At 69.8% G+C, this 112650-nt stretch carries 107 protein-coding genes, 5 tRNA genes and 3 pseudogenes (2 of these 115 only partly in view); 33 read left to right on the top strand and 82 right to left on the bottom strand.

Features of this window, described 5'->3' with window-relative positions:
* Positions 1-41: the beginning of a VOC family protein gene (locus G5T42_RS14720; RefSeq protein WP_165129540.1), read on the bottom strand. Its footprint begins 433 nt before the window's first position; the window shows 41 of its 474 coding nt (coding positions 1-41); it begins with the start codon at positions 39-41; the stop codon falls past the left edge of the window.
* Positions 42-111: 70 nt separating this feature from the next.
* Here G5T42_RS14720 and G5T42_RS14715 point away from each other — a divergent pair, with 70 nt between their 5' ends.
* A complete protein-coding gene (locus G5T42_RS14715) occupies positions 112-957 on the top strand; it encodes an alpha/beta hydrolase (protein WP_165129539.1) in 846 nt (281 codons plus the stop codon).
* A gap of 81 nt (positions 958-1038) precedes the next feature.
* Here the strand turns inward: G5T42_RS14715 and G5T42_RS14710 are convergent.
* Positions 1039-1111 (bottom strand) — tRNA-Ala (locus G5T42_RS14710).
* Between the two features lie 121 nt (positions 1112-1232).
* On the opposite strand from G5T42_RS14710, the gene G5T42_RS14705 reads away from it, so the two are divergent.
* Positions 1233-1667 carry a VOC family protein gene (locus tag G5T42_RS14705; RefSeq protein ID WP_165129538.1) on the top strand — a complete coding sequence of 145 codons (435 nt, stop codon included), beginning with the start codon at positions 1233-1235 and terminating at the stop codon, positions 1665-1667.
* 12 nt (positions 1668-1679) lie between these two features.
* On the opposite strand, the gene rsfS is transcribed toward G5T42_RS14705, so the two are convergent.
* The 9 genes from rsfS to rplU form a co-directional block, all read right to left on the bottom strand.
* Positions 1680-2060, bottom strand: a complete 381-nt coding sequence (gene rsfS / locus G5T42_RS14700; protein WP_165129537.1) for a ribosome silencing factor — start codon at positions 2058-2060, stop codon at positions 1680-1682.
* On the bottom strand, positions 2060-3298 hold the full coding sequence (locus G5T42_RS14695) for a hypothetical protein (protein WP_165129536.1): 1239 nt from the start codon (positions 3296-3298) through the stop codon (positions 2060-2062). The genes rsfS and G5T42_RS14695 overlap by 1 nt, the downstream gene beginning before the upstream one ends.
* Positions 3295-3891, bottom strand: coding sequence for a nicotinate-nucleotide adenylyltransferase (nadD, locus tag G5T42_RS14690; RefSeq protein ID WP_165129535.1), 597 nt, complete (start codon positions 3889-3891; stop codon positions 3295-3297). Before nadD ends, G5T42_RS14695 begins: the two co-directional genes overlap by 4 nt.
* Before the next feature lie 7 nt (positions 3892-3898).
* A complete protein-coding gene (locus G5T42_RS14685) occupies positions 3899-4120 on the bottom strand; it encodes a hypothetical protein (RefSeq protein ID WP_165129534.1) in 222 nt (73 codons plus the stop codon).
* A 56-nt stretch (positions 4121-4176) separates the two neighbouring features.
* A complete protein-coding gene (locus tag G5T42_RS14680; protein ID WP_165129533.1) occupies positions 4177-5436 on the bottom strand; it encodes a glutamate-5-semialdehyde dehydrogenase in 1260 nt (419 codons plus the stop codon).
* A gap of 9 nt (positions 5437-5445) precedes the next feature.
* The gene (proB, locus tag G5T42_RS14675) at positions 5446-6291 is read right to left on the bottom strand and encodes a glutamate 5-kinase (protein WP_165129532.1); all 846 of its coding nucleotides are present in this window, start codon (positions 6289-6291) and stop codon (positions 5446-5448) included.
* Complete coding sequence (gene obgE / locus G5T42_RS14670) at positions 6288-7796, bottom strand: GTPase ObgE (RefSeq protein ID WP_165129531.1); 1509 nt, start codon at positions 7794-7796, stop codon at positions 6288-6290. Before obgE ends, proB begins: the two co-directional genes overlap by 4 nt.
* 116 nt (positions 7797-7912) lie before the next feature.
* Positions 7913-8170, bottom strand: coding sequence for a 50S ribosomal protein L27 (gene rpmA, locus G5T42_RS14665; RefSeq protein WP_165129530.1), 258 nt, complete (start codon positions 8168-8170; stop codon positions 7913-7915).
* 21 nt (positions 8171-8191) lie between these two features.
* Positions 8192-8500 (bottom strand): 50S ribosomal protein L21, encoded by a 309-nt coding sequence (gene rplU / locus G5T42_RS14660; protein ID WP_165129529.1) that lies wholly within the window; start codon positions 8498-8500, stop codon positions 8192-8194.
* Positions 8501-8659: 159 nt separating this feature from the next.
* Here rplU and G5T42_RS14655 point away from each other — a divergent pair, with 159 nt between their 5' ends.
* Positions 8660-8932 (top strand): DUF4031 domain-containing protein, encoded by a 273-nt coding sequence (locus G5T42_RS14655; protein ID WP_165129528.1) that lies wholly within the window; start codon positions 8660-8662, stop codon positions 8930-8932.
* 23 nt (positions 8933-8955) lie between these two features.
* On the opposite strand, the gene G5T42_RS14650 is transcribed toward G5T42_RS14655, so the two are convergent.
* Positions 8956-11433, bottom strand: a complete 2478-nt coding sequence (locus G5T42_RS14650; protein ID WP_165129527.1) for an Rne/Rng family ribonuclease — start codon at positions 11431-11433, stop codon at positions 8956-8958.
* A 304-nt stretch (positions 11434-11737) separates the two neighbouring features.
* Between G5T42_RS14650 and G5T42_RS14645 the strand changes: the two genes are divergently transcribed.
* Positions 11738-12340, top strand: coding sequence for a vitamin K epoxide reductase family protein (locus G5T42_RS14645; protein WP_165129526.1), 603 nt, complete (start codon positions 11738-11740; stop codon positions 12338-12340).
* Between the two features lie 22 nt (positions 12341-12362).
* Here the strand turns inward: G5T42_RS14645 and ndk are convergent, their stop codons facing one another.
* Genes ndk through ileS form a run of 4 tightly spaced genes read right to left on the bottom strand, consistent with a single transcriptional unit; the run spans position 12363 to position 17920 of the window.
* Positions 12363-12776 carry a nucleoside-diphosphate kinase gene (gene ndk / locus G5T42_RS14640; RefSeq protein ID WP_165129525.1) on the bottom strand — a complete coding sequence of 138 codons (414 nt, stop codon included), beginning with the start codon at positions 12774-12776 and terminating at the stop codon, positions 12363-12365.
* Position 12777: 1 nt separating this feature from the next.
* Positions 12778-13191 carry a DUF4233 domain-containing protein gene (locus G5T42_RS14635; RefSeq protein WP_165129524.1) on the bottom strand — a complete coding sequence of 138 codons (414 nt, stop codon included), beginning with the start codon at positions 13189-13191 and terminating at the stop codon, positions 12778-12780.
* Complete coding sequence (locus G5T42_RS14630) at positions 13188-14540, bottom strand: folylpolyglutamate synthase/dihydrofolate synthase family protein (protein ID WP_165129523.1); 1353 nt, start codon at positions 14538-14540, stop codon at positions 13188-13190. Before G5T42_RS14630 ends, G5T42_RS14635 begins: the two co-directional genes overlap by 4 nt.
* Positions 14537-17920, bottom strand: a complete 3384-nt coding sequence (gene ileS / locus G5T42_RS14625; protein WP_165129522.1) for an isoleucine--tRNA ligase — start codon at positions 17918-17920, stop codon at positions 14537-14539. Before ileS ends, G5T42_RS14630 begins: the two co-directional genes overlap by 4 nt.
* Positions 17921-18248: 328 nt before the next feature.
* On the opposite strand from ileS, the gene G5T42_RS14620 reads away from it, so the two are divergent.
* Together G5T42_RS14620 and G5T42_RS14615 are read left to right on the top strand one after the other, a co-directional pair.
* Entirely contained in the window at positions 18249-19565 is a 1317-nt protein-coding gene (locus G5T42_RS14620; protein ID WP_165129521.1) for an MFS transporter, read from the top strand.
* Entirely contained in the window at positions 19566-20222 is a 657-nt protein-coding gene (locus G5T42_RS14615; RefSeq protein ID WP_165129520.1) for a pentapeptide repeat-containing protein, read from the top strand.
* 144 nt (positions 20223-20366) lie between these two features.
* Here the strand turns inward: G5T42_RS14615 and G5T42_RS14610 are convergent, their stop codons facing one another.
* Positions 20367-21215, bottom strand: a complete 849-nt coding sequence (locus G5T42_RS14610; protein WP_165129519.1) for a DUF559 domain-containing protein — start codon at positions 21213-21215, stop codon at positions 20367-20369.
* Between the two features lie 389 nt (positions 21216-21604).
* On the opposite strand from G5T42_RS14610, the gene valS reads away from it, so the two are divergent.
* Both valS and G5T42_RS14600 read left to right on the top strand, forming a co-directional pair.
* The gene (gene valS, locus G5T42_RS14605) at positions 21605-24184 is read left to right on the top strand and encodes a valine--tRNA ligase (protein ID WP_165129518.1); all 2580 of its coding nucleotides are present in this window, start codon (positions 21605-21607) and stop codon (positions 24182-24184) included.
* A 2-nt stretch (positions 24185-24186) separates the two neighbouring features.
* A complete protein-coding gene (locus G5T42_RS14600) occupies positions 24187-24441 on the top strand; it encodes a hypothetical protein (RefSeq protein WP_165129517.1) in 255 nt (84 codons plus the stop codon).
* Positions 24442-24510: 69 nt separating this feature from the next.
* On the opposite strand, the gene G5T42_RS14595 is transcribed toward G5T42_RS14600, so the two are convergent.
* From G5T42_RS14595 to G5T42_RS14585, 3 genes are read right to left on the bottom strand one after another with little or no spacing between them, the layout of a single operon-like run.
* Positions 24511-25863, bottom strand: a complete 1353-nt coding sequence (locus G5T42_RS14595; RefSeq protein WP_165129516.1) for an MFS transporter — start codon at positions 25861-25863, stop codon at positions 24511-24513.
* Entirely contained in the window at positions 25860-26057 is a 198-nt protein-coding gene (locus G5T42_RS14590) for a hypothetical protein (protein ID WP_165129515.1), read from the bottom strand. Before G5T42_RS14590 ends, G5T42_RS14595 begins: the two co-directional genes overlap by 4 nt.
* Positions 26054-26689 carry a helix-turn-helix domain-containing protein gene (locus tag G5T42_RS14585; protein WP_165129514.1) on the bottom strand — a complete coding sequence of 212 codons (636 nt, stop codon included), beginning with the start codon at positions 26687-26689 and terminating at the stop codon, positions 26054-26056. Before G5T42_RS14585 ends, G5T42_RS14590 begins: the two co-directional genes overlap by 4 nt.
* Before the next feature lie 92 nt (positions 26690-26781).
* Between G5T42_RS14585 and G5T42_RS14580 the strand changes: the two genes are divergently transcribed.
* Positions 26782-28833 (top strand): M3 family metallopeptidase, encoded by a 2052-nt coding sequence (locus tag G5T42_RS14580; protein WP_165129513.1) that lies wholly within the window; start codon positions 26782-26784, stop codon positions 28831-28833.
* Between the two features lie 29 nt (positions 28834-28862).
* On the opposite strand, the gene G5T42_RS14575 is transcribed toward G5T42_RS14580, so the two are convergent.
* The 8 genes from G5T42_RS14575 to G5T42_RS14540 form a co-directional block, all read right to left on the bottom strand.
* Positions 28863-29981, bottom strand: a complete 1119-nt coding sequence (locus G5T42_RS14575; protein WP_165129512.1) for an epoxide hydrolase — start codon at positions 29979-29981, stop codon at positions 28863-28865.
* A 9-nt stretch (positions 29982-29990) separates the two neighbouring features.
* Positions 29991-30980, bottom strand: a complete 990-nt coding sequence (locus tag G5T42_RS14570; protein WP_165129511.1) for a serine hydrolase domain-containing protein — start codon at positions 30978-30980, stop codon at positions 29991-29993.
* 48 nt (positions 30981-31028) lie between these two features.
* Entirely contained in the window at positions 31029-32297 is a 1269-nt protein-coding gene (gene clpX / locus G5T42_RS14565; RefSeq protein WP_165129510.1) for an ATP-dependent Clp protease ATP-binding subunit ClpX, read from the bottom strand.
* A 191-nt stretch (positions 32298-32488) separates the two neighbouring features.
* A complete protein-coding gene (locus G5T42_RS14560; protein ID WP_165129509.1) occupies positions 32489-33160 on the bottom strand; it encodes an ATP-dependent Clp protease proteolytic subunit in 672 nt (223 codons plus the stop codon).
* Between the two features lie 28 nt (positions 33161-33188).
* Complete coding sequence (locus tag G5T42_RS14555) at positions 33189-33773, bottom strand: ATP-dependent Clp protease proteolytic subunit (protein WP_165129508.1); 585 nt, start codon at positions 33771-33773, stop codon at positions 33189-33191.
* 93 nt (positions 33774-33866) lie between these two features.
* Positions 33867-34334, bottom strand: coding sequence for a tetratricopeptide repeat protein (locus G5T42_RS14550; protein ID WP_165129507.1), 468 nt, complete (start codon positions 34332-34334; stop codon positions 33867-33869).
* A 79-nt stretch (positions 34335-34413) separates the two neighbouring features.
* Positions 34414-35826 carry a trigger factor gene (gene tig / locus G5T42_RS14545; RefSeq protein WP_165129506.1) on the bottom strand — a complete coding sequence of 471 codons (1413 nt, stop codon included), beginning with the start codon at positions 35824-35826 and terminating at the stop codon, positions 34414-34416.
* 81 nt (positions 35827-35907) lie between these two features.
* Positions 35908-35981, bottom strand: a tRNA-Pro gene (locus tag G5T42_RS14540).
* A gap of 156 nt (positions 35982-36137) precedes the next feature.
* Between G5T42_RS14540 and G5T42_RS14535 the strand changes: the two genes are divergently transcribed.
* Positions 36138-37046 carry an alpha/beta hydrolase gene (locus G5T42_RS14535; RefSeq protein ID WP_165129505.1) on the top strand — a complete coding sequence of 303 codons (909 nt, stop codon included), beginning with the start codon at positions 36138-36140 and terminating at the stop codon, positions 37044-37046.
* 20 nt (positions 37047-37066) lie between these two features.
* Here the strand turns inward: G5T42_RS14535 and G5T42_RS14530 are convergent.
* From G5T42_RS14530 to G5T42_RS14515, 4 genes are all read right to left on the bottom strand, one after another.
* Positions 37067-37140, bottom strand: a tRNA-Gly gene (locus G5T42_RS14530).
* 61 nt (positions 37141-37201) lie between these two features.
* Positions 37202-37501: a hypothetical protein gene (locus tag G5T42_RS14525; RefSeq protein ID WP_165129504.1), complete on the bottom strand. Its 300-nt coding sequence runs from the start codon at positions 37499-37501 to the stop codon at positions 37202-37204.
* 94 nt (positions 37502-37595) lie between these two features.
* Positions 37596-37967, bottom strand: coding sequence for a hypothetical protein (locus G5T42_RS14520; RefSeq protein ID WP_206535655.1), 372 nt, complete (start codon positions 37965-37967; stop codon positions 37596-37598).
* Between the two features lies 1 nt (position 37968).
* Positions 37969-38511, bottom strand: coding sequence for a gamma carbonic anhydrase family protein (locus G5T42_RS14515; protein ID WP_165129502.1), 543 nt, complete (start codon positions 38509-38511; stop codon positions 37969-37971).
* Between the two features lie 123 nt (positions 38512-38634).
* Here G5T42_RS14515 and G5T42_RS14510 point away from each other — a divergent pair, with 123 nt between their 5' ends.
* A complete protein-coding gene (locus tag G5T42_RS14510; protein ID WP_165129501.1) occupies positions 38635-39120 on the top strand; it encodes a DNA starvation/stationary phase protection protein in 486 nt (161 codons plus the stop codon).
* A 57-nt stretch (positions 39121-39177) separates the two neighbouring features.
* Here G5T42_RS14510 and G5T42_RS14505 read toward each other — a convergent pair whose 3' ends face one another.
* The 7 genes from G5T42_RS14505 to G5T42_RS14475 all read right to left on the bottom strand — a co-directional run bounded on the left by G5T42_RS14505 (position 39178) and on the right by G5T42_RS14475 (position 46310).
* Complete coding sequence (locus tag G5T42_RS14505) at positions 39178-39828, bottom strand: response regulator transcription factor (protein ID WP_165129500.1); 651 nt, start codon at positions 39826-39828, stop codon at positions 39178-39180.
* Between the two features lie 20 nt (positions 39829-39848).
* The gene (locus G5T42_RS14500; protein ID WP_165129499.1) at positions 39849-41231 is read right to left on the bottom strand and encodes a sensor histidine kinase; all 1383 of its coding nucleotides are present in this window, start codon (positions 41229-41231) and stop codon (positions 39849-39851) included.
* Positions 41232-41322: 91 nt separating this feature from the next.
* The gene (locus G5T42_RS14495) at positions 41323-42819 is read right to left on the bottom strand and encodes an amidohydrolase family protein (protein ID WP_165129498.1); all 1497 of its coding nucleotides are present in this window, start codon (positions 42817-42819) and stop codon (positions 41323-41325) included.
* Entirely contained in the window at positions 42816-43454 is a 639-nt protein-coding gene (locus G5T42_RS14490) for an FMN-binding negative transcriptional regulator (protein WP_165129497.1), read from the bottom strand. The genes G5T42_RS14495 and G5T42_RS14490 overlap by 4 nt, the downstream gene beginning before the upstream one ends.
* 44 nt (positions 43455-43498) lie before the next feature.
* On the bottom strand, positions 43499-44503 hold the full coding sequence (locus tag G5T42_RS14485; RefSeq protein ID WP_165129496.1) for a DNA glycosylase: 1005 nt from the start codon (positions 44501-44503) through the stop codon (positions 43499-43501).
* The gene (locus G5T42_RS14480) at positions 44503-45051 is read right to left on the bottom strand and encodes a ribose-5-phosphate isomerase (RefSeq protein ID WP_165129495.1); all 549 of its coding nucleotides are present in this window, start codon (positions 45049-45051) and stop codon (positions 44503-44505) included. The genes G5T42_RS14485 and G5T42_RS14480 overlap by 1 nt, the downstream gene beginning before the upstream one ends.
* Positions 45052-45095: 44 nt before the next feature.
* The gene (locus tag G5T42_RS14475) at positions 45096-46310 is read right to left on the bottom strand and encodes a ferrochelatase (protein ID WP_165129494.1); all 1215 of its coding nucleotides are present in this window, start codon (positions 46308-46310) and stop codon (positions 45096-45098) included.
* Between the two features lie 148 nt (positions 46311-46458).
* Here G5T42_RS14475 and pepN point away from each other — a divergent pair, with 148 nt between their 5' ends.
* The 4 genes from pepN (at position 46459) to G5T42_RS14455 (ending at position 52432) form a co-directional block, all read left to right on the top strand.
* Complete coding sequence (gene pepN / locus G5T42_RS14470) at positions 46459-49017, top strand: aminopeptidase N (protein ID WP_165129493.1); 2559 nt, start codon at positions 46459-46461, stop codon at positions 49015-49017.
* Between the two features lie 167 nt (positions 49018-49184).
* Positions 49185-50213, top strand: coding sequence for a mechanosensitive ion channel domain-containing protein (locus G5T42_RS14465; RefSeq protein ID WP_241246081.1), 1029 nt, complete (start codon positions 49185-49187; stop codon positions 50211-50213).
* The gene (locus G5T42_RS14460; protein ID WP_165129491.1) at positions 50210-50722 is read left to right on the top strand and encodes a globin; all 513 of its coding nucleotides are present in this window, start codon (positions 50210-50212) and stop codon (positions 50720-50722) included. The genes G5T42_RS14465 and G5T42_RS14460 overlap by 4 nt, the downstream gene beginning before the upstream one ends.
* A gap of 36 nt (positions 50723-50758) precedes the next feature.
* Positions 50759-52432 carry an FAD-binding dehydrogenase gene (locus tag G5T42_RS14455; protein ID WP_165129490.1) on the top strand — a complete coding sequence of 558 codons (1674 nt, stop codon included), beginning with the start codon at positions 50759-50761 and terminating at the stop codon, positions 52430-52432.
* 22 nt (positions 52433-52454) lie between these two features.
* Here G5T42_RS14455 and G5T42_RS14450 read toward each other — a convergent pair whose 3' ends face one another.
* Positions 52455-53483 (bottom strand): magnesium and cobalt transport protein CorA, encoded by a 1029-nt coding sequence (locus tag G5T42_RS14450; protein WP_165129489.1) that lies wholly within the window; start codon positions 53481-53483, stop codon positions 52455-52457.
* Positions 53484-53551: 68 nt separating this feature from the next.
* Positions 53552-54226, bottom strand: a complete 675-nt coding sequence (locus tag G5T42_RS14445; protein WP_165129488.1) for a hypothetical protein — start codon at positions 54224-54226, stop codon at positions 53552-53554.
* 59 nt (positions 54227-54285) lie between these two features.
* Here G5T42_RS14445 and G5T42_RS14440 point away from each other — a divergent pair, with 59 nt between their 5' ends.
* The gene (locus tag G5T42_RS14440) at positions 54286-55185 is read left to right on the top strand and encodes an acyl-CoA thioesterase II (protein ID WP_165129487.1); all 900 of its coding nucleotides are present in this window, start codon (positions 54286-54288) and stop codon (positions 55183-55185) included.
* Between the two features lie 7 nt (positions 55186-55192).
* Here G5T42_RS14440 and G5T42_RS14435 read toward each other — a convergent pair whose 3' ends face one another.
* The 5 genes and pseudogenes from G5T42_RS14435 to ssb all read right to left on the bottom strand — a co-directional run.
* On the bottom strand, positions 55193-55720 hold the full coding sequence (locus G5T42_RS14435) for a thioesterase family protein (RefSeq protein ID WP_241245844.1): 528 nt from the start codon (positions 55718-55720) through the stop codon (positions 55193-55195).
* 71 nt (positions 55721-55791) lie between these two features.
* Positions 55792-57471, bottom strand: a complete 1680-nt coding sequence (ettA, locus tag G5T42_RS14430) for an energy-dependent translational throttle protein EttA (RefSeq protein ID WP_165129486.1) — start codon at positions 57469-57471, stop codon at positions 55792-55794.
* A gap of 98 nt (positions 57472-57569) precedes the next feature.
* The gene (locus G5T42_RS14425) at positions 57570-58106 is read right to left on the bottom strand and encodes a hypothetical protein (protein WP_241245843.1); all 537 of its coding nucleotides are present in this window, start codon (positions 58104-58106) and stop codon (positions 57570-57572) included.
* Between the two features lie 43 nt (positions 58107-58149).
* Entirely contained in the window at positions 58150-58374 is a 225-nt protein-coding gene (locus G5T42_RS17805; RefSeq protein WP_241245842.1) for a hypothetical protein, read from the bottom strand.
* Positions 58375-58474: 100 nt separating this feature from the next.
* Positions 58475-58723, bottom strand: a pseudogene (gene ssb / locus G5T42_RS17800) (single-stranded DNA-binding protein); the annotation flags it as partial.
* Between the two features lie 243 nt (positions 58724-58966).
* Between ssb and G5T42_RS14415 the strand changes: the two are divergent.
* Positions 58967-59230, top strand: a complete 264-nt coding sequence (locus G5T42_RS14415) for a hypothetical protein (protein ID WP_165129485.1) — start codon at positions 58967-58969, stop codon at positions 59228-59230.
* Positions 59231-59327: 97 nt separating this feature from the next.
* Here G5T42_RS14415 and G5T42_RS14410 read toward each other — a convergent pair whose 3' ends face one another.
* On the bottom strand, positions 59328-60656 hold the full coding sequence (locus G5T42_RS14410) for a PLP-dependent aminotransferase family protein (protein WP_241245841.1): 1329 nt from the start codon (positions 60654-60656) through the stop codon (positions 59328-59330).
* Between the two features lie 61 nt (positions 60657-60717).
* Here G5T42_RS14410 and G5T42_RS14405 point away from each other — a divergent pair, with 61 nt between their 5' ends.
* Positions 60718-61344: a hypothetical protein gene (locus G5T42_RS14405; protein WP_165129484.1), complete on the top strand. Its 627-nt coding sequence runs from the start codon at positions 60718-60720 to the stop codon at positions 61342-61344.
* Between the two features lie 102 nt (positions 61345-61446).
* Here G5T42_RS14405 and G5T42_RS14400 read toward each other — a convergent pair whose 3' ends face one another.
* A complete protein-coding gene (locus G5T42_RS14400; RefSeq protein ID WP_165129483.1) occupies positions 61447-61659 on the bottom strand; it encodes a methyltransferase in 213 nt (70 codons plus the stop codon).
* Between the two features lie 162 nt (positions 61660-61821).
* On the opposite strand from G5T42_RS14400, the gene G5T42_RS14395 reads away from it, so the two are divergent.
* From G5T42_RS14395 to G5T42_RS14370, 6 genes are all read left to right on the top strand, one after another.
* Positions 61822-61894: transfer RNA gene (locus tag G5T42_RS14395), tRNA-Arg, on the top strand.
* Between the two features lie 39 nt (positions 61895-61933).
* On the top strand, positions 61934-62560 hold the full coding sequence (orn, locus tag G5T42_RS14390; RefSeq protein ID WP_165129482.1) for an oligoribonuclease: 627 nt from the start codon (positions 61934-61936) through the stop codon (positions 62558-62560).
* Between the two features lie 37 nt (positions 62561-62597).
* A tRNA-His gene (locus G5T42_RS14385) sits at positions 62598-62673 on the top strand.
* A 22-nt stretch (positions 62674-62695) separates the two neighbouring features.
* Positions 62696-63046, top strand: coding sequence for a metallopeptidase family protein (locus G5T42_RS14380; RefSeq protein WP_165129481.1), 351 nt, complete (start codon positions 62696-62698; stop codon positions 63044-63046).
* Entirely contained in the window at positions 63037-63345 is a 309-nt protein-coding gene (gene clpS / locus G5T42_RS14375) for an ATP-dependent Clp protease adapter ClpS (protein WP_165129480.1), read from the top strand. Before G5T42_RS14380 ends, clpS begins: the two co-directional genes overlap by 10 nt.
* Entirely contained in the window at positions 63342-63845 is a 504-nt protein-coding gene (locus G5T42_RS14370) for a DUF2017 family protein (RefSeq protein WP_165129479.1), read from the top strand. Before clpS ends, G5T42_RS14370 begins: the two co-directional genes overlap by 4 nt.
* 20 nt (positions 63846-63865) lie before the next feature.
* On the opposite strand, the gene G5T42_RS14365 is transcribed toward G5T42_RS14370, so the two are convergent.
* The 6 genes from G5T42_RS14365 to gatC are packed head-to-tail and all read right to left on the bottom strand — an operon-like array spanning position 63866 to position 69445.
* On the bottom strand, positions 63866-64459 hold the full coding sequence (locus G5T42_RS14365; RefSeq protein ID WP_165129478.1) for a hypothetical protein: 594 nt from the start codon (positions 64457-64459) through the stop codon (positions 63866-63868).
* Positions 64434-64754, bottom strand: a complete 321-nt coding sequence (locus tag G5T42_RS14360; protein WP_165129477.1) for a hypothetical protein — start codon at positions 64752-64754, stop codon at positions 64434-64436. The genes G5T42_RS14365 and G5T42_RS14360 overlap by 26 nt, the downstream gene beginning before the upstream one ends.
* A gap of 55 nt (positions 64755-64809) precedes the next feature.
* A complete protein-coding gene (dinB, locus tag G5T42_RS14355; protein ID WP_165129476.1) occupies positions 64810-66069 on the bottom strand; it encodes a DNA polymerase IV in 1260 nt (419 codons plus the stop codon).
* A 39-nt stretch (positions 66070-66108) separates the two neighbouring features.
* Positions 66109-67623, bottom strand: a complete 1515-nt coding sequence (gene gatB, locus G5T42_RS14350) for an Asp-tRNA(Asn)/Glu-tRNA(Gln) amidotransferase subunit GatB (protein ID WP_165129475.1) — start codon at positions 67621-67623, stop codon at positions 66109-66111.
* Positions 67623-69146 (bottom strand): Asp-tRNA(Asn)/Glu-tRNA(Gln) amidotransferase subunit GatA, encoded by a 1524-nt coding sequence (gene gatA, locus G5T42_RS14345; protein ID WP_165129474.1) that lies wholly within the window; start codon positions 69144-69146, stop codon positions 67623-67625. Before gatA ends, gatB begins: the two co-directional genes overlap by 1 nt.
* Positions 69146-69445 carry an Asp-tRNA(Asn)/Glu-tRNA(Gln) amidotransferase subunit GatC gene (gene gatC / locus G5T42_RS14340; protein WP_165129473.1) on the bottom strand — a complete coding sequence of 100 codons (300 nt, stop codon included), beginning with the start codon at positions 69443-69445 and terminating at the stop codon, positions 69146-69148. Before gatC ends, gatA begins: the two co-directional genes overlap by 1 nt.
* Positions 69446-69500: 55 nt before the next feature.
* Between gatC and G5T42_RS14335 the strand changes: the two genes are divergently transcribed.
* Positions 69501-71204: a long-chain-fatty-acid--CoA ligase gene (locus G5T42_RS14335; protein WP_165129472.1), complete on the top strand. Its 1704-nt coding sequence runs from the start codon at positions 69501-69503 to the stop codon at positions 71202-71204.
* Between the two features lie 14 nt (positions 71205-71218).
* On the opposite strand, the gene G5T42_RS14330 is transcribed toward G5T42_RS14335, so the two are convergent.
* From G5T42_RS14330 to G5T42_RS14310, 5 genes are all read right to left on the bottom strand, one after another.
* A complete protein-coding gene (locus G5T42_RS14330) occupies positions 71219-71713 on the bottom strand; it encodes a DUF4262 domain-containing protein (protein ID WP_206535653.1) in 495 nt (164 codons plus the stop codon).
* Between the two features lie 67 nt (positions 71714-71780).
* A complete protein-coding gene (locus G5T42_RS14325) occupies positions 71781-72107 on the bottom strand; it encodes a YciI family protein (protein WP_206535652.1) in 327 nt (108 codons plus the stop codon).
* Entirely contained in the window at positions 72104-74431 is a 2328-nt protein-coding gene (gene ligA, locus G5T42_RS14320; RefSeq protein ID WP_165129471.1) for an NAD-dependent DNA ligase LigA, read from the bottom strand. The genes G5T42_RS14325 and ligA overlap by 4 nt, the downstream gene beginning before the upstream one ends.
* Positions 74432-74460: 29 nt before the next feature.
* Positions 74461-75558 carry a tRNA 2-thiouridine(34) synthase MnmA gene (gene mnmA / locus G5T42_RS14315; RefSeq protein WP_165129470.1) on the bottom strand — a complete coding sequence of 366 codons (1098 nt, stop codon included), beginning with the start codon at positions 75556-75558 and terminating at the stop codon, positions 74461-74463.
* Between the two features lie 9 nt (positions 75559-75567).
* Positions 75568-76758, bottom strand: a complete 1191-nt coding sequence (locus G5T42_RS14310; protein WP_165129469.1) for a cysteine desulfurase family protein — start codon at positions 76756-76758, stop codon at positions 75568-75570.
* A gap of 59 nt (positions 76759-76817) precedes the next feature.
* On the opposite strand from G5T42_RS14310, the gene glgX (G5T42_RS14305) reads away from it, so the two are divergent.
* From glgX (G5T42_RS14305) to glgB, 3 genes are all read left to right on the top strand, one after another.
* Positions 76818-78902 (top strand): glycogen debranching protein GlgX, encoded by a 2085-nt coding sequence (gene glgX / locus G5T42_RS14305; protein WP_165129468.1) that lies wholly within the window; start codon positions 76818-76820, stop codon positions 78900-78902.
* A gap of 176 nt (positions 78903-79078) precedes the next feature.
* Positions 79079-81052, top strand: coding sequence for an alpha-1,4-glucan--maltose-1-phosphate maltosyltransferase (locus G5T42_RS14300; RefSeq protein WP_241246080.1), 1974 nt, complete (start codon positions 79079-79081; stop codon positions 81050-81052).
* Positions 81049-83229, top strand: a complete 2181-nt coding sequence (gene glgB, locus G5T42_RS14295; RefSeq protein WP_165129466.1) for a 1,4-alpha-glucan branching protein GlgB — start codon at positions 81049-81051, stop codon at positions 83227-83229. The genes G5T42_RS14300 and glgB overlap by 4 nt, the downstream gene beginning before the upstream one ends.
* Before the next feature lie 113 nt (positions 83230-83342).
* Here the strand turns inward: glgB and G5T42_RS14290 are convergent.
* Positions 83343-84297, bottom strand: a pseudogene (locus G5T42_RS14290) (tetratricopeptide repeat protein).
* Positions 84294-86204, bottom strand: a complete 1911-nt coding sequence (locus G5T42_RS14285) for a glycosyl transferase (RefSeq protein WP_165129465.1) — start codon at positions 86202-86204, stop codon at positions 84294-84296. Before G5T42_RS14285 ends, G5T42_RS14290 begins: the two are co-directional and overlap by 4 nt.
* A gap of 163 nt (positions 86205-86367) precedes the next feature.
* Here G5T42_RS14285 and G5T42_RS14280 point away from each other — a divergent pair, with 163 nt between their 5' ends.
* Entirely contained in the window at positions 86368-87423 is a 1056-nt protein-coding gene (locus G5T42_RS14280) for an AI-2E family transporter (RefSeq protein ID WP_165129464.1), read from the top strand.
* Positions 87424-87442: 19 nt separating this feature from the next.
* Here G5T42_RS14280 and G5T42_RS14275 read toward each other — a convergent pair.
* The 9 genes and pseudogenes from G5T42_RS14275 to rpsB form a co-directional block, all read right to left on the bottom strand.
* A pseudogene (locus G5T42_RS14275) lies at positions 87443-88166 on the bottom strand (alpha/beta fold hydrolase).
* Position 88167: 1 nt separating this feature from the next.
* On the bottom strand, positions 88168-88452 hold the full coding sequence (locus G5T42_RS17795) for a hypothetical protein (RefSeq protein WP_165129463.1): 285 nt from the start codon (positions 88450-88452) through the stop codon (positions 88168-88170).
* Positions 88453-88456: 4 nt separating this feature from the next.
* Positions 88457-89200: a lytic transglycosylase domain-containing protein gene (locus G5T42_RS14265; RefSeq protein WP_241245840.1), complete on the bottom strand. Its 744-nt coding sequence runs from the start codon at positions 89198-89200 to the stop codon at positions 88457-88459.
* Between the two features lie 119 nt (positions 89201-89319).
* The gene (locus G5T42_RS14260) at positions 89320-89904 is read right to left on the bottom strand and encodes a DivIVA domain-containing protein (RefSeq protein WP_165129462.1); all 585 of its coding nucleotides are present in this window, start codon (positions 89902-89904) and stop codon (positions 89320-89322) included.
* Positions 89904-90983, bottom strand: coding sequence for a phosphatidate cytidylyltransferase (locus G5T42_RS14255; protein ID WP_165129461.1), 1080 nt, complete (start codon positions 90981-90983; stop codon positions 89904-89906). Before G5T42_RS14255 ends, G5T42_RS14260 begins: the two co-directional genes overlap by 1 nt.
* Before the next feature lie 7 nt (positions 90984-90990).
* Positions 90991-91545, bottom strand: a complete 555-nt coding sequence (gene frr, locus G5T42_RS14250; RefSeq protein WP_165129460.1) for a ribosome recycling factor — start codon at positions 91543-91545, stop codon at positions 90991-90993.
* Between the two features lie 52 nt (positions 91546-91597).
* The gene (gene pyrH / locus G5T42_RS14245) at positions 91598-92317 is read right to left on the bottom strand and encodes a UMP kinase (protein WP_165129459.1); all 720 of its coding nucleotides are present in this window, start codon (positions 92315-92317) and stop codon (positions 91598-91600) included.
* 83 nt (positions 92318-92400) lie between these two features.
* The gene (gene tsf, locus G5T42_RS14240; protein ID WP_165129458.1) at positions 92401-93228 is read right to left on the bottom strand and encodes a translation elongation factor Ts; all 828 of its coding nucleotides are present in this window, start codon (positions 93226-93228) and stop codon (positions 92401-92403) included.
* A gap of 95 nt (positions 93229-93323) precedes the next feature.
* The gene (gene rpsB / locus G5T42_RS14235) at positions 93324-94274 is read right to left on the bottom strand and encodes a 30S ribosomal protein S2 (protein WP_165129457.1); all 951 of its coding nucleotides are present in this window, start codon (positions 94272-94274) and stop codon (positions 93324-93326) included.
* 350 nt (positions 94275-94624) lie between these two features.
* On the opposite strand from rpsB, the gene G5T42_RS14230 reads away from it, so the two are divergent.
* A complete protein-coding gene (locus tag G5T42_RS14230; protein ID WP_206535651.1) occupies positions 94625-95149 on the top strand; it encodes a M23 family metallopeptidase in 525 nt (174 codons plus the stop codon).
* A 40-nt stretch (positions 95150-95189) separates the two neighbouring features.
* On the opposite strand, the gene G5T42_RS14225 is transcribed toward G5T42_RS14230, so the two are convergent.
* From G5T42_RS14225 to G5T42_RS14210, 4 genes are read right to left on the bottom strand one after another with little or no spacing between them, the layout of a single operon-like run.
* Positions 95190-96095: a tyrosine recombinase XerC gene (locus G5T42_RS14225; protein WP_165129456.1), complete on the bottom strand. Its 906-nt coding sequence runs from the start codon at positions 96093-96095 to the stop codon at positions 95190-95192.
* 60 nt (positions 96096-96155) lie between these two features.
* On the bottom strand, positions 96156-97352 hold the full coding sequence (gene dprA / locus G5T42_RS14220) for a DNA-processing protein DprA (RefSeq protein WP_165129455.1): 1197 nt from the start codon (positions 97350-97352) through the stop codon (positions 96156-96158).
* Positions 97349-98878: a YifB family Mg chelatase-like AAA ATPase gene (locus tag G5T42_RS14215; protein WP_165129454.1), complete on the bottom strand. Its 1530-nt coding sequence runs from the start codon at positions 98876-98878 to the stop codon at positions 97349-97351. The genes dprA and G5T42_RS14215 overlap by 4 nt, the downstream gene beginning before the upstream one ends.
* Positions 98875-99237, bottom strand: coding sequence for a YraN family protein (locus G5T42_RS14210; RefSeq protein ID WP_165129453.1), 363 nt, complete (start codon positions 99235-99237; stop codon positions 98875-98877). Before G5T42_RS14210 ends, G5T42_RS14215 begins: the two co-directional genes overlap by 4 nt.
* A gap of 148 nt (positions 99238-99385) precedes the next feature.
* On the opposite strand from G5T42_RS14210, the gene G5T42_RS14205 reads away from it, so the two are divergent.
* Positions 99386-99709: a DUF2469 family protein gene (locus tag G5T42_RS14205; RefSeq protein WP_133543441.1), complete on the top strand. Its 324-nt coding sequence runs from the start codon at positions 99386-99388 to the stop codon at positions 99707-99709.
* 18 nt (positions 99710-99727) lie between these two features.
* Here G5T42_RS14205 and G5T42_RS14200 read toward each other — a convergent pair whose 3' ends face one another.
* From G5T42_RS14200 to G5T42_RS14185, 4 genes are all read right to left on the bottom strand, one after another.
* Positions 99728-100387, bottom strand: coding sequence for a ribonuclease HII (locus G5T42_RS14200; protein WP_165129452.1), 660 nt, complete (start codon positions 100385-100387; stop codon positions 99728-99730).
* Positions 100384-101214: a signal peptidase I gene (lepB, locus tag G5T42_RS14195; RefSeq protein ID WP_165129451.1), complete on the bottom strand. Its 831-nt coding sequence runs from the start codon at positions 101212-101214 to the stop codon at positions 100384-100386. The genes G5T42_RS14200 and lepB overlap by 4 nt, the downstream gene beginning before the upstream one ends.
* Positions 101215-101378: 164 nt before the next feature.
* Entirely contained in the window at positions 101379-101726 is a 348-nt protein-coding gene (rplS, locus tag G5T42_RS14190; RefSeq protein WP_165129450.1) for a 50S ribosomal protein L19, read from the bottom strand.
* Between the two features lie 172 nt (positions 101727-101898).
* Positions 101899-102414: an MFS transporter permease gene (locus tag G5T42_RS14185; protein ID WP_241245839.1), complete on the bottom strand. Its 516-nt coding sequence runs from the start codon at positions 102412-102414 to the stop codon at positions 101899-101901.
* Between the two features lie 116 nt (positions 102415-102530).
* Here G5T42_RS14185 and map point away from each other — a divergent pair, with 116 nt between their 5' ends.
* On the top strand, positions 102531-103313 hold the full coding sequence (gene map / locus G5T42_RS14180) for a type I methionyl aminopeptidase (RefSeq protein WP_165129449.1): 783 nt from the start codon (positions 102531-102533) through the stop codon (positions 103311-103313).
* 56 nt (positions 103314-103369) lie between these two features.
* Here the strand turns inward: map and treZ are convergent, their stop codons facing one another.
* The 4 genes from treZ to pyk form a co-directional block, all read right to left on the bottom strand.
* The gene (gene treZ / locus G5T42_RS14175) at positions 103370-105106 is read right to left on the bottom strand and encodes a malto-oligosyltrehalose trehalohydrolase (RefSeq protein WP_241246079.1); all 1737 of its coding nucleotides are present in this window, start codon (positions 105104-105106) and stop codon (positions 103370-103372) included.
* The gene (gene treY, locus G5T42_RS17790; RefSeq protein ID WP_165129447.1) at positions 105100-107478 is read right to left on the bottom strand and encodes a malto-oligosyltrehalose synthase; all 2379 of its coding nucleotides are present in this window, start codon (positions 107476-107478) and stop codon (positions 105100-105102) included. Before treY ends, treZ begins: the two co-directional genes overlap by 7 nt.
* Before the next feature lie 5 nt (positions 107479-107483).
* Positions 107484-109700: a glycogen debranching protein GlgX gene (glgX, locus tag G5T42_RS14165; RefSeq protein WP_165129446.1), complete on the bottom strand. Its 2217-nt coding sequence runs from the start codon at positions 109698-109700 to the stop codon at positions 107484-107486.
* 106 nt (positions 109701-109806) lie between these two features.
* Entirely contained in the window at positions 109807-111237 is a 1431-nt protein-coding gene (gene pyk, locus G5T42_RS14160) for a pyruvate kinase (RefSeq protein ID WP_165129445.1), read from the bottom strand.
* A 335-nt stretch (positions 111238-111572) separates the two neighbouring features.
* On the opposite strand from pyk, the gene nirB reads away from it, so the two are divergent.
* Positions 111573-112650 carry the start of a nitrite reductase large subunit NirB gene (nirB, locus tag G5T42_RS14155; RefSeq protein ID WP_165129444.1) on the top strand. It continues 1502 nt past the right edge of the window, so the window shows 1078 of its 2580 coding nt (coding positions 1-1078); it begins with the start codon at positions 111573-111575; the stop codon falls past the right edge of the window.

Raw genomic sequence — 112650 nt, 5'->3', positions numbered from 1 at the left:
GCGTCGTTGTCGAACCAGAGGAAGGGCGTCACGTCGGTCATGGCCTCAGACTCGCGGAGGGCCCGGACACCCGCAAGGGGATCGACGGATGTCGGCAACTATCATGACGCCATGAAGCATCTGCTCGCGGCCGTCTCGGCCATCGCCGTTGCGGTCACGCTGGTCATCGCCCCCGCAACCCTCGCCTCCGCCCAGCCGATCGGCCCGACGGCCGCTGCGCCGTTGCAGCTGGCCGTCATGAGCGCGACCGTTGACGTCAGCCAGGACGGACGCCGCTTCTCGGCGCTTCTCGTGCAACCCACCGGTTCAGCACCCGGTGCCTATCCCGTCGTCGCGTTCGGGCACGGGTTCACCCAGTCACCGAGCCGCTACGGGTCGACCTTGAAGTCGATCGCGTCCCGCGGGTATGTCGTCATCGCACCGGCCTCGGCGACCGGCCTGTTCCCCGATCACTCCTCGTTCGCCGAGGACCTGTGGAGCGCCGTGATGTGGGCTCACCGAACGCAGCCCAACGCCCACCCCACCCTGGACGCCGTCCTGGGTCATTCGATGGGCGGCGGAGCGGCAGTCCTCGCGGCATCCCGGCACCCGGAGATCGAGACGATCGCGACGCTCGCGGCGGCCGAGACCCGGCCGTCCGCGGTGGCGGCGGCGCGCGCCATCGCCGTTCCGGCGCTGTTCGTCGTCGGCTCTTCCGACACCGTCGTGAAGCCGGCTTCGACGCGCCTCATCTACGACGCGAAGCCATCGCCCGCGACCTGGGTGTCGATCCCCGGCGGGTACCACTGCGGTTTCCTCGACTCGTCGTCCTTCCTCGGCCTGGGATGCGACCGCGGCTCGATCTCACGCGCGACCCAGCTCGCGATCTCCAACGCCCTGCTGGGTGACTGGATCGACGCGACCCTTCGCGGCGGCACGTTCGCGTGGCCGCCGACGACGGTCGGCGAACGCAAGTAGCGCGAGCCCAAGGCTCCCTCGCGAGGTGGTCGAAGACGAAAAGCAGAAGGCGCCCCGGTCGGGACGCCTTCTGCATTTCGGTGGACCTGAGGGGACTCGAACCCCTGACCCCCTGCATGCCATGCAGGTGCGCTACCAGCTGCGCCACAGGCCCATCTGCGACCCCGGGAAGCCCGAGGCAACCCGTCAAGCTTACAACATCCGGACGGATGCCTCGAACCATCGCGGGTGTCGGCGGGTCCCCTTACCGTCGGGAGCACGACGAAAGGGAGACCATGCCCACGCTCGGCAACATCACCTTCTACGCGAACGATCCACGCCGCCTGGCGCACTTCTGGGCGGACGTCTTCGGCTACCCCCACGAGGAGTGGGAGGAGCCGCTCAAGTCGCAGCTGCTCGAGAGTGGCCTCACCGAGGAGGACCTCTCCAAGCGGGCGCTGGCAGAGGACCCCGAGGGCAGGGGCCCTCGCTTCTTCTTCCATCACGCGGACGGCGCCAAGGAGGGGCGCAACCGCCTGCACCTCGACGTCAACGTCGCGCGCGGCCCCGACGACCCGCCGAGCGATCACTCGAAGCTCGACGCCGAGAAGGATCGCCTGGTCGCACTGGGTGCGATGGTCGTCCGACTCGTCGAGCAGGAGTGGGGTCCCTGGCCTGAGCGCTATTGGCAGATGCAGGATCCTGAGGGCAACGAGTTCTGCCTCCAGTGATCACCGTCCGTCCTACTGCGCCGGCGTGACCCGCTCCGGAAGGTCGATCGGAACCACGGGGCAGTCCTTCCAGAGCCGCTCGAGGCCGTAGTAGACGCGCTCCTGCTCGTGGAAGACATGGACCACGAGGTCGCCGAAGTCGAGCAGCACCCAGCGGGACTCCTGACGACCCTCGCGACGGAGGCGCTTGTGCCCCGCCTCGAGCAGCTTCTCCTCGATCTCGTCGGCGATGGCGGCGACGTTCCGCTCGCTGCGCCCTGTCACGAGCAGGAAGATGTCGACCAGCGGGAGCGGCTCGGAAACGTCGAGACCGATGAGGTCCTCGCCGCCCTTCGAGTCCGCGGCCGCCGCGGCGATCTGCAGCATCCGTCGTCCGTTATCACTCGCCGTCATCAGAACACTCCTGTCGCGAAAGCGAGGATGAGGACGCCGACGAGAGCGAGCGCGAGCACGCCGGCGGTGATGGCGAGCGTCAGCATGAGGCGCCCGCCCTTCTCGGGTGCCGGCGGCTTGATGATCTCGCCGGGCGTCTTGGCCGTGCTGATCGCCGCGCTCGCGGCGATCGGCGTGGGTGAAGAGTGGGCGGGCAGCTCGCCGTCCACGAGCACCGCGTCGACCTCTTTGCCGTCGGCCGTTCCCGGCGCGTGACCGGTCGAGCCGAGGCCCTCTGGCAGGTTCAGGGTTCCCGTGATGAGCACCTCGCCCGTCGCCGTGACCGGAGCGACGATGGGGCCGCCGTCGGGCGACTGGGAGAGGATCAGCGCATTGGGCGTCGCGACCGATCCGCTCGACGAACGCGCGATGAGGTCGTCGAACGACGGCGGAACCGCCTCGGTGCTCCCGGTCTCGCCGGCGAGCAGCGCGGCACCGAACCCGGGGTCGACGACCCGCGGGGTGCCGTCCTCTTCGTGCTCTTCGTCCTCTCGGTCTTCTTCGACGCCCGGCTCCGCCGCGGCGGAACGGAAGATGTCGGAGGCATCCGACGTCTCGTCGTCCGCGAGGATGTCCGAGGTGTCGTCCGAGGTGTCGTCCGAGGTCTCTTCGAGAAGCGCGACCGGACCGTCGTCTGCCGGGGCCTCTTCGACGACGACGACCTCGTCAGAGGTGTCGTCCTCGACGATGACGGGTGTCGGTCCCGACTCCATGCCGAGGGCGGCGAACGGGTTCTCGCCCGTTTCGGGGTTCGAGGAGGGAACGCGGTCGACGAGCGGCGGGAAGACGGGCGGCACGGGATCAACGGCCGGCGTGGACGCTGACTGCGCTGCATAGGCGGCGGCGACATCGGGGGTGATGACGGGCACGGAGGCGGTGCGGATACGCTCCTGCTGCCGCGCCTGACGACGGGTCAGGGGCGAGACGCCGAGGTCCACTCCGCGGTCGGGCCCCGGCGGCTCGGGAAGCACGATGGGCTCCGCGGGCCGCGGAAGCGGAGCGACAGGGGGGAGGGATGCCTCGACCGGCGGAGGCGCGACGGGCGCGGCATCCGTCTCATCCTGCGGGGCAGCAGACTCCTGCGTCGCGACGGTCGGGGCGGCGCTGGTGTCGATGACGGGGGTTGCTCCGGTGTTCCGGATCTCTCGCAACTGCTTGCGGGTGAGCGGTGGAGTCTCGGGGTGCTCGGGTGTGCTCATTCCTTGCTCCGGTAGAGATGGTGCTTCGCAATGTATTGGACGACGCCGTCCGGAACGAGATACCACACGGGGTGACCGTGACGGACGCGGTCGCGGCAGTCCGTCGATGAGATGGCGAGGGCCGGGACCTCGAGCTGACTGACATCGTCACTGGGCAGCCCGTCAGTGCTCAGGACGTGCCCGGGGCGGGAGACCGCGACGAAGTGGGCGAGTTCCCACAGTTCATCATGATCTCTCCAGCTGAGAATCTGCGCTATGGCGTCGGCGCCGGTGATGAAGAAGAGCTCGGCGTCGGGTCGCTCGCTCTTGAGGTCGCGCAGAGTGTCGATCGTGTACGTGAGTCCCCCGCGGTCGATGTCGACGCGGCTCACGGTGAACTGGGGATTGGATGCCGTGGCGATCACCGTCATGAGATAGCGATGCTCGCTCAGGCTGACGTCGCTCTTCTGCCACGGCTGGCCCGTGGGCACGAAGACGACCTCGTCGAGATCGAATGACTGAGCGACTTCGCTGGCAGCCACGAGGTGACCGTGGTGGATGGGATCGAACGTCCCGCCCATGACCCCGATCCTCGGGGCTCGTGCCACCGTCATGCGCGCCTTAGTGGCCGTGGCCCGCCTGCTGAACGTCGTTCGCGTGGGCGCGGGCGTAGGCCTCCGCCTTGTGCGCATGACGGTTGGCGACGTTGCGGTAGGTCAGAGTGACGAGCGCGAGGGAGACGAAAACGACGATCGCGATGATGCCGAAGCCGACGGTCTCGAGAGCGACGTTGTGGTGTTCGGCCTCTTCTGCGGCGAGGGCGATCAGCGTAGCGACGGTCATTCGATCTCCGTTTCGGGCTCACGCCCCCTTCGGGCGCGCTCGACCAGTCTATGCCGTCAGGCCCGGACCTGCCCGGAGCCCCGCGCGAGCCACTTCGTGCTGGTGAGCTCGGCGAGGCCCATCGGACCCCGCGCGTGCAGCTTCTGCGTCGAGATGCCTACCTCGGCGCCGAAGCCGAACTCCCCGCCGTCGGTGAAGCGCGTCGACGTGTTGACCATGACGACCGCCGAGTCGACTTCGGCGAGGAAACGCTCGGCGTTCGCCTCGTCCTCCGTCACGATCGACTCGGTGTGGTGGGTCGAGTAGGTGCGGATGTGGTCGAGTGCGTCGTCGAGGTCGTCGACGACGCGCATCGCGAGGTCGAGCGACAGATACTCGGTCTGCCAGTCTTCGTCCGTCGCGGTGACTACTCCCCCGGCGAGCCCCTGGACGACGCCGTCTCCGTGGACCGTGACTCCTCGGGCCCGCAGCGCATCGACGAGGGGCGGCACGAGACGCTCGGCCGCGCCGCGGTGTACGAGCACCGTCTCGACCGAGTTGCAGACGCTCGGCCGCTGGACCTTCGCGTTGACGACGATGTCGCGCGCCCAGTCGAGCGGCGCCGTCTCATCGAGGACGATGTGCACCACACCGGCGCCCGTCTCGATGACGGGGACGGATGACTCGGTCACGACCGTCTCGATGAGCTGGGCGCTGCCTCGAGGGACGAGGACGTCGACGATCCCGCGCGCCTGCATGAGCGCCTTGGCGCCCTCGCGGCCGAACTCGTCGACCGTCTGGATCGCCTCGGGGTCGATCCCTCGGTCAGCCAGTGCGGCGCGCATCGCGCGGACGAGGGCGGCGTTCGTGAGCTCGGCGGCCGTCCCGCCGCGGAGCACGACCGCGTTGCCGGAACGGAGTGCGAGCGCGGCGATGTCGACCGTCACGTTCGGTCGGGCCTCGTAGATCGAGCCGACCACACCGAACGGCACGGACACCTTCGTGAGCTCGACGCCGTTCGGCAGCGTCCGCTCGTCCAGCACGCGGCCGACCGGGTCGGGAAGGGCCGCGATGTCGCGGACGGCGGCTGCGAGAGCGGCGACCCGCGGCTCGTCGAGCCGCAGACGGTCGAGCAGCGCCTCCGAGAGCCCCGTCTGCCGGCCGCGCTCGAGATCCTCCGCGTTGGCGGCCACGACATCCGCCGCCGAGGCCTCGATCGCATCGGCGATCGCCCGCAGCGCGCTGCTCTTCTCCTCGTCGGTCAGCAGGCCGATGCGGCGTGCCGCATCCTTGGCGAGCAGCATGCGCTCGCGCGGAGTCGTCGCGGTCGTGGTCATCGCCCCAGTTTATCGGCGGCCGTTTCCGGCGCCGGCCGTGCGGACCGGCCCTGTCGGCGCCGGAGCCGAAGGCTCGGGGTTGGGATCGAACCACGTGCCGATCTCTGCTCCGGCGAGGGCCTCGTCGACGAGATCCGCGCTCGTGACGAGGACGCCGACCCCGGATGCCGCGGCCAGCCGCGCAGCCGACACCTTGGTCGCGGCACCGCCGGTGCCGACGCTGTTGACGACGACCGAGCCGAATTCGAAGCCGTGCAGGTCGTCGCCGTACTCGACGCGCTCGATGGGCCGCGCGCCGGGCTGGTCCGGCGGACGGGTGTAGAGCGCTTCGATGTCGCTCAGCAGCACGAGGGCGTCGGCGCCGATGAGCTCGGCGACGAGCGCCGCGAGGCGGTCGTTGTCGCCGAAGCGGATCTCGTGCGTCGCGACCGTGTCGTTCTCGTTGACGACCGGGAGGATGCGCAGGCCCAGCAGCCGCTCCATCGCGCGTCGTGCGTTCGAGCGGTGGGTCGCGTTCTCGAGGTCGCCGGCCGTCAGGAGCACCTGGCCTGCCACGATGCGGAAGGGGCGCAGCGCGTCCTGGTAGCGGTAGATGAGGACGTTCTGACCGACGGCGGCTGCCGCCTGCTGGGTCGCCAGGTCGGTCGGCCGCTCGCCGAGCGCGAGGTACGGCATGCCCGTCGCGATCGCGCCGGACGACACGAGGACGACCTCGGTCCCCCGGCCGTGGGCGGCCGCGAGGGCCTCGACGATCGGCTGGATCTTCTCGGCGTTCTCGCCGCTGATCGACGACGAGCCGACCTTGACCACGACGCGCCGAGCCGCGGGGAGGTCGGCGCGCACGCGGGCGGTCACGAGCCGTCCTCCTCGTTCCACTCCGCTCCGGCGAGGCGCTCGGCTTCGAGCTGGGCACGGGCGTCGGCCTTGGCATCCATCCGCTCGTGATACCGCTCGCGACGCTCCGAAGTGGTGCGGCGACCCGAGGCATCCAGTCGCGCGTCCGTTCCGCGCGGTGCCGTGATGAGCTCGGCGGTGGAGCTGAGCGACGGGTCCCAGTCGAAGACGACGCCGTCGCCCTCGCCGATCACGACCGTCGCGCCGGGCGTGGCGCCCGCGCGGAAGAGCTCGTCCTCGACGCCGAGCTTGTTGAGCCGATCGGCGAGGTAGCCGACGGCTTCATCGTTCTGGAAGTCGGTCTGCTGCACCCAGCGCAGCGGCTTCTCGCCGACGATGCGGAAGATGTCGCCGTACGTGCCGCCTTCGACGCGGACGCTGAACTCCTGCTCGGAGCCCTTGGGGCGGATCACGATGCGCTCCGGCGCGGGCTTGACCGCCTCGTCTGCGCGGTGACGCGCGACGACGTCGCCGAGGGCGAAGGTCAGCTGACGCAGCCCCTCGTGGCTGACCGTGGAGATCTCGAAGACCCGGAAGCCGCGGGCCTCGAGGTCGGGCCGCACCAGATCGGCCAGATCCTTCGCCTCGGGCACATCGACCTTGTTGAGGGCGACGAGCTGCGGGCGGTCGAGGAGCGGCACCTGGCCCTCGGGCACCGGGTACGCGGCGAGCTCGGCGAGGATGACGTCGAGGTCGCTCAGAGGGTCGCGCCCGGGCTCGAGCGTCGCGCAGTCGAGCACGTGCACGAGGGCCGTGCAGCGCTCGACGTGGCGGAGGAACTCGAGGCCGAGGCCGCGGCCCTCGCTCGCGCCCTCGATCAGGCCGGGCACATCGGCGACGGTGAAGCGCACGTCCCCCGCCTGGACGACGCCGAGGTTGGGGTGCAGCGTCGTGAAGGGGTAGTCGGCGATCTTGGGTCGCGCCGCCGAGATCGCGGCGATGAGGCTCGACTTGCCGGCCGACGGGTAGCCCACGAGCGCGACGTCGGCCACGGTCTTGAGCTCGAGGAGGACGTCGCCCTCCCAGCCGGGCGTGCCGAGAAGGGCGAAGCCCGGCGCCTTGCGCTTCGGCGACGCGAGCGCCGCGTTGCCGAGCCCGCCCAGCCCGCCCGGAGCGACGATGAAGCGCATCCCGGGCTCGATGAGGTCGACGAGCGTCTCGCCGTCGGGGTCCTTCACGACCGTGCCGACGGGCACAGGGAGGTCGAGCGACTCCCCCGCGGCGCCGGAGCGGTTGTCGCCCATGCCGAAGCCGCCGTTGCCCGCGTTGCGGTGCGGCGAGTGGTGGTACGAGAGGAGGGTCGTGACCTGGGGGTCGGCGACGAGCACGATGTCGCCCCCGTGGCCCCCGTTGCCGCCGTCGGGGCCGGCGAGCGGCTTGAACTTCTCACGACGGACCGACACGCAGCCGTTCCCGCCCTTGCCCGCACGCAGGTGCAGCGTGACCCGGTCGACGAAGGTGACCATGGCGTTCTCCTGAACTGTGTGGCGTAACTGTGTGGCGGAAAGGCAGCGAGGGGCGAGCCGAAGCCCGCCCCTCGCGAAGACTGCTTTGCTGAGCCAGTGGCTGAGCCTGTCGAAGCCTACTCGGCGGCTGCGACGATGTTGACGACCTTGCGGCCGCCCTTGGTGCCGAACTGGACGGCACCGGCCGACAGCGCGAAGAGCGTGTCGTCGCCACCGCGGCCGACGTTGGCGCCCGGGTGGAAGTGCGTGCCGCGCTGGCGGACGATGATCTCGCCCGCGTTGACGACCTGGCCGCCGAAGCGCTTCACGCCGAGCCGCTGGGCGTTGGAGTCACGGCCGTTACGAGTGGAGCTTGCGCCCTTTTTGTGTGCCATCTCTCGAGTCTCTTCCTGGACTTACTTGATGCCGGTGATCTTGACGCGCGTGAGGTCCTGACGGTGGCCCTGGCGCTTCTTGTAGCCGGTCTTGTTCTTGAACTTCTGGATCACGATCTTCGGGCCGCGCTCCTCGCCGAGGACCTCGGCGGTGACGACGACCTTCGAGAGCTTGTCGGCATCCGTCGTGACGGCGTCGCCGTCCACGAGCAGAACCGCGGGGAGCTCGATCTTGTCGCCGACCTTGGCCGCCTGGCGGTCGAGGACGACGACCGTGCCGACCTGGACCTTCTCCTGCCGGCCACCGGCGCGCACAACTGCGTAAACCACTTCACACCTTGTTTCTTCTTGGAGCGCACGCGCTCGGGATGTCGTCGAAGACGTGGTGCGGATTTCTCGACGCACCAAAGGACTACTTTACCGGATGCCTCGGCAAACCCCAAAAGCGCGCCGAGCCGTGTCGCTGCTCGCCGTGCATAGGATCGGCACGTGGCGATCCTCATCGACGATCCGCGCTGGCCCGCCCACGGGAGGCTGTGGGCGCACCTGGTCTCGGACGACAACCTCGAGGAGCTGCACGCCTTCGCCGCGGCGAACGGGATACCCCGCCGCGGATTCGACCGCGACCACTACGACGTCCCCGACGAGGCGCACGCGCGCCTCGTGGCCGCGGGCGCCCGACACGTCGACGGCCGGACGCTCGTGCGCGCCCTCATCGCCTCGGGCTTGCGCGTGACGGCGCGCGAGCGGCGCCAGGCCTGAGCCTGCGCCGCCGGCGCGGACCGTCACTCGCCCTGGGCCGGCAGGTGCGGCACAGGCGTGCCAGTGAGGGCCGCCGTCGTGACCCGACGGCGCGAGCGGCCCTGACCGGGTGCCTTCGGCTCGGGCAGAGCGTTGAGCACCGAGTCGAGGAGCATGTCCTTCTCGGTCTTCGGGGCCTTGGACTCGCGCTTCTTGCGGGGCTTCTTGGGGCGCTCAGCAGGCGCCTCCGCCGGGATCTCGATCACCGGGACGGCCGAGCCGCCCGCCTCGACGGGCACGTCGTCATGGTGGTGGATCGTGGATGCCGCGATCTGCGCGAGCGCCGACTTCACGCCCTCGGTGATGACGTGCGTGCCGTTCGCCGGCGCGGGCGCCGTGCCACCCCGCGGACGACGACTGCTCTGCGGGCCTGCTGCGGCAGCGCCGCGGTGCTTCACGACCGGATCGTGGTGCACGATGACGCCGCGCCCGGCGCACACCTCGCAGGCCTCGCTGAAGGTCTCGAGGAGGCCGAGGCCAAGCTTCTTGCGGGTCATCTGCACGAGGCCGAGCGATGTCACCTCGGCGACCTGGTGCTTCGTCCGGTCGCGGCTCAGGCACTCGACGAGGCGGCGGAGAACGAGGTCGCGGTTCGACTCGAGCACCATGTCGATGAAGTCGACCACGATGATGCCGCCGATGTCACGCAGGCGCAGTTGCCGGACGATCTCCTCCGCGGCTTCGAGGTTGTTCTTCGTGACGGTCTCTTCGAGATTGCCGCCGGAGCCGACGAACTTGCCCGTGTTGACGTCGATGACGGTCATCGCCTCGGTGCGGTCGATGACGAGCGAGCCGCCGGAGGGCAGCCACACCTTGCGGTCCAGCGCCTTCTCGATCTGCTCCGTGATGCGGAAGTCGTCGAACGGGTCGCCGTCGCCTTCGTACGCCCCGACGCGGTCGAGAAGATCGGGCGCGACGCTCGAGAGGTAGTTCGTGATCGTGTGGTGCGCGTCCTCGCCCTGGATGAGCATCCGCGAGAAGTCCTCGTTGAAGACGTCGCGGACGATCTTGACGAGCAGGTCCGGCTCCGAGTGCAGGAGCGACGGTGCCTGGATGGTCTCGACCTGCTTCGAGATGTGCTCCCACTGGTTGGTGAGGCGCTGCACGTCGCGGGTCAGCTGCTCCTCGGTCGCGCCCTCGGCCGCGGTGCGCACGATGACGCCCGACGACTCCGGGAGGACCTCCTTGAGGATGCGCTTGAGGCGCGCCCGCTCGGTGTCGGGGAGCTTGCGCGAGATGCCGTTCATGGCCCCGCCCGGCACGTACACGAGGTAGCGTCCCGGCAGCGAGATCTGGCTCGTGAGGCGAGCGCCCTTGTGGCCGACCGGGTCCTTGGTGACCTGCACGAGGACCTTGTCGCCGGTCTTGAGGGCGAGCTCGATGCGGCGCGGCTGGTTGCCGGTCTCGACGGCATCCCAGTCCACCTCGCCCGAGTACAGCACGGCGTTGCGGCCTCGGCCGATGTCGACGAACGCGGCCTCCATGCTGGGGAGCACGTTCTGCACGCGGCCGAGGTAGACGTTGCCGATGAGCGAGGCGTCCTGGTTGCGAGCGACGTAGTGCTCGACGAGCACGTTGTCCTCGAGCACCGCGATCTGGATACGGCCGTTCTTCGAGCGGACGATCATGACGCGGTCGACCGCCTCACGGCGTGCGAGGAACTCGGCCTCCGTGACCACCGCGCGGCGGCGCCCCGCTTCGCGGCCGTCCCGACGACGCTGCTTCTTGGCCTCGAGGCGCGTCGAGCCCTTGATGCGCTGCGGCTCCGTGATGAGCTCCACGGCGCGCTGACGCGGGTGCGACGGCTTCTCGGGAACCGCGTCGGACGGGCCGTCGGATGCCTCGTCCCGGCCCTCTCCCCCGCGGCGCCGGTTGCGGCGGCGCGACGACGACCCGGCGGGCTCGTCGACGAGCGGCTTCTCCTGGCGGCCCGGACGGGGCGGGAGCACCGTGATCTCGGGCGCGTAGAAGTGGAGCTGCGTCGACACGGCAGACACGAAGACCTCGGGCAGCAGGCCCAGGCTCACCGCTGTGACGGTGTCCGTCTCCGATCCCGCCTGCTGCTCAGGGTCGCCCGAGGGCTCAGTGTCCGGCTCGGACTTCGACTCCTCGGGGGTCTCCGACTCCGGTGCCGGGGCAGGCTCGCCGGGCGTCTCCGACTGCGACGCAGAGGGGATCTCGGCCTCGTCTGCCGACTCGACCTCGGCGGCCGGCTCGACCGGCTCGGCGCCGGGCTCCGCCGTCTCGGCGGGGGTCGCGGCATCCTGAATCGGCTCGTCCGTCTGATCGGGTGCGGGAGCGCCCTCGTCGTCCGTGCTCTGGGGCTCTTCGCCGCCCTCGACCTCGACCAGTTCGACCGACTCGATGACGGACTCCAGCTCGTCGCGGGCAGCCTCGGACTGCTGCGGCGTCAGTGGAGCTTCTGTCTCGGGGTCGAAGGGTCGGTTGTTCTCATCTGCCATCACCGGCGTACTCCCTGCGGGGCGACACCGCGCGTCGCCCGGCGAAATCTCGTGCGGCGCCGCACCTGCGGTGCCGCGAACTCACTCGGTCTGCAGCGGGATCCGGCTCGTCGGCGGGACTTCGCGCTGCGAAAGGGCTGTCATCGCCCTGAAGTCTTCTGTGATGCGCAGGCGGCGCGGCCGCGACGCATCGAGGACCATTATCGCACTTTCCCCCGCCGATTGCGTGGCGGCGCGTGCGAGCGGTCCCGGCGCGGCGTGGGGACGCGGCATCCGCACAGTCCTCGATGCCATAATCCGAGGCATGCCTTCGCCCCAGTCGCACACCCGCCCCACCGCGATGGCCGTCTGGCTGATCATCGCGGGGGTCATCGGATGGTGGGCGGCCTTCTCGCTCACGATGGAGAAGTTCCACGCCCTCGCGAACCCGGGTGAAGCCGCGTCGTGCGACTTCAGTCCGCTCGTGCAGTGCACCAAGAACCTGGACTCGGCGCAGGGCAGCGTCTTCGGCTTCCCCAACCCGATCCTCGGGCTCACCGGGTGGGTCGCCCCGATCGTCGTCGGCATGGCCATCCTCGCCGGGGCGCGCTTCGCGCGCTGGTTCTGGCTCTGCTTCTGGGCGGGGATCGCGTTCGCGTTCGGATTCGTGATCTGGCTCATCAGCCAGAGCATCTTCGTGCTGGGAACGTTGTGCCCGTGGTGCATGGTGACCTGGGTCGTGACGATCCCGACGTTCTACGTCGTCACCATCCACCTGTTCCGGGCGGGGATCATCCCCGTGTCGAACCGCGTCCGCCAGGGCGCCGACAAGCTCATCGGCTGGGTGCCGCTCATGGCGATCGTGAGCTACGCCATCGTGGCGGTGCTGGCGCAGGTCCGCCTGGACGTCCTGGGCGCCCTCTTCTGAGAACGGATGCCGCGGCTCGGCGTCAGAACCAGATCGCGAGCTCGCGCTGCGCGGACTCGACCGAGTCGGAGCCGTGCACGAGGTTCTGCTGAACCTTCAGGCCCCAGTCGCGGCCGAAGTCCCCGCGGATCGTGCCGGGCGCGGCGGTCGTCGGGTCGGTGGTGCCGGCGAGGGACCGGAAGCCCTCGATGACGCGGTTGCCCGCGAGGCGGATCGCGACGGAGGGGCCGGACATCATGAACTCGAGGAGCGGCTCGTAGAACGGCTTGCCGTCGTGCTCCGCGTAGTGCTTCTCGAGGGTCTCGCGGTCGGGCTCGACGAGCCGGATGTCGACGAGCGAGTAGCCCTTCGCCTCGATGCGGGCGAGGATCTGCCCGGTGAGCCCGCGGGCGACGCCGTCGGGCTTGACGAGGACGAGGGTTTCTTCGGTGGCCAATTCAGTCTCCGTTCGCGTTCTCGGCCTCGGCGGCCAGTCGGGCGTTCCGCCTGTCGAGCGACGCCCCCTTGATCGTCGCATACGCCCACATGCCGCCGAAAATCAGCGCGACGATCGCGAGCGCGGGAAGCAGCAGGGCTCCGAGCAGGAGGATCGCCTGCAGCACCCAGCCGACGACGATCGCCCAGCGGTGCCGGAGAAGTCCTGCCGTCAGCAGCATCAGGATCGCCAGGACGGTTCCCGCGACGATCCCCCACCATGCGGGAATGCCGGCGGGGAGCGCCTGCAGCCCGAACACCGCGAGACCTCCGAGGAAGACGACGACCGACTCGAACACGAGCACGATCGAGCCGAGCGACTCCGCCGCTCCCCTGGCCCGGCGGGCAGGTCGCGGCGCGTCTGCGGCGGCCGTCACTCCGACCACCCCGACTTCCAGTCCTCTGCTGCAGCGAGCGCAAGCGCCTCACCGGCGAGCACCACCGATCCTGCGATGACGACGGCGCGCCGATCGGATGCGGAGGCCCACTCCCGCGCCGCGTCCGAGGCATCCGCGACATCGCCGTGCACGGTCACCGCGAGACCCGCGAGCTCCGCGAGGTCGGCGATGCGGTCAGCGTCGTTGGCGCGATCGGAGGCGGGCGCGGTCGCGAAGACGTGGGTTGCGACGGGTGCGAGAGCGGCGACGATTCCGGCGGCATCCTTGTCGGCGAGGATGCCGAGCACGACGCCCCACTCGTCGAAGTCGAACGACTCGCGCAGGGCCTCGACCAGCGCCCGCGCGCCGTGCGGGTTGTGCGCCGCGTCGACGAGGACGGTCGGGCTCACCCCGACGAGCTGCAGGCGGCCGGGCGACGTCGACTGACCGAGCCCCTCGGCGAGGATGTCCCCCGTGATGGGCTGCGTGCCGCCGCCGATGAGCGACTCGACGGCCGCGATGGCGAGCGCCGCGTTGAAGCCCTGGTGCGCACCGTACAGCGGGAGGTACTCGTCCTCGTACACCCCGGCGAGGCCGCGCACCGTGATGGCCTGACCGCCCACGGCGAGCCGGCCCTCCGCGAGCGCGAAGTCCTGCCCCTCGAACGCGATGGTCGCGCCCTTCTCCGCCGCCGCGGCGCGCAGCACCTGCTCCGCGGCGGCATCCTGACGTGACGACACGACGGCCGCTCCGTCCTTGATGATCCCGGCCTTGACCGACGCGATCTCGCCGATCGTCTCGCCGAGCCGGTCGGCGTGGTCCAGATCGATCGGCGCGATCACCGCGACGTCTCCGTCCGCCGTGTTCGTGGAGTCCCACGAGCCCCCCATGCCGACTTCGACCACCGCGACGTCGACGGGGGCGTCGGCGAACGCGACGAAGGCGAGCACCGTGAGCAGCTCGAAGAACGTCAGCGGCGCATCGCCCGCGGCCGCCAGCTCGGCGTCCACGAGGCCGATGAAGGGCTCGACTTCGTCCCAGGCCTCGGCGATCGCGGCGTCGTCGATCGGCTCGCCGTCGATCATGATGCGCTCCGTGAAGCGCTCGAGGTGCGGGCTGGTGAAGAGTCCCGTCCGCAGGCCGTGGGCCCGCACGAGGCTCTCGATCATGCGGCTCGTCGACGTCTTGCCGTTCGTCCCCGTCACGTGCACGACGCGATACGTGCGCTGTGGGTCGTCGAGCAGCTCGAGCACCCGTCGCGTGCGCTCTACGCGGGGCTGCACCCACCGCTCACCCTGCCGCTGCAGGAGTGCCGTGTAGACGGCGTCCGCGCGCTCCCGGTCGCTCATGCCTGACCCACCTTCGTGACGGCGACGCGGAAGGCGCCGCGATTGGCGAAGTCGCCGCCCGCGTGCTCACGCACATGGTCGCTCGGTGCGGAGGCGCTCGCGAGCACGGCGCCATCGGCGAGCAGTGTCTGTCCCTCTGGCCCGAGCACGGCGTAGTCGAGGGCGAGCGTCTCGCCCGCGACATCCGCGACCGCGAACGCCTGCGCGACAGCCTGAGCGTCCTCTGCGTCGTCGAACGACAGGCGAAGGTCGATGCGGTCGCTCACCTCGAAGCCCGCCGCCTTGCGCGTGTCCTGCACGGCCCGGATGACGTCGCGCGCCAGCCCCTCTGCCTCCAGCTCCGGGGTGGTCGCGGTGTCGAGCAGCACGAAGCCGCCGTCGCCGAGGAGGGCGATCGCCGTGTCCTCACCCACGCCGCCGGCTTCGAGCGCGAGCTCGTACTCGCCGGCCTCGAGCGCGATGCCGTCGACGACGACCGTGCCGTCCACCTCTTCCCACACGCCCGCCTTCGCGCCGGCGATGACGTGCTGCACCTGCTTGCCGAGTCGAGGCCCCGCGGCACGCGCGTTGACGCTCAGGCGCCGGGTGATGCCGTAGCGCTCCGCGACGTCGTCGCCGAGCTCCACCAGCTCGACCTGCTTGACGTTGAGCTCGTCGCGCAGGATGTCGTCGAACTGGGCGAGGGACGAGGCATCCCGGATCACGACCGTGAGGCGGGGAAGCGGGAGCCGGACGCGCTTGCCCACCCTCTTGCGAAGGGCGTTGGCGACGCTGGATGCCTCGCGCACGGCGTCCATCGCGGAGCGGATGTCGTCGGCGGCGGGGAAGGCGTCGGCGTCCGGCCAGTCCTCGAGGTGCACGCTGCGCCCGCCCGTGAGGTCCTGCCAGATGCGCTCCGACACGAGCGGGATGAGCGGGGCTGCGACCCGGGCGAGCGTCTCGAGCACCGTGTACAGCGTGTCGAACGCCTCGGTCGACCGCGGGTCCTCGGTCACGCCGAGCCAGAAGCGGTCGCGCGAGCGCCGGATGTACCAGTTCGTCAGCGCCTCGGCGAAGTCGCGGAGCTTGGCCGCCGCCATCGTCGAGTCGAGCGCTTCGAGGTCGGCCGCGACATCCCGCACGAGATCCCCCGTGAGGGCGAGGATGTGGCGATCGAGCACGTCGGTCGAGTCCGTGCGCCAGGATGCCTCGTACCCGCCGCCGCCCGCACCGCGCGCCGCATTGGCGTACGTCGCGAAGAAGTACCAGGCGTTCCACAGCGGCAGGAGGAACTCCCGCACGCCGGCGCGGATGCCCTCCTCCGTCACGACGAGGTTCCCGCCGCGCAGGACCGAGCTCGCCATGAGGAACCAGCGCATCGCGTCGGAGCCGTCACGGTCGAAGACCTCGCTGACGTCGGGGTAGTTCCGCAGCGACTTCGACATCTTGAGGCCGTCGCTGCCGAGCACGATGCCGTGGCACGAGACGCCCGTGAACGCCGGCCGGTCGAAGAGAGCGGTCGACAGCACGTGCATGACGTAGAACCAGCCGCGCGTCTGGCCGATGTACTCGACGATGAAGTCGGCCGGCGAGTGCTCGTCGAACCACTCCTGGTTCTCGAACGGGTAGTGCACCTGCGCGTAGGGCATCGAGGCCGAGTCGAACCAGACGTCCAGGACGTCCTCGATGCGGCGCATCGTCGAGAGGCCGGTGGGGTCGTCCGGGTTGGGCCGCGTCAGGTCGTCGATGAACGGCCGGTGCAGGTCGACCTCGCCCTCTGTGTTCCGCGGAAGCCGGCCGAAGTCGCGTTCGAGCTCCTCCAGCGAGCCGTACACGTCGACGCGCGGGTACTCGGGGTCGTCGCTCTTCCAGACGGGGATCGGCGAGCCCCAGTATCGGTTGCGGCTGATCGACCAGTCGCGCGCGCCCTCGAGCCACTTGCCGAACTGGCCGTGCTTGACGTTCTCGGGCACCCACGTGATCTGCTCGTTGCCCGCGAGCATGCGGTCCTTGAAGTCCGTCACGCGCACGAACCAGCTCGACACGGCCTTGTAGATGAGGGGGTTCCGGCAGCGCCAGCAATGCGGGTACGAGTGCTCGTAGCTCGCCTCGCGCAGCAGACGCGCCTCGTCGCGCAGCAGACGGATGAGCGGGCGGTTCGCGTCCATCCACAGCTCGCCCGCGACATCCGTCACCTGGGGAAGGAACCGGCCGCCGTCGTCGAGACTCATGATCAGCGGGATGCCGGCCGCCTCGGTGACGCGCTGGTCATCCTCGCCGTACGCCGGCGCCTGGTGGACGATGCCCGTGCCGTCGGCGGTCGTGACGTAGTCGTCGACGAGGATCCGCCAGGCGTCCCCCGTGCCCCAGGTCGAGGCATCCGCGTAGTAGTCGAAGAGCCGGTCGTACGTGACGTCCTGCAGCTCGCTTCCGAGCACCGTCTGCACGACGGCGTCCCGCGCGGCGTCGGCGGACTCGTACCCGAGGTCCTTCGCGTAGCCCGCGAGCAGCTCGTCCGCGAGGAGGTACCGGTGCGCGGTCGCCTCGACGGGATCGTCGCCCGGGTGCACGTCGGCGGCGCCGTTCGGCCCGCCGGGCACGACGACGTAGCGGATGTCCGGTCCCACCGCGAGTGCGAAGTTCGTCGGGAGCGTCCAGGGCGTCGTCGTCCATGCCAGGGCCCGGACGCCCGTCAGCCCGAGCGCCTCGGCCTTCGCGCCGGTGAGGGGGAACGTGACGGTGACAGAGGGGTCCTGCCGCATCCGGTAGACGTCGTCGTCCATGCGCAGCTCATGGCTGGACAGCGGCGTCTCGTCCCGCCAGCAGTACGGCAGCACGCGGTAGCCCTCGTACGCGAGGCCCTTGTCGTGGAGCGTCTTGAAGGCCCAGAGCACCGACTCCATATACGTCGGGTCGAGCGTCTTGTAGCCGCGCTCGAAGTCGACCCAGCGCGCCTGGCGGGTGACGTAGTCCTCCCACTCACGCGTGTACTCGAGCACCGACGCGCGCGCCTTCGCGTTGAAGGTCGCGACGCCCATGCGCTCGATCTCGTCCTTCTCTGTGATGCCGAGCTGCTTCATCGCCTCGAGCTCGGCGGGCAGGCCGTGGGTGTCCCAGCCGAAGACGCGGTCGACCTTCTTGCCGCGCATCGTCTGGAAGCGCGGGAACAGGTCCTTCGCGTAGCCCGTCAGAAGGTGCCCGTAGTGCGGGAGTCCGTTGGCGAAGGGCGGGCCGTCGTAGAAGACCCACTCCTCGGCTCCGTCGCGGTTGGCGATCGAGGCGCGGAACGTGTCGTCCTCGGCCCAGAACGCGAGCGTCTCGCGCTCGATGTCGGGGAAGCGCGGGCTGGGGGTCACCGCATCAGCGGCAGGTCCGAACGCGGAGGGGCGGGGATAGGCCATCTTCTCGTCTCGCAGGGTCTCGTCACTTCGGCTTCTGCCGGGACGACACGGCCTGGACAGCTGACCAGACGCACCGCGGTACCACCCTGCATTGACGGATGCCGAGGCATCCGTCCCCTCTCACTGCGGCTGTGACGGGCCTGCCCCGCTCGGTTCTACTGAGGACCGGAGTCCCGTTCTTCCGAGAGCTCCCCGGTGATGGCCGGATCGATGCTCGTCCCCCGATTCTACCGGCCCGGCGCAACCCCCTGCCGCCGGACAGGCGTGGGCGGATGACGCCGGGAATGCGGCATCCGGATCCGGAGTTTCTGGACTCGTGCCAAAATCGATGTCCGTGACCACCGCTCCCCCCGCTCCCGCCACCCTTCCCGGCTCCGCTGCGCCCGCTCGTCGCGTCGCGTGGGCGTCGATGGTCGGCACCTCCCTCGAGTCGTTCGACTTCTACGTCTACGCGTACTTCGCCGCCTTCTTCGTCGGCCCGCTCTTCTTCGACCCGCTGGGCGCGGTCGGCAGCACCTTCGCCGCGTTCTCGACGATCGCCCTCGCGTTCGTCGTGCGGCCGATCGGCGCGGCGATCTTCGGTCACATGGGCGACCGCCTGGGCCGCCGCGCGACGCTGCTCTGGACGGTCGGCATCATGGGGGTCGCGACGGGGCTCATCGGCGTGCTGCCGACCTACGCGCAGGCCGGATGGCTGGGCGCCGTCCTGCTCATCCTGCTGCGCATCGCGCAGGGACTCTCGCTCGGCGGCGAGTGGGGCGGATCGATCCTCCTCGCGACCGAGCACTCGGGTCCGGTGAAGCGGGCGTTCTACGCCGCGATTCCGCAGCTGGGCTCGCCTGTCGGCTCCATCCTGTCGGCCGCCGTCTTCATCGTCATGACGATCGCGCTGCCGGCCGACCAGCTCGCCGCGTGGGGCTGGCGCATCCCGTTCCTCCTGGCCTTCCCGCTCCTCCTCGTCTCGCTCTACCTGCGCTGGTCGATCGACGAGACGCCCGTCTTCGAGAACGTCGTCGCGACAGGCCGCCGCGACCGCATCCCGTTCCTCACGATGTTCCGGGTGCGTCCCGTCGCGATCCTCATCGCGATCGGCGCGGCGCTGCTCGGCATCGGCTCGTACTCGCTCATGAACACGTACACGATCAACTACGGCGTGGAACGGCTGGGCTTCAGCTTCCAGGACCTCCTCGTCGCCACGACGATCGGCGCTCTCCTGCAGCTCGTCACGATCCCGCTCTTCGGCGCGTGGGCGAGCCGCATCGGCTCCGCGAGGGTCGTCGCGTGGGGTGCCCTCGGCACGCTGCTCATCGCATTCCCGATGTACTGGCTGCTGCAGTTCGCGACGTTCCCTATCCTCGTCGCGACGATGATCATCGGCGGCATCCTCCCGACGATGTCGTGGGCGGCGCTCGGCGGTCTCATGAACGACCTGTTCCCCGACCACTTCCGCTACTCCGCGCTGTCGGTCGCCTATGCCATCGCCGCCACGATCTCGGGCTTCGTACCGCTCGTCACGGTGGCGCTCGGAGATGCGACGGACTTCGCGTGGTGGCATCCTGGCGTCGTGCTCGCGATCCTCTCGGCGGTGACCCTCGTCTCGGCGTGGGCCGCGTCGCGCCGCCGTCCGGAGCCCGAGGAAGGCTGAGTGCCGCGCGCCCGCGGTCCTCTTCCGCCCCGCATCTCGGCTCCCGATCTGCCGCGGCAGCTCGATGACGTGAAAGGGCTCGAACGGCACGCCGACATCATGGGCGCCCGCATCGGAGGCCTCGAGGGAGAGGTGGATGCCTCGCACGCCCGCCTCTCGGAGTGCACGGTGGCCGAGGCATCCGTCTCCCGTCTCGATGTGACCGGCGCGACGCTCACCGATATCGAGCTGTCCGACGTGCGGGCGACCGAGGTCGTCGGCCGCGAGGCCCGATGGCGCAACGTGCTCGTCGCGGGCGGACGGATCGGCACGCTCGACCTCTCGGGAGCCGAGCTCGACAGCGTCGAGCTGCGCGGGGTGCGGGTCGACTACCTATCGCTGCGGGGTGCGACGGCGGGTGACGTGCTGGTCACCGGCTGCACGATCGGCGCCCTCGACCTTCCGCTCGCGACGCTCTCGCGCGCCCGCTTCGAGGGTTCGCGCGCCGACGAGGTCGAGACCGACGGACTGCGCGCCGAGCACGTCGACCTGCGCGGCCTCGAGGCGCTGGCGTTCACGAGGCCAGAGGCGCTGCGCGGCGTAACCCTCTCGCCCCGCCAGGTGGAGCTCTTCGCCTCGGCCTTCGCCGCCGCCCTCGGCATCGACGTCCAGGACTGACGCCCGCCCTCGCTTTCTCGGGCATGGTGCCCTCCCGAGGAGCGGAGGGGATCCGAGGAACGGAGGGCGCCCCGCACGATTTCGCCCTCCCCTCCTGGGTTCTCCTCCGCACGTCCGGAGGAGCGGAGAATGCCGCGGCTGCGGTTACGCGGCGCGGTGGAGTCCCTGGGCCACGGCCCGCATGAGGAGGTCCTGCACCTCGGGCCAGCGATGCACGACCTGGTCGTACCCCACTCGCAGCACGTGATAGCCCGCGAGCATGAGGGCCGCATCGTGCGAGATGTCGCTCGTGCGCTGGACGCCGACATGATGCGCGCCGTCGATCTGGAGGATGAGCCGATCCCCGATCAGGAAGTCGACGCGATGGCCGGCAATCCACGCCTGCGGGATGATCCTGAGCCCCAACCATCGGAGCCGAGGAGGCACGAAAGACTCCAGGCCCGAGTCGGCGAAGGGATTGGCCTCCTCGAGGAGGCGGCGCGCAGTCGCGCTCAGATTCAATCGAGCCAGCGTCGGGCGATCGACCAAGCCCTTCCGCAACGCCGACTCCCAGACCGCGAGCGCTTCATCGTGCGGGACGCATGACGCGGTGAGACAGAGCACGTTCTCCACGGAATCGACCACCGTGTCCGGCGACCGCGGTACGAGAGGGCGGGACCAGTGCACGGCGGTGCCGGCTGGGACGTCGACGCGGCCTTGTGAGGTCCCGGCCGCCACATGGATGCGGTCGGCGCGGAGCACCCACAGGCCGAGCCGCTGGGCCTGTGTCACGCACGTGAGCACGACTCCACCCCGGGCCGCTCGCAGCACGTTGGGGTCGGCATCCGGAACAGCCAGCCACACCCGCCGCACCCGGGTGAGCAGGCGCCCCTGGATGGCGGCGTCGATGACCCACTGGGAGTGGCCCTGCGTGATGGCGGAGGTGCTTCGCATCGCACCACCCGCCGCCCGCACGGCGGCGACGAGGAACTGCACGCGATCTGCCAGAGTCATGCGGCCCATGCTCGCGCCGCTCGAGCCCGCTTGCGCTTCGACGGGCGCCATCCGGGCACTCGCGGGCCGGCGCCCGGGCTGGGGAGGAGCCGCGATCGCCCCACCCCGGCGGGGGGGGGATTCGCGGCAAGGAGGCGGCTCTCGGCATCCCGACCCTCCGCACCCCGGCCGCGCCGCCGAGGAGCGGCGGCGATCCGAGCGAAGGAGGGGCTTTCCTAGGATTCGACCCTCCGCCGGCCGATTCCCCCTCCGCTCGTCGGCCGCCGCGACGCCCGGACAGATACCGCGGACTCGCGCCGAGCGGGGTTGCGTGCGGCCGGTAGAATCGTCGGACATCCCACACTCAGGCACGCTCACACAGTGCCGCACATATCGCCGAGGAGACCCCCATGGCCGATGCGCTCATTCCCGACAAGCCCGCACTCGAGGGTCTCGAAGACAAGTGGGATGCCTCGTGGCGCGAGCGCGGCACGTATCTGTTCGACCGGGCCAAGGCCGCCGAGGTCGGGCGCGCAGGGATCTTCTCGGTCGACACTCCCCCGCCCACCGCATCGGGGAGCCTGCACATCGGGCACGTCTTCAGCTACACGCACACCGACGTGAAGGTGCGCTACGAGCGCATGCGCGGCAAGACGGTGTTCTACCCGATGGGCTGGGATGACAACGGCCTTCCGACCGAGCGTCGGGTGCAGAACTACTACGGCGTTCGGTGCGACCCGAGCCTGCCGTATGTGCCGGACTTCACGCCCCCGTACGAGGGCGGCGACAACAAGAGCAGCAAGGCCGCCGACCAGGTGCCTGTCAGCCGCCGCAACTTCATCGATCTCTGCGAGAAGCTCACGGTGGAGGACGAGAAGCACTTCGAGGCGCTGTGGCGCAAGCTCGGCCTGAGCGTCGACTGGACGCAGACCTACCGCACGATCTCGGACGAGACGATCCGGACGAGCCAGCTCGCATTCCTCCGGAACCTCGAGCGCGGCGAGGCGTACCAGGCGCTCGCACCGACGCTGTGGGACATCGACTTCCGCTCGGCGATCGCACAGGCCGAGCTCGAGGACCGCGAGCAGCCGGCGGCCTACCACCGCGTGGCCTTCCACAAGACCGACGGCTCGGGCGACGTCTTCATCGAGACCACCCGGCCCGAGCTCCTCGCGGCGTGCGTGGCTCTCGTCGCCCACCCGGACGACGAGCGGTACCAGCCGCTCTTCGGCTCGACCGTGCGCACCCCGATCTTCGACGTCGAGGTGCCGGTGCTCCCCCACACGCTCGCTCAGCAGGACAAGGGCTCGGGCATCGCCATGATCTGCACCTTCGGCGACGTGACCGACATCATCTGGTGGCGCGAGCTCGACCTGCCGAATCGCACGATCCTGGGCATGGACGGGCGCGTGCTCGCCGACGCGCCGGACGTGATCGTGACGGATGCCGCGAAGGCGGCGTACGCCGAGCTCGCGGGCAAGACGGTGTTCAGCGCCAAGAAGCGCATGGTCGAGCTGCTGCAGGAGTCGGGCGAGCTCATCGGCGACCCCAAGCCCTTCACGCACCCGGTGAAGTTCTACGAGAAGGGCGATCGGCCGCTTGAGATCGTCTCGACGCGGCAGTGGTACGTCCGCAACGGAGCGCGCGACGCGGCTCTGCGCGACAAGCTCATCGCCCTCGGCCAGGAGATGTCGTGGCATCCCGAGTTCATGCGCGTGCGCTTCGAGAACTGGACCAACGGCCTGACCGGCGACTGGCTCGTCTCGCGCCAGCGGTTCTTCGGCGTGCCGATCCCGGTCTGGTACGGCCTCGACGATAACGGCGAGCGCGACTACGACTCCGTGATCGTGCCGAGCCTCGACCAGCTCCCCGTCGACCCGACGACCGACGTCCCGCCCGGTTACACGGCCGAGCAGCGCGGTGTGCCGGGCGGCTTCGAGGGCGAGAAGGACATCTTCGACACCTGGGCGACCTCATCGCTCACGCCGCAGCTCGCGGGCGGGTGGGAGCGCGACAGCGAGCTGTGGGACCTCGTCGCACCGTTCGACCTGCGCCCCCAGGGTCAGGACATCATCCGGACCTGGCTCTTCTCGACTCTCCTGCGCAGCGCGCTCGAAGACGGTCGCGCGCCGTGGACGGATGCCGCGATCTCGGGCTTCATCGTCGACCCCGACCGCAAGAAGATGTCCAAGTCGAAGGGCAACGTCGTGACGCCCGCCGATATCCTCGAGCAGCACGGGTCGGATGCCGTGCGCTACTGGGCCGCGTCGAGCCGGCTCGGCACGGACGCCGCCTTCGATCCGCAGAACCCGACGCAGATCAAGATCGGCCGCCGCCTCGCGATCAAGGTGCTCAACGCCGCCAAGTTCGTGCTCTCGTTCCCCGTCCCCGAGGGGGCAGAGGTAACGCACGCGCTCGACGCATCGATGCTCGCGACTCTCGACGGCGTGGTGCGCGACGCGACGAAGGCGCTCGAGGCGTACGACCACGCGCGAGCGCTCGAGATCGCCGAGTCGTTCTTCTGGACGTTCTGCGACGACTACCTCGAGCTCGTGAAGGAGCGCGCCTACAACCAGGCCGACGTCGGCCAGGCATCGGCGGCGCTGGCCCTGCGGATCGCGCTCGAGACGCTCCTGCGCCTGTTCGCGCCGGTTCTCGCCTTCGCGGCGGAGGAGGCGTGGTCGTGGTTCCACGACGACTCCGTGCACCTCGCCGAGTGGCCCGAGCCCCTCGGGATCGACGGCGACCCGGCTGTGCTCAACGCCGTCAGCGAGGCTCTCGTCGGCGTGCGGCGGGCGAAGACCGAGGCCAAGGCCTCGCAGAAGACACCCGTGGCCCGCTTGGCGATCGCGGGGCCCGAGGCATCCGTCGCCGCCCTGCGGCTCGCCGAGGGCGATCTGAAGGCCGTCGGACGCATCGCCGAGGTCGAATACGCGGATGCCGAGGCCATCGCGGTCGCCGACATCGAACTTGCACCCGTGGAGGTCTGACAATGCAGCTGGGAACGCGATGGACATCCGGCGACCAGCCGCCGGCCGGGGTCCCCGAGGCTCTCGTACGCGGCGTGCGCGGCGTCGACGACGCGACCCCCAAGGACGAGCTCGGTCAGCCGCGCCCCCGGTGGACGCTGACGTGGCTCGAGGGCCGGCCGATCGCCGAGCTCGACACGGGCGTCATCGTGACGCTCGACGACGACGGCGAGCCGGTCGTGCGGCATGACGACGAGACGAGCTTCGGCGGTCACTGACCCCGGGGTCACTGACCCCGCAGTCACACGGCCCGCGGTTACATGGCCTGCGGTTATATGGCCCGCGGGTCAGACCGCGTGCGGGTCGCCGACCTCGGCGCCGGCTTTGCGCGTGCCCACGACGAGCAGGTGCGCGCCGCAGACCGTCGCGACCAGGATGAACACGCCCGCCGCGACGAACGGCAGCCGGAGTGAGGTCTGCGCGACCCAGCCGCCGAGGAGCGTTGCGATCGAGAACATGCCCCATGTGCAGGTGCGGATGATGCCGAGGACGCGTCCGAAGAGTCGCGCGGGCACGATCTGCTGACGAAGGGCGCCCCACGGCACGTTCCAGACCGAGATCGAGAACGCGCCGAAAGCGTAGGCCGCGCTGGCGGACCAGACCTCGGGCATAACCCCTGTCAGGCCGAGACCGAGGGCCGCGCCGACGTTGGCGCCCAGCATGACCCAGCCTCGTCCGAACTGCTCGACCAGACGCGGGGCGACGAGGGATCCGCCGAGCGCGCCGACGCCGATGCCGGCCGTGACGAAGCCGATCGCGTACGGCTGCACGCCCAGGTCGTCGAGGAAGTACAGGATGGTCGCGGCCTGCGCGAACGAGAGCGCGCTTCCGACGAGTGACGTGTAGATCGTCATCGTGCGCAGGTACTTGTGGTGCCACAGGTATGAGACGGCCTCTCGGGCGCTCGTCTTCGACGGTGCTCGAGGCACCGGCGCGGGAACGGGCTCGGCCACCGGGCCCGCCGTGGCGACGTCGGGGGCCGCGGCATCCGTCACCCTGTCGTCCTCGCGAAGCGGGCGCGCCGCCGAGATCGGCAGCAGCAGCGCGAGCACGATCGGCACGAGGTATCCCGCCGATCCGATCCAGAGCGGCAGCGCGAGCGAGACGGCGAACAGGACGCCCGCGATGGGCTGCGCGATGAACATGTCGATGGTGATCTGCGCCGCCTGCATGCGCCCGTTGGCGCGGTCGAGCTGCGGGCGGGTGACGACCCCCGGGATGACGGCGTTCGTCGCGTTGTCGAAGAGCGTCTCACCGAGGCCGAAGATCAGGGTGCCGAGGAACAGCGCCCAGAGCTCCAAGCCGCCGCTGACGGTGAGGATCGCGAGCCAGAGGGCCACACCCCCGCGGATCCCGTTCGCGATCGCCATGATGATGCGACGGTCGAAGCGGTCGACGATCATGCCTGCGGGGAGGCCGAAGATCAGCCATGGGAGGAAGGCGAGGGCGCCGATCACCGAGATCGCGAGCGGATCACGGGTGAGGGTGGTCGCGATGAGCGGGACGGCCGTGCGGCCGAGGCCGTCGGCGAGGTTGCTGAAGGCGGCGGCGGTCCAGAGCTTTGCGAAGTCGCGGCCGAGCGGGGCCCTGCTTCTCCGCTCGGCCGCAGACGCTTCGGTCTTCTCCACGGTGCCGGTCATCGCGGCATGATCCCGATCGCCGCGAGTGCCTGCGCCTGCGTGCGCGAGGCGTCGTGCTGGATCGCGGCCACCGGAGTCGCGGCGGCACGGCGCTGGACGCGACCGGCGACGAAGGCGTCGAGGGCGGATGCCGTGCGAAGAAGCGCGCGGTCGACCGCGGTCGTGGAGATCTGGTGCGAGGTCATTGCGGTCATGCCTGGTCCTCCAATTCGGGGAGGGGAAAGACGTCGGCGCGGATGGTGACGGGCCGGACGTCGTCCCCGGTCTGGTTGCGGTACTTGTCCACGGCCTCATCGATCAAGGCCATGATGTTGCGGGTGAGCTCGGTGCTCTGCTCGGGGGTGAGACGGGCGGTGGCGGTCGAGACCATGCTCGCCTCCTGCCAGTCGTCCGGTTCCTTGGAAAGCCCGCGGTCGATGAACCGCAGCAGCTGCTCCTGACGGAGCTGGAAGAACTCGCTCATGACGATCTGCGTCGCGGCTCGCCCGGACGGGGTCTTGAGGGCCTCGCCATTGGCGAACGATACGCCGCCGATCGGGCGCTCCCACCAGCGCTCACGCGCCGATCCGCGGCCGTCGACCTCGCGGATGAGGTCGTGCTTCGCGAGGGCTCGGAGGTGGTAGCTCGTCGATCCGCTCGACTCCCCCAGTCGCTCGGCCAGCGAGCTGGCCGTCTGCGGTCCGTACTGGCTGAGGATGTCGTAGATCCGGACGCGCAGCGGGTGCGCGAGGGCTCGAAGAGCGCCGGTGTCGAGGATGCGGTCCTGAGCATGCCGGGCCTCGACGCGTGCGGCTGCCGAGAGCTCCGCTGCCTGCTGTTCGTCCATGAAGACAGAGTAGAGCTTGCAAAGACGTCTTTGCAAGAAGTTCTTTGCAAAGATTCCTAGGTGACCGCCGACGGCCCGATTAGGCTGATCGCATGGCGAACGAGAACCCCCTGCTCACCCCCAGCCCGCTCCCGTATCAGCTGCCCGACTACGCTGCGATCCAGCCGGCGCACTATCTGCCCGCCTTCGAGCAGGCGTTTGCGCAGCATCGCGACGAGATCTCCGCGATCACGCGAGTCCGATCGATGCCGACCTTCGAGAACACGATGGTGCCCCTCGAGGAGAGCGGGCGTCTTCTGGGCGACATCTCGCGGACCTTCTACACCGTCTCGTCCGCCGACGCGACGCCCGAGATCCAGCAGATCGAAGAGCAGCTCGCACCGCTGATGTCGGCGCATCAGGACTCCATCCAGCTCGACGGTCAGCTCTACTGGCGCATCAAGACTCTTCACGAGCAGCTGGACGAGCTCGACCTGGATGCCGAGCAGCGCTACCTGGTGGAGCGGCACTTCCGCGAGATGACGCAGGCCGGTGCAGGCCTCGACGACGACGCGAAGAAGCGGCTCACCGAGATCAACCAGCGCCTCTCGACCCTCACGACGACGTTCGAGAAGAACCTCCTGAACGACACCAACGAGCTGGCCGTGGTGTTCGACGATGCCGCCGATCTCGACGGCCTGCAGGAGGGCGAGCTGTCCGCGGCCGCCCAGGCGGCGGCCGACCGCGGACTCGAGGGCAAGTACCTCGTGACGCTCACGCTCTTCACCGGGCATCCGTATCTGTCGAGCCTCACGAACAGGCAGAGCCGCAAGCGGATCCTGGATGCCTCGCGGGCACGTGGCTCGCGCGGCAACGAGCACGACAATCGCGACGTCCTCCGCGAGATCGTCCGCCTGCGGGCCGAGCGTGCCGCACTCCTCGGATACGCCTCGCACGCGGCATTCGTGACCGCCGACGAGACTGCGGGTTCCCCCGAGGCGGTGCAGGACCTGCTTCGGAGGCTCGCCGCACCGGCCGCCCGCAACGCGCGGCGCGAGCAGGAGGCCCTCCAGGCCATCGTCGACGACGAGGCGGAGCCCTTCCCGCTGGAAGCGCACGACTGGGCGTTCTACACCGAGAAAGTCCGGCAGGCGGAGTACGACCTCGACCGGGCGGCGCTTCGCCCGTGGTTCGAGGCGGAGCGGGTCCTCCGCGACGGTGTGTTCCACGCCGCCACCGAGCTCTATGGCATCACATTCACCGAGCGGTCCGATCTCGGCGCATACCACCCGGACGCCCGCGTCTTCGAGGTGCACAACGCCGACGGCTCGCCGCTCGGACTCTTCGTCCTCGACCTCTACACGCGAGACACCAAGCGCGGCGGCGCGTGGATGAACTCGATCGTCTCGCAGTCCCGGCTGCGCGGCACGAGCCCGGTCGTCGTCAACAACCTGAACGTGCCCAAGCCCGCCCCCGGCAAGCCGACGCTGCTGAGCCTCGATGAGGTCACAACCCTCTTCCACGAGTTCGGGCATGCGCTCCACGGCCTGTTCGCCACGGTGACGTACCCGCACTTCGCCGGCACGAACGTGTTCCGCGACTTCGTGGAGTTCCCGAGCCAGGTGAACGAGATGTGGATCTACTGGCCCGAGGTGCTGGCGAAGTACGCGCGCCACATCGACACCGACGAGCCGCTTCCCGCGGAGGTCGTCGAGAAGCTCGACGCGTCGGAGACGTTCAACCAGGGCTTCGCGACCAGCGAATACCTCGCCGCGTCGTGGATCGATCAGGCATGGCACTCGCTCAGCGCCGCCGAGGCGGCGACCGAGATCGATGTCGCCGAGTTCGAGGCATCCGCTCTCGCCGATATCGGGCTCGACAACCCGGTGGTGCCGACCCGCTACTCCTCCACCTACTTCGCGCACGTGTTCTCCGGCGGCTACAGCGCGGGCTACTACTCGTACATCTGGAGCGAGGTTCTCGACGCCGACACCGTCGAGTGGTTCCGTGAGAACGGCGGGCTCACGCGCGGCAATGGCGACCGGTTCCGCCAGCGTCTTCTCGGCGTCGGCGGGTCCAAGGACCCCCTGGAGGCTTACCGGGACTTCCGTGGACGGGATGCCGAGATCGAGCCCCTTCTCAAGCGTCGCGGGCTCGCCGCCTGACGGTGGGGCGGCCGCTCCGCCGGCCGCCTCTACCCGACCAGGTTCAGCTCGCGCGCGAACGCCCGGACCCGGTCGGCCATCGCCTGTGGCACCTCCGCGACCGCGAAGTGGCCGCCCTCGTCCAGACGCTCGAACACGCGGAGGTCGCGGTAGAACCGGCGGGCGAGGGATTCGGGGTAGTCCCCCTCGTGCTGCTGGATGAAGACCGCGGCCGGGATCTCGACGGGCGGCATCGGCTGCGGCTGGTCGGCGCCCTCGTAGTACGGCCGGAAGGAGGTTCCGATCGACTGGGTCACCCAGTAGATCATCGCCTCGGTCAGTATCCGATCGCGCGAGATGCGACGCTCCACCGACTCCGGCTCGCGCGACGGCGTGTCGCTCCACTCGACGAGCTTCTCGGCGAGCCACGCGGTAAGACCGGCCGGCGAGTCGTTCAGGGCCGCGGCGAGGGTGTCGGGTCGCGTGGCTTGAATGTGGCCGTAGCCCCCGTCGGCCTGATGATCGGCGCGGAGTCGTTCGAAGAATGCGACCTCGGCCGGCTCCCTCAGAGCCGCTCGCTCACCCGTCGACGGGAAATGCGCGTGGGTTGCGATCACGCCGAGCACATGGTCGCCCCGCGTCGCGGCGAGGAGGTCGTTGACGTTCGCCGACACATCCTCGCCGTAGGTGAGGTACCGCTCGTAGCCGAGGACTTCCGTCATCAGCGCGTCCATCGTGTGCGCCAGATTCTCCTCGTTGATCGGACGGTCGGAGTACGGGGTGGAGAACGCGAACCCCGGCAGGCTCGGCACGACGACGTGGAAGTCGGGCAGGAGGTCGGCGAAATCGAGCTGCAGCGCGAAGGTGTGCGGCCAGCCGTGCATGACGAGGAGCGCGGGGGCCGCGGCATCCGTCGCCCTCAGGTGCGCGAAGTGGACCTCGGCACCGTCGATCTCGGCGATGAACTGGGGATGCCCGTTGAGCCAGCGCTCGCGCGCGCGCCAGTCCAGGTCGCGCCAGGAGCCGACCAGGTCGGCGAGGTAAGTCCCCGACATTCCCGACGGAGGGCGTCGGGGCGAGTCCGGAAGCGGCCGGAACCGGTCGAGCCGCTCATGGAGATCGATGAGTTGGGAGTCTGGGACGTGCACGGCGAAGGGCCGGATGCTCATCTGCGAAGACTAAAAGGGACCACCGACACGAGCGCCGCGGCGCGCAGCCCCCATGAGGTCCCGCGTCCGCGCGAACGTCGGCACTTCGATGTTCGCCAGGCCCGAAACCGTGGCGCCGGTCACCGGGTCGTGCCGGCTCACGGCCGTCACGCCGTGGTCCGACCCTGCCAGGACGAAGTCGGCGCCGTCCAGCCAGATTCCGCGCCCGTAGCCGAGGCCGTCGCCCGCGTCGGGGGTCACCTCCTGTGTCGCGAGCGCGAAGATCTCGGGCGACACGATGCGGCCGGACACGAGCGCCTGCCAGAAGGCATGCAGGTCGGCGGCCGTCGAATGCGCGCCGCCGTCACCCGAGCCAACCACGGGCAGTTCGAAGATGTTCGAGCGACCATCGTCCTTGTACCCGGTGGCGGTCCCGGGGGGAAGATGATCCGACCGCGGAAAAACGGATGCCGTCATCCCGGCCGGGTCGAAGACACGTCGGCCCACGAGGTCGGCGAAGGAGAGACCCGAGACGCGTTCGGCGATGACCGCCAGCACCACGTAGCCGCCGTTGCAGTAGGAGAAGCGTTCGCCTGCGGGGAACTTCGTCGGAAAGCCGTCGAGGACCGCGAGGTAGGCGGGCGTCGAGTCGAGCGCCTGGACCGGCACCGTCATCGGCGCGAGCGCGTCGATCTCCTCATCGAGATAGTCGCCGATCCCCGACGTGTGCGTCAGCAGATGGTCGACGGTCACGTCGTCGGCGATGAGCGGCAGGTCATCGCCCAGGATCTGTCTCGCCGGCGTGTCGAGGGCGAGTGCGCCGTCCTGGACGAGCGACAGGACCGAGAGCGCCGTGAAGGTCTTCGTGCCGCTCGCGAGCCCGAAACGCGTAGCCGGGGTGTTGAGCGCGCCGGCCGTGCGGTCCGCGAGGCCGACCGCCCACTCGCCGAGGATGTCGTCGCCGCGCCGGAGGCTCAGGACGCCGGTGAAGCCTTCGAGATCCGGCGTGAATTCCTCCACGGGTCAGACTCCGAACCGATGCGCGGGAGGGTCCGTCAGGGAGCGCCGTCAGGCGCTCTTGCGCTTGTGCCGCAGAACGAGGGTCGGGGCGGCGCCCTCCTCGACGGCAGCGCGCGTCACGATGACCTTGTCGACGTCTTCGGCCGACGGGATCTCGAACATGATCGGCCCGAGGACGTCTTCGAGGATGGCACGCAGCCCGCGGGCGCCGGTCTTGCGCGCGACGGCTAGGTCGGCGATCGCCTCGAGTGCGTCGCGCTCGAACTCGAGCTCCACGCCGTCGAGCTCGAACATGCGCTGGTACTGCTTGACGAGCGCGTTCTTGGGCTCGGTGAGGATCTCCATGAGAGCGTGCTGATCGAGCGGCGAGACCGATGCGACGACGGGGAGCCGACCGATGAACTCGGGGATGAGACCGAACTTGTGAAGGTCTTCCGGCCGCACCTCGCTGAAGAGATCGAGGTCCTGGCCCTTGTCGTGAAGCGGGGCGCCGAAGCCGATGCCGTGCTTGCCAACGCGGGTCGACACGATGTCTTCGAGTCCTGCGAAGGCCCCGGCGACGATGAACAGGACGTTCGTCGTGTCGATCTGGATGAACTCCTGATGCGGGTGCTTCCGGCCGCCCTGCGGCGGCACCGACGCGACCGTGCCCTCGAGGATCTTGAGGAGCGCCTGCTGCACGCCTTCGCCGGAGACGTCGCGCGTGATCGACGGATTCTCGGCCTTGCGGGCGATCTTGTCGACCTCGTCGATGTAGATGATGCCGGTCTCGGCGCGCTTGGTGTCGAAATCGGCGGCCTGGATGAGCTTGAGGAGGATGTTCTCGACGTCTTCGCCGACGTAGCCGGCCTCGGTGAGCGCGGTCGCGTCCGCGACGGCGAAGGGCACGTTGAGGCGCTTCGCCAGTGTCTGCGCGAGGTACGTCTTGCCGCAGCCCGTGGGGCCGATGAGCAGGATATTGCTCTTGGCGATCTCGACCTCGTCGGCGCGCTGCTCGGCGGGCTGGAGCGTGCCGTGCGCGCGGATCCGCTTGTAGTGGTTGTAGACGGCGACCGACAGGGCGCGCTTGGCCGGCTCCTGGCCGACGACGTACTCCTCTAGGAACGCGAAGATCTCACGCGGCTTCGGCAGGTCGAAGTCCGACACGACACCGGCGCCCTGCTCCGCGGCGCGCTCTTCGATGATCTCGTTGCAGAGCTCTACGCACTCATCGCAGATGTAGACGCCCGGGCCCGCAATGAGCTGCTGGACCTGCTTCTGGCTCTTTCCGCAGAAGGAGCACTTGAACAGGTCGGCGCTCTCACCGATGCGGGCCATGTGGCTCTCCTCCTTGCGCGCCGGCCGTCTGCCGGCTGATGTCGAGCCTAACCGTTGCAGTCGACAAGCGGCGGGATTGCGACGCCCAATGTGGAGGCGGAATCCGGCCGTTCCGCTGCGAGCGGAACGGATGCGCACGAAGAAGCCCCGCCGCCCCTGAGATCGGGACGGCGGGGCTTCATCGGCGAAGGCTACTTGGTCAGAGCCGCGGGGATGCGCTTGCGGGTCGTCAGGACCTGGTCGACCAGACCGTAGCTGACCGCCTCCTCGGCGGACAGGATCTTGTCGCGATCGATGTCCTTATTGACCTCTTCCGCGGTCTTGTTCGAGTGCCGCGCGAGCGTCTCCTCGAGCCATGTCCGCATGCGCATGATCTCGGCGGCCTGGATCTCGATGTCCGACGCCTGGCCGTGACCCGCCTCACCCATCGCGGGCTGGTGGATCAGGATCCGGGCGTTCGGCAGGGCGAGGCGCTTGCCCGGCGCGCCGGCGGCGAGCAGCACCGCCGCGGCCGATGCCGCCTGGCCGAGGACGACCGTCTGGATCTGCGGCGACACGTACTGCATCGTGTCGTAGATCGCAGTCATGGCCGTGAACGAGCCGCCGGGCGAGTTGATGTACATGATGATGTCGCGGTCGGGGTCCTGGCTCTCGAGCACGAGGAGCTGGGCCATGACGTCGTCGGCGGACGCGTCGTCGACCTGCACGCCGAGGAAGATGACGCGGTCCTCGAAGAGCTTGTTGTAGGGGTCCTGGCGCTTGTAGCCGTACGCCGTGCGCTCCTCGAACTGGGGCAGCACGTAGCGGCTGCTGGGAACCTGCAGTCCCTGCGGACCGGGGATGCCGAAGGTCGGGGTGTTCATTCGGGTTCTCTCTCTTTCGCCGCAGGTCTCAGGCAGCAGTTCCGCCGCCGCCGATGACGTCGGCTGCGGACTCGCGGATGTGGTCGACGAAGCCGTACTCGAGCGCCTCCTGGGCGGTGAACCAGCGGTCCCGGTCGCCGTCGGCGTTGATCTGCTCGACGGACTTGCCCGTCTGCGCCGCGGTGATCTCGGCGAGGCGCTTCTTCATGTCGAGGATGAGCTGCGCCTGCGTCTGGATGTCGCTCGCCGTGCCGCCGAAGCCGCCGTGCGGCTGGTGCAGCAGCACTCGCGCATTGGGCGTGATATAGCGCTTGCCCTTCGTGCCCGCCGTCAGCAGCAGCTGGCCCATCGAGGCAGCCATTCCGATCCCGACCGTCACGATGTCGTTCGGCACGAACTGCATCGTGTCGTAGATCGCCATGCCCGCGGTGATCGAGCCGCCGGGCGAGTTGACGTAGAGGTAGATGTCCTTCTCCGAGTCCTCGGCGGCGAGGAGGAGGATCTTCGCGCAGATCTCGTTGGCGTTGTCATCGCGCACCTCCGAGCCCAGCCAGATGATGCGGTCCTTCAGCAGCCTGTCGAAGACGCTCGTCGCGACAAGGGGTTCGGCCATGTTCACTCCTGTTTCGGGTGGTCGTGCCAATGAATCTACCGGCGCACTCCAGACGACCCGCCCGTGTTCGCCCTGGGCAGAGAAGGGGCGCGCCTAGGCCAGTTCGCGTGCGTACCCGGCCACGGACCGGGTGTAGCGGGGCAGGTGCGGCGCGAGCGCCTGAAGGGCGACGGATGCCCCGTGCACGGCCTCCCCCGCAGTGACGAGGGCGAGCGCGTAGAAGGCGGCGACGGCGTCGTGAAGCGGGCCGCCGGCCCCCTTCTCGTACTCCTGACGCAGGAGCGCCAGGCTCTCGTCGATCTTGCCGAGGTTGCGGATGGTGCTCGCGAGCTGGATGACGGCCTGCACCCGGCGCTCCTCGTCGAGCCCTGAAACCAGGGCGGCCCGGTACAGCGGCTCCGCCTCGGTATCCCGCCCGGCCGAATCCCGCGCCCCTGCGCGCTCGAAGAGCGCCACCGCATCGTCGGGGCGCTCCTCGGCCAGCGCGTCGATCATCTCGATGCGCTCTTCGTCGCCGACCTCGGCCGCCCAGGCGGCTGCCATGCGCTCTTCCCAGTCCATCCCGTCTCCTCCTCGGACGACGAAGGGGGTGGATGCCGCGGCACCCACCCCCTCCTGTCGATCGCTGTCGCGACCTTGATTACTTCTTCTTGGCAGTCTTCTTCGCAGGCTTCTCTTCGGCCTCTTCGGCTGCGATGATCTCGTCGGCCTCGGCCGCGGCATCCACAAGCTCCTCGGCCTCTTCGACGACCTCGTCCTCAGCGGCGGTCTCGTCGTCGACGGCGACGAAGCCCGTCAGGTCGACGGGAGCGCCGTTGGAGTCGACGACCGAGACCTTGCCCAGCGCGACCGCGAGGGCCTTGTTGCGGGCGACCTCGCCGACGATCGCGGGAAGCTGGTTGTTCTGCTGCAGGGCGTCGACGAAGTCCTGCGGGGCCATGCCGTACTGCGCGGCCGACTGCACGAGGTACTGCGTGAGCTCGTCCTGCGAGACCTGGACCTCGAACTTCTCGGCGATCGCATCGAGGAGCATCTGCGTGCGGAACTGCTTCTCGCTCGCCTCGGTCACCTCGGCGCGGTGCACGTCGTCCTCCAGACGGCCCTCGCCCTCGAGGTGGTTGTGCACCTCGTCCTCGACGAGCTGCGCCGGCACGGGGATCTCGACCTGCTCGAGGAGCTGCTCGACGAGCTTGTCGCGCGCCGCAGAGCCCTGCGTGAAGACCGACTGCTGGCCGACGCGCTCCTTGAGGCTGTCGCGCAGCTCGGCGATCGTGTCGAACTCGCTCGCGATCTGGGCGAAGTCGTCATCGGCCTCGGGGAGCTCGCGCTCCTTGACGGCGTTGACCGTGACCGAGACCTCGGCCTCTTCGCCGGCGTGGTCGCCGCCGACCAGCTTCGAGCGGAACGTCGTGTCCTCGCCCGCAGTGAGCGAGTCGATGGCCTCGTCGATGCCCTCGAGGAGCTCGCCGGAGCCGACCTCGTACGACACGCCCTCGGCCCGGTCGATCTCGTCGCCGTCGATCGTGGCGACCAGGTCGAGCTCGACGAAGTCACCGGTCGTGGCGGGGCGGTCGACCGTGACGAGCGTGCCGAAGCGGCCGCGGAGGCGGTCGAGCTCCTCGTCGATGGCGGCCTCGTCGACCTCGGCCGCGTCGACCGTGATCGTGGTGCCCTCGAAGTCGGGGAGGTCGAATTCGGGGCGGACGTCCACCTCGACCTCGACCTCGAGGTCGCCCGAGAAGTCCTTCTCGTTCGGCCACTCGGTGACCTCGGCGCTCGGACGGCCGAGCACGCGCAGCTCCTGGGCCTGGACGGCCTCGCGGTAGAACGTGTCGAGGCCCTCGCTCACGGCGTGCTCGAGCACGGCGGTGCGACCGATGCGCTGATCGATGATGGGCGCCGGGACCTTGCCCTTGCGGAAGCCGGGGATCTGGACGTCCTGAGCGATGTGCTCGTAGGCGTGCTTGATGCTCGGCTTCAGCTCGTCGGGGCTGACCGTGATGTGCAGCTTGACCCGTGTGGGGCTGAGCTTCTCGACGGTGCTGTTGACCATGCCGTTTCGTTCTCCTCGTGTGGACCGCGCGCGTGCGCGGCTGCTGAAGGTCTGGTGTTTCGAGTTCGAGAGGCCGTGACGTCGGGGCGACAGGATTTGAACCTGCGGCCTCCCGCTCCCAAAGCGGGCGCTCTACCAAGCTGAGCTACGCCCCGGGCGGGTGCACACGCATGCGCGCGCCGAACGGCCCCGAGAAGTCTAGCCGACGCGCAAGGGGGTCACCTGTGCGGGGCGATTCGCACCCTCGCGGTGTTGACAGTGCTCGCCCGCGGATGGCACGTTCCCCTCAGGCATGCGAAGGGGTGTCAGCCATGACGACAGGATCGAGCACAGCGCCGAACTTCGAGCACCGGCGGCGGATGCATCCCCGCCGTCCGCAGACGACGCTCGCCGAGCGCTGGACGCTCGTCGACGGGATCGACGTCTTCTACCGCGAGTCCGTGAACCCGCCCGACGCGCCTGTCATGATGCACGTCCACGGCTTCGGACTCTCGGGGCGATACCTCCTCCCGACGGCCGAGAAGCTCGCGGACGAGTTCCACACCCTCGTGCCCGATCTGCCGGGGTTCGGCCGCAGCGGCAAGGCGCCGGACCAGCTGGACGTCCCCGATCTCGCCCGCGCCGCGGCGCGCTTCCTCGACGACCGGGGCATCGAGAAGGTGACCCTGGTCGGCAACTCGATGGGGTGCCCCGTCATCTGCGAGTTCGCCTATCACTACCCCGAGCGGCTGGAGCGGGCCGTGCTGGTCTCGCCGGCCGGCGGTGTCCACAATCAGCCCCTCCGCCGCGCCGTCGCGCAGCTCGCGAAGGACGGCGGCCGCGAGCCCCGGAAGATGGTCGGCGTCGCGACGCCCGACTACCTGCGCTTCGGCGTGCCGAGCACCTTCAAGATGTTCCGGGCGCTCACCCAGTACCCCTCGCTCGAGCGCCTCCTGAGCATGCACGTGCCCACGCTGGTCGTTCTCGGCGACCGCGATCCCCTCCTCCCGAAGGCGGCGCGGATCCAGGAGATCGCGTCGCTGACCGACAACCACGTGCTGGTCGTCTCGATGGAGTCGGCCGCCCACGCGATCAACTTCAGCCACCCCGACGAGCTGGCGCACGTGATCCGCCTCTTCATGGAGGACAAGCCCATCCGCGACCACGCAGAAGGCAACAAGCACACCCGGATCGTCGAGGTCCACCGGGGGACGCTGCATCCCGAGCCGAAGCCCGAGTGAGTCGCACACGTCCGGGCATTTGGAGGGGATGACGGGAATCGAACCCGCACCATCAGTTTGGAAGACTGAGGCTCTACCATTGAGCTACATCCCCGGAGCGCGCCGAGGCGCACCGGACGAGTCTAATACACGCGATCAGCCGCGCCACGCAGGCCTCAGGTCAGGTCGGTCCGGAACATCGCCCTGAGCTCCCGCCGGATCCTCTGGCGGATCGCCGTCCCCCGCACGACGCGCAGTCGAACCAGGTGGGCCGTGAGGACGACGGCGGCGAGCAGCGTCAGGGCGATGGGGAGCATCATCCCGACAAGGACGCCCCACGTCTGCGTGCCGCTCTCGCCCCACATGACGGCCAGGAAGACGGCGACGACGGCGAACACGAAGGCCGTCGTGCTCAGGGCGACGGTGGCGGCCGTCTCGCCGCGGCGGGATGAATAGGTCTTGGCGCGACGCGACATGCGGCGCCCCCTAACTGCACTGCGGGTTCGCGAGGGGAACCGTCACGGTACGCCGCGTCGCCTGTGGTCGCGCAAGGGGTTGCGGATCGCGGTCCTATGCGCTTCCCAGGCCCTCCAGCACGGCGGTGAAGGACTCGGGCAGCACGACGTTGCCCGGCGCGCCGCGGAAGAAGCCCGCGACCTGCTCGGGACGGTAGCCGGCGATCCCGCAGCCAACCTCGGTCACGAGGAACCGGAGTTCAGGGTGCTCTGCCGCGAACGCGAGGAACCGGGCCGCCTGCTCCTCGAACACGCGGAGCCCGGACATCGTGTCGATGCCGTACGACTGCCCCTGCAGGCCCTCGGACTGACCCCAGATCGCCCCGAACCGGTCGTACGCGAAGCGCGCCGCTCCCCCGCCGTGCGCGCCGGAGGCGTTCGAGCCGAAGACGAAGACCTCGTCCGGGCGGAGGGATTCGATGCGCACGTCACGCCTCCAGCGGCGCTGCGCCGGCATGGGTCGAGAGGTGGGCACGGTACGTCTCGGCGTTGCGGAGGATGCCGGCCCGCTCCTCGTCGGTGAGCTCGCGCCGGACCTTCGCCGGAACGCCGGCGACGAGCGATCCCGGCGGGATGACCGTGCCCTCGAGCACGACGGCGCCGCCGGCGACGAGGCATCCGTCCCCGATCACCGCCCCCGAGAGCACGACGCTCCCCATCCCGATGAGCGAGCCGTCGCCGATCGTGCAGCCGTGGACGACCGCGTTGTGTCCGACCGACACGTTCTCGCCGATGACGGTCGGATGCCCCGCATCGACGTGGACCGACACGTTGTCCTGCAGGTTGCTGCCGGCGCCGACGCGGATGGCATCGCTGTCAGCGCGCAAGACGGCGTTGTACCAGACGCTGGCGCCCTCACCGAGTGCGACGTCGCCGATCACGCGGGCCCCCGCGGCGACGAACGCCGAGGCGTCGATCGACGGGGAGCGGCCGGCGAGGACGAGGACGGAGGCATCGGCGTCGATGGTCATGCCCCGAGATTACGGGAGGGGAACGAGCCAGGTGAGCCCAGCCTTCGCTTCCTTGCGGAATGCATCGCGCTGAGTAGCGTTGAACCCGGACGACGAGAACCCGTCCAGACGGAGGCGTGCGATATGACCAAGATCCAGACCACCCCAGCCACGGCTGCCGACCCCGAGGTCGCAGCCGGATCGGCCCAGTTCCTCACCCCGATCGCCCTCGGGCTTCAGGCCCTCGCCGTCAACGGCAAGCAGGCGCACTGGAATGTCCGCGGTGCCAACTTCATCGCCATCCACGAGCTCCTCGACACGATCGTCGTGCACGCGCAGGACGGTGCTGACCAGGCCGCGGAGCGCATCGTCGCCCTCGGCCTTCCCATCGACGCGCGTCTCGGAACCGTCGCCGAGAAGACCCGCCCGACAACGCTCTCGGCCGGCTTCTCGCAGTGGGAGGACACGATCCGTGCCGTCATCTCGGACATGGATGTCGTGATCGCCGACGTGCAGGCCGCCATCGACGGTCTCGACGAGATCGACCTCACGAGCCAGGACATCGCGATCGGCATCAAGGAGAGCATCGAGAAGGACCGCTGGTTCCTCTTCGCTCACCTGGCCGAATAGGCGCCGTCAGCACGACGAAGCCCCCGGAGAGATCCGGGGGCTTCGTCGACTGCGCATTCAGTGCTGCAGGAAGGCGAGCACGGCGAGCACCCGTCGGTGCTCGGTCGCCGAGTCCTCGAGGCCGAGCTTGAGGAAGATCGAGCTGATGTTCTTCTCGACCGCTCCGACGCCGATGAAGAGGCGCTCCGCGATCGCGGAGTTGCTCCGCCCCTCGGCCATGAGTTCGAGCACATCCCGCTCCCGCGGAGTGAGCCTCGACAGCGGGTCGGGACGTGCCGCGAGCAGCCCGCGCACGACGAGCGGGTCGAGCACCGTCCCGCCGTCGTAGACGCGTTCCACGGCATCGGTGAACTCGTCGAGCGAGGTCACGCGGTCCTTGAGCAGATAGCCGATGCCGCCTTCGCCGCCCGCCAGCAGCTCGCGCGCATAGACGCCCTCGACGTACTGACTGAGCACCAGGATGCCGAGGCGCGGCAGCGCCGCGCGAAGGGCGATCGCGGCACGGATGCCCTCGTCCTTGAACGCCGGGGGGAGCCGCACGTCGAGCACCGCGACGTCGGCCGAGGCATCTCGAACCCGATCGACGACATCGTCGACGTCGCCCCACGCGCCTGCCGGCACGTAGCCCGCCTCATCGAAGAGGCGGACCAGTCCCTCGCGCAGGAGCACGGAGTCCTCGACGAGGACGACGCGAAGCGGCCGGGTCACCCCGTCAGGATAGGCGGTCGTCACGGCGCGGCCGGGGTCGTCGCGAGCGGGATGTGCACTCCGATGCGGGTGGGTCCGCCGACGGGCGACGAGAGCTCCAGGTCGCCGCGCAGGCCGCGCACCCGGCCACGCAGACCTTCCAGGCCGTGCCCGGCACGGAACTGCGCACCGCCTCGGCCGTCATCGACGAGCCAGACATCGAGCAAAGGCGTATCGCCGGCGGCCGGCTGCGCGATCCAGGCGCGGAGCGTCGCGCCCGTCGCCGCCGAGTGCTTGACGGCGTTGGTGAGCAGCTCGGCGACGACGAAGTAGACGGTCCGGGCGACTTCTGGGCTGACGGCGACGTCGAGTGCCGGGTCGAGCTCGGCGCGTACCGGGATGCTGCTGGCGAGCGACAGCGCCTCGAGGGCGGCGCGGAGACCGCGGTCCTGCAGGAGCGGCGGTGCGACGCCGGCGGACAGGGCTCGGAGCTCGTCGAGGGCGGCAGCGGCATGCCCGCGCGCCTCGCGCGCGAGCTCGGCTGCGGCATCCGTGTCTCCTGCCGCCGCGCGCCGTTCGAGCGACGCGAGATCCATCTGGAGGCGCACGAGCCGCTGCTGCGGTCCGTCGTGGATGTCGCGCTCGAGGCGCCGCAGCGCCTGGTCCTCGGCTTGCACGGCGGCGGTGCGCGCCGCGGACTCGGCACGGACCTCGGCGGCGAGCGCGTCGGAGTCCCAACGACCGAGCATGCCGCGGGCGATCGCGTGGTGCGCGCGGGCGAGCCCGCCCAGCACCCAGGGCATCGTGAAGGTGAAGAGAATGCCGGCCAGGAGGTAGAGCGCGACCTCGACCGCCCACGACGACCAGCCACCGAAGAGCCAGGGCACGGCCTCCGCGACGTACGAACCCCACTCCCCGCCGTCACCGCGCGGGATGAACAGCCCCCAGAACCAGTACGTCAGACCGCCGAAGCCGATGCTGAGCCACGCGACGGTGAGCGCGAACGAGATCGTGCTCACGACGGGGCTGACGATCATGCCGTGCAGGAGGTACACCCAGTAGTGCGCATTGCGCAGCGGACGGCTGAACGTCGCCCAGAAGCCCGTGCGCTCGTCGTCGTCGCGATTCCATTCCGGCTCCGTGATGGCGGGGAGGCCGGTGAGCTGCAGCAGGAAGCGGTCTGCCACGCCGAAGCCACGGGCTACGAGCAGGGTCAGCACGATGAGCGGCAGCCCGATCACAAGGATGAGAAGTCCGACGCCCGTCCAGAAGAGGCTCGCGAGCACGCTGAGCGATGTCATGGCCAGCGCGAACACGACGAGCAGATAGACGGCGCTGCCGGGCGTGCGCTTCCAGAGTTCTCCGTAGCCGCGCCAGAAGGGCGGCGTGATGGCGGGAGCGGCGGGGATGGCTGTGGTGCTCATGGGTCCTCCAGGTTCTCCCCCAGCATCCCGGTTCCGCGGTCGCCGCGGCATCCGCTCGCCTCCCCGATCGAGAGGGGGGACAACCCCCCGATCAGCCGAGGTGCGTGAGGCGCCCGCCGAGCAGAGTGGCAGTCACACGCATCGCGCGCAGCGCCCCTTCATCGCTCGCGAGCGGGTTCGTCTCGCACACCACGAGGTCGGCGGGCGAACCCGGCGCGATGACCGCGGGCGCATCGGAGCCGCCGTGCGTCGACGCGGCGAGAGCGACCGCTGCGCTGAGGGCCTGCTCGGGATGCCACGGCTCTCGGCCGTCGCGGGTGCGGAAGACCGCCGCCGCCATCGCCGCCCACGGGTCGAGCGCCGTCACGGGAGCGTCGGAGCCGAGGAGCAGGTTCGCTCCCGTCGCGGCGAAGGCCGCGAGGGGGTACGGGAGGGCCGTCTGGCCGGCCCAGATCGTGTCGGTGAGGTCGCGATCGTCGATCGCGTGCTCGGGCTGGACGCTCGCGCCGACCCCCAGCCGGCCGAAGCGCGGGATGTCGGCGTGCGCGACGAGCTGAGCGTGCTCGATCGTCCCCGTCGCCTGTGTCACGGCGTATGCGTCGAGCGCGTGCGAATTGGCGACATCGCCGATCGCGTGGATCGCGCACGACAGTCCGCCGGCCGTCGCGGCTGTCATGAGCTCGACGAGGGTCTCGGGCGCCACCGTCAGGATGCCGTGGTTGCGGGGGTCGCCCGGGTAGGCGTGCGAGCACGCGGCGGTCCGGGTGCCGAGCGAACCGTCGGTGATGACCTTGAGGGACCCCACTCGGGCGAGATCGGATGCCGCTCCGCGCGCGACATCGCCCGTCTGCAGTCCCTCGGCCAGCGCCCGCGACAGGTGGTCGGGGTAGATGCCGAACTCGACGCGGAGCACGTCGAGGCCGTCGCGGGTGCGCCGGGCCCACGCCTCCTCGTTCCATGCCATGTCGAGATCGACGAGCCCGACGATCCCGCGGGCCGCGGCATCCGTCGCCATCCGGCGGATCAGCCGATCGCCCGTGACGTCGTCTACGGCGTTGAGCCGGCGCGAGATCTCGAAGGCGGGCTCTTCGCGGAGGAGGCCGGTGTCGGACCCGAATCCTTCGCGCCGCAGGGCGGCGCTGTTGAGCCACACGCTGTGCACATCTGCGTTGATGAGGTACGTCGGCGTCTCGCCGGTCGCCGCGTCGAGGAGCGCGAGCGTGGGCTCGTCGGCCCAGAAGGCGTCGCGGAAGCCGGTGCCGACGCGCCGGTCGTCGACGATCGGCGCCTGGCCCATGAGCGCCGCGGCGTGGGCGGCCGACGTCGCGTGCCCGAGAGGAACACGCTGGACGACGAGCGCCCACTGCATCGTGTGCACGTGGTGGTCCCAGAGCCCGGGGATGAGCCATCCGCCTCCCCCGTCGAGCACCTGACCGCGCTCTCGCAAAGCGCCGCGAGGTGCGATGTCGGAGAGAAGGCCGTCTTCGATGAAGACGTCGAACGGCCCCTCGTCGGGCAGCAGCTCGCTGCCAGGCCCGACGATGCGGACGTCGGTGATACTGGCGACGGAATCGCCGACCGCCGTCACTCCGCGCTCCGCAGCGCGGCGTGCGCGCGGCGCATCTCGTCGGCGAGGGCGGGATTCGCATACCCGCCGTCGCCGCTCAGCTCAGCGATGATCGTGTCGACGACCTCGGCCGACTTGTTCTGGCTGAGCTTGCGCTTAGCGACCACGCGCGTCGGCGTCAGACGGAAGCCGACGGTCCCCCTCTCCAGCCGCTCCACGTAGGCGGGGTCGTTCGGCGGCTCCCACAGCAGCCGGGGCTGCGGCATCCGCGCCTCGAAGCGAGCCACGAGGCGGTCCAGCACCCGCAGGTTCTCCTCCGGGGTCAGCACCTCCGGGATGCCGGAGAGGTGCGCCGAGACGAAATTCCAGGTCGGCACATTCGCGGCGTCGCCGTACCAGCCCGGCGAGATGTAGCCGTGCGGACCCTGGACGACGACGAGCAGCTCGCGCTCCCCGAGGCCGTGGATCATGTCGTCGGGCTTGCCGACGTGGCCGACGATCGTGAGGTCGTCTCGGTCCTCATCGAGGATGACGGCGTAGTGCGAGGCGACGAGTCCGTCGTCGGTCGAGCTCACGAGCGTCATCCACGGATTGCGGTCGATGAGGCGTCGCAGCTCGGCGACGTCGGTCATCGCGAAGCTCGGGTTCTGGCGCATGGATCCAGATTAGAAGGCGGATGCCGCGGCCGCCGCCCGTCGGCTCATGCCTGGCAGTACGGGCACCAGTACAGCTTGCGGGAGCCCATCTCCTCGAGGAGGATCGCGGTCCCGCAGACTCGGCAGGGCAGGCCCTGCCGGCGGTAGACCCAGTGCCGATCTTCGCGATTGGCCATCGCGGCACGCCAACGCTCCGGGTCGAGATCGTCCATCGTCATCATCTGGCCGGTCTCGACGCCGATGGCGAGCAGACCGACCCAGTCGCGCCAGATCGCCCGCACCACGTCTTCGGGCACCTCGCGCCCGGGAGTGTGGGGGTTGAGGCGCGCACGGTAGAGGAGCTCGGCGCGATAGACGTTGCCGATGCCGCTGACGACCGACTGATCCATGAGCAGCAGCCCGATCGGCGTCGGCTTGCGTCGCACGACCGATGTGAAGCGCTCCTCCCCCTCGGCGATGTCGTCGACGAGCGGGTCGGGGCCGAGCTTCGCGATCGTCGCGGCGACCTCGTCGGGCGACTGGATCTGACACGCGGTCGGACCGCGCAGGTCGGCGCACGTGACGTCCGTCAGAAGCCGCAGGCGGACCTGACCGACGACGGGTGGCGGCCATTCCCCGTCCTCCTCGGGAAGACCCGTCGTCTGCTCCGACATGCGCACGTGCACGCGGGCGCGACGCGGCGCCCCGATCGAGGTGAGCGAGTTCTCGCCCGCGCTGTCGAGGACCGGCTCGTCGTCGTCCAGGATCGTCCCGCGCTGGTTGGTCTGCCCCATCCGCCCGTTCGCCGAGGCGATCGTCGGGTCGGCGACGACCTCGCCGGCGAAGTCCCACGCCCCGTACATGCCGAGGTGGACGCGCAGCCACGTGTCGCCCTCGAACCCGAGGAACATCTGCTTGCCGACTGCCCGGACCGCCTCCGCGACACGGCCGTCGAGCAGCTCTGCGCCCTCGGCGAAGCGGCCCTGGGGGCTCGACGCGCGCACGGCGCGCCCGACGATGTTGCGATCGAACTGTCGTGCGATCCGGTGGACGGAATGGCCCTCGGGCATCAGCCTGCTTCGGGGTCCATCGCGTCGGCGGACTCGCCGCCGGTCGGTGCGCTCAGGGCACCACCGGCACGCGGGTCGGGCACCAGGCTGCCGTCCCTCTCGAAGTCGGCGATCTGGTGGATGCGACGGATGTGGCGCTCCTCGTTCGAGAACGGCGTCGCGATGAAGCGGTCGATGAATGAGGCCGCCTCCTCGAACGTGTGCTGACGGGCGCCGATCGCGATGACGTTGGCGTCGTTGTGCTCGCGCGCGAGCTCGGCGGTCGCGATGCTCCACACCAGCGCCGCACGAACGCCCTCGACCTTGTTCGCGGCGATCTGCTCGCCGTTGCCCGAACCGCCGAACACGACGCCGAGGGACTGCATCCCCGCCGCCTGATCGCGCACGACCGCCTGGGCGGCGCGGATGCAGAACGCGGGGTAGTCGTCGAGGGGCTCGTAGTCGAGGGGACCGTGGTCGACGACATCGTGTCCCGCCCCAGCCAGGTGGTGCTGCAGCTGGGTCGAGAACTCGAGGCCGGCGTGATCGGTCGCGATGTGGATGCGCATGGGCCAATCCTAGGGACGCGGAAGGAGGGCGGTTCGGCCGGAGGTCAGGGCGCGATGCCCGCGGCGGCCGGCTTGAAGCCCGCCCGGATGTTCTCGCAGCAGCCGGGACGGCAGACGTCGAACCACGGACCGAGGTCGGTCTCGTGCGGGCGGTCGGAAGTCGGAGCCCCATTGACGCGCTCCAGCACCAGGTCGACCAGTCCCTTGACGAACGCGGGGTCGACGCCCGGGGTGGGCGTCCGCACGGCCTTGATGCCGGCTTCCTGAGCGGCCTCCATCGCCTCGGTGTCGAGGTCCCAGAGCACCTCCATGTGGTCGCTCACGAAGCCGAGCGGGACGATGGCGATGGCCTCGATCCCCTTCGCCGGCAGTCCTTCGATGACGTCGTTGATGTCGGGCTCGAGCCACGGCTGCGACGGCGGCCCCGACCGCGACTGGTAGACGAGCTCCCAGCCGACCCGGCCGGCGGCGGGCTCCTCGGCTGCGAGGTCCGACATGATCCGCTCCGCGACCGCGAGGTGCTGCGTGGCGTAGGCGCCGCCGTCCCCCCACTCGACGTCGCGCGGACCGGAGCGGCGTGCGTCGTCCATGGGCACGCTGTGCGTCGAGAAGAGAACGCGGACCGCCTCGGGCGCGATCCCCTGCGACAGGTAGCCCGTGACGGCGTCCCGCACGCCTTCCGCGAACGGAGTGACGAATCCCGGGTGATCGAAGAACTGCCGCACTTTGTCGATCGTGACGGTGCCGGCGAGCTCCGTCTCGGTGAGCACGCGCGCGAAGTCCTCGCGGTACTGACGGCAGCTCGAGAAGGAGCTGTAGGCGCTCGTGGCGATGGCGATGAGCTTCGTACGACCGGATGCCGCGGCATCCGTCACCGCCTCATCCAGGTACGGCGCCCAGTTGCGGTTGCCCCAGTAGACGGGCAGATCGATCCCCCGGCGGGCCAGCTCGTCCTCGAGCGCCGCCTTGAGCGCCCGGTTCTGCTCGTTGATGGGGCTCACGCCGCCGAAGTGGCGGTAGTGATGCGCGACCTCTTCGAGCCGCTCGTCGGGGATGCCGCGACCGCGCGTGACGTTGCGCAGGAAGGGGATGACGTCGTCCTGTCCCTCGGGTCCGCCGAAGCTCGCGAGCAGGATCGCGTCGTATGCGACCGGCGTCTCGATGTGCGGCTCACCGGACGAAGCCTCGGGGGAGGCGAACGGGACGAGACCCTTTTGGCTCGTGCTGTCGGGTTGCTGAATCTCGTGCGCGTCGACCACCGGACCATCCTGTCACCGGCAGGCGGGGGCAGGGTCCACATGGCTCCATCGCGAGACACCTCCTGGCATAGGCTGGGACGGTTGTCGCCGGAGCCAGCAGCATCCGTGCGAGGCGTCCATCCCCCATCACAAACGGGAGCAGAGCGAAGTGCCTGGAGAGAACCTCACCCGCGTCGAGGCGCAGGAGCGCCGCGCGATCATCGACCCCTCGGGGTCCGGGATCTCGTACGAGATCAGCCTGAATCTGACGCAGGGCGACGAGATCTTCGGATCCCGCACCGTCGTGCGCTTCCCCGCGACGGAGGGCGCGTCGACGTTCATCGACCTGATCGCGCAGAGCGTGCGCGAGATCACGCTGAACGGCCGCTCGATCGACCCCGCGACGGCCTTCGCCGATTCGCGCATCGCTCTCGACGACCTTGCGGCCGACAACGAGCTCGTGGTCGACGCCGACGCCCTCTACACCAACACGGGCGAGGGCCTGCACCGCTTCGTCGACCCGGTCGACGGCGAGGTCTACCTGTACTCGCAGTTCGAGGTGCCCGACTCTCGCCGCGTCTTCGCGGTGTTCGAGCAGCCCGACATCAAGGGGACGTTCCAGTTCACCGTCACGGCTCCTGAGCCGTGGAAGGTCGTCAGCAACTCCCCCACGCCCGAGCCGAAGAAGCACGGCGACGGGTCCGCGACCTGGACCTTCGCGCCCACGCCCAAGATCTCGTCGTACATCACGGCGCTCATCGCGGGACCGTACGAGGTCACGACGTCCGAGCTGACCAGCGCGTCGGGCCGCGTCATCCCGCTCGGCGTGTACGCCCGCAAGAGCCTCTGGCCCTACATGGACGCCGAGTACGTCTTCGAGACGACGCGAAAGGGCTTCGCGTACTACGAGGCGAAGTTCGACTACCCCTACCCGTTCGAGAAGTACGACCAGCTCTTCGTCCCCGAGTTCAACGCGGGCGCCATGGAGAACGCAGGCGCCGTCACCTTCACCGAGACGTACGTCTTCCGCAGCAAGGTGACGGATGCCGTCAAGGAGCGTCGTGTCGTCACGATCCTCCACGAGCTCGCCCACATGTGGTTCGGCGACCTCGTGACGATGAAGTGGTGGAACGACCTCTGGCTCAACGAGTCGTTCGCCGAATGGGCGTCGACGATCGCCACTGCCGAGGCCACCGAGTGGACCGAGGCGTGGACGACGTTCAACGCGATGGAGAAGACCTGGGCCTACCGCCAGGACCAGCTCCCCTCGACGCACCCCGTCGTCGCGACGATCAACGACCTGGAGGACGTGCAGGTCAACTTCGACGGCATCACCTACGCCAAGGGTGGATCGGTGCTCAAGCAGCTCGCCGCATGGGTCGGCGTGGAGGCCTTCTTCGCCGGCGTGGCCGCCTACTTCAAGAAGCACGAGTTCTCGAACACCGAGCTCTCCGACCTGCTGGCCGAGCTCGAGACGACGAGCGGCCGCGAGCTCGCGACGTGGTCGAAGAAGTGGCTTGAGACGGCAGGGGTCAACACGCTCTCACCCGAGATCACGACCGATGTCGACGGCCGCATCACGCGCTTCGCGGTCGTGCAGACCGCCCCCGCCGACTATCCGACCATCCGCCCGCACCGCCTCGGCGTCGGCTTCTACAGCCTGCAGGGCGACGCGCTCGTGCGGGTGCACCGCGTCGAGCTCGATGTGGACGGCGACCTCACCGAAGTGCCCGAGCTCAAGGGCGTCGAGCGTCCCGACCTGGTGCTCCTCAACGACGAAGACCTCGCCTACGCGAAGATCCGGCTCGACGAGCGCTCCCTGTCGACGGCGATCGAGCACCTCGCCAAGATCAGCGACCCGCTCGCGCGCTCGCTCGTGTGGGGCGCCGCGTGGGACCAGACGCGCGATGCCGAGGCCTCCCCGAGCGACTACATCGACCTGGTGCTGCGCAACATCGGCGCCGAGACCGAGTCGACCACCGTGCGGACCACGCTCGGGCAGCTTCAGCTCGCCGCCAACTCGTACGTCGCCCCCGAGAAGCGGTCGGCGTCCCGCGAGAAGGTCGCGAACGCGCTCTGGGACCTCGCGCAGGCCGCCGAGCCGGGCAGCGACAGCCAGCTTCAGCTCGTGACGGCCTTCGCCAGCGCCGCCTCGACGTCGGCGCAGTGGGAGAAGGTCCGCCAGGTGCGCGACGGCGAGATCTCGTTCGACGGCCTCGAGATCGACACCGACCTCTCATGGCAGCTGCTCGTGTCGCTCGCCGCGGGCGGAGTCGCGACCGAGGCGCAGATCGATGAGGCCCTCGCGGCCGACAACACCGCGAAGGGCGGCGAGTTCGCGGCCCAGGCGAAGGCGGCGATCCCGACGGCGGACGCGAAGAAGGCGGCATGGGCGTCGCTCATCGACAGCGACGACCTGCCCAACACCATCGTCCGTGCCGCCGCTGCCGGCTTAACGCACCCCGCGAGCGTCGAGCAGCTCGGGGCGTTCGTGGGCCCGTACTTCGACATGCTGCTGCCCATCTGGGACTCGCGCACCTACCAGATCGCGCAGTACCTCATCGTCGGCCTCTATCCCGCCGCCCTCGCGAACGTGCAGTTGCGCGATGCGACCCGCGCCTGGCTCGCGGCCCACGCCGATGCCGCCCCGGCCCTGCGCCGTCTCGTCAACGAGAACCTCGCGGGCACCGAGCGCGCGCTGGCCGTGCAGGAGCGCGACGCGCGCTGAGCGATGACGGATGCCTCGCCCCGCGCCGGGGCGAGGCATCCGTCGTCTGCACAGGCATTCAGGGGGGCGGTGAGGCGCCGCCGAATAGGATCGAGTCGATGCAGATGACTAGCGCGGACGGTGGTGGCGGGATCGCTCCGATCAACTGGGAAGAGCTCTGGGCGGGGATGCCGGCCTTCTTCACGAACGCCGGGCTGACGCTGCTCTCGATCCTCGGGATCATCCTCGGCGCGATGCTGCTCGCCTGGATCATGCGCAGCGTGATCGACCGGATCGTGGGCCGGATCGTCCGCGGCGCCAAGTCGAAGGCCAACGTCGACGACACTCAGGCGCTCGACCGGTCCCCCATCGCACAGGTGCGTCTCGTGCAGCGGACGCGGACGCTCGGCTCGATCCTCACGAACATCGTCAACGTCACGATCGTCATCGTTGCGATCATCCTGATCGTCTACCGGATCAACAGCGAGATCATCGGCTCGTTCACGCTCCTCACGGCGGCGATCGGCGCCGGCCTCGGCTTCGGCGCGCAGAACATCGTCAAGGACGTCCTCAACGGCATCTTCATCGTCGCCGAGGACCAGATCGGCATCGGCGACGTCGTCGACCTCGGGCTCGCGACCGGCATCGTCGAGTATGTGAGCGTGCGCGTGACGAACGTGCGCGACGTCAACGGCACCCTCTGGTACGTGCGCAACGGCGAGATCACCCGCATCGGCAACATGTCGATGGGCTGGTCGCGCGTCATCGTCGACCTTGCCGTCCCCGTCGATGCCGACATCGACGAGGTCGAGGACGCCATGCTCGACGCGGCGAAGGGGCTGCGCAACGAGCCCAAGTGGCGCAGTCGCATCCTCGAGACGCCGGAGGTCTGGGGCCTCGAGTCGGTGTCGGGCGATGCTGTCGTCATCCGTCTCGTCATGAAGACCCGCCCGAACGCCAAGGACGACGTTGCGCGGGAGCTGCGCATGCGCCTGAAGAACGCGATCGACGAGCTCGGTCTCACGCTCCCCCAGCTCACCTCGATCACGCTCACCGGACTCGACGCGGCGCAGAGCGTGCGCGGCGCCAACCCGCCGAAGACCCGCCCGACCCCCGTGACGAAAGTCCCCGAGAAGCCGGTCTGGAAGCCCAAGAAGCCGCGGGCCAAGCGTCACGACGACGCCGCCGACCGTCCCGACGGAGAGCCGACACCATGACCGAGCAGCACCCCACGCCTTCCTCCGACCCCCAGGCGACGGATGCCTCGCCCCTGACCTTCTACGAGGAGATCGGCGGCCGCGAGACCTTCGTGCGCCTCGTCGACACGTTCTATCGCGGTGTCGCCGAGGACGAGGTGCTCAAGCCCATGTATCCCGAGGAGGACCTCGGCCCGGCTCAGGTGCGTCTGACGATGTTCCTGGAGCAGTACTGGGGCGGACCCACGACGTACAGCGAGCAGCGCGGTCACCCGCGACTGCGGATGCGGCACGCGCCGTACCACGTCAACCCCGACGCGCGGGACCGCTGGCTCTCGCACATGCGCGCCGCCGTCGACGCGCTGGAGCTCCCACCGCTCCACGAGGCCACTCTCTGGGACTACCTGCAGCGGGCCGCGCATGCGATGGTCAACACGTTCGAGCCGACCGGCATCGGTCCGGCAGCCGGCGGGCGCGCGGCATCCTCCCTTCCTGTCACGGCTCAGCAGCCCGATACCCGCACCACCTGACGCGAACCCGCACGACACGACGACGAAGGAGTCGCCATGCCCCCCGCCACCACTCAGAATCACTCCGCCGACGTCCTCGTCGTGGGATGGGGCCTCTCCGGTCTCGTCGCGGCGAGCGAGGCCGCCGCAGCCGGCAAGAGGGTCGTCATCGTCGACCAGGAGCCTCGCTCGAACCTCGGCGGCCAGGCGTGGTGGTCGTTCGGCGGGCTGTTCTTCGTAGACTCCCCCGAGCAGCGCCGCATGGGCATCAAGGACTCGCTCGACCTGGCCCGCCAGGACTGGTTCGGCACCGCGGGATTCGACCGGGACGAGGATGCCTGGCCCCGGCGCTGGGCCGAGGCCTACCTGCAGTTCGCGGCCGGCGAGAAGCGGTCATGGCTTCGCGAGAAGGGCGTCGGGTTCTTCCCTGTCGTCGGATGGGCTGAGCGCGGCGGCTACGGCGCCACCGGCCCCGGCAACTCGGTGCCGCGCTTCCACATCACGTGGGGCACGGGGCCGGGGATCGTGGCGCCCTTCGCCGCAGCGGTGGAGGCGGGCGAGGCGGCGGGCCGGATCACCATCCTCCCGCGTCACCGCGTGACCTCGCTCACGACCGCGGGCGGTGCCGTCACGGGCGCATCCGGGACGATCCTCGCGCCGTCGGGCTCGGTCCGCGGCGCGGTCAGCTCACGCGAGGTCGTCGGCGACTTCGACGTGACCGCCTCGGCAACGATCGTCTCGTCAGGCGGCATCGGCGGCAACCACGACCTGGTGCGCGCGATGTGGCCGGCTCGGCTCGGCACCGCTCCCGCCACGATGGTGACGGGGGTGCCGGCTTACGTCGACGGGTCGATGCTGCCCGTCGCCGAGGCATCCGGAGCCCGCGTGATCAACGGCGACCGCATGTGGCACTACGTCGAGGGACTGCAGAACTGGGATCCGGTGTGGCCGGGCCACGGCATCCGGATCCTCCCCGGACCCTCGTCCCTCTGGCTCGATGCGACCGGCAACCGGCTGCCCGTGCCGCTCTACCCCGGGTTCGACACGCTCGGGACCCTCGCGCACCTGCGTGCGACGGGCCACGACCACTCGTGGTTCGTGCTGTCGCACAGGATCATCGAGAAGGAGTTCACGCTGTCGGGCAGCGAGCAGAACCCCGACCTCACGGGCAAGGACGTCCCGCTCCTCGTCCGCTCGCGCCTCGGCAAGGGCGCGGCGGGCCCCGTGCAGGCGTTCATGGACAAGGGCGCGGACTTCGTCGTGCGCGACAACCTTCCCGACCTCATCGCCGGGATGAAGGCCCTTCCGGGCGGCGACGTGCTCGACGGTGATCGCGTGCGGATGGAGCTCGAGGCCCGCGACCGGGAGATCGAGAACGACTTCACGAAGGATGCGCAGATCGCGATGCTGCGCTCCGCCCGGGCGTATCGCGGGGACAGGCTCATCCGGACAGCCGCCCCGCACCGCATCCTCGACCCGGCGGCCGGCCCGCTGATCGCGGTCAAGCTCCACGTCCTCACGCGCAAGTCGCTCGGCGGGATCGAGACCGATCTGTCCGGTCGCGCGTTGGCGGCCTCGGGCGACCCCGTTCCGGGCCTCTACGCGGCGGGCGAGGCGAGCGGATTCGGCGGCGGCGGTGTGCACGGCTATCGCGCACTCGAGGGCACCTTCATCGGCGGATGCCTCTTCTCGGGCCGCATCGCCGGCCGGGCCGCGGCATCGGTCGTCTGAGCCGCATTCCCGAGGTCGCGGCTTACAGCCACCTTCTCGCGCGGAAGACGAGGTACAGCACGACCGCCGACGCGAGCATGAGGAGCAGGGCGAAGAGGAAGCCGCCGCCCCAAGAGGTGCCCGGCATCGCGCGGAAGTTCATGCCGTAGATCGCCGCAACGAGCGACGGGGCGAAGATGATCGCGGCCCACCCCGAGATCTTCTTCGCCTGCTCGCTCTGCGCGAGGCTCGTCTCGGTGAGGGTGCGCATCTCGTCGTTCTGCTGCTGCGCCACGAGGGTCGAGTGCGTCATGAGCGCGTTGGAGAGGGTCTGGCGGAACTCGTCCGCCTTCTCCGTGATGGAGATCACGTGGTCGAGCACATCCCGGAAGGAACGGCGCAGCTCGAGGGCGTGCGGGTCGTCGGCGTCGCCGCTCTCGAGGTCCTCGCGAAGCGTCGTGATGATCTTCACGAGCGGGCGGATGGCGCGCTGGAGCTCCATGACCTCCCCTGCGAGACCGTAGATGCGCTTGGCTACCGCCCGGTCGCCGGAGAAGAGCTGGAATTCGATCTCGTCGATGTCGTTCTCGAGACCGGCGACGACCGGCTCATACTCGTCGACGACCTGGTCGACGATGGCGTACAGCACGCCGAGCGGTCCGCGTTGGAGCAGGTCGGGGGCGCTCTCGAGCCGAGCACGGACCTTAGCGAGATCGGGCGACTCGGCGTGCCGGATGGCGATCACGAAGTTCGGTCCGACGAAGACGTGCACCTCGCCGAACTCGACGGACTCGTCGGCGTCGATATACCGCGCGGGTCGCAGGACGACGAATCTCGTCTCCCCGTAGCGGTCGAGCTTGGCCCTTTGATGACCCGTGAGCGCATCCTCGACCGCGAGCTCGTGAAGGCCGAACTCGGCGGCGGCCGTCCCGAGCTCCTCCTCCGTCGGCCGATAGAGGCCGATCCAGGCGAATCCACCCGCGAGGTCGAGGGCGTGCAGCGTGCCGGCCAGGCTCGCGGGGCTCGCCACGCGGCGGCCGTCGACGTAGATGGCGTCGTCGATCAAGGTCACGGCGTCAGTCTTGCACCCGCGACCCGGCGGAGTGGCGCTTGAGCGCGTTCCGCGCCCGCTATGTTCAGCTAGGCGCCCGTGCCGGTCTCTCGCACGGGGGTGAGGCCCGAGCGCACGGGACCGCGGACGAGCACGTGGCCGCGCCGCAGGCTCACTCGCGTCCAGGCCGAGGTGCGGCGGACCGCGGCCTCCTCCTCGCCGACGATGAAGCCGAGCGTGAAGGCGGCGAAGGCCGTGCCGAGCGGCAACCCGCCGAGGGCCTCGTCTGGTGCGCCCCAGACGCTCGCCCGGACGGTCCGCACGACGTCCTCGCCGGGGTCGGCGGGCATCGCCTCGGCGACGGCCGCGATGCCGTACTGCGCCCTGGCGGCGAGGACGGATGCCTCGATCCCCCCGGCCGGCTCCCACCCGCCCCGCGGCGGCGCGATCCCCGCCCACGCGGGCGACTGCGCGACGTCGGGAAGGACAACAGCCGACCGGTCGTCGTCGGCGAGAACGAGAAGCGTGGGGTCGACGACGAGGTCGCAGACGAGCTCGGGATCGACGGGGAGGGCGCGGAGGGCGAGGATCGTCGGCGTCGTGTCGAACAGGCCGCGCGGGGCGAGTGGTGCCGACGTCATGGCCAGTGTGCCGTTGGCGGCCTGCAGGCGGACGCCGCTGTCACCGAGCCGCGCGGTGCGGCCGGCGAAGGTGAGGGCGTCGGCCGCGGCCTCGGGATCGGAGAAGAGAAGGCGCTGCGACATCCGCCCTAAACTACCAAGCGGTGCGGAAGCCGCCGCCCCCCGGCCGCCTGGAGGACGACGTGACCGACGCCGCGGAGCCGCAAGAGAAGCCGCGGGACGCCGATCCGGTCGCCGCGCTGCTTTCGGTGCTCGACCTGGCCGATTCCGACGCGCGCACGACCGAGGACATCTTCACCGGCGTCTCGCAGCCCATGCCCCTCGGCCGTGTCTACGGCGGGCAGGTCCTCGCGCAGTCGATCGTGGCCGCCGACCGGACGATTCCGGAGGGGCGTGTCGTCCACTCGATGCACGGGTATTTCCTCCGGCCCGGCGACTCCTCCAAGGGGATCACGTTCGCGGTGGATCGCATCCACGACGGCCGCTCCTTCTCCACGCGGCGGACGCAGGCGTTCCAGGAGGGCGTGCCGATCTTCTCGATGATCTCGTCGTTCCAGGATGAGGATCCCGGCATCGAGCACCAGCAGGCGGTTCCCGAAGGCATCCCTCTCCCGGATGAGCTGCCTGACGTCGAGGACCACCTCACGGGGCTGCATCCGATGACGAAGCGCCTGTTCCTGGACCGACCGGTCGACGTGCGCCACGTGCCCTCGCCGATCTACGTGACGGTCGAGGGTGATCGGGTGCCTCGGCAGGCGGTGTGGATGCGAACCCGCAGTCCGCTGCCGGATGACGATGCCGTCCACCGCGCCGCGCTGGCCTATCTCAGCGACCTGACCATCCAGGAGTCGATCCTGCGCGCCCACGGCGTGGCCTGGGCGACGCCGGGGCTCAAGGTCGCGAGCCTCGACCACGCGATGTGGTGGCACCGGCCTGGGCGCGTGGACGACTGGCTGCTGTATGTGCAGGAGTCACCGAGCGCTCGCGGGGGGCGCGGGCTCGCGACGGGGCGGATCTATTCGCGCGACGGCGTGCTGATCGCGAGCGTCGCGCAGGAGATCACGGTCCGCGTCCCGTCCTGAGGGGTGCTCAGCGCCGGTGCGCGTAGTTGATCGGCTCGCCCTGGTAGGGCGTCCACGCGGCGCGCTCCTCGGGCGTCAGCCGCAACGGCCGGCCGGATGCGGCATCCACCTTCACGACGACCGTCGTGGCGCGCGCGTATACGGTCTGACGTCCGTCGGCATCGGCCATCTCGCGGGGGCTGCACACCTCGTAGCAGACCTCGATGCTGGACCCGCCGAGCTTGCCGAACCACATCTGCACGTCGAGGGGGAAGCGCTGGTACGGCACCGGGGCGAGGTACTCGATCTCCTGCCGCGCGATGAGGGTGAGTACCCCGCTGTGCAGACCGGAATCGAGCACCGCGGTCGGCGGCGCGGTCTCCCCCGGGTCGGGCTGCCAGAAAGCGCGCACGCGCGCCTCTTCGAGCAGCTTGAGCATCGACGTGTTGTTGACGTGGTTGAACGCGTCGAGGTCGCCCCACCGGAGCGGGATCGGGATGTGGAGGCGGCGCCCTTCCGGCGTCGCCTCCACGGTCGCGATCGGCTGGTCAGTCACGCGTGATCCTCACTGCGCTCGTCGACACGCTGCAGTCGCCAGGGAATCCGAGCGAGCTCGGCTGCCCTGGCTCAATCGCGCGTCAGCTTGCGATAGGTCGAACGGTGGGGCTTGGCGGCGTCGGGGCCGAGGCGCTGGATCTTGTTCTCCTCGTAGGCCTCGAAGTTCCCCTCGAACCAGTACCACTGGTCGGGGTTCTCGTCGGTGCCCTCGTAGGCGAGGATGTGCGTCGCGATCCGGTCGAGGAACCACCGGTCGTGCGTGATGACGACGGCGCAGCCGGGGAACTCGAGAAGCGCGTTCTCGAGGGACTGGAGCGTCTCGACGTCGAGGTCGTTCGTCGGCTCGTCCAGAAGGAGCAGGTTGCCGCCCTCCTTGAGCGTGAGCGCGAGGTTGAGACGGTTGCGCTCACCACCCGAGAGGACGCCGGCCTTCTTCTGCTGGTCCGGCCCCTTGAACCCGAACTTGGATACGTAGGCGCGCGAGGGGATCTCGGTCTTGCCGACGGTGATGATGTCGAGGCCGTCCGAGACGACCTCCCACAGCGTCTTGTTCGGATCGATGTTGGAGCGCGACTGGTCGACGTAGCTGATCTTGACGGTCTCGCCGATCTTGAGCACCCCGCCGTCGAGCGGCTCGAGACCGACGATCGTCTTGAACAGCGTGGTCTTGCCCACACCGTTCGGGCCGATGACGCCGACGATTCCGTTCGGCGGGAGCGTGAAGCTCAGACCGTCGATGAGCGATCGACCGTCGAAGCCCTTCTGCAGCTTCTTCGCGTCGATGACAACACTGCCCAGACGCGGCCCCGGCGGGATGCTGATCTCCTCGAAGTCCAGCTTGCGCGTGCGGTCGGCCTCCGCGGCCATCTCCTCGTACCGGGCGAGGCGCGCCTTCGACTTCGCCTGCCGGCCCTTCTGGTTCGAGCGCACCCAGTCGAGCTCCTCCGCGAGGCGCTTGGCGAGCTTCGCGTCCTTCTTGCCCTGGATGGCGAGCCGCTCGGCCTTCTTCTCGAGGTAGGTCGAGTAGTTGCCCTCGTACCCGATGAGCCGGCCGCGGTCGACCTCCGCGATCCACTCCGCGACGTTGTCGAGGAAGTACCGGTCGTGCGTGATGGCGATCACGGCGCCGGGGTACTTCTGAAGGTGCTGCTCGAGCCAGAGCACACTCTCGGCGTCGAGGTGGTTCGTCGGCTCATCGAGGAGCAGGAGGTCGGGCTTCTGCAGGAGCAGCTTCGTGAGTGCGACGCGGCGCTTCTCACCACCGGAGAGGGGTGCGATCTCGGCATCGCCGGGCGGAGTGCGAAGAGCGTCCATCGCCTGCTCGAGCTGAGAATCGAGGTCCCACGCGTCAGCCGCGTCGATCTCCTCCTGCAGCTGGCCCATCTCCGCGAGCAGCGCGTCGAAGTCGGCGTCGGGGTCGGACATGAGCCCGGAGATCTCGTTGAACCGGTCGACCTTCGCCTTGATGGCGATCCCGTCCTGGATGTTCTCGAGGACGGTCTTGGACTCGTCGAGCTCCGGCTCCTGCATGAGGATGCCGACGCTGAACCCCGGCGAGAGCTTGGCCTCGCCGTTCGACGGCTGGTCGAGCCCGGCCATGATCTTCAGAATCGTCGACTTTCCGGCGCCGTTCGGACCGACCATGCCGATCTTGGCACCGGGGAGGAAGGCCATCGTGACGTCATCGAGAATGAGCTTGTCGCCCACTGCCTTGCGGGCGCGGACCATGGAGTAGATGTACTCAGCCATAACCTGTCCAGTCTAGGGGCGGGCCGGGAGGCGCTTCCCGCGAGGGATGCCGCGACCCGCCACGCGCCGGGGCTTGCCGCGGCCCGGCGCGAGCTGCATCACCAGTCGATGGGCCGGGTCTGTCCGATGAGACAGCTGCCCTCACCGACGACCGGGAGCACTGTCGTGACGGGCTCGCCGGTCGCCGGCCCCACCTGTCCGACCAGGCACTCGCCCGCCCACAGAACCGAGAACTGGATGCTCTCCGCCGGATTGCCCACCGTGGACTCGTCGTTCGTCACCTGCATCGCGCCCTTGTCGAAGCCCGCGGTCGCCAGGGCGTCGATATATGCGCGACCTGACGCCCTGTCCGGACCGGCCCAGACGGCTGCGACGATCGACGTGAAGTAAGCAAGGTTGTCGCTCGCGCTCCCGTCGGGCCGCAGCACGAGGGCCGGGGCCGCAGTCGCGGATGCCGAAGCCGTACCCGATGGGGAGGGCGCAGGCAGTGACGCCGTCGCGGACGCACTCGGCGTGTCGGGGGGGCCGGCCGCGCAGCCCGTGAGAACCGCGAGGCAGAGCGCCGCGGTCGCCAGGGCGCCGGAGCGCCGAGTGATCGCCGCCCGCCGGGGGGTCGGATGAGAGCGGCGAAGCACGCGACGAGTCTAGGCGGCGCGGCCACGGCGTCCGCCGTGAGCCTCAGAAGGGCGTGTCGGCGTCGGTCGGCGCTCCGTCGGCTGCGTTCCGGCCGCCTGCACCGACCAGCGCGAGCTCCTTTCGCTCGACGGGCGAGGGTTCGACGTCGGCGGCACGCTGCGGCTCGGGGGACGGACCTGCTCCGGGTACGGCCCACTCCCCCGCCGCCGACGCCGGTGCCCAGTCGGTGTCCACCGCGGGGGCACCGGAGGGGGAGGGACGAGGCATCCTTCTCGAAACGCGTGGTGCCGAACAGGAGGTCGTGGCCGATCGCCTCGACGTCGATCTCCGCGCTCGTGCCCTTCTTCGCGCCCGACTCCCACTCCCGCAGGCGCAGGCGCCCGGTGAGGATCACCCGGTCGCCTTTGCGCAGCGAGTGGAAGGCGTGCTCAGCGAGCGCCCGGAACGCCGAGACGGTGTACCAGTTCGTGTGCGAGTCGACCCAGGAACCGGTGTTGCGGTCGTAGCGGCGCTGGCCGCTGGCGACGCGGAATGTCGTGATGGCGACGCCGGCCGGCGTGCGCTTGTGCTCCGGCTCGGTGGCGACGTTGCCCGTGATGGTGATGGTGTCGGTCATTGTGCTTCCTCTCTTCGTGCGGATGTCTCCCGCGGATGCTGCGCCGGCGCTCGAGTGCCCGTCGAACGCCGGCGCTCCCATCAGCATCTCGAGGGCGCGGACGACGGGAAGCGCCGCAGAGCACGCCGGTGGATCGATCAGAGACGTCGGTGGGTGTGGAGGAGAAGCCGTTGACGCTTCGAAGAGTCGGTGCGGTGGGAATGTCGGAGGTCGCACATATGTTCGATCAAGAGAGGAGACCTCATGACTGCACTCACAGACCTCGCACCCTCGTCGCCACCTGCTCTCCGCGCCGGCACCCCGGTCAGTCTCGCCCGCGTCGCCCCATCCCTCTGGCGCGTGATCGACACACAGGGGCGGGTCATCGGCCACCTCCAGGCCTTCGCCGAGATGGGCGGCGTGCGCTACCGAGCGCGTCGCTTCCACGTCGCGTCGCGGGTGTTCCGAGAGCTCGGAGAGTTCTGGTCGGCAGACGACGCGATCGACTGCCTGCGATTCGCTCGCTGACTACACGACGGCTTCGAGCTGGTCGACGACGGTCACCGGAGCGCCGCTGCGCACCCGCGGCCATGCCTCGCTGAGGATGTCGGCCGCGGTGCGCAGCTCATCGAGCGACGCCGTGAACGGGACGCGAAGATGGCGATCGTGGCCGCCGTCGACCGCGAAGCGCGATCCGGCCGACAGGAGCAGTCCCCGGCTCCGCACATCCATGACGAGCGCCGAGCTCAGCGGCGCGTCGAGTCCGATCCAGAGCGCTACACCTCCGGGGGGGCGTCGGCACGGACCACTCGGGGAGCCCGGTGCGAAGAGCGTCGATGAGCGTGTCCCGCCCGGCGCGCAGGAGGTGGGAACGCTGGGCGACGACTTCCCCGAACCGCGGCAGAAGAGCAGCCGCCACCGCTTGCTCGAATTCGGGTGTACCGAGGTCCTGCGTCGACCGAGCCGCCACCAGCCGGCGGATGAGGTCGGACTGCGCACGGATCCAGCCGACCCGCAGGCCACCCCACACGGTCTTGCCGAGCGATCCCAGTCGCACGACCGAACCGGGCTCTCCGTGGAGGAAGGCCGGCGCGATCCAGCCGCGGTCGATGTCGAGGTCTGCCGTCGTCTCGTCGAGGACGAGCACGGTCCCTGCGCGCTCGGCGGCCGCCAGGATGACGGATCGATCCTCGGGTGTCATGGAGCGCCCCGTGGGGTTCTGGAAATCCGGCATGAGGTAGGCGACGACCGGCAGGGTGCGGGCGAACGCCTGCTCGGCGCGGTCGAGATCCCATCCGTCCGCTGTCGTCACGGGCACCCCGACCGGCCGAGCGCCGGCTCGACGGAAGGCATCGGCGGCGTGCGGATAGGTGGGGGTCTCGATCAGGACGCGATCCCCCCGACCCAGCAGCACCGAGGCGAGCAGATGGATCGCGGATTGAGCACCCGTCGTAACCAGGACCTCGCCGGCATCGGTCGGGATGCCCCGACGCGTGTACTGGTCGGCGATCGCGGCGCGGAGGTCGTGCCGGCCGAGGACGTCGTAGCCGACGCGCGACACGAGCGCGGCCGCCTGGCCCGCGACCTCGGCGATGACACCTGCGAGGCCCGGCCAGGACGGCGGGCTCGCCTGCTGCAGGTCGATCGCGCCGTCCGGAGTGGCGACTCTGCCGGGATCGCGACGTCGAAGCGGGAGGGTCTCGCTGCCGGAACCTCGCACGCTGGCGATGTGGCCCGTCTCGCGGAGGCTGCGGTATGCCGCAGCCACCGTGCTCCGGCTCACCTGGAGCGCGGCTGCCAGCTCTCGCTCCGCGGGCAATGCCGTGCGCGGCGCAAGGCGGTTGTCGAGGCAGAGCAACCGGATGCCGTCGGCCAGCGCCTCGTACGCGGGCTCCCGCGTACGCCATCCGCCGAGCGTCGCGGTGAGTGCGCGCGCCGACACCCTCGAGTCCATGGGGCCAGCATAGGGGAATTGGACTGCAGGTGTCAGTCCAATCGTGCGATTGGATGGTGGCATGACACGTCGCGTCCTTCAGCTGCTCGTCGGCCTGGTCCTCTACGGCATCGGGTGCGCGCTGACTGTCGAAGCCGGCCTCGGAGTGGATCCGTGGACGGTATTCGCTGAGGGCGTCTCCATCCACACGGGCATCGGGATCGGGTGGATGACGAGCATCATCGGGTTCCTGGTGCTTCTGCTGTGGATCCCCCTCCGCCAGAAGCCCGGGATCGGCACGATCGCGAACATCGTGCTCGTGGGGACGAGCATGCAGTTCGCCCTCTCGGTCATCCCGCCGATGAGCGGGGTCGCAGCTCAGTTCGCCGCGCTCTTCGGAGGCATCCTTCTCGTGGCGGTCGCGTCCGGCCTCTACATCGGCGCGCACTTCGGCCCGGGGCCGCGCGACGGGCTCATGACCGGCATGCACAGCCGCCTGGGCTGGCCGATCTTCGCATGCCGAGCGCTGGTGGAGCTGTCCGTGCTGTTCGTGGGATGGCTGCTCGGGGGAACCGTGGGCGTGGGCACTGTGCTGTTCGCGGTGCTCATCGGCCCGCTCGTGCACCTCGCGCTTCCGCTGCTCGACACACGGCGCGGAACGACGGTCCGCGCCACGTCCGCCGCGCCGGAACCTCAGACGGCGGAGTGACCGCATCGATCGGCACGTCGATCAGACGACACGCCGGATTCGATCCGCTTGCCGAACCCCAGTGCGAGGGGCGCTCGGTGCGGCTCGCCTCCCGCTGGAGGCTCAGTGCTCGCGGAACTCGGGCCAGTCGGAACCCGGCTTCATGTGCGCGTGCAGGGCGTTCTTCGCGACATCCATCGACGGATAGGTGCCGATCGGAGCATCCGCTCCCGCCATCTTCACGGCGTAGGCGCTCCCGCCGGTCTTCTCGATCGTGCCAACCGCCCCCGCAGGTCCGAATGCCACCCACAGGCGCCGCGTCTGCGTCTCGCTCATGATGCAACCCCTTCGACGTCGTCGTCCTCTCGGCGTCCCCGACGCTACGCCGCACCTACCGTGTCTGCCAGGCATTGACAGGCAGTTCTCGGAAACTGCGTGCGCATCGCGGCTCCCGGTTTCCGCTCGCTCGGCGCGGGCCGGTAGCCTGATACTCACCTTCCCTCCGTAGCTCAGGGGACAGAGCGAGCGGTTTCTACCCGCCAGGTCGGGGGTTCGAATCCTCCCGGAGGGGCTCAGATGCCGCGTCGGCGGCCATCATTAGGATGGCTTCATGGTGGGCGCTTCCGAGAACGATCGGCTCGTATGGATCGACTGCGAGATGACGGGCCTCGATCTCGAGATCGATGAGCTCGTCGAGATCGCGGTGGTCATCACCGACTTCGAGCTGCGCCCCGTGCATCCGGGGTTCCAGATCGTCATCAAGCCCGATGACTCGTCGCTCGAGCACATGAGCGAGTTCGTCCGCGCGATGCACTCCTCGTCCGGGCTGCTGGATGAGATCCCGCAGGGTGTGAGCCTCGCGGATGCCGAGTTCCAGGCCCTGGAGTACATCCAGCAGTTCGTCGCACACGAGGGGAAGGCCCCGCTCGCGGGCAACACGATCGGGACGGACCGCATGTTCCTCGCCAAGTACATGCCGCGGATCGACCGGTGGCTGCACTATCGCAACGTCGACGTATCGAGCATCAAGGAACTGGCACGTCGCTGGTACCCGCGTGCGTACATCCACGCGCCGGCGAAGGGCGGCGGGCACCGGGCCCTCGCCGACATCCGCGAGTCGATCCGAGAGCTGGCGTACTACCGCCAGGCGGTCTTCGTCCCCCAGCCCGGACCGACCAGCGACGGGGCGCGGGCGGCCGCGGCATCCGTCGTGTCAACGTTCGCTCCCGGGGTGTGAGAGAATCTTCTGGTTGCCCGCTCACGCGGGAGACATGGTGGGTATAGCTCAGTTGGTAGAGCACCTGGTTGTGGTCCAGGGGGTCGCGGGTTCAAGTCCCGTTACTCACCCCAATTCCTATTGCGCGAGTCGGCGATGATCGAGATGGATGTCGAGGCGTTCGAGGCTCTCGTCACCGATGAGCTCGATCAGCTGCCGGACGACATGATCGACGGCCTCGACAACGTCGTGTTCGTCGTCGAAGACCGACCCGAGGACGGGAGTCTCGACCTGTTCGGACTCTACGACGGATGGGCGCTCACCGAACGCGGACGCTACGGCGGCGGCGAGCTCCCCGACCGCATCATCGTGTACCGCGAACCGCATCTTCACGCGTGCGACGACGAGGAAGAGCTCCGCGACGAGGTGCACACGACGCTCGTCCACGAGATCGCGCACTTCTACGGCATCGACGACGATCGACTGCACGAACTCGGGTGGGCGTGATGATTACGGCAACCGCCCCCGAGCGCACGGAGGACGTCGACCTCCGCCTGACACCCGAAGCCGTCCGGCCGTGGCAGACGGTCGTGTGGAACGACCCCGTCAACCTCATGAGCTATGTCGTGCACGTCTTCCGTGAGTACTTCGGGTTCCCCCGTGCGCAGGCCGAGCGCCTCATGCTCGCCGTGCACCACGACGGGCACGCCGTTGTGGCCGAAGGCGCGCGTGAGCAGATGGAGCTGCACGCGCGGGCGATGCACGACTACGGACTGTGGGCGACCGTTCGAGAGGCACCGCAATGACCCCTGACCGACTCGTCGTCCTCGAGCTCTCGCGGATGGAGGCGTCCCACCTCGCCGGACTCGTCGTGCAGTTCGCAGACCTGCTCGACGAGTCGGGCGCCGGCCTCCCTGAAGATCCCGCCGTCCTGCGGCTCGTCCCCGACGCGTATACCGGCGATGCCGAGTCGGCGCGGGAGTTCCGCGAGCTCACCCAGCGCGACCTCCTGGAAAGACGGTCGACGGATGCCGCGGCCGTCCTTGCGAGCCTGCACGAGGCTGCACTTCCGACCGAGGAACGAGAGGCGGAAGAGGCCGAGCTCGAGATCACCCTCATCCGTCTCGACCCCGATGCGCTGCAGGCGTGGCTGCGGACGCTCGCCGCCATCCGTCTCGTCCTCGCCTCTCGCCTCGGCATCGAGCACGAAGACGACCATGTCGACGACGACCCGCGCTTCGGCGTCTACGACTGGATCGGCTACCGCCTCGACGGATTGGTCCGCGCCGCCGACGGCGAGGACTGACGGCGACGAGGAATCCCCCCTCACGGGATCGCGAACATGTGCGTCGCGTGCCGACGAGGGTCGTCGCGCACGAGGTGGCGCTCCTCCTGTTCAGCCCACTGCTCCCAGTGCGGGCGGTAGATCTCGCCGTCACGTTCGAGAGCGCGACGCTTGCGCGATACCAGGGGCGATTCCAGCCAGACCCGCACATCGCCGAGCCGAGCGGTGGCTCCTGTGATCAGGCCCGAGCCCTCGACGATGAGCGGCAGCGACGGATCGACCGCGTGCGCTTCCGCGGGGGCCGAGGCATCCCAGTCCCACCGCTGCCAGATCCCGAGGACGCCGCGTCCGTGCGGGACCAGGATGAGCGTGCGCGCCGCCTCCACGCCGTCGGCGAGGCCGTCCCAGCCCGGGTAGATACTGTCGAGTGCGACGAGCTGGACCCGGCCCGTGAGAGGCCACCGGGCCACGAGCTGCTTGGCCAGGCTCGTCTTGCCCGCTCCGCTCTGACCGTCGATGAGGACGACCGGATTGGACACGCCGAGGTCCCGCACCGCGTCGAGGACGCGCACGGCGGCGGTGTCGAGGGCTGCGGCGACCGGGTCGGCGTTACTTCTTGAGGGCGCGGATGACACGGCTGAGCGCGCGGCCGGCGACCCATACGAAGGGGATCGCGACCGTCAGGAGCGAGACGATGTTCGGCTCGAAGCGCACCTCGCCGCCCCGGCGGATGTACGCGCCGACGGGAACGGCCCAGCCGCCTCCCCCGCCGCCGCCGTTGCCGGCGTCGTCGCTCCCGCCGCCGAAGCCGGTCCAGCTCAGCGACACGGGGATGACCTGCACACCCCCGACATCGCGCTGTTCGCCGTAGGCGGCGTTGATGCCAAGAGATGCCGACTGCTTGCCGAGCTCGAGTGCGATGTTGGGCATGCCCCCACGCTACCCGGCCGTCCGCGGGATGCCCAGGGTCACCCGCCGTGGGGATTCATTCCGTGGGCGGTGCCGGAGGATGCGACGGCAGCGACGAGCCGCCGCGCGATGAGCCGAGAAGCGTCGCACGCGTCACCGCTCCTGTGCCGAACCGGGCGACGGCGTCGTCGAGTGCGCCCTCGACACGGCGCCATTCCTCGTCGTCGTCCCAAAGCGTGGGCGCATCGTCGCGGGTCGGCCGGAGCTTCTCGCCGCGCACCCCCACGAGCCGCACCGGGAGTACACGGTCGACGGACGCGAAGAGCTCGAGCGCGGCCTCTCCGATCCGCTGCCCGACATTCGTCGGCTCGGGAAGCGTCTGCGAACGGCTGATCGTCGTGAAGTCGGCGAACCGCACCTTGATCGCGATCGTCGACGCCTCCCAGCCGCCCTTTCGCAGGCGGGACCCCACGCGGTCGGCGAGGCGGCGGAACTCCGACCGCAGGGCGGCGGGGTCGTCGACGTCCTGGAAGAAGGTCTCCTCGTGTCCGACGCTCTTCTCGATCCGCGCCGTATCGACGCTCCGCGGATCGAGTCCGCGCGCGAGGTGCCAGATGCGATCGCCCATCGCGCGCCCGAGCGCGCGGTCGAGGACTTCGGGCGGCGTCTGCAGGATGTCGGCGACCGAATGGATGCCTCGCGCCGCGAGTGACTCCGCCGCTTTCGGGCCGATCCCCCACATGGCCCGGGCCGGCTGAGCGGCGAGGAACGCCTGGGTGTCCGGCGCGGCGATGATCAGCAGACCGTCGGGCTTGCTCAGCGTGGATGCCATCTTCGCGACGTGCTTCGTCGCGGCGACGCCGACGCTGCATGTGAGGCCCGTCTCTTCGAGGACCCGGCGGCGCAGCATGACGGCGATCCGGCCGGGGCTCCCCCATAGTCGGCGCGCACCGCGGACATCGAGGAACGCCTCGTCGATCGAGAGCGGCTCGACCAGGGGCGTGATGTCGTTGAAGATCTTCATGACCTGCTTCGAGAGCGCGATGAAGCGATCGAAGTCGGGCGGCACGACGATCGCCGTGGGGCAGAGTCGAAGCGCCTGAGCCGTCGACATCGCCGACCGCACGCCGTACCGACGAGCCTCGTACGAGGCGCTGGAGACGACGCCCCGGCCCTCCATGCCGCCGACGATCACCGGCTTGCCCTTGAGCGACGGGTCGTCGAGGATCGCGACAGACGCGTAGAAGGCGTCCATGTCGACGTGCAGGATGCCGGTGCCGGTGTCGTCCGCCCCTTCGGGCGAGACGACCCGACCCGATCCGTCCCCGCGTCCCATACGCCCATTCTCTCCGCGGCTGCCGACAGCCGCTGCGGGCTACTGCGCCGCGCGCTCGAGGACGAGCTCGCGCACGCGAGCCGCGTCGGCCTGGCCCTTCATCGCCTTCATAACGGCGCCGATGACGGCGCCGGCGGCCTGCACCTTGCCGTCGCGGATCTTCGCCAGCACGTCGGGCTGCGAGGCGAGGGCCTCATCGATCGCCGCGATGAGTGCACCGTCGTCGGACACGACGGCGAGCCCGCGGGCGTCGACGATCTCCTGCGGCGTCCCCTCCCCTGCGATGACGCCCTCGAGCACCTGACGGGCGAGCTTGTCGGTCAGGGTGCCGGCATCGACCAGCTTCTGCAGCGCGGCGATCTCGGCAGGCGTCACGAGGCTCGAAGGCTCGCGGCCTTCTGCGTTCGCGATGCGTGCGACCTCGCCGGTCCACCACTTGCGCGCCGCGGCGGGCGATGCGCCCGCGGCGATCGTCGCCTCGACCTCGGCGAGCACCCCGCCGTTGACGATCCCCCGGAAGTCGATGTCGCCGAAGCCCCAGTCGGCCTTGAGCCGTCGGCGGTGGGCTGCGGGCGGCTCGGGGAGCTGCGCCCGCAGACCCTCGATGAGCTCCGTCGAGGGAGCCACCGGCAGCAGATCGGGCTCGGGGAAGTAGCGGTAGTCGTCGGCGTCGGACTTGGGCCGGCCGGGCGAGGTCGTCCCGGTGTCCTCGTGCCAGTGCCGCGTCTCCTGCGTGATCGAGCCGCCCGACGACAGGATCGCCGCCTGACGCTGGATCTCGTACCGCACGGCGCGCTCGACGGAGCGCATGGAGTTGACGTTCTTGGTCTCGGTGCGCGTGCCGAGCTTCTCCTGGCCGCGAGGCCGCAGCGACACGTTGGCGTCGCAGCGGAGATTGCCGCGCTCCATGCGGGCCTCCGAGATCCCGAGCGAGATGACGATGTCGCGGATCGTCCGCACGTACGCGGCCGCGAGCTCGGGTGCCCGCTCCTCCGCGCCGAAGATCGGTTTCGTGACGATCTCGACGAGCGGAACGCCCGCGCGGTTGTAGTCGACGAGCGAGTATTCCGCCCCCTGGATGCGTCCCGTCGACCCGCCGACGTGCGTCAGCTTGCCGGCATCCTCTTCCATGTGCGCACGCTCGATCGGCACGGTGACGATCGTGCCGTCGAGGAGCTCGACCTCCACCTCGCCTTCGAATGCGATGGGCTCGTCGTACTGCGAGATCTGGTAGTTCTTGCCGAGATCCGGGTAGAAGTAGTTCTTGCGCGCGAAGCGGCTCGACGGCGCGATCGAACAGCCGAGTGCGAGGCCCAGGCTGATCGAGTAGCGGACGGCCTCTTCGTTCACGACGGGGAGCGAGCCGGGGAGACCCATGTCGACCGGCGCCACGAGCGTGTTCGGCGTCGAGGCGTGATTGTCCTCGTGCGCCGGGTTGGGCGCGGCCGAGAACATCTTCGTCTTCGTGTTCAGTTCGACGTGCACCTCGAACCCGAGCACGGGCTCGTACAGCTCGAGGGCCTTGTCGAAGTCCATCAGCGCATCCTTCGCCATCAGCGGACGCCTCCCTTCGCACCGATCGCCGGAGCCCTGTCGAGGAGCGGGCCGCCCCACGAGTCAACGAGCGCCGCTTCGAGCGCAGCGCCGACGCGGTAGAGGCGCGCGTCCTCACGGGCGGGAGCGAGGAACTGGATGCCGACGGGCAGGCCGTCCTCTGCGGCGAGACCCGAGGGGATCGAGATCCCCGGCACCCCCGCGAGGTTGGCGGGGATCGTGGTGACGTCGTTGAGATACATCTGCAGCGGGTCGTCGATCTTCTCGCCGAGCTTGAACGCCGTCGTGGGCGCGGATGGGGTGGCGATGACGTCCACCCGGGTGAAAGCTTCGTCGAAGTCGCGCTGGATGAGGGTGCGCACCTTCTGCGCCGAGCCGTAGTAGGCGTCGTAGTAGCCGGCCGAAAGGGCGTAGGTGCCGAGGATGATGCGACGCTTCACCTCGTCGCCGAAGCCGGCGTCTCGCGTGGCGGCCATGACCTCTTCGACAGTGGATGCCGCGTGGGGCGTCACGCGAAGGCCGAAGCGCACCGAGTCGAACTTGGCGAGGTTGCTGGATGCCTCGGCGGGGAGGACGAGGTAGTAGGCGGCCACTCCGTACTCGAAGTGGGGTGCGCTGATCTCGACGATCTCGGCGCCCTGCGCCTCCATCACCGCGAGCGCCTCCCGGAAGGATGCCGAGACACCCGACTGGAAGCCGCTGTCGGGAAGCTCCGAGATCACCCCGACCTTGAGCCCCTTGAGCACGTCACCGCGCGCTCCCTCGCGGGCGGCCTCGGCGAATGACGGCCACTCGTCGGTGAGGGAGGTCGAATCGTGCGGGTCGTGCCCGCCGATGACGTCGTGCAGCAGCCCCGCGTCGAGCACGGTGCGCGTGACCGGACCCACCTGGTCGAGGCTCGAGGCCAGCGCGATCGCACCGTAGCGACTCACTCCGCCGTACGTGGGCTTGAGGCCCACCGTGCCCGTCACATGCGCCGGCTGGCGGATGGAGCCGCCTGTGTCGGACCCGAGCGCGAGCGGCGCCTCGAAAGCCGCGACGGCCGCGGCCGAACCGCCGCCGGAGCCGCCCGGGATGCGGTCGAGGTCCCAGGGGTTCCGCGTCGGGCCGTACGCCGAGTGCTCGGTCGAGGAGCCCATCGCGAACTCGTCCATGTTGGTCTTGCCGAGAGGGACGAGTCCGGCGGCGCGCGAGCGTGCGACGACCGTCGCGTCGAAAGGCGACATGTAGCCCTCGAGGATCTTCGAGCCGCTCGTCGAGGGCATGTCGGTCGTGACGAGCACGTCCTTGATCGCGAGGGGCACGCCGGCCAGCGCACCGAGCGCCTCGCCGGACGAACGGCGGCGGTCGATCTCGCCCGCGACGGCGAGCGCGTGGTCGCTCACGTGCAGGAAGGCGTGCACGTCTCCGTCGACCTCGGCGATGCGGTCGAGGTGGGCCTGGGTCGCCTCGACGCTGGAGACCTCGCCGGCGGAAAGCTTCTCGGCGAGCGCGGCGGCGCTCAGTCGCGTCAGGTCGCTCACTACTGCTCCTCCCCCAGGATCGCCGTCACGCGGAAGCGGTCGTCGGAGGCATCCGGCGCATTCTGGAGCGCCTGCTCGAGGGTCAGCGTCTCACCCACGGCGTCGGGGCGGAAGACGTTCTGCATGGCGATGGGGTGACTCGTCGCGGGGACCTCGGGCGTGGCGACCTCCGAGACCTTGGCGATGTTGTCGACGATCACATCGAGCTGTCCGGTGAGGCGCTCGACCTCCTCGTCGCTCAGCTGGATCCGGGCGAGCACACCGAGATGGCGCACGAGATCGGGGGTGATTTCAGACACGACGCCAGTCTAGTTGGGCTCTGCGAGGCGCCTTGGCCGGGCGTAGTCTGACCCCGTGACGACCGCCTATGACCCGCCTCGCCCGTGGATCGCCAGCTACGCACCGGGTGTTCCCGCCGACCTGGATCCTGTGTCGGGGTCGCTCGTCGACATCGTCGAGGCTTCCTCTCGCGACTATCCGGACGCCCCCGCCCTGCAGTTCTTCGGGAGGGAGACGTCGTACCGGGCCCTGCAGGAGTCGATCGAGCGCGCGGCCGCGGGACTCAAGGCCATGGGTGTCGGCCCGGGTGATCCCGTGGCGATCGTGCTGCCGAACTGCCCGCAGCACATCGTGGCGTTCTATGCGATCCTGCGGATCGGCGGAGTCGTCGTCGAGCACAACCCGCTCTACACGCCCCGGGAGCTGCGCAAGCAGTTCGAAGACCACGGCGCCAAGCACGCGATCGTGTGGAGCAAGGTCGTCGCCACGGTGCAGGAGTTCCCCGACGACCTCGCGGTCCCGAATCTCATCTCGGTGAACGTCATCAAGGCCATGCCGTTCACGACCCGCCTCGCGCTGCGGCTGCCCATCCGAAAGGCGCGCGAGTCTCGCGAGGCGTTGCACGAGGGCGTGTCGGGGACCACGACGTGGGAGCAGCTGATCGGCGCCGATGCGCTCCCGGCGAGCCATCCCAAGCCCGCGACCGACGATCTGGCGATCATCCAGTACACGAGCGGGACGACGGGGACGCCCAAGGGAGCGAGCCTCACGCACCGCAACCTGCTCGCCAACGCCGCTCAGGCGCGTGCCTGGGTGCCTTCCATCCAGCGCGGAAAGGGATGCGTCGTCTACGCGGTGCTGCCGATGTTCCACGCGTACGGACTCACTCTGTGCCTCACCTTCGCGATGTCGATGGGTGCCCGGCTCGTGCTCTTCCCGCGCTTCGACCCCGACATGGTGCTCGCGGTGACGAAGAAGCACCCCGCGACCTTCCTCCCCCTCGTGCCTCCGATCGCCGACCGGCTGCTGAAGGCCTCGCGTGAGAGGGGCGTCTCGCTCGCCGGCACCGAGGTGGCGATCTCGGGGGCGATGGCCCTCCCGCATGAGCTGGTCGTGCCGTTCGAGGCGGCGAGCGGCGGCTTCCTCGTCGAAGGGTACGGCCTCTCGGAGTGCTCCCCCGTGCTGATGGCGAATCCCGTCGCCGACAACCGCGTGCCGGGGACGGTCGGCCTCCCGCTTCCTGGGACGGAGTGCCGCGTGGTGGACCCCGACGACCCGTCCACGGATGTCGCGCGCGGCGAGCGCGGTGAGCTCGTGGTGCGCGGGCCACAGGTCTTCCAGGGCTACTACGGCAAGCCCGAGGAGACCGAAGCGGTCTTCGTCGACGGGTGGTTCCGCACCGGCGACATCGTCACGGTCGACGACGCAGGGTTCGTACGCATCGTCGATCGCATCAAGGAGCTCATCATCACCGGTGGCTTCAACGTGGCTCCCACCGAGGTCGAGAACGCCCTCCGCCAGCATCCCGACGTCGAGGACGCCGCCGTCGTGGGCCTCCCGAGCGACCACTCCGGCGAGGAGGTCGTCGCCGCCGTCGTGTGCGCCCCGGGCCGCGAGGTCGACGTGGAGGGCCTGCGCGACTTCGCGCGAGGCATCCTCACCCCCTACAAGGTGCCGCGGCGCATCTTCCTCGTCGACGAGCTGCCCAAGTCGCTCATCGGCAAGGTGCTGCGCCGCCAGGTGCGGGAGTCGCTCGTGAAGCTCACGACGGGCGCCTGACCCCGGTCGCGACGTCACCATGCCGTGAAGTCGCCGGGACGCGGCTGGATCCAGACGGCGTTGGAGTAGTCGTCGTCCCACGGGAAGCGGCCGTCGCGATCGTCGTAGGTCAGCTGCAGCAGCTCGACGGAATGCTCGTCGGGCCGTCGATAGAAGCGGTTGGCGGCGAACGCGATCTGGCCGGGATTCGGGACCGCCTCGACCGTCACCCGATGACTCCAGCCCTCGAATTCGAGCACCTGCCCGGGGACGATGTCTTCTCCCGCACGCACCCGATCCGCGACGTCGTTGAGCAGGAGTCCGGTGGTGCGGGCGTCCAGCCCGAAGACGAGGAGCTCAGGATGCCCCATCCCGAACAGCCCGATCGTGTAGGCGAACGGCGTCTCGCGACGTCGCATGTCGCCGCCGACGTACTCGAGACTCACACCGTACTTGCGGATCGTCTGAGCCGTGCGCTTGTCTTCCTGATCGAGCCAGGCGATCACTGCGGGATCGGGGGTCACGGTCATCTCGGCGTCCTCTCCTGGAAGGACTTCCGAGATTAGAACATACCTACGACACTCGAAGGGGACGGTGTCAACCGAGCCCGTCACGCGCGACGGCCACCCGGTATGGGTGCAGGGTCGCCGCGAAGAGACCGCCGGCGACGGCGGGGTCGGCGTCGGTGACGGCCTGGGCCGCCTCCCGGTCAGGTGCCTCGAAGATGACGATGCCGAAGGTGCCGACGTCCTCCTGCGTGCGTCCCGCCAGGATCAGGATGCCTCGTTCCTCGAGTGCGAGGAGGTACTCGAAATGGGCCGAGGCCAGCGCTGCCTCTTCGTCTGTCGGCGACACCGTCATCTCGGGCCGTGTCGGCACGATCCGGTAGAGCCACTGCGCGTCCACGGCCATCGCGTCGATCACCCCGCGTCGGATGGGACGCCGTCGAGGGCGTTCGGTCCCTGCTCGACGAGGATGCGGAACTGCGCCGCGTCGATGATCCGCACACCGAGCTCTTCGGCCTTTGCGAGCTTGGAGCCGGCGCCTGGCCCCGCGGCCACGAAGTCGGTCTTCTTGGAGACGCTGGACGCCGCCTTGCCGCCGGCCTTGATGATCGCCTCCTGTGCCCCCTCGCGCGAATAGCCCTCGAGCGACCCCGTCGCGACGACCGTGAGCCCCTCGAGGACGCCGCCGGTGACAGTGGCCGCGCCCGGGCCGGGATGGCCCGGGGTCGCGAGCCGCGCACCCGCCGCCTCCCACCGATCGACGATCTCGCGGTGCCAGTCCACCTCGAACCAGTCGATGAGCGCATCGGCGATGATCCCGCCGACGCCCTCGACCGCCGCCAGCTCGTCGCGGGAGGCGGCCCGGATCGCGGCGAGCGATCCGAACCATTGCGCGAGGGCCCGTGCCGCGACCGGACCGACGTGCCGGATGCTCAGCGCCACGAGGAACCGCCACAAATCCTTCGTCTTGGCCTTCTCGAGCTCGTCGATGAGGGTCACGGCCTGCGCCGACGGCTGCGGCCCGGTGAGGCCCTCCTTCTTCTCAGCCGCACTCGGGTTGCGGCGGAAGGGCGCACGACGGACGATCTCTCCCGTCTTCTCGTCGACCTTCACCTCGCCGGTCTCGGCGTCGCGCACGACGACCTCGATCGGCACGAGTTCGTCGAGGGTGAGCTCGAACAGCCCGGCCTCGGTCGCGAGGGGCGGGACGTCGGGGACGGAGGGCTGAGTGAGAGCGGCCGCCGTGACCTCGCCGAGGGCCTCGATGTCGAGTGCGCCCCGCGATCCGATGTGCTCGACACGGCCCCGCACCTGTGCGGGACACGAACGCGTGTTGGGGCACCGCAGATCGACGTCGCCCTCCTTCGCCGGAGCGAGCGGGGACCCGCACTCCGGGCACTCTGCGGGCATGACGAATTCGCGTTCGGTGCCGTCCCGGAGCTCGACGACGGGCCCCAGCACCTCGGGGATGACGTCGCCGGCCTTGCGCAGGACGACGGTGTCGCCGATCAGGACTCCCTTCACCCGGACGACGTCCTGGTTGTGCAGGGTCGCCTGCCGAACGACACTGCCCGCGACCCGCGCCGGCGCCATGACGGCGAACGGCGTCGCGCGCCCCGTACGGCCGACCGAGACGACGATGTCGAGGAGCTTCGTGTTGACCTGCTCGGGTGGGTACTTGTAGGCGATAGCCCATCGGGGCGCACGACTCGTCGCGCCGAGCTCGTCGTGGAGGGCGAGCTCGTCCACCTTCACGACGATCCCGTCGATCTCGTGCTCGACGTCATGCCGGTGGTCGCCGTAGTGCGCGACGAAGTCGATGACGCCGTCGATCGTCTCGGTCGTCCGGAAGTAGGGACTCGTCGGCAGGCCCCACTCCTTCAGGAGCGCGTACACCTCGCTCTGCGACGCGACCGGCGGATTGTGCCATGCGCCGATGCCGTGCACGAACAGACGCAGCGATGCGACGCGCGCCTCGCCCGCCTCGAGCTCCAGTCCGTCCTTCTTCTCGAGCTGCTGGCGGAGGCCCCCGCTCGCGGCGTTCCGCGGGTTGGCGAAGGCCGGGAAACGCCGGTCGGCCGACCGGCGCGCCCGCTCCTCATCGGCGCCGCGCCGGCGCGACTCCTCGAAGACGCGCTCGCGCAGCCGTGCCTGCAGGGCGTTGAGCTCGTCGAACGCCGCCACGGGGATGAAGACCTCGCCTCGCACCTCTACGAGCGCGGGATGCCCCGTGCCTGCGAGGCGCTGCGGGATCCCGGCCACGCGGAGGGCGTTGACCGTGACGTCCTCACCGACCCGGCCGTCGCCGCGGGTCGCCGCAGACGTCAGAACGCCGTTCTCGTACCGCAGGCTGATCGCGAGGCCGTCGATCTTCAGCTCGGTGAGCCACCGCACCTGGCGGCCCGCGGCATCCTGCGCCTTGCGGCACCAATCACGCAGCTCGCTCTCGCTGAAGACGTTGTCGAGGCTCAGCATGCGCTCGGCATGCTCGACCGGTGCGAAGAGCGTCGAGGTCGCCGCCCCCACGCTCTGCGTGGGCGAGTCCTGCGTCTGCAGCTCGGGGTGGAGGCGCTCGAGCTCTTCGAGCCGGCGGATCCAGCCGTCGTACGTCGCGTCGTCGACGATCTCGGCGTCGCGCCCGTAGTAGGCGTCGCGGGCACCGATGATCCGGTCGGTGAGGCCCTGCGCCTCGATGCGCGCTTCGTCGAGCGGAAGGTCTGCGGTGAGCTCGGGGTCCGTCACTCCGCCAGTCTAGGGACGGCCTCGGACGCTCACACCGGGGCTGCGACGGCCGAAACGGTGCGGTCGATCGTGAACTGCCCCACGACGCGCGTGCCGTCGTACAGCACCGCCGTCTGGCCGGGTGCGACCCCGTCGAAGGGCGTCTCGGGGCGCACCGTCAGAAGCCCTCCGGCGAGCGTCGCGGACGCCGGCACCGGATCGGCGTGCGCACGGATCTGCACGTCGCACGAGAACTCCGTCGCCTCGGGCGCGCGCCCCGACCAGGTATACCGCTCCCCCGCGATCTCGGCCGTCGCGAGCGCCTCCTTCGGGCCGACGACGACCGTGTTCGACACGGGGCGCACCTCGAGCACGAAGCGCGGCTTGCCGTCGGGTGCCGGCACGCCGAGCGAGAGCCCGCGTCGCTGACCGACCGTGTAGGCGTGGGCGCCGTCGTGCGAGCCGACGACCGCGCCGGATCGGTCGACGATGTCGCCCGATGCCGTGCCTACCTTCTCGGCGAGCCAGCCGCGCGTGTCGCCGTCGGGGATGAAGCAGATGTCATGGCTGTCGGGCTTCTGGGCGACGGTGAGCCCGCGCTCCGCCGCCTCCGCCCGCACGAGCGCCTTCGACGGCGTCGCCCCGAGCGGGAAGTAGGTGTGCGCGAGCTGCTCGGCCGTGAGGACGCCGAGGACGTACGACTGGTCCTTCGCGGCATCCGATGCCCGATGCAGCTCCAGCCCGTCCGCGCCTTGCACGAGCGTCGCGTAGTGCCCCGTGCAGACCGCGTCGAAGCCCAGCTCGACCGCGCGCTCCAGGAGCGCCGCGAACTTGATCTTCTCGTTGCAGCGCATGCACGGGTTGGGCGTGCGGCCTGCGCGGTACTCCTCGATGAAGTCCTCGATGACGTCGTCGCGGAAGCGCTCCGAGAAGTCCCAGACGTAGAACGGGATGCCGAGGCGGTCGGCCGCCCGGCGGGCGTCCATCGCGTCCTCGATGGTGCAGCAGCCCCGGCTGCCGGTCCGCAGCGTTCCTCCCGCGCGCGAGAGGGCGAGGTGGACGCCGACGACGTCGTGCCCGGCGTCGACCGCGCGCGCGGCGGCGACGGCGGAGTCCACTCCGCCGCTCATGGCCGCCAGGATGCGCATCCGTCCAGTCTACGAGCGGGCGCCTGAGGGAGTCCCGGATGCCGCGGCCCGCGCCCGCTCGACAGCGGCGGGCAGAGCCGCGAGCACGGCGTCGACGTCCGCGTCGGTCGATGTGCGGCCGAGCGTCAGTCGAAGGACCTGGCGGGCCTCGGCATCCGTCCTCCCGAGCGCCAGGACGACGTGCGACGGCTCGGGAACGCCCGCCTGACACGCAGACCCCGTCGAGACCGAGATCCCGGCCTGGTCAAGGAGGAACAGCAGCGTCTCGCCGCTCGCGCCGGGGAAGAGCACATGTGCGTTTCCCGGCAGCCGCTGCACGGGGTCGCCCAGCGCCTCGGCGCCCGGCACGGTCGAGAGGATGACGTGCACGAGCCGGTCCCGCAGCGCCGCGAGCCGCGCGGCCTCGGACTCGCGCTCGGCGACCGCGAGCTCGGCCGCGACGGCGAAGGCCGCGGCGCCGGGCACGTCCTGCGTCCCGGCGCGGAGCCCGCGCTGCTGTCCTCCGCCGTGGATCATGGGCGCGATCGCCGCGTGGCGTGACACCACGAGCGCACCGACGCCGACGGGACCGCCGATCTTGTGCGCCGAGACGCTCATGGCGACGAGGCCCGTGGAGCCCGAGGCATCCCCCCGCCATTCCCGGAACGAGACGGGCACATGGCCGAACGCAGACACCGCGTCGAGGTGCAGAGGCACGGAGGCCGCCGCGGATGCCTCGGCCAGCCTCGCCGCGTCGTTGACCGTCCCCACCTCGTTGTTGGCGACGAGGGCCGTCGCGAGGGCCGCACCCTCGAGCGACACGCCGAACGCGCCGACGGGGATGGCGCCGGACGCTTCGAGCCGCACGGGTCGGAGCTCGGCGCCCTCGTGCCGCACGAGCCACTCGACCGCGTCCCCCGTCGCGTGGTGTTCGCCGTCCGGTAGGACCACCGCGTCGGTGCCGGGCCGCCGCGCCCACCACAGGCCCTTCACGGCGAGGTTGACGGCCTCGGTTCCGCCGGAGGTGAAGACCATCTCGATGGGGTCGCAGTCGACGGTCGCGGCGAGCCGCTCGCGGGCATCCTCGAGGAGGCGCCGGGCCGACTGTCCGGATCCGTGGATGGATGAGGCGTTGCCGAGAGACTCCGTCGCATCGAGCCAGGCACTGCGTGCCTCGGGCCGCAGCGGGGTGGTCGCCGCGTGATCCAGATAGACGGTCATCCGCTCACCCCCGTCCTGCAGTAGCACTCCTGACGCATCGCGTGATTACTCTAGATCGCATGTCCTCCACGGACTCCCTCGCAATCACGACCTCACCCGGCCTTCTCAGTGAAGCACTCGACGGGATGGGGGTGACGCTCACGCCCGCCGGCGGACGGCTCCGCGTGTGGTCCGACAGCGCCGACGGCGTCGAGCTCGTGCTCTTCGATGACACGGACCTCGACTGGATCACGCACACCGAGTCGCTCGACCCGGTGGGCCGCGGAGTGTGGGAGGTGACGACCCCGCTCCTTCACCCGGGCGCCCGCTATGCCCTGCGCGTCCAGGGTCCGCCGGGTGCGGGGAACATGTTCAATCCGCGCACGCTCCTGATCGATCCCTACGCCAAGGGACTGGTGTCGGGCGGCTACGGGGATTGGCGGTCCGCCGTCGTGGACGGCGCCTTCGACTGGGGCGGCGTTCCCAAGCCGGCCGTGCCGCTCGACCGCACGATCATCTACGAGGGGCACGTCAAGGGGCTCTCCAAGCGGCATCCCGGCGTCCCACCGGCCCTGCACGGGACGTACGCCGGGCTGGCGCATCCCGCGATGATCGAGCACTTCCTGTCGCTCGGCGTCACGACGATCGAGCTGCTTCCCGTGCACGCCTTCACCACCGAGCCCCGACTGCTGCAGCATCACCTGGCGAACTACTGGGGCTACAACTCGGTCAACTTCTTCGCCCCGCACGCGCCGTACGCGACCGACGCGAGCCGCGCACAGGGTCCCGAGGGAGTGCTCCGGGAGTTCAAGGGCATGGTCAGGCTCCTGCACGAAGCGGGCCTCGAGGTCGTCCTCGACGTCGTCTACAACCACACCTCAGAGGCAGAGATCGGCGGACCGCGGACGAGCCTGCGCGGCATCGACAACCGCCGCTACTACCGCCAGCACCCGGATGGCGCCTACATCGACGTGACCGGCTGCGGCAATTCGGTCGACACGTCGACAGATGCCGCGGCCCGCCTGGTGCTCGACTCGCTGCGGTACTGGGCGAATGACGTGCAGATCGACGGCTTCCGGTTCGATCTCGCCACGACGTTGGGGCGGGATGCCTCGCACGCCTTCACCCCCGACCACCCGCTGCTGCGCGCGATCCAGGAGGACCCTCAGCTCGCCGGTGTCAAGAAGATCGCGGAGCCGTGGGATGTGGGCATGGGCGGCTGGCAGACCGGGAACTTCGGCCCCGGCTGGCACGAGTGGAACGACCGCTACCGCGATCGCGTCCGCAACTTCTGGCTGAGCGACATCGACTACGCCCGACGGGCCTCGACTCCTCCGGTGGGGATCGGCGGGTTCGCGACGCGCCTCGCCGGCTCTGCGAACACCTTCAGCGCCGAGCGCGGCCCGCTCGCGAGCATCAATTTCGTGACGGCTCACGACGGCTTCACGCTTCGGGACCTCGTGTCGTACGACGTCAAGCACAACATGGGCAACGGCGAGCAGAACCGCGACGGCGCCGACACCAACCGCTCCTTCAACCACGGCGCAGAGGGACCGACCGACGACGAGACGATCCTCGCCACGCGCCGCAGGGCAATGCGCAACCTGATGGGGACTCTGCTGCTCTCGGCGGGCGTCCCGATGATCACCGCGGGCGACGAATTCGGCCGCACGCAGCGAGGCAACAACAACGCCTACTGCCACGACTCCCCTCTGACGTGGATGCCGTGGGACCACGCCCCCTGGCAGAAGGACCTCTTCGCGCACGTGCAGCGGCTCATCCGGCTCCGCCAGGCGAACCCCGCGCTGCGCCCCAGCCGCTTCGCCCGGCCCGATCAGCGCACGCCCTCGGCATCCGTCATGGAGTGGTACGACGAGCATGGCGAGACCATGTCGATCGAGCGATGGACCAACCCCGCGCACCGCACGCTCCAGTACGTCGCGACCTCCACGCCCGAGGTCGAGGAGTTCAACCGCATCCTTCTGATGGTCCACGGAACCGAGCGCCCGATCGACGTGACGCTGCCCGAGATCGAAGGCGTGACGCGGTACGTCTCGCTGTGGTCGAGCGCTGAGGAGACGCCCGGCGAGACCGAGCGGGGCTATCTGCCAGGCGAGATCGTGGCCCTCCCGGGCACGTCGATGCACCTGTTCCGCGCGGAATGATACGCCCTCTTCCGATCTGTCAAGGCTCGCTGTGCTGGTCCTTGGGGTCACGGTAGGTTCGGAACGTGGTCACGTCGAAGCGCGCCGCGCAACCCCGTCCGTGGCGGAGTGGATCCGCCCTTCCGCTCCGGCCCGCCACTTCGTGGCAGAAGGACTCGACAACCCTCACGGGGCGCATCCCGCTCGCGCTCCCCTCCCCCTCCACGCCGGGGGGACGCTTCCGCCCCAAGGCCTACGTGGGCGAGGTCGTGCCGTTCCGAACGACGGCATTCCGCGAGGGGCATGACCGCATCGGAGTCCACGTGCGGCTGTTCTCGCCGTCCGGTGACGAGTCCCTGCACCGCCTCCGTCCCCTCGACGACGGCTTCGACCGCTGGGCGACGCTCGTCGCACCGCTCGAGCAGGGCGTGTGGCGTTTCCGCTTCGAGGGCTTCGCCGATGAGTTCGCCACATGGGAGCACGCCGCCGAGGTCAAGATCGCGGCCGGTGTCGACGCACCGCTCATGCGCGAGATGGGCGCGCGCCTCTTCGAGCGAGCCGCACGCGAACGCGGTCGCCCCGCGGCCGAGAAGCGGACGCTGACGGATGCCGCGGCCCGCCTGCGCGAGGCATCCGTCGACGACGACGCCGCTCTCGAGATCGTCCGCGACCCGGTCATCGCCGAGTTCTTCGCCGCGCGGCCGCTGGCGTCCCTCGTGACGGTCGGTGACACGCAGGAGCTGCTCGTCGAGCGCGAGCGCGCCGGCGTGGGCGCCTGGTACGAGTTCTTCCCGCGGTCGGAGGGGGCCCGGCTCCTCAAGGACGGCACAGTCAAGAGCGGCACGTTCCGGACGGCCGCCAAGCGGCTCCCCGCCGTCGCGGCGATGGGCTTCGAGGTGCTCTACCTGCCGCCCATCCATCCGATCGGACGCCTCAACCGCAAGGGCCGCAACAACACACTCGACCCCCAGCCCGGCGACCCCGGCTCACCGTGGGCGATCGGCGCCGCCGAGGGCGGACACGACACCGTCCACCCCGACCTCGGCTCGCTCGCCGACTTCCGCGCGTTCGTGCGCTCGGCCCAGGCCGAGGGCATCGAGGTCGCGCTCGACCTCGCGCTCCAGGCGGCTCCCGACCACCCCTGGGTGACCGAGCACCCGGAGTGGTTCACCACGTTGCCCGACGGCTCGATCGCCTACGCCGAGAACCCGCCGAAGAAGTACCAGGACATCTACCCGGTCAACTTCGACAACGACCCCGAGGGCATCAAGGCCGAAGTGCTGCGCATCGTGCGGCACTGGGTCGCGCAGGGCGTCAAGATCTTCCGCGTCGACAACCCGCACACGAAGCCCCTGCAGTTCTGGGAGTGGCTCATCGCGACCGTCAATGCGGAGGACCCCGACGTCGTGTTCCTCGCCGAGGCCTTCACGCGTCCTGCCCCGATGCAGGGCCTCGCCATGGCCGGTTTCCAGCAGAGCTACTCGTACTTCACGTGGCGCAACACCAAGGAGGAGCTCGAGGAGTTCCTCGGCGCCGTCTCGAGCGAAACGGCCGACTTCATGCGCCCCAATCTCTTCGTCAACACGCCCGACATCCTCACGGAGTTCCTGCAGTTCGGCGGACGACCCGGGTACAAGATCCGTGCCGCCATCGCGGCGACCGCAGCCCCGCTGTACGGCGTGTACGCCGGCTACGAGCTCTACGAGAACGTCGCACGCCCGGGCTCCGAAGAGAACATCGACAACGAGAAGTACGAGTACAAGCTCCGCGACTGGGCTGCCGCCGAGGAATCCGGGGACTCCCTCGCGCCCTTCCTCACCAAGCTCAACGAAATCCGCCGCGAGCACCCGGCGCTCCGTCAGCTGCGGAACTTCAGCGCGCACTGGAGCGACGACGACGCGATCCTCGTCTACTCGAAGCACCTCGACGCGGCGCTGTCGCCGACCGGTCGCAACGACACGATCATCGTCGTCGTGAACGTCGATCCGCACTCTGTCCGCCAGACGATGATCCACCTCGACACACGGATCTGGGGCGTCGAACCCGGCGAGCCGTTCGAGGTCGAAGAACTCCTCACGGGGCAGCAGTGGACGTGGTCCGATCACGACTTCGTCCGGCTCGACGCATTCCATGAGCCCGTCCACATCCTGCACGTGAAGGAGTCGCGATGACCCAGATCGACGATCAGATCCTCGACACCGTCGCGACCGGCTCGTACCACGATCCGCACTCCGTGCTCGGGATCCACGCGGGCGTAGACGGCCAGGGGGCAAAGGAGTGGGTCGTGCGCGCGCGCCGCCCCCTCGCCCGCAGCGTGACGGCGGTCTTCACCGACGGCACGGAGGTGCCGCTGGAGCACATCCGCAACGGCATCTGGGAGGGCGCGCGGTCGGGCGACCCCGGCTCGTACCACCTCGTGACGACGTACGACGGCGCGCCCGACTACATCGCGGATGACCCCTACCGTCACGCGCCGGTCCTGGGCGAGCTCGACATCCACCTCATCCATGAGGGTCGTCACGAGCAGCTGTGGAACGTGCTCGGCGCGCACGTGCGCGAGCACGAGAGCACGTGGGGCACCTCGTTCGCGGTCTGGGCGCCGAATGCGCGCGCGGTCCGCGTCGTCGGCGACTTCAACAGCTGGGACGGCCAGGGCCACTCGATGCGCTCCATGGGGTCCAGCGGTGTGTGGGAGCTGTTCGTCCCCGCCCTCGGCCCCGGTGCGACCTACAAGTTCCAGATCCTCACGCGTCGCGGCGACTGGATCACCAAGGCCGACCCCGTCGCGCGTTTCGCTGAGGTGCCGCCGGCCACGGCATCCGTCGTCGTCCAGAGCTCGTACTCCTGGGGCGACGGGGACTGGATGACGCGCCGGGCCAAGACGCAGCAGGTGTCGCAGCCCATCTCGATCTACGAGCTGCACTTCGGGTCGTGGCGACCGGGTCTCGGATACCGGGATGCCGCGGACCAGCTCATCGAGTACGTGACCGCACAGGGCTTCACGCACGTCGAGTTCATGCCGCTCGCGGAGCACCCCTTCGGCGGCTCCTGGGGCTACCAGGTCACGGGCTACTACGCGCCGACGAGCCGCTTCGGACACCCCGACGATCTCAAGTACCTGATCGACCGCCTGCATCAGGCCGACATCGGCGTGATCATGGACTGGGTCCCCGGGCACTTCCCCAAGGACTCCTTCGCCCTCGCCCGCTTCGACGGCGAGGCGCTGTACGAGCATCCGGATCCCCGCCGCGGCGAGCACAAGGACTGGGGCACGTACATCTTCGACTACGGACGCCGCGAGGTGCGCAACTTCCTCGTCGCGAACGCCCTCTACTGGCTCGAGGAGTTCCACGTCGACGGTCTCCGGGTCGATGCGGTCGCGTCGATGCTGTACCTCGACTACTCGCGCGAAGAGGGCGAGTGGGTTCCGAACGTGCACGGCGGACGGGAGAACCTCGAGGCGATCTCGTTCCTGCAGGAGGTCAACGCGACGGCGTACAAGCGCTATCCCGGCATCGCGATGATCGCCGAGGAGTCCACGAGCTTCCCGGGCGTCACCGCGCCGACGAGCCGCGCGGGACTCGGGTTCGGGTTCAAGTGGAACATGGGCTGGATGAACGACTCGCTCCAGTACATCAAGCGCGACCCGATGTACCGGGCGCACCACGAGGGCGAGCTGTCGTTCTCGTTCGTCTACGCCTTCAGCGAGAACTACATCCTGCCGATCAGCCACGACGAGGTCGTGCACGGCAAGGGCAGCCTCTTCGGACGGATGCCGGGCGACCACTGGCAGAAGCTCGCGAACATGCGCGCGTACCTCGCGTATATGTGGGGCCACCCCGGCAAGCAGCTCCTGTTCATGGGCCAGGAGTTCGGCCAGATGTCGGAGTGGTCCGAGTCGCGCGCGCTGGACTGGTGGCTTCTCGACCAGCCCTCCCACGCCCAGCTGCACTCCTTCGTCGGCGTGCTCAACCGCGTCTATCGCGCGCACTCCGCGCTGTGGGCCCGTGACAGCGACGGCGCGGCGTTCTCGCGTCTCGGCGCGCCGACGTGGAACCCCAACGTGATCGCGTTCTCACGGCGCGACTGGCACGGCAACACGGTGGTCGTCGTCGCGAACTTCTCGGGCGTCCCCGTCTACGACTTCGAGCTCGACATGCCCGAGACAGGCGTCTGGCACGAGGTGCTCAACACCGATGCGAGCGAGTACGGCGGATCGGGCGTCGGGAACCTCGGCGTCGTGAATGCGAACGACGACAAGCGCGCGACGATGATCCTGCCGCCCCTCGGGGTGCTCTACCTCCGGCACGACCCGGAAGCGCACATCCCCTCGCCGACGCGAGGCTGAGAGCGCAGAGACTTCACGACGAAGGGGGACGGATGCCGCGGCATCCGTCCCCCTTCGTCGAGGCAAGGGGCGATGCGCCGTCTGGCCGGGGATTGACCGTATCCGTGAGCCGATCAGAAGAGCAGCGAGGCCAGGCGGCCCCGGGCGCGCACGACGCGGGCGTCGGCGTCGCCCACGACCCCGAAGAGCTCGAGCAGGCGCTCCCGGACGGGGGGCGCGCTCGTCGGTCGGCAGCGCGGCGAAGAGGTCGAGCAGACGCTCGAAGGCGTCTTCGACGTGGCCGCCCGCGAGGTCGAGGTCGGCCACGAGGAACTGCGCCTCGACGTCCGTCGGCGAAGCGGCGGCAGCGGCACGAGCCGTCTGCAGGTCGGCTCCGTCGATGCGGTCGAGGAGGCGGACCTGTCCCAGCCCCGCGCGGGCCTCTGCGTCGCGCGGGTTCTCGGCGAGCGCCTTCTCATACGCGGCGATCGCTCGGGCGTAGTCGCCCGCCTCGATGGCCTCGAACGCCTCGGCGTGCAGCGGCGGCAGGGGCGGCTCGACGGGCTCAGACGGCTCGTCGTCGCCGGCGGTCACCGCGAGACGCCCGCTCACGCCGTTCTGCGCGGCGACCTGCAGGAGCTGCGCGAAGACCTCGCGCACCTGTTGCTCCGGGACCGCACCGGTGAAGAGCGGGACGGGCTGACCGCCGACGAGCGCGACCACCATCGGGATCGACTGGGCGCGGAACGCCTGCGAGAGCTGGGGGTTGGCATCGACATCCACCTTCGCCAGCACGAGGCGACCGTCGAGCTCTTTGACGACCCGCTCGAGGATGGGGCTGAGCTGCTTGCACGGCCCGCACCACTCAGCCCACAGGTCTACGACGACCGGGACGGTGCGCGAGAGCTCGAGTGCCTCGCCGAACGTCTCGTCGGTCACGTCCATGACGAGCGACGGCACGGAACCCACGGGCTCACCGCCCGCGGGCGCGGCGCCATCCGGAGCCTGCGCGGGGGCGGCAGGGCGGTTGCGGAGAGCGGACAGGTCGACTGCGCCGCGCAGGACGGCGCCGGGAGCCGGATCGGTCACTTGATCACCTTCGCGTCGAGGATGTCGGAGGCGTAGCCGAGCAGCTGGATCTTCTCGGTCGAGCCCTGGCTCGGGACGTAGAAGAACAGCTGGTCGCTCCACGTCGTCGTGAACCCCGTGGCGGACTGGTCCACCCCCGCGAGCGTCTTCACGGTCGGGTTGTCGCCGACCTTGATGACGGCGTCCGCGTTGGTGGGCTTGACGGTGTCGGTCTCGGTGAGGCTCACGGCGACGATCGCGCCGCTCTCCAGCGTAGCGAGCGCCAGAGGGGCATCGGTCCCCGCGGCCGATTCGAACGTGAGGCTGCCGGTCTGCGCCCCCGTCGCGTTGAACTCGTCCAGCCGCTTCTGGCGGTCGGCGAGCACACCCGCGCGGAACTGGTCGCCCGCCTCGTCGAACATGCCGTAGAACTCGCTGTCCTCGCCCTTGTTGAGGATGTCGGCATAGGCGGCCGCGACCTGATCGGGCTGCATCACGAGGAACGGCGAGTCGGGCGCCACCCCCGTGGCTCCGATGTACGGCGGTGCGAGGTCGGGCAGCGTCGTCTCGGCCTCGAGGCTCGACATGTAGCTGAGCTTGTAATCCGACCACGCGTCCTGCTGCGTCATCATCATGATGTTGGCGGTCTTGTTGTCCTTGTCGGCAACGACGGCCATGACGGTGCGCGGCCACTCGTCCTTCGCCTGCGGCAGGAGCGGGAACACCGGCTTCGTCGGAATCGCAGGGGGCGACTTGAAGTCGGCGATAGCGCTGCGGAGCTTGTAGTTCGTGGAGCGCTCAGCGAGCATCGCGCCGTCCAGGCGCGTAGCTGCGAGCGTCGCATCGAGGTTGGCGTCGGCGTCGGCGACCGTCGCCGCGATGCGCGAGAGGATGCGCTCGGCCTGCGACTCGGTGACGGCCGGTGCCTGCTGGCCTTCGGGGACGATGACCGACTCGGTGGGGCTCGGGGTGGGCGTACCGGCCAGGTCGGGCCAGGCGTCCGAGGAGCAGCCCGTGAACAGGAGCGCCGAGACGGCGACGGCGGGGATGAGGATGAAGGCGCGCTTGCCTCCGCCGGCGAGGGCACGGCGCGTCGGCTTGCCCGAGCTGATGACGCCCTTGTCCGCGCCGGCGACGGCCAGATCGATCGGTTCGGTGACGGGCAGCGGCAGGCCCTTGCGGCGCGGGCCGCGCGAGCGGCGGACGTGACGGATGCCGAGGATGTACAGGAAGATCCCGAGAGCCATCAGGATGCCGCCGCCGACGATGAGCGGGCCCGCCCAGGGCGTCGAGTTCTCGATCGGCCAGGAGATGGAGAGGGCGCTCGGCGCGGGCTGCGTGCCATCCGTCGCGATCAGGACGCTCATCGTGTCGGGGAGCTGCAGGGGCGCCACCAGAAGGTCGTCCTGCTGGAACTCGTCGAGCCAGAGGTCCGAGCCGATCGGGCTGCGGCCGGAGCCCTCGCCGGCAGTGGCATCGCCGGCGGCGTCATCCGCAGCGGCAGCTTCTCCGGTGGCAGCCGCGTCGCCCGCGGCCGGGTCGGCGGGAGCAGTCGCGTCGGGGGAAGCGGCATCCGTCCCCTCTGTCGCGGTGTCGTCCGCCACGGCCGGCTCGACGAGCTCGGCCTCGGGGACGCCGTCGCCGTCGAGGGTGACGACGTTGTAGGTCGTGTCAGACAGCCAGGCCTTCATGTCGGCCGTGCGGCCGTAGGCGGCGAAGATCGTGCCGTCCCCCGTCGCGCGGAGGGTCTGGGCGCCGGGCATCGCATTGAGGACGGACCCGTCGATGAGGGTGTACGGAGCGTCCTCTTCGACCGAGATGGCGGTCGTCTGAGTCTTCGGTCCCTGGAAGACCGTACGCTGAGCGATTCCCGCCCCGATCATCACGGCCGCGAGCACGAATGCCGCGACGGCCCACACGAAACGCACGAAACTAACACCTTCCCAGGGCCCGCCAGAACGCGTGCGGGCCGCACATTCGACATTTCAGACTAGCGAAGACCACCTGAAAGACCCCAGGGAGGGTCGTTGACGGGCGCCGCCCCGCCACTCTCGTATCCTTGCGAGACGACATCCGTCCTCAGGAGGCCCCGTGAAGCTGCACAACCCGTTCCGCGTGGCGTTCGTCGCGACGCTGGGCGTCGGACTGGGCCTCCTGCTCATCACGAGCATCCAGTCGCTGTCGACCATCCTCTTGTACGTCGGGACCGCGCTGTTCCTGTCGCTGGGCCTCGACCCGGTCGTGGCGTGGCTCGAGCGGCGCAAGCTGCCCCGCTGGGCGGCTGTGCTCATCACGATCGTCGGTGTGCTCGCGGTGTTCGCCGGAATCATCCTCATGGTCCTGCCGATCATCTTCGACCAGGTGGGCCAGCTCGTCGCCGCCATCACGGACATCGTCGAGGGGGGCACGATCGTCGAAGACATGAAGGCGTGGCTGCAGGGCGTCTTCCCGCAGCTCAAGGTCGACGAGGTCTTCACCTACGCCCAGCAGTGGCTGCAGGACAACGTCGGCAACATCAGCGGCTCGATCGGCCAGGGCGTGCTCGCGCTCGGCGGTGCGCTCATCGCGGGCCTCACGGGTGCGTTCATCGTGCTGATCCTCACGATCTACTTCACCGCGTCGACGCCGGCGCTCAAGAAGTCGGTCTACCAGCTCGTCCCCGCCTCGAAGCGTCCCCGCTTCATCGACCTGTCCGAGCAGATCACCGACTCGGTCGGCTACTACGTCATCGGGCAGTTGAGCCTCGGTGCGATCAACGGCGTCCTGAGCGCCATCTTCTTGAGCATCATCGGCGCGCCGTTCCCCGCGGTCCTCGCCGTCATCGCGTTCTTCTTCTCGATCATCCCGCTCGTCGGAACCCTCACGGGCTCGACGATCATCGTGCTCTTCACGCTCGGCCTGGGCTCACCGACGACGGCGCTCATCGCGGCGATCTACTACCTCATCTACATGCAGATCGAGGCGTACGTGATCTCGCCCCGCATCATGAACCGCGCCGTCTCGGTGCCCGGCGCGGTCGTCGTGATCGCCGCCCTCGCGGGCGGTGCGCTCCTCGGCCTTCTCGGCGCCCTCGTCGCCATCCCGGTGGCGGCGAGCATCCTGATCATCTACCGGCAGGTCGTCATCCCGCGCCAGAACGAGCGGTGACGCCGCCCTGCAGGGAGTCCTACTCCCCCGCCGGCCCGTCCCACTCGTCGGGCAGCGGCAGCGCCTCGGGGTTCACGGCTGCCACGATCTCGGTGAGCACCCGACGCGTCTGGGACTCCCCCGACCCACAGGTGCTTTCCTCCCTCGACGGGGATGAGCACGGCGTGCGGAACAGCCGCGAAGCGATCGGCCGCGGCATCCGGTCGAAGGTAGTCGTCGAACTCCGGGATGATCGCGATCACCCGTCGAGGATCGTCGGCCCACGCCGAGACCTCGCCGGGAGTCGCGCGGTGCAGCGGCGGTGAAAGGAGGATGACGCCCTCGACGGCGTGATCGCGACCGTACTTCAGCGCGAGCTCCGTGCCGAACGACCAGCCGACGAGCCACGGGCGGGGAAGGCCGCGCTCCCGCACGAAGTCCATCGCGGCGGCCAGATCGAAAGCCTCGGCGCGGCCGCCGTCGAATGCGCCCTCGCTCGTCCCCCGCGGCGACGTCGTGCCGCGGGTGTTGAATCGCAGGACCGCCAGGTCGGCGAGGGCGGGAAGCCGTGCGGCCGCCTTCCGCAGGATGTGCGAGTCCATGAACCCGCCTGCCGTCGGCAGCGGATGCAGCGTGACCAGTGTGGCGACGGGATCCCGGTCGACCGGCAGGGCGAGTTCGCCGACGAGCGTCAGGCCGTCGAGCGTTTCGAGCTCGACGTCTTCGCGTCGAGCGGGTAGCAGTAGCGGTCCGCGGATCTCCACGTCAGCCGATCCTCCAACAGTGCGTGTGCCAGTGTCTGCGTGCGGCGAGATCGGCCTGATCGCCGAGCACTCCGTCGGCGCGCCACACGACGAGATGGGCCACCCCCGGATCGATCGTGCGTCCGCATCCCGGGCACGTGTAGGCCTTCACGGCCTGTGCGCCGCTGACCGGTTGAACCGTCCACTCGACCCCGCGGCGGAGCTCGCTGCGCTTCCATCCTGCCAGGAGCCGCTCGAACGAGCCGTCGCCTGATGGATCGGGCCGCCGCCGATTAGACCGCGGCATGGGATCAATACCAGCCGGTGCTCTGCGAGTGTCCCCACGCGCCGCAGGGGGTGCCGTAACGGCCGCCGATGTAGCCGAGGCCCCACGCGATCTGCGTCGCGGGGTTGGTCTCCCAGTCCGCGCCGGCCGAGCCCATCTTGCTGCCGGGGAGCGCTTGCGGGATGCCGTATGCCCCGCTCCCCCGGTTGTAGGCGTTGACCCTCCAGCCGGACTCCTTGTTCCACAGGGCCACGAGGCACGAGAACTGGTCGTCGCCCCACCCGCGCGCCCGCACCATGTCGTACGCGATGGCCTGCGCCGAGCCCGGGTCGGGCGAGACGAACGGCGGCGCCCATCCGGACGAGCCGGACTTCGCGGATTTGGTGGGAGTCGGTGTAGGTGTGGGCTTGGGGGTGACGTAGACCGAGTAGCCGCCCCGGTCGAAGGCCGCCGCTTGGGTCTCGCCGTCGGCCGATGCGAGCTCGAGGCTCTGGATGTCGCCGAGCCCGCTCGCGTAGAGCGTCACGGGGGCTGCTTCATCGGCGTTGGCGGCCATGAGCGCCGAGCCGGTGGGTCCGACGTAGGCGGCCACGAACCCGATGGCCGCGAGGGCTGCGAAGACACCCAGCACATTGCGCCGGCGCGACCAGCGCTGCTGCGGCGCGGCGGCGCGCCCGGGAGCCGTCGCGACTGCGGTTGCGGCGTTCGCCGCCTCCTGACGACGCATCCGTCGGGACGCCACGGGAATCATCTCGTTGCCGGAAGTCACAGTGCCCCCGAGTCTAGCCATTCACCCCGGGGGCTGCCATCCGCGGGCGGCGTGCGACGGTCCGTGTCGGACGACGGATGCCGCGGCCCCGCGCTCCGGACGAGCACCGCTCGCGAACCTCAGGCCACGGCGAGCATGACCTCGACGACGGCGTCGAGGACGGCATCCACCTGTGTCTCGCGATACCCGCCTCGCTGCATGCGGAAGGCGACGGCGCGCACCTGCTCGACCGTCACGTTGTCGCCCGTCTCGAGGTAGCGCGCGATCTTGTCGGCCACGAGGTCGACCTCGTCGAGGCGGTAGCCGTAGCGCATGATGCCCACGCGGTCGAACCGCTGTCCGCGGGGACGCGACAGACGGTCCAGGACCACCTGCGCCGTCTCCTTCGTGCGACCGACCCACTCGCGCGCGCCGGACCGGGTGACGACGGCCTGACGCTCCCGCGCGGCGAAGGCATCCTCGATGCGGCCGAGCGCGGCATCCACCGCGGAGATGACGTAGCCGCGCTTCACGAGCGGGAATGCCACGCGCCGCACGTCGGCCGCAGTCAGCGCGGTCTCGGGATCGGAAGGGTCGTCGAACGCGGCCTTCGCTCGGCGCAGGAAGGCGTCGACGGCGCGCTTCTCATACCCCTTCGTACGGCCCGATGCCTCGGGGAATGCCGCGACGGGCGAATCGGACGTTTCGGGGGGCGAGGAGGTCATCAGACTGCCAGGGGGGTCAGGAGGTAGTACAGCGCGAGCGCCGCCACGATGGACAGGAGGATCGAGTCGAGCCGGTCGAGGACGCCGCCGTGGCCGGGCAGCCACGAGCTCATGTCCTTGATGCCGAGGTCGCGCTTGATCATCGACTCGGCCAGGTCGCCCGCGGTGGCGGTCAGGAGGATGACGGCACCGAGGATGAGCCCGGCCCACCACGGGATGTGAAGCATGAACAAGCCCACGAGAAGGCCCGCGACGAGAGCCGCGAGAGCCGCGCCGGCGAAGCCCTCCCAGGTCTTCTTCGGGCTGATCCGGGGGGCCATGGGATGCCGCCCGAAGGCCAGCCCGGACGCGTAGGCGCCGGTGTCCGAGGCGACGGCGATGATGATGAAGCCCAGGACCCACCATTCGCCGCCGTCCTGGCGCAGGAGCACGACGCAGAGACTCGCCAGGAAGGCGACGTAGAGCTGGGCGAAGCCCGCCACGAGGACGTCCGCGAGGACGGCGCCGTACATCCGGCCGTCGTGGGACGCCATCTGCGCCAGCAGCCGCCAAACGATGACGAACGCCACGGCGACGAACGTCGTGACCCATTGCAGCCACGGATCGAGGAAGTAGCCGGCGAGCACGAGGACGACGCCGGCCCCGATCTGCGGCCAGACGTCCATCTTGCGGCCCACGCTGTTGAGCGCGCGCCCGAACTCGAAGAGCCCGAGCACGGTCGCGGCGAGGGCGAAGAACAGGAAGAGCCACTTCACGAAGACGAGCGAAGCGATGAGCACCGCGCCCATCGCGAGGCCGATGAGGCTCGCGAGGATGAGGTCTCGTCCTGTGCGCTGCTTGATGCGCTCGTTCGCCTCTTCGAATTCGGCGCGTGCGTGCGCGACCTGGTTCTCGAGTCCGTCGCGCGCCGCGCGGAACTGCTGCTGGAGCGCGGCGGACGAATCGTGCGGCTGCGCTTGCGGCTGGGGCCCGGTGGGCGGGACCTGGTCGCGCCTTACACGGGCCGCGTCGCGCCTGCTCTGCGGCGGATGCGACTCCGCGGGCGACGGCCCCGGCGCGTCGCCGGATGCGTCCGACATGGCTGTCTCAGACCTCGAGGAGTTCTGCCTCTTTGCGCTTGAGCGCCTCGTCGATGGCGTCGACGTGCGAACGCGTGAGGGCGTCGAGCTCCTTCTCGGCGCGGGCGAGCTCGTCTTCGCCGAACTCGCTCTTCAGGTCGTCGAGATCGTCCTTCGACTTGCGACGGATGCCGCGCACGTGCACCTTCGCGTCCTCGCCCTTCGACCGAACGATCTTGACGAACTCGCGCCGGCGCTCCTCGGTGAGCTCGGGAAGCGTCACGCGGACGATGTTGCCGTCGTTGGAGGGGTTGGCGCCGAGGTTCGGAGTGTCGCGGATCGCCTGCTCGATCGCCTTGAGCGCCGACTTGTCGTAGGGCGTCACGACGAGCGTGCGCGCCTCGGGGTTGTTGAGCGAAGCGAGCTGCGCCAGGGGGGTCGGCGTGCCGTAGTAGTCGACCAGGATCTTCTGGAAGAGCTGCGGGTTCGCACGACCCGTCCGGACGCTGGCGAAGTCGTCCTTCGCGGCCTCCACTGCGCGATCCATGCGCGTCGCGGCATCGGACAGAACGTCGGCGATCACAGTGACTCCCCTCGTGGGCTAGAAGATCACCAGTCTAGTCGGCAGGGCGTCGTCACACCGTGACGAGCGTGCCGATCGACTCACCCAGCAGGGCGCGCGTCACGTTGCCTGCCGGCTCCATGCCGAACACCCGCATGTCGATGCCGTTGTCCATGCAGAGGCTGAAGGCGGTCGAGTCGACGACCTTGAGCCCGCGCAGGAGGGCGTCGGAGTACGTGAGCTCGTCGATCCGGGTGGCCGAGGCATCCAGTCGCGGATCCGCCGTGTACACGCCGTCGACGCCGTTCTTCGCGACGAGGATCTCGTCGCACTTGGTCTCGAGCGCCCGCTGGGCGGCGACGGTGTCGGTCGAGAAGTAGGGCAGACCGGCGCCGGCGCCGAAGATGACGACGCGGCCCTTCTCCATGTGGCGCTCCGCACGGCGTGGGATGTACGGCTCCGCGACCTGGGTCATCGAGATCGCCGACTGCACGCGCGTGGCCGCGCCCGCCTGCTCGAGGAAGTCCTGAAGGGCCAGCGCGTTCATCACCGTGCCGAGCATGCCCATGTAATCGGCACGCCCGCGGTCCATCCCCCGCTGGCTGAGCTCTGCTCCGCGGAAGAAGTTGCCGCCTCCGACGACGACGGCGATCTCGACCCGGTCCACGGCCGCAGCGATCTCGCGGGCCATCTGGCTGACGACGTCGGGATTCACGCCGAGCTGGCCGGCGCCGAACGCCTCACCGGAGAGCTTCAGGAGGACGCGGCGGCGTCCGGTCGCTTCATCGATCACGTGGGATCCTCTCGTCGCGAATGCAGACTATCGAAAGCATGGGAAAGGCCCGCATCGAATTCGATGCGGGCCTTCCGAGGTCGTTACGCGCCGACCTTGAAACGTGCGAAGTCGGTGAGGGTCAGACCGGCGTCCTTCGCGACCTGGGCGACGGACAGCTTGTTGTCCTTCGCGTAGTCCTGGTCGAGCAGCGAGACCTGCTTGAAGAAGGCGTTGACGCGGCCCTCGACGATCTTCGGGAGGGCGGCCTCCGGCTTGCCCTCGTTGCGCGAGATCTCGGTCACGATCTGACGCTCCTTCTCGACCTCGTCGGCCGGGACGTCGTCACGCGTGAGGTACGTGGGGTTCGCGAACGAGATGTGCTGCGCGAGGCTGCGAGCCGTCTCGGCGTCGTCGCCCGTGTAGGCGAGCACGACGCCGACCTGCGGCGGCAGGTCCTTGCTGGTCTTGTGCAGGTAGATCTCGAACTTGTCGCCCGAGAGCGTGCGCACGCGACGCAGTTCGACCTTCTCGCCGATGATGGCGGCCTCGTCGGAGATGAGCTCCGCGACGGTCTGGTCGCCCGCGGGCGCGGCGAGGGCGGCCTCGGCGGAGTCGGCGCCGGCAGTGGCGGCGGCCTCGAGCACCTTGTCGGCCAGCGCGATGAAGCGCTCGTTCTTGGCGACGAAGTCGGTCTCGGTGTTGAGCTCGAGGATCGTGACCTTGCCGTCGAACTCCTTCGCGGCGATCAGGCCCTCGCTCGTCGAGCGGTCGGCACGCTTGGCGTTGCCCTTGGCGCCCTTGAGGCGCAGGATCTCGACAGCCTTCTCGAGGTCGCCGTCGGCCTCCTCGAGAGCCTTCTTGGTGTCGACCATGCCGGTGCCCAGCTGCTCGCGCAGCGACTCGATGTCGGCGATCGTGAAGTTTGCCATGTGTGGCGGCTCCTTGCTTGTGGAGAGTTCTCGTGGGATGCCTCGGCGGGGCCGCTCTGCGACCCCGCCGAAGCGTAGCTGATGAAGGGGAACCGTCAGGCGTCGGCGCCCGGGGCCTCGACGACGTCGGCGACCTCCGCCTCGACGGCGTCGGCCTCAGCCTCGGCGTCGACCGCGACGGGCGCGGCGGCGAGGGCCTCGTCGTGCGCGGCGGCACCGGCCGCGTCCGCCTCGGTCTCGGTCGCGGCGATCGAGACGTCAGCGGCGCCGGAGACGGTGGTCTCCGAGCCCTGCTCGAGGAGCTCGCGCTCCCAGTCGGCGAGGGGCTCGGCGTCGGCCGACTCGTCCGTCGGCTGGTGACGCTGGATGAGGCCCTCGGCGGCGGCGTCGGCGATGATGCGCGTGAGCAGGCTCACCGAGCGGATCGCGTCGTCGTTGCCGGGGATCGGGTACTGGAACTCGTCCGGGTCGGCGTTGGTGTCGAGGATGCCGATGACGGGGATGCCGAGCTTCTTGGCCTCGTCGATGGCGAGGTGCTCGCGCTTGGCGTCGATGACCCAGATCGCCGACGGCGTCTTCTGGAGGTTGCGGATTCCGCCGAGCGACTTGTGCAGCTTGTCGAGCTCGCGCTTCTTGAGGAGGAGCTCCTTCTTGGTGAAGCCGCTCGCCGCGGGGTCGTCGAAGTTGAGCTCCTCGAGCTCCTTCATGCGCGCGAGGCGCTTCGACACCGTCTGGAAGTTGGTGAGGAGGCCACCGAGCCAGCGCTGGTTGACGTAGGGCTGGCCGACGCGGGTCGCCTGCTCGGCGAGGACTTCCTGCGCCTGCTTCTTCGTGCCGACGAAGAGGATCGTGCCGCCGTGCGCGACAGTCTCCTTGACGAACTCGTACGCCTTGTCGATGTACGTCAGCGACTGCTGAAGGTCGATGATGTGGATGCCGCTGCGCTCCGTGAGGATGAAGCGCTTGACTTTCGGGTTCCACCGGCGGGTCTGGTGCCCGAAGTGCACGCCGCTGTCGAGCAGCTGGCGAATCGTGACGACGGCCATGGCCGTTCTCCTGTTCTGGCGCTCGCGCGCCTCTTGCGGTTGTCTCGCGCCGAACCGATGGGCCGGCGAGCCTGGTGCCCGGCACACGCCCACCCGGAGCGTTTTCGCTCGGGACCGTTGGGAGTGGATGCCACGCCGCGTCCTTGATGGCGGGAAGCCGTCGAGGGGTGCAGCGCTCTGGGCACGCGGAGTCACCCCGACGAGCGGGGTGCTCCACCAGTGTATCAGGAGGTGACGTCGCCCAGCGGCGCGCGGGCAGCCGGTCCTCCCCAGTCGCCGAGCGGCATCGCGGCATCCACCGACCCGTTCGGCAGGCGTGCGTGCGGACGCCCTCCGGGGACGATGAACGGATGCCGCGACGCCGTCCTCTCCGCCGTCCGCTCCGCGTCGCGGGCGCTGCCGTCATCATCACGACGGCAGCGGTCATGGGATCGCCGGCCTCCGCGGCGGGGCCCGAGCTGTCCGACGGAGGCTGGGTGTGGCCGGTCTCCCCCTTCCGGGTCGTCGAGCCGTACGTGCAGCCGGCGCATCGCTACGCTCCGGGGCACCGCGGCATCGACATCGAGCCGACGGACGGCTTCGAGATCGTCGCGCCCGCCGACGGGACCATCGCATTCGCCGGAGCGGTCGCCGATCGCTCGCTGCTGACGATCGACCACGGCGGCGGCCTCGTGACGACCTTGGAACCCGTCATGTCGGAACTGCAGCCGGGCACCGGCGTGGTGCGGGGGCAGCCGATCGGTGCGATCGGACTCGGGGGTCATACGCCCCCCGGCGCTCTGCACTTCGGCGTGCGGCTCGACGGCGAGTACATCAATCCGCTGCTGCTGCTGGGCGGCATCCCGCGGGCCGTGCTCCTCCCCTGCTGCGGATAGCGCCGCGATGCACGCCGTCCGTCGGCGCACGGCCGATCGGTCACGCGCGCGGGTGCGCGAGACGATAGGTCGCGGCCAGTCGCTCGCTCGAGACGTGCGTATAGATCTGGGTCGTGCCGAGGCTCGCGTGACCGAGCAGCTCCTGCACGGTCCGCAGGTCGGCTCCGCCGTCGAGGAGGTGGGTCGCCGCGGAGTGACGAAGGGCGTGGGGGCCGACCGTCGAGCCCACCACCGGTCCCAGCACGCGGGAGACGACGTCGTACGCTGCGCGGGGGCCGAGCCTCGCGCCCCGAGCCCCGAGGAAGATCGCGCGTTCGCCGGCGACGTCGTCGCGCCGCGCGAGCAGCGCTGGGCGTCCCCGGACGAGGTACGCGTCGAGCGCGGCGGCCGCCGGGCCACCGAAGGGCACCACCCGCTCCTTCGAGCCCTTGCCCGTCACGCGGGCCGTGCGGCGCTCGGAGTCGATGTCGTCGAGGTCGAGGCCGCACAGCTCCGAGACGCGGATTCCCGCGCCGTAGAGGACCTCGAGGAGGGCATGATCACGCAGGGCGACCGGATCTCCCGCGGCTGCCGTCCGGGCGAGCTCGTCGAGCAGTCCGCCGACGGCGTCGGCCGTCGCGACGTTCGGAAGCGTCCGGCCCCGCTTGGGGGCGACCAGACGCAGGCTCGGGTCGGCGTCGACGAGGCCCGACTCCGACGCCCAGGCGAAGAAGCCGCGGACCGCGGCGGTGCGGCGGGCGATCGTCGAGCGCGCGTCCCCGCGCTTCGTCGCCTGCCAGAGCCACTCCCGCAGGTGCTCGAGATCGACGTCGGCGAGTTCGAGGTCACTGGACGAGGCGGCGAAGTCGGCGAGGTCCGCCCGGTAGGCGCGCACAGTCGCGGCCGACAGGCGACGTACATCCCGCACATGCCGGGCATAGGCATCCGCTGCTTCCACGAGCCGCATGATGCCAGCATGCCGCGGGTGGCTCCTGGGCGGCGGCCGGACGCACCGATCGCCCGACGATCAGGCCGGAAGAGTGCTGCGCCGCCAGCCCAGGTACCCGCTCTCCACCTCGCCGTTCAGCTGCAGCAGGCCGAGGATCCCTTCGACGTCGGCGGCCGACATCCCGCTGCGTCGCGCGAGCTCCTCGACGTCCCGCCATGCCCGCGCGCTCAGGGCGTCGCGCACGCGGGTGCGGTCGTCGGTCGGCGGGCGGTCGTCTCGTAGGTCGAAGAGATGCCCGTCGCCGGATCGCCGGCCGAGCAGCTCGCGGACATCGTCGGCATTCGTGACGCACACGGCGCCGTCCCGGAGCAGCCGGTGAGCACCGGCCGACGCGGCACTCGTGACCGGTCCGGGCACGGCGGCCACCGCGCGTCCCATCTCGAGCGCGTGCGCGGCCGTGTTGAGCGAGCCGCTGCGCCATCCCGCCTCGACCACGACCGTGACGTCCGACAGGGCCGCGATGAGCCGATTGCGCTGAAGGAACCTCCACTTGGTCGGGGCGGACCCGCACGGCACCTCGCTCACAGCGGCCCCGGCGGACGCGATGCGGTTGAGCAGCTGACTGTGACCCGCCGGATACGGGCGTTCGACTCCCCCGGCGACGAGCGCGACGGTGAGCCCGCCCGTCGCGAGGGCCGCACGGTGGGCTGATCCGTCTATGCCGTAGGCGGCGCCCGAGACTACTGGGATGCCGGAACCCGCGAGGTCCGCGGCGAACTCCATCGCGACGTGCTCGCCGTAAGAAGTCGCGGCCCGTGCCCCGACGATCGCCACCGACGGCCGCAGGCGCGCGAGCGCGGCGCGGTCGCCTCGCACCCAGAGGGCGACGGGTGCATGGGGACCGAGGTCGGCGACCTGCGTCGGCCACTCGCCGTCGCCCGGCACGACGAGCCGCACCTGCGCTCGGGCGGCCACCTCCAGCGCCACCCGGATCGGAGCGGCCGCGAGGCGCGGCATCCAGCGCTTATGACCGTCTTCGAGCTCCTTGGAGGTGAGCTCGGGCGTCCCTGACGGCCGGTCGGTGGCGATCGCCTCGAGCGCTGCGGCGGCACCGAGTTCCGCGATCAGGCGACCCGCGATGCCGTCCCCTGGCTCGACGAGATGGCTCCAGACGATTCGTGCAGCCAGTTCGTGCTCGTCGTCGACCGGGATGCCGCTCCGAACAGGCGCGAGCGCGCGCTTGGCAGCGTCGAGGGCAGCGGCGGCAGTGGTCATCGGGTGATTCCCTTCTTGAGGTAGAGCGCCCGCCCGACGTCTTCGACGCTCAGAGCTTGGCGGCCGGCGAGATCGGCGATGGACCAGGCGACGCGGAGCACCCGGTCATAGCCGCGGAGTGTCAGCGCACCGCGGTGCAGCGCCGCATCGAGCGGCCGGCGCACCACCGGCGCGGGCGCATGCGGACCTTCGCGCAGCCACGTGCCCGCGACGTGCGCGTTGAGCCGCCACGGGGTGTCGGCGAGGCGGTCAGCTGCGCGAGCCCGGGCATCGATCACCCGCTCGCGGGCTGCGGCCGTCGTCAGCGTCGGGGCGGAAGCCGCCTGGCGATGAGCGACCGACACGCGGGCGAGCGACAGTTCGATGTCGATGCGGTCGAGGAGCGGCCCGGAGAGCCGCCCGAGGTAGCGGCGGATCGCCATGGCGGGGCAGCTGCAGGAGCCTCCGACGACGCCGTAGTCGCCACACGGGCACGGGTTCGTCGCCAGCACGAGCTGGAAGCGGGCGGGGAAGGCGGCGGTCGCGCCGGCGCGGTGGATGACGATCGAGCCGCCCTCGAGAGGCTGGCGCAGCGCATCCAGCGCCGAGCCCATGAACTCACCGGCCTCGTCGAGGAACAGCACCCCTTCGCTCGCGCGGGCGATAGCGCCCGGCCGGACGTGCCGGGAGCCGCCGCCGACGAGTGCCGCCATGCTCGCCGAGTGGTGGGGAGCTTCGAAGGGAGGGACTCTCGAGAGCGAGGTGACGGCTTCGCCCGACAGGGACCGGATCGAGGCCACCGACAGCGCGGCGCGATCGTCGAGAGCGGGCAGGATGCCGGGCAGCCGCCGGGCGAGCATCGTCTTGCCGGCGCCGGGCGGGCCGCACATCAGCAGGTGGTGCCCACCGGCGGCCGCGACGACGAGCGCGTCCACCGCCTCGCGCTGACCGATCACCTCGCTGAGGTCGAGGTCGACGGCGGGTTCGCCGGGGGTGAGCGGGCCGGCGACGGGATCATGACCGGGATCGTCGACATCCGCCCCGTGCCAGCGGGCGACCTCGGCGAGGTCGACCGCTCCGAGGACGGTCATACCCTCGACGAGGTCGGCCTCCGCCTTGTTCGCCCACGGCACCACGACGCGCCGGATCCCCGCCTGCGCCGCCGCCGCGACGGCCGGCAGCACGCCGGGGACGGGGCGGAGCCGCCCGTCGAGGCCGAGCTCGCCGAGGTGGACGGTCGCGGCGACGGACGCGGCATCCATCGGCGCTTCGGTGGCGAGCGACGCGATGGCGATGGCGACGTCGAAGCCGGACCCGCTCTTCGGGAGGCTCGCCGGCGACAGGTTGACGGTCAGGTGCCGCCGCGGGAGGTTCAGCCCGCTGTTCGCGCAGGCGTTGAAGACCCGGCGGGCCGCCTCGCCGAGCGCCTTGTCCGGCAGCCCGATGATCTGGAAGGCCGGGGTCTGGTTCGACAGGTCGGCCTCCACCTCCACCAGCGAGCCCTCGAGGCCCGAGAGGGCGACGGACCAGGTGCGCGCGACGGTCACACGACCCCCTCGAGGTGCTCGAGCGACGCCGTCGCCGGGTCGGGGCCGATCAGCCCGATGGCGTCGATGCGAAGCCGCCTGCCCTGGACGAGGTCGCGATGCGCCGCGATCCACGCCATCGCGAGGCGCCACAGCCGCGCCTTCTTGAGTTCGCCGACCGCCTCGAACGGGTGCCCGAACGCGACGCTCCGTCGCGTCTTCACCTCGACGACGACGAGCTCTGTCGCGGTGGCGACGACGAGGTCGAGCTCTCCCCCGGGTGCCCGCCAGTTGCGCGACAGCACGGTGTACCCGAGCGATTCGAAGTAGCGTGCCGCGCGGTCTTCGCCCGCGCGTCCGAGGACGTCTTTCTCTGCCATTCCGGCATGCTCCCGCGACGCGCACCGCCGGTCGGGGGCGGCCGGCGGCATCCGTTCACTGCCCGTCTCGAGGAGGCGCTGGGGAGGAACGGGCGTCGCCGACATGCCGGGGCGGGCGGCGCGCTCGCCTGTCTAGGATGGAGACACCATGGATGACGAAGTCTTCGAGGACTACGACCGCGAACTCGAGCTGGCGCTCTACCGCGAATACCGCGACGTCGTCTCGCAGTTCCAGTACGTGATCGAGACCGAGCGGCGGTTCTATCTTGCCAACGAGGTCAACGTCGTCCGCCGCGACACCGAGCACGACTTCTACTTCGAGATCTCGATGAACGACGTCTGGGTGTGGGACATCTATCGTGCCGACCGCTTCGTCAAGTCCGTCCGCGTCCTGACGTTCAAGGACGTCAACGTCGAGGAGCTCTCGCGCCGCGACTTCCACCTGCCGGAAGAGCTCTCGCTCGACAGCTGAGCCGTTCGGGGCGGCGTCTCAGAAGAGCGTCGGCCAATCGGCGATCGACCACGACGCGCGGTGGTGCGGGCTGATGCCGTGCGCGCGTATCGCCTCGCGGTGGTCGGGGCTCGCGTAGCCCTTGTTGCTCGCCCAGTTGTAGGCGGGGAGCTCGTCGTGCAGGCCCGTCATGAGCGTGTCGCGTGCGACCTTCGCGATGACGGATGCCGCGGCCGCACTCGCGCAGTCGCGATCGGCCTTGATGACCGGTCGCACCGTCAGACCGACCGCTCCGGCCGGCGTGATGTAGTCGTAGTTGCCGTCGAGGATCACGATCGCCTCTTCGGGCACCACGCCGTGGGCCCGGAGGTCCGCCAGCGCACGGATCGTCGCGAGACCGAGGGCGCGCATGATGCCGACCTCATCGATCTCGACGCTGCTCGCCCAGCCGACGGCGCTCACCGACACCCACTTCGCCGCTCGTGACGCGACATCGGCGCGCTTGGGCTCCGGCACGAGCTTCGAGTCGCGCAGCCCCTGCGGGATGCGGCGCCGGGCGTCCGCCGGCGTCACGACGCTCGCACCCACGGCGACGGGTCCGGCCAGCGCACCCCGGCCGACCTCGTCGCACGCGATGACGATCGGCCACTCCTTCAGGAGCCGGCGTTCGAGGGTCAGCCGCGGCTCGACGACGGTCACGATCCGGGCGCCTCCTCGGCGGGCGTCGCATGCGTGCCCGAGTCGGTCCCGCCCGAGTCGGAGTCGTCGCCGGTGGAGTCGGGAACCCCCGCGAACACCTGCGGGTGGAAGTCGAGAAGGCCGAAGCGCGAGAGCGGCCACGTGATGAGGAACGCGCGGCCCACGACGTTCTCGAGAGGGACGAAGCCGTTGCCCGGCTGATCCTGGTTGTACCTCGAGTCCTTCGAGCGGTAGCGGTTGTCGCCGAGGACCCACAGGTCGCCGTCGGGCACCACGACGTCGAACGGGTCGCCCGAGGCCGCCGTCTCGCCGCCGGGCAGCTTGAGGTACGAGGACTCGTCGATCGGCACCCCGTTGACTGTGATCTGGCCGATCGCGTTGCAGCAGACGACGTGGTCGCCCGGCAGGCCGATGATGCGCTTGATCAGGTGGTCGTCGCTGTCGGGGGCGGAGAGGCCCACGAGCGAGAGGATCCAGTCGACGCCCTGCTCGATGGGCGGCCGCGTGTCGGCGGGTGCAGGAGGCAGCCATCCACCGGGGTCGCGGAACACGACGATCTCGCCGCGGTCGTACCCGCCGAAGCGCGGGGTGATCTCGTCGACGAGGATGCGGTCGTTGACGAGCAGCGTGTCTTCCATCGACCCGGAGGGGATGTAGAACGACCGCACGACGAACGTCTTGACGAGGAACGAGACGAGGACCGCGACGAGCACGATGATGACGACATCGCGAAGGAAGTAGAGCCATCCGCGGCGGCGCTGATCCGTGCCGGAGGACGAATCAGGCGTGGGAACCGGCTCCGCGGAGGCCGTCTGCTCGGTCGTCATGTGGGTCCTTCACCGGGCTCGCCGGGGAGATCGGTGGGCCGTCTTCTCAAGGGTCGCATACTCCGACGTGCTCGGCCGCCAGACGCGTCATCTTCGATGTCCGCGTCACACTCCGGAGATGACGATGCCCCGGGCCTGAGGCTCGGGGCATCGAACGGGAGAACTCAGTTCTCGCGCTTCTCCTTGATCTTGGCCTTCTTGCCACGGAGGTTGCGCAGGTAGTAGAGCTTCGCGCGACGGACGTCACCGCGAGTCACGATCTCGATGTGGTCGATGACCGGGCTGTGCACCGGGAAGGTGCGCTCCACGCCGACCTGGAAGCTGATCTTGCGGACCGTGAAGGTCTCGCGCACGCCGTCGCCCGAGCGGCCGATGACGACGCCTTGGAAGACCTGGATGCGGGAGCGGTTGCCCTCGGTGATGTTGACGTGCACCTTCACTGTGTCGCCGGGTGCGAAGGCGGGGATGTCGGAGCGGAGCGAGGCCGCATCGACGGCGTCGAGGATCTGCATGATCGTCACTTCCTGCGGCCGCCACAGGTCGACCGCGAAAAAAGGGGAAAAGGATGTCGTGTGCCCGAGGCCGCATGAATCGCTTCGCACGGCGGGCTCCCCTGAGGCAGAGCCGGGTCAGGGCACAAACAACCATTCTGCCACGGATGACGGAGCCCGCCAAAACGCGGGGTCAGCGCGACTCGGGCTCGCGCTTCTCGGCGATGACGAAGACGTCGTCGGGGCTGTGCGCCTGCGGGGCGGAGGCCGAGGCATCCCGAGCCGCCTGCGGAGAGAGGTACGCGACGCCCTCGGTCGTGTACATCACCATGCTCGACGGCCGCGCCTCGCGCCAGAGCTGCCACAGCGTCAGCCAGAACAGACCCACGCCGGCGAGGATCGTGACCACCATGACGGGTGCCCACCACGCCTGGTTGAAGAAGCCCAGCGAGATGATCAGCAGGTGCCAGACCGTGAAGCCCAGCACGTCCCACCACGAGACCGCCCGCTCGGCGCGGACGGTGCCCCGCGCCCGGACGAGGAGCGTCAGGACGAGCTGTCCGATGAAGACGGCCGGGATCGCGAGGAACAGCACCCACAGGAACGCCCATCCTCCGGCGTTGAAGACGGCCCACCCCACGAGCAGCCACAGCGGCAGGAGGAACGCAGCCGGGAAGAGCCAGCTGTAGAACCCGCGACGCAGCCACATGGCACTGATGGTACGCCGATCGCCCCTGGGGGGAACCGGGTCGGCGCGTCCCCGGGGCATCCTCCCAGCGACCGGGTCGGTGCATCCGACAGAATGGGCAGGTTGAGAGGAGCACGATGATCGAGCTGCGCACACCCGCCGAGATCGAGGCCATGCGACCGGCGGGGCGATTCGTGGCCGAGACGCTCGCGACGCTGCGCGACGAGACGAAGGTCGGGACCAACCTCCTGGCGATCGATCGCCGCGCGCACGAGCTCATCCGCCGAGCGGGTGCCGAGTCCTGCTACATCGACTACCACCCCTCATTCGGCGCGAGCCCGTTCGGCAAGGTCATCTGCACGTCGATCAACGACGCCGTGCTTCACGGCCTGCCGTTCGACTACGCGATCCGCGACGGCGACCTCGTCTCGCTCGACTTCGCAGTCTCGATCGACGGCTGGGTGGCGGACTCCGCCGTGTCGTTCGTCGTGGGGACGCCGCGCGACGAGGACCTCGCGCTCATCGATACGACGGAGCGGGCGCTGGATGCCGCGATCCAGGCCGCCGTCGTCGGCAACCGCATCGGCGACATCTCGCACTCGATCGCCGAGGTCGCCCACGCCGACGGCTATCGCATCAACACGGACTTCGGCGGGCACGGCGTCGGCCGGATCATGCACGGCGACCCGCACGTGCCGAACGACGGCAAACCCAATCGCGGGTACCCGCTGCGAGCCGGGCTCGTCGTGGCCCTCGAGCCGTGGTTCCTCGGAACGACCGACGAGCTGGTCACCGACCCGGACGGCTGGACGCTGCGCAGCGCCGACGGCTCCCGGGGAGCCCACTCCGAGCACACCGTCGCGATCACCGAGTCCGGGCCGATCATCCTGACGGACCGCTCGTTCCTCGGCGTCGACTGACCGACCGCGAGGTCTCGCCCGACTGGCGTCGCCTGACCGGTGCCGCCTGACGGGGATCAGCCCACCGCAGGAGCCTCCACAACCGCGGCACTGTCGCGCGGAAGGACGAGCGCTCCGTCGACGACAGCGGTGGCGGCATCCGTCGCCAGCAGGATCTCGCCCGTTCCCTCGAACCTCACGGGCTCGGCGCCGAGGTTGACCAGCACGAGCAGGCCACCGCGTCGCAGGCGGAAGACCCGCCCGCCGGTCACGTCCACCGCCTCCGCACCCAGCGAGGCGAACGACGGATCCGTCAGCTCGGGGCGCTCCCGACGGAGCCGGGCGATCGAGCGGTAGAGCGCGAGCAGCCGCGCGTGGTCGCCGTCGGATGCCTCGTCCCACCGGAGCTTCGAGCGCTCGAACGTCGCGGGGTTCTGCGGGTCGGGCACGGTCGCCGGATCCCACCCCATGCGGGAGAACTCCTCGATGCGGCCCTTCGCGGTGGCCTCGCCCAGCTCTGGCTCGGGGTGGGAGGTGAAGAACTGCCAGGGCGTCGAGGCGCCCCACTCCTCGCCCATGAAGAGCATCGGCGTGCCGGGTGCCGTGAGCGTCAGCACGGCGGCGACGGCGAGCCGCTCGAACGACAGCGTGGCGCTCAGCCGGTCGCCCGTGGCGCGGTTGCCGATCTGGTCGTGGTCCTGCGCGAAGGTCACGAGACGCCATGCGGGCACCTGGTGCGGGACCGGGTGGCCATGGTCTCGACCCCGGAACGACGAATACGTGCCGTCGTGGAAGAACCCCTGCGACCAGGTCTTCGGCAGCGCGTCGAGGGCGGCGAAGTCCTCGTAGTAGCCGGTCGTCTCGCCGGTCAGGGCCACGTGGACCGAGTGATGCCAGTCGTCGCTCCACTGCGCGGTCAGCCCGTACCCGCCCGCCTCGCGCGGCAGGATCAGCTTCGGGTCGTTCAGATCCGACTCAGCCACGAGCGTGAGCGGACGCCGGACATGGGCGGAGAGGGCGTCGGATGCCTCGGCGAGCTCCTGCAGGATGTGCACCGGCGAGTCGTCCTTCAGGGCGTGGACGGCGTCGAGCCGCAGACCGTCGACGTGGTAGTCCCGCATCCACATGAGCGCGCTGTCGAGGATGTGGCGCCGGACGGCCGGCTCATCGAGGTTGACGCTCAATCCCCACGTGTTGCGGCTCGCCTGGCGCAGATACGGCCCGAACTCGGGCAGGTAGTTGCCGCTCGGGCCGAGGTGGTTGTGCACGACGTCCTGCAACACGGCGAGCCCGGCGGCGTGCGCGGCATCCACGAAGCGCTGATAGGCGGCCGGACCACCGTACGCCTCATGGACGGTGTTCCAGAGCACGCCGTCGTAGCCCCAGTTCCACACCCCGTTGAAGCCGTTGACCGGGAGCAGCTCGACGTGGGTGACGCCGAGCTCGACGAGATGATCGAGTTTGCCGATCGCCCCATCGAGGGTCCCCTCGGGCGTGAACGTGCCGAGGTGCAGCTCGTAGATCAGTCCCCCGGCGAGCTGGCGCCCGGTCCACGAGGCATCCGTCCACTCGAACGCCGAGGGGTCGAAGTACGCAGACAGGTCGTGCACGCCGCGCGGCTGGCGACGTGAGCGCGGGTCGGGCCGGACGGCGTCGGAGTCGTCGAGCACGAAGCCGTACTCGTCGCCGTCGAAGAGCTCGACGTCGGCGCGCCACCAGCCGCCTTCCTGACGCTGGAGCTCGACATCCTCTCCCCCGCTTCCGCGGCGGAGCCGCACGCGATGCGCTCGAGGGGCCCAGACTTCGATCACGATTCCTCCTCGAGTGCCAGAAGCGCCACGGGATAGTGCGACAGCAGTTCGGCGAGGGGGACGACGGATGCCTCGAACCGGCGTCCGGTGATGACGTCGACCGTCGGGCCCGAATGGCGGAGGAGCGCCGTGTCGCCCCATCCCTCACGGCGGTCGAGGCCGACGGGAAGGCGGGTCGCGATCGCGACCGCTCCTCCGCGGTCATAGGCGATCGCGTGCGCGGACGCCTCTCCCACGACCGTCATCGGCGTGTACCGCGTGAAGAGGTCGGGACGGTCGCGCCGCAGGCGCAAGGCCCGTGACGTCACGAGCAGCTTGGCCGCACCGGTCTTGTCGACGGGAGGGAGCTCGCCGAGCGGCACCCCGGCGTCGAGCTCCGCGAGCATCGCCTGGCGGGCGGCGAAGTCGACGGCCCGGCGGTTGTCGGGGTCGACGAGCGACGTCTCCCAGAGCTCGGAGCCCTGATACACGTCGGGCACGCCCGGTCCGGCGAGCTGCAGCAGCTTCGCGCTGAGCGAGTTCGACCATCCGAAGGGCCGGATCTCGCGCACGAGGTCGTTGACCATTCCGACGGCACGGCCGAACGCCGCGTCGACGAGGTCGTGCATGCGCTCCTCGAACGTGGGATCCGGATCCCACCACCCCGTGGCCTCGGCCGCCTCGCGAGCGGCCTTCTCGGCGTACGCGTGCAGCCGTTCGGGCGTCGCGGGCCACGCACCGACGATCGCCTGCCAGAGGAGGCTGTCAAACGGGCCGTGACCGGTCGACGCGATGCCGCGGAGTCGTCCGAGCGCCTCCGACCACCGGTCCGGCACCTCGGAGAGCACCGAGAGCCGCGCGCGGACGTCTTCGCCCCGCTTGGTGTCGTGCGTCGACAGCGACGTCATGCTGCGCGGCCAGCCGGCCTGACGCCCGGCGAACGCGCGGTGCAGGCCATCGGTCGAGAGCGAGAACACGCCGGGATCGCCGCCGACCTCAGTCAGCGTGCCGAGTCGCGTCTGCCGGTAGAACGCCGTGTCTTCGACGCCCTTCGCCATGACGGGCCCGGTGGTCTGCTGGAAGCGCTGGGCGACCTCGAGCGACGGGTCGGCGAGGAGCGCGACGAGCCGGTCGATCGCGTCGGCGAGGTCCGGACGGCGAGTGGATGCCTCTGCCGCCGCCGCGTCGAGATTCTCCCGCCCCGCAGGGAGGTAGGAGCGGTAGACCGGGAAGCAGGCGAGGAGCTCGCCGAGCGCGTCGTCAGCCCGCTCGACCGGCTCGGGGAGGCAGCGGACGAGACGGCGGATCTCGGACTGCTGGATCGTGTCGGCGATCATGCGCTTCGTGCCGTGGATCACGTCGGCGTACGGGACCGGCGGAGTGAGGCCGCTCTCGGCGCGCAGTCGCGCGTCGAGGTCGTCGAGCGCCTGCTCCCCCGCCGGGTCGATGAGCACCCGGTCGATCTCGGCCATCGCGTCGTACCCGGTCGTGCCGTCGGTCTCCCACCAGGCGGGCAGCGCCTCGGGGTGATCGGTGCCGCTGTGCTCGAGGATCTTCTCTACGAGCACGTAGGTGCCGTCGGTCGCTTCGGCGAGGCGGTCGAGGTATCCGCCCGGGTCGCGCAGCCCGTCGGGGTGATCGACCCGCAGCCCGTCGACGAGCCCCTCGTGCACCCACCGCAGGATCTCGGCGTGGGTCTCGTCGAAGACCCACGGCACCTCGACCCGCACGCCGGCGAGCGTCGTCACCGCGAAGAAGCGCCGGTAGTTCAGTTCGGCGGCCTCGCGTCGCCAGAACGTGAGCTCCCAGTGCTGGCGGGAGAGGATGCCGCGGAGGGCCGAGGCATCCGTCGTCGGGCCATCGGGAGTCGTCCCCTCGGCCAGCGGCAGCACGTGGTCGAAATAGCGCAGCGCGCCGTGCGGGGTCTTCGGACCGGGCTGCGGATCAGCGGTCAGCTCCCCCGCCTCGAGCACCTCGTCGATGTCGGAGCCGAGGATCGGCACGCGGACGCGGCCGTCGCCGTACTCCCAGTCGATATCGAAGGCCTCGGCGTAGCGGGAGTCCCGCCCGCGGAGGAGGACGTCCCACCACCACGGATTCGCCGCCGGGTCGGAGATGCCCATGTGGTTGGGGACGATGTCGACGAGGATGCCGAGCCCGGCTTCGCGCGCGGCGCGGACGAACCGGTCGAGGCCTTCGGGGCCGCCGCGGGCGGGGTCGACGCGGGTCGGATCGACGACGTCGTAGCCGTGGTCTGAGCCCTCGGTCGCCTCCAGGAGCGGCGAGAGGTATGCCCAGCCGACGCCGAGGTCGCGGAGATAGCTCGTCACCTCGGCCGCGGCATCCAGGTCGAATGCCTTCCGGATCTGCAGGCGGTACGTCGACGAAGGATGCATGCCGGCTACCTCTTGACCTCGAGCCTCGGCGCCGCACCCGGCACTTCGTCAGCGGTGGCTGCCGCGACCGTGGCCGCGACGGATGCCGCCACAGAGTGGTCGGTCTCGATCTCGGGCGCGATGTGCTCCCGCAGCAGCATGAGCGCCTTCGGCTGCACGGTGATCACCGCTCCGGGCGGGAGGGGGTCGAAGCCGGCCTGCTCGCCCGCCGTATCGACGATGAGGTCCCACGTGGGACTGAAGTCCACCTCGGGGATGTGGAAGTCGACGGGATCGTCGCCGGCGTTGAGGAGCACGATGAAGTGGGAGTCGGTGATCGGCTGGCCCCGGCGATCGCGCTCGCGGATCCCCTTGCCGTTGAGGAACACGCTGATCGCCCGTCCGAAGCCCGACTCCCAGTCCTCGGGCTGCATCTGCGACCCGTCGGGGCGGCCCCACACGATGTCGGGCACCGGCGCACCGGCCTCGCGGCGGATCGGACGACCGTTGAAGAATCGCTGACGGCGGAAGGTCGGGTGATCGTGCCGGATCTTCGCGAGTGCGGCGGCGAACTCGATCAGCGGCTGATCCGCCGTCTCCCAGTTCAGCCACGTGATCTCGTTGTCCTGCGCGTAGCCGTTGTTGTTGCCCTGCTGCGTGCGCCCGAGCTCGTCGCCGTGCAGGAGCATCGGCACGCCCTGCGACAGCATGAGCGTCGCGATGAAGTTGCGCTGCTGGCGGGCCCGGAGGGTCAGGATCTCGGGGTCGTCCGTCGGCCCCTCGGCACCGTTGTTGTACGAGCGGTTGTGCGATTCGCCGTCGTTGTTGTCTTCGCCGTTGGCCTCGTTGTGCTTCTCGTTGTACGACACGAGGTCGCGCAGCGTGAAGCCGTCATGCGCGGTGACGAAGTTGACGGATGCCACGGGCCGGCGACCCGAGTGCTCGTACAGGTCGGCCGATCCGGTGAGCCGTGAGGCGAACTCGCCGAGCGTGGCGGGCTCGCCCCGCCAGAAGTCGCGGACGGTGTCGCGGTACTTGCCGTTCCACTCGGTCCACTGCGGGGGGAAGTTGCCGACCTGGTAGCCGCCGGGACCGATGTCCCACGGCTCGGCGATGAGCTTGACCTGCGAGACCACCGGATCCTGCTGCACGAGCTCGAAGAAGGTCGCCAGGCGGTCGACGTCGTAGAACTCGCGCGCGAGCGTCGCGGCGAGGTCGAAGCGGAAGCCGTCCACGTGCATCTCGAGCACCCAGTAGCGCAGCGAGTCCATGATGAGCTGCAGGGCGTGCGGGTTGCCGACGTTGAGGCTGTTCCCCGTACCGGTGTAGTCGGTGTAGTACCGCTTGTCCTTGTCTTCGAGGCGGTAGTAGGCGGCGTTGTCGATGCCCCGCATCGAGAGGGTCGGCCCCATGTGGTTGCCCTCCGCCGTGTGGTTGTAGACCACGTCGAGGATCACCTCTATGCCGGCCGTATGGAGGGCCCGGACCATGCCCTTGAACTCCTGCACCTGCTGGCCGCGGTCACCCGTGCCGGAGTACGTGTTCTGCGGCGCGAGGAAGGCGATGGTGTTGTAGCCCCAGTAGTTCGAGAGGCCCTTCTCCTGCAGCGTCGAGTCGTTGACGAACTGGTGCACGGGCATGAGCTCGATCGCCGTGACACCGAGCTTCTTGAGGTGCTCGATGATCGCGGGGTGCGCGATCGCGCTGTACGTTCCGCGGATCTCCTCGGGGATGGCGGGGTGGAGCTTCGTGAGCCCCTTGACGTGCGCCTCGTAGATGAAGGTCTCGGAGTAGGGCGTCTTCGGCAGGCGGTCGCCGCCCCAGTCGAAGAAGGGGTTCACGACGACGCCCTTCATCATCGACGAGGCCGAGTCGTCGTCGTTGCGCGAGTCGGGCTTGCCGAAGTTGTAGCCGAAGACCGACTGGTTCCACTGCACCTGACCCTCGACGGCCTTCGCGTACGGGTCGAGCAGCAGCTTGTTCGGATTGAAGCGCTGTCCGGACTTCGGGTCGAAGGGGCCGTGCACGCGGTAGCCGTAGCGCTGTCCCGGGCCGATGTTGGGCAGATACGTGTGCCACACGAAGGCGTCGACGTCGATCAGGTCGACGCGGGTCTCCTTCCCGCGATCACCGAACAGACAGAGTTCGACACGCTCCGCACCCTCACTGAAGAGAGCGAAGTTCGTGCCGTTGCCGTCGTACGTCGCGCCGAGCGGATATGCGGAACCGGGCCAAGCCTGCACAGAGGTCCTCCTTGGGATGGTTTCCCACCCTATCGAGGGCCGATACCCCTACCGCGGGGGTTGCGCCGCGCCGGGCGCGTATGTGAACGGATGCCGCGACCCGGCGTCAGGACAGCACCTCCGTGCCGCCCGTGCCGACGATGTGCACGCGGACGTTGTTCGTCGATCCGGCGATCCCCGGAGGCGCGCCCGCCGTGACGACGACCCGCTCCCCCTTGCTGGCGAGGCCCTCGGACAGGAGCGTGTCGTCGAGCACCGACATGAGGGCGTCTGTGGTGTCGGCGCGCTCGACGAGGAACGTGTCGACGCCCCACAGGAGCGCGTTGCGCGAGCGGGTCGACGCCAGGTCGGTGAACGCGATGATCGGCACGCGGTCGCGGAGCCGCGACATCCGTCTGGCCGAATCACCGGACTGGCTGAAGACGCACACGTACTTGGCGCCGACGAAGTCGGCGATGCTCGACGCCGCCAGCGTCATGGCGCCGCCCTGCGTGCGCGGCTTGGTGCCGAGGCGAGGGATGCGCTCGAGGCCGTGCTCCTCGGTCGACTGGATGATGCGGGCCATCGTCTCGACCACGGTGACGGGATGCGTCCCGACGCTCGTCTCGCCCGAGAGCATCAAGGCGTCGGCGCCGTCGATGACGGCGTTGGCGACGTCACTCGTCTCAGCCCGCGTGGGCACCGGATTGTCGATCATTGACTCGAGCATCTGCGTCGCCACGATCACGGGCTTCGCCCACCGTCGGGCGAGCTCGATGGCGTGCTTCTGCACGATCGGCACGGACTCGAGCGGGAGCTCGAGGCCCAGGTCGCCGCGCGCCACCATGACGGCGTCGAAGGCGTCGATGATCTCCTGCAGATGCTCGACCGCCTCGGGTCGCTCGATCTTCGCGATGATCGGGATGCGGCGGCCCTCCTCGGCCATGATGACCTGAGCGCGCTGCACGTCCTTCGGGCCGCGCACGAAGGGGATCGCGACCAGGTCCGCGCCGAGGTTCAGAGCCCAGCGGAGGTCGGCTTCGTCCTTGGCAGTGAGAGCCGGGACGTCCACCGCGATGTCGGGCAGGTTCATGCCCTGGTTGTCCGAGATGCGGCCGCCCACGACCACCTCGGTGCGCACGCGGGTGCCGTCGCTCGCGAGGACGCGCAGCCGCACCCGGCCGTCGTCGACGAAGATCGTGTCGCCCTCGGACACGATCTCGGGGAGCGCCGCGTACGTCGTGGAGACCAGTTCCCTCGATCCCGGCACGTCGTCCGTCGTGATCGTGAGGACGTCGCCGGGTTCGAGCAGCTGCGGGCCGTCCGCGACGCGGGCGAGCCGCACCTTCGGGCCCTGCAGATCGACCATGACACCGACTGCTCGTCCGGTCGACTCGCTCGCACGACGGACGTTCGCATACGACGCCTCGTGGAGGCCGTGGTCGCCGTGGTTCAGGTTCAGGCGCGCGACGTCGAGCCCCGCCCGGACGAGCTCTTCGACGGTCTCATAGTCGGCCGTGGCGGGACCGAGGGTGGCGACGATCTTCACGCGACGCATGCGGCACTCCTTGAGGCTTCTGCCCGCTTCCGCGGGACGACCGGGCCCTGCTCGAGGACCTCCTACGAATTGTGCTCCATCGGGGGCGCCTCGGGCGCGATCTCACTTCGGCTTCAGGGGCGGAGTGAGGGAAACGTTCGCTCGGGGTAATCGAACGCCGCCGCACGGTGAAACACCGCGCTCCTAACGTGGCGGGCACCCGCACCACCCGTCGAATCGGAGGCGCCATGAGCGAGGCAACATCCCGAGAAGCCCGCCGGGACACGGCAGAGGACGTCAAGAGCCGGAAACATGGCGCTGACCGAGCCGCAACATCTCCCGCGTACCGTGACGCCATGAGCTCCACCGCGGCACCCGGCGCGCACGTCGTCGTGGTGGGCGCGGGCATGGTGGCCCACCGCTTCGTCGACAGTCTGCTGAGCCGCGGAGACGAGTCCTGGCGGGTCACGCTTCTCGGCGAGGAGCCGCGGCATCCGTACGACCGCGTGGGGCTCACGAGCTTCTTCGCCGGCGCCTCGCCCGACGACCTGAGCCTCGAGCGGAGCGTGCTCGACGACGAGCGCGTCTCGTTCGTGGCCGGCGACGCCGTCGTGCGCATCGACCGGAGCGCCCGCCGGGTGACGACGGCGAGCGGGCGCGTCGTCGCCTACGACCACCTCGTGCTCGCGACGGGCTCCTATGCTGCTCGCCTCGCGGTGGACGGCTTCGGGCACGACGGATGCTTCGTCTACCGCACCCTCGACGACGTCGAGCGCCTGCGGTCCTACGTCGAGTCCCGCTCGCGCGAGCTCGGCCGGCCGCTCACGGGCATGGTCATCGGGGGCGGGCTCCTGGGCCTCGAGGCAGCCGGCGCCCTTCAGGGCCTCGACGTCGCGTGCACCGTCGTGCAGTCGTCGGACCGGCTCATGTCCGCGCAGCTCGACCTCCCCGGCGGCAATGCGCTCCGCCGCCTCATCGAGTCCCGCGGCATCACGGTGAAGACGGAGTCCATCACGACGCGCCTCGACGCCGATCGCTCCGGCAGGGTCGTCGCGCTCGAGTTCCGCGACGGCTCGTACGAGGCTGCCGACGTCGTCGTGTTCACCGTCGGCGTGCGCCCCCGCGACGAGCTCGCCCGCGAGGCGGCGCTCGACGTCCACCCCCGCGGCGGCGTGCTCATCGACGCCGGATGCCAGACCTCGGACCCCGCGATCCTCGCGATAGGCGAGGTCGCGAACTTCGACGGCCTGTGCGTCGGGCTCGTCGCGCCCGGCTACGCGATGGCGGAGGTCGCCGCGACGAGGCTGCTCGGGGGCGAGGCATCCTTCCCCGGCTACGACCTCTCGACGAAGCTCAAGCTCTCGGGAGTCGACGTGGCGAGCTTCGGCGACGCTTTCGCCGAGACGCCGGGTGCACTGGATGTCGTGTATGCCG

The sequence above is a fragment of the Microbacterium sp. 4R-513 genome, from assembly GCF_011046485.1.
Taxonomy (GTDB): Bacteria; Actinomycetota; Actinomycetes; order Actinomycetales; family Microbacteriaceae; genus Microbacterium.
The sequence above is the reverse complement of the archived record's forward strand: the minus strand, read 5'-3'. Positions and strand labels throughout refer to the sequence as shown.

Bases quoted from the DNA above. Each gene is read 5' to 3' on its own strand.
- G5T42_RS14715 (WP_165129539.1), top strand. From the start codon at position 112: ATGAAGCATCTGCTCGCGGCCGTCTCGGCCATCGCCGTTGCGGTCACG.
- G5T42_RS14705 (WP_165129538.1), top strand. From the start codon at position 1,233: ATGCCCACGCTCGGCAACATCACCTTCTACGCGAACGATCCACGCCGC.
- rsfS (WP_165129537.1), bottom strand. From the start codon at position 2,060: ATGACGGCGAGTGATAACGGACGACGGATGCTGCAGATCGCCGCGGCG.
- G5T42_RS14695 (WP_165129536.1), bottom strand. From the start codon at position 3,298: ATGAGCACACCCGAGCACCCCGAGACTCCACCGCTCACCCGCAAGCAG.
- nadD (WP_165129535.1), bottom strand. From the start codon at position 3,891: ATGACGGTGGCACGAGCCCCGAGGATCGGGGTCATGGGCGGGACGTTC.
- G5T42_RS14685 (WP_165129534.1), bottom strand. From the start codon at position 4,120: ATGACCGTCGCTACGCTGATCGCCCTCGCCGCAGAAGAGGCCGAACAC.
- G5T42_RS14680 (WP_165129533.1), bottom strand. From the start codon at position 5,436: ATGACCACGACCGCGACGACTCCGCGCGAGCGCATGCTGCTCGCCAAG.
- obgE (WP_165129531.1), bottom strand. From the start codon at position 7,796: ATGGTCACCTTCGTCGACCGGGTCACGCTGCACCTGCGTGCGGGCAAG.
- rpmA (WP_165129530.1), bottom strand. From the start codon at position 8,170: ATGGCACACAAAAAGGGCGCAAGCTCCACTCGTAACGGCCGTGACTCC.
- G5T42_RS14650 (WP_165129527.1), bottom strand. From the start codon at position 11,433: ATGGCAGATGAGAACAACCGACCCTTCGACCCCGAGACAGAAGCTCCA.
- G5T42_RS14645 (WP_165129526.1), top strand. From the start codon at position 11,738: ATGCCTTCGCCCCAGTCGCACACCCGCCCCACCGCGATGGCCGTCTGG.
- G5T42_RS14630 (WP_165129523.1), bottom strand. From the start codon at position 14,540: ATGAGCGACCGGGAGCGCGCGGACGCCGTCTACACGGCACTCCTGCAG.
- ileS (WP_165129522.1), bottom strand. From the start codon at position 17,920: ATGGCCTATCCCCGCCCCTCCGCGTTCGGACCTGCCGCTGATGCGGTG.
- G5T42_RS14620 (WP_165129521.1), top strand. From the start codon at position 18,249: ATGTCCGTGACCACCGCTCCCCCCGCTCCCGCCACCCTTCCCGGCTCC.
- G5T42_RS14610 (WP_165129519.1), bottom strand. From the start codon at position 21,215: ATGACTCTGGCAGATCGCGTGCAGTTCCTCGTCGCCGCCGTGCGGGCG.
- valS (WP_165129518.1), top strand. From the start codon at position 21,605: ATGGCCGATGCGCTCATTCCCGACAAGCCCGCACTCGAGGGTCTCGAA.
- G5T42_RS14600 (WP_165129517.1), top strand. From the start codon at position 24,187: ATGCAGCTGGGAACGCGATGGACATCCGGCGACCAGCCGCCGGCCGGG.
- G5T42_RS14595 (WP_165129516.1), bottom strand. From the start codon at position 25,863: ATGACCGGCACCGTGGAGAAGACCGAAGCGTCTGCGGCCGAGCGGAGA.
- G5T42_RS14590 (WP_165129515.1), bottom strand. From the start codon at position 26,057: ATGACCGCAATGACCTCGCACCAGATCTCCACGACCGCGGTCGACCGC.
- G5T42_RS14585 (WP_165129514.1), bottom strand. From the start codon at position 26,689: ATGGACGAACAGCAGGCAGCGGAGCTCTCGGCAGCCGCACGCGTCGAG.
- G5T42_RS14580 (WP_165129513.1), top strand. From the start codon at position 26,782: ATGGCGAACGAGAACCCCCTGCTCACCCCCAGCCCGCTCCCGTATCAG.
- G5T42_RS14575 (WP_165129512.1), bottom strand. From the start codon at position 29,981: ATGAGCATCCGGCCCTTCGCCGTGCACGTCCCAGACTCCCAACTCATC.
- clpX (WP_165129510.1), bottom strand. From the start codon at position 32,297: ATGGCCCGCATCGGTGAGAGCGCCGACCTGTTCAAGTGCTCCTTCTGC.
- G5T42_RS14560 (WP_165129509.1), bottom strand. From the start codon at position 33,160: ATGAACACCCCGACCTTCGGCATCCCCGGTCCGCAGGGACTGCAGGTT.
- G5T42_RS14555 (WP_165129508.1), bottom strand. From the start codon at position 33,773: ATGGCCGAACCCCTTGTCGCGACGAGCGTCTTCGACAGGCTGCTGAAG.
- G5T42_RS14550 (WP_165129507.1), bottom strand. From the start codon at position 34,334: ATGGACTGGGAAGAGCGCATGGCAGCCGCCTGGGCGGCCGAGGTCGGC.
- tig (WP_165129506.1), bottom strand. From the start codon at position 35,826: ATGGTCAACAGCACCGTCGAGAAGCTCAGCCCCACACGGGTCAAGCTG.
- G5T42_RS14535 (WP_165129505.1), top strand. From the start codon at position 36,138: ATGACGACAGGATCGAGCACAGCGCCGAACTTCGAGCACCGGCGGCGG.
- G5T42_RS14525 (WP_165129504.1), bottom strand. From the start codon at position 37,501: ATGTCGCGTCGCGCCAAGACCTATTCATCCCGCCGCGGCGAGACGGCC.
- G5T42_RS14515 (WP_165129502.1), bottom strand. From the start codon at position 38,511: ATGACCATCGACGCCGATGCCTCCGTCCTCGTCCTCGCCGGCCGCTCC.
- G5T42_RS14510 (WP_165129501.1), top strand. From the start codon at position 38,635: ATGACCAAGATCCAGACCACCCCAGCCACGGCTGCCGACCCCGAGGTC.
- G5T42_RS14500 (WP_165129499.1), bottom strand. From the start codon at position 41,231: ATGAGCACCACAGCCATCCCCGCCGCTCCCGCCATCACGCCGCCCTTC.
- G5T42_RS14490 (WP_165129497.1), bottom strand. From the start codon at position 43,454: ATGCGCCAGAACCCGAGCTTCGCGATGACCGACGTCGCCGAGCTGCGA.
- G5T42_RS14485 (WP_165129496.1), bottom strand. From the start codon at position 44,503: ATGCCCGAGGGCCATTCCGTCCACCGGATCGCACGACAGTTCGATCGC.
- G5T42_RS14480 (WP_165129495.1), bottom strand. From the start codon at position 45,051: ATGCGCATCCACATCGCGACCGATCACGCCGGCCTCGAGTTCTCGACC.
- G5T42_RS14465 (WP_241246081.1), top strand. From the start codon at position 49,185: ATGCCGGCCTTCTTCACGAACGCCGGGCTGACGCTGCTCTCGATCCTC.
- G5T42_RS14460 (WP_165129491.1), top strand. From the start codon at position 50,210: ATGACCGAGCAGCACCCCACGCCTTCCTCCGACCCCCAGGCGACGGAT.
- G5T42_RS14455 (WP_165129490.1), top strand. From the start codon at position 50,759: ATGCCCCCCGCCACCACTCAGAATCACTCCGCCGACGTCCTCGTCGTG.
- G5T42_RS14445 (WP_165129488.1), bottom strand. From the start codon at position 54,226: ATGTCGCAGCGCCTTCTCTTCTCCGATCCCGAGGCCGCGGCCGACGCC.
- ettA (WP_165129486.1), bottom strand. From the start codon at position 57,471: ATGGCTGAGTACATCTACTCCATGGTCCGCGCCCGCAAGGCAGTGGGC.
- G5T42_RS17805 (WP_241245842.1), bottom strand. From the start codon at position 58,374: ATGCCTCGTCCCTCCCCCTCCGGTGCCCCCGCGGTGGACACCGACTGG.
- G5T42_RS14415 (WP_165129485.1), top strand. From the start codon at position 58,967: ATGACTGCACTCACAGACCTCGCACCCTCGTCGCCACCTGCTCTCCGC.
- G5T42_RS14410 (WP_241245841.1), bottom strand. From the start codon at position 60,656: ATGGACTCGAGGGTGTCGGCGCGCGCACTCACCGCGACGCTCGGCGGA.
- G5T42_RS14405 (WP_165129484.1), top strand. From the start codon at position 60,718: ATGACACGTCGCGTCCTTCAGCTGCTCGTCGGCCTGGTCCTCTACGGC.
- G5T42_RS14400 (WP_165129483.1), bottom strand. From the start codon at position 61,659: ATGAGCGAGACGCAGACGCGGCGCCTGTGGGTGGCATTCGGACCTGCG.
- orn (WP_165129482.1), top strand. From the start codon at position 61,934: ATGGTGGGCGCTTCCGAGAACGATCGGCTCGTATGGATCGACTGCGAG.
- G5T42_RS14380 (WP_165129481.1), top strand. From the start codon at position 62,696: ATGATCGAGATGGATGTCGAGGCGTTCGAGGCTCTCGTCACCGATGAG.
- G5T42_RS14370 (WP_165129479.1), top strand. From the start codon at position 63,342: ATGACCCCTGACCGACTCGTCGTCCTCGAGCTCTCGCGGATGGAGGCG.
- G5T42_RS14360 (WP_165129477.1), bottom strand. From the start codon at position 64,754: ATGCCCAACATCGCACTCGAGCTCGGCAAGCAGTCGGCATCTCTTGGC.
- dinB (WP_165129476.1), bottom strand. From the start codon at position 66,069: ATGGGACGCGGGGACGGATCGGGTCGGGTCGTCTCGCCCGAAGGGGCG.
- gatB (WP_165129475.1), bottom strand. From the start codon at position 67,623: ATGGCGAAGGATGCGCTGATGGACTTCGACAAGGCCCTCGAGCTGTAC.
- G5T42_RS14330 (WP_206535653.1), bottom strand. From the start codon at position 71,713: ATGACCGTGACCCCCGATCCCGCAGTGATCGCCTGGCTCGATCAGGAA.
- mnmA (WP_165129470.1), bottom strand. From the start codon at position 75,558: ATGCGCATCCTGGCGGCCATGAGCGGCGGAGTGGACTCCGCCGTCGCC.
- G5T42_RS14310 (WP_165129469.1), bottom strand. From the start codon at position 76,758: ATGACCGTCTATCTGGATCACGCGGCGACCACCCCGCTGCGGCCCGAG.
- glgX (WP_165129468.1), top strand. From the start codon at position 76,818: ATGTCCTCCACGGACTCCCTCGCAATCACGACCTCACCCGGCCTTCTC.
- glgB (WP_165129466.1), top strand. From the start codon at position 81,049: ATGACCCAGATCGACGATCAGATCCTCGACACCGTCGCGACCGGCTCG.
- G5T42_RS17795 (WP_165129463.1), bottom strand. From the start codon at position 88,452: ATGCCGCGGTCTAATCGGCGGCGGCCCGATCCATCAGGCGACGGCTCG.
- G5T42_RS14260 (WP_165129462.1), bottom strand. From the start codon at position 89,904: ATGACCTCCTCGCCCCCCGAAACGTCCGATTCGCCCGTCGCGGCATTC.
- G5T42_RS14255 (WP_165129461.1), bottom strand. From the start codon at position 90,983: ATGTCGGACGCATCCGGCGACGCGCCGGGGCCGTCGCCCGCGGAGTCG.
- tsf (WP_165129458.1), bottom strand. From the start codon at position 93,228: ATGGCAAACTTCACGATCGCCGACATCGAGTCGCTGCGCGAGCAGCTG.
- rpsB (WP_165129457.1), bottom strand. From the start codon at position 94,274: ATGGCCGTCGTCACGATTCGCCAGCTGCTCGACAGCGGCGTGCACTTC.
- G5T42_RS14230 (WP_206535651.1), top strand. From the start codon at position 94,625: ATGCCGCGACGCCGTCCTCTCCGCCGTCCGCTCCGCGTCGCGGGCGCT.
- G5T42_RS14225 (WP_165129456.1), bottom strand. From the start codon at position 96,095: ATGCGGCTCGTGGAAGCAGCGGATGCCTATGCCCGGCATGTGCGGGAT.
- dprA (WP_165129455.1), bottom strand. From the start codon at position 97,352: ATGACCACTGCCGCCGCTGCCCTCGACGCTGCCAAGCGCGCGCTCGCG.
- G5T42_RS14210 (WP_165129453.1), bottom strand. From the start codon at position 99,237: ATGGCAGAGAAAGACGTCCTCGGACGCGCGGGCGAAGACCGCGCGGCA.
- G5T42_RS14205 (WP_133543441.1), top strand. From the start codon at position 99,386: ATGGATGACGAAGTCTTCGAGGACTACGACCGCGAACTCGAGCTGGCG.
- lepB (WP_165129451.1), bottom strand. From the start codon at position 101,214: ATGACGACCGAGCAGACGGCCTCCGCGGAGCCGGTTCCCACGCCTGAT.
- rplS (WP_165129450.1), bottom strand. From the start codon at position 101,726: ATGCAGATCCTCGACGCCGTCGATGCGGCCTCGCTCCGCTCCGACATC.
- G5T42_RS14185 (WP_241245839.1), bottom strand. From the start codon at position 102,414: ATGTGGCTGCGTCGCGGGTTCTACAGCTGGCTCTTCCCGGCTGCGTTC.
- map (WP_165129449.1), top strand. From the start codon at position 102,531: ATGATCGAGCTGCGCACACCCGCCGAGATCGAGGCCATGCGACCGGCG.
- treY (WP_165129447.1), bottom strand. From the start codon at position 107,478: ATGCATCCTTCGTCGACGTACCGCCTGCAGATCCGGAAGGCATTCGAC.
- pyk (WP_165129445.1), bottom strand. From the start codon at position 111,237: ATGCGTCGCGTGAAGATCGTCGCCACCCTCGGTCCCGCCACGGCCGAC.